General features: G+C 73.0%; 97 protein-coding genes and 1 pseudogene (1 of these 98 cut by a window edge). 54 read left to right on the top strand and 44 right to left on the bottom strand.

What is annotated here, in order from left to right; genetic code table 11:
• The 3 genes from J2S58_RS12355 to J2S58_RS12345 form a co-directional block, all read right to left on the bottom strand.
• A protein-coding gene (locus J2S58_RS12355) for a (2Fe-2S)-binding protein (protein ID WP_205256826.1) crosses the window boundary here: on the bottom strand, positions 1-90 show its beginning. The gene continues 492 nt to the left of window position 1, outside the view; only the first 90 of its 582 coding nucleotides appear in the window; it begins with the start codon at positions 88-90; its stop codon lies off the left edge, out of view.
• Complete coding sequence (locus J2S58_RS12350) at positions 87-950, bottom strand: FAD binding domain-containing protein (RefSeq protein WP_205256827.1); 864 nt, start codon at positions 948-950, stop codon at positions 87-89. Before J2S58_RS12350 ends, J2S58_RS12355 begins: the two co-directional genes overlap by 4 nt.
• Before the next feature lie 103 nt (positions 951-1,053).
• Positions 1,054-1,821, bottom strand: a complete 768-nt coding sequence (locus J2S58_RS12345; protein WP_205256828.1) for an SDR family oxidoreductase — start codon at positions 1,819-1,821, stop codon at positions 1,054-1,056.
• A 276-nt stretch (positions 1,822-2,097) separates the two neighbouring features.
• Between J2S58_RS12345 and J2S58_RS12340 the strand changes: the two genes are divergently transcribed.
• From J2S58_RS12340 to J2S58_RS12325, 4 genes are read left to right on the top strand one after another with little or no spacing between them, the layout of a single operon-like run.
• Complete coding sequence (locus J2S58_RS12340) at positions 2,098-3,285, top strand: substrate-binding domain-containing protein (protein ID WP_205256829.1); 1,188 nt, start codon at positions 2,098-2,100, stop codon at positions 3,283-3,285.
• Positions 3,286-3,287: 2 nt separating this feature from the next.
• Positions 3,288-4,340, top strand: coding sequence for an ABC transporter permease (locus J2S58_RS12335; protein WP_205256830.1), 1,053 nt, complete (start codon positions 3,288-3,290; stop codon positions 4,338-4,340).
• Positions 4,337-5,299, top strand: a complete 963-nt coding sequence (locus tag J2S58_RS12330; protein WP_205256831.1) for an ABC transporter permease — start codon at positions 4,337-4,339, stop codon at positions 5,297-5,299. The genes J2S58_RS12335 and J2S58_RS12330 overlap by 4 nt, the downstream gene beginning before the upstream one ends.
• Entirely contained in the window at positions 5,296-6,822 is a 1,527-nt protein-coding gene (locus J2S58_RS12325; protein WP_205256832.1) for a sugar ABC transporter ATP-binding protein, read from the top strand. Before J2S58_RS12330 ends, J2S58_RS12325 begins: the two co-directional genes overlap by 4 nt.
• 60 nt (positions 6,823-6,882) lie before the next feature.
• On the opposite strand, the gene J2S58_RS12320 is transcribed toward J2S58_RS12325, so the two are convergent.
• Positions 6,883-8,298, bottom strand: coding sequence for a uracil-xanthine permease family protein (locus tag J2S58_RS12320; RefSeq protein ID WP_205256833.1), 1,416 nt, complete (start codon positions 8,296-8,298; stop codon positions 6,883-6,885).
• A 210-nt stretch (positions 8,299-8,508) separates the two neighbouring features.
• Between J2S58_RS12320 and J2S58_RS12315 the strand changes: the two genes are divergently transcribed.
• Genes J2S58_RS12315 through J2S58_RS12290 form a run of 6 tightly spaced genes read left to right on the top strand, consistent with a single transcriptional unit; the run spans position 8,509 to position 14,350 of the window.
• Positions 8,509-8,832 carry an ArsR/SmtB family transcription factor gene (locus J2S58_RS12315; protein WP_205256834.1) on the top strand — a complete coding sequence of 108 codons (324 nt, stop codon included), beginning with the start codon at positions 8,509-8,511 and terminating at the stop codon, positions 8,830-8,832.
• Between the two features lie 2 nt (positions 8,833-8,834).
• Positions 8,835-9,344: an SRPBCC family protein gene (locus tag J2S58_RS12310; RefSeq protein WP_205256835.1), complete on the top strand. Its 510-nt coding sequence runs from the start codon at positions 8,835-8,837 to the stop codon at positions 9,342-9,344.
• A gap of 29 nt (positions 9,345-9,373) precedes the next feature.
• Positions 9,374-10,222 carry an oxamate carbamoyltransferase subunit AllH family protein gene (locus J2S58_RS12305; RefSeq protein ID WP_205256836.1) on the top strand — a complete coding sequence of 283 codons (849 nt, stop codon included), beginning with the start codon at positions 9,374-9,376 and terminating at the stop codon, positions 10,220-10,222.
• Entirely contained in the window at positions 10,219-11,775 is a 1,557-nt protein-coding gene (locus tag J2S58_RS12300) for a hypothetical protein (RefSeq protein WP_205256837.1), read from the top strand. The genes J2S58_RS12305 and J2S58_RS12300 overlap by 4 nt, the downstream gene beginning before the upstream one ends.
• Positions 11,772-13,238, top strand: a complete 1,467-nt coding sequence (locus J2S58_RS12295; protein WP_205256838.1) for a YlbE family protein — start codon at positions 11,772-11,774, stop codon at positions 13,236-13,238. The genes J2S58_RS12300 and J2S58_RS12295 overlap by 4 nt, the downstream gene beginning before the upstream one ends.
• Positions 13,235-14,350, top strand: coding sequence for a winged helix DNA-binding domain-containing protein (locus tag J2S58_RS12290; RefSeq protein ID WP_205256839.1), 1,116 nt, complete (start codon positions 13,235-13,237; stop codon positions 14,348-14,350). The genes J2S58_RS12295 and J2S58_RS12290 overlap by 4 nt, the downstream gene beginning before the upstream one ends.
• A gap of 12 nt (positions 14,351-14,362) precedes the next feature.
• On the opposite strand, the gene J2S58_RS12285 is transcribed toward J2S58_RS12290, so the two are convergent.
• Positions 14,363-15,028: an SIMPL domain-containing protein gene (locus J2S58_RS12285; RefSeq protein ID WP_205256840.1), complete on the bottom strand. Its 666-nt coding sequence runs from the start codon at positions 15,026-15,028 to the stop codon at positions 14,363-14,365.
• A gap of 160 nt (positions 15,029-15,188) precedes the next feature.
• Between J2S58_RS12285 and J2S58_RS12280 the strand changes: the two genes are divergently transcribed.
• The gene (locus tag J2S58_RS12280) at positions 15,189-16,631 is read left to right on the top strand and encodes a glycosyltransferase 87 family protein (RefSeq protein ID WP_205256841.1); all 1,443 of its coding nucleotides are present in this window, start codon (positions 15,189-15,191) and stop codon (positions 16,629-16,631) included.
• A gap of 23 nt (positions 16,632-16,654) precedes the next feature.
• Here the strand turns inward: J2S58_RS12280 and galK are convergent, their stop codons facing one another.
• From galK to dnaB, 4 genes are all read right to left on the bottom strand, one after another.
• A complete protein-coding gene (gene galK, locus J2S58_RS12275; protein WP_205256842.1) occupies positions 16,655-17,863 on the bottom strand; it encodes a galactokinase in 1,209 nt (402 codons plus the stop codon).
• A complete protein-coding gene (gene galE, locus J2S58_RS12270) occupies positions 17,860-18,819 on the bottom strand; it encodes a UDP-glucose 4-epimerase GalE (RefSeq protein ID WP_205256843.1) in 960 nt (319 codons plus the stop codon). Before galE ends, galK begins: the two co-directional genes overlap by 4 nt.
• 133 nt (positions 18,820-18,952) lie before the next feature.
• On the bottom strand, positions 18,953-20,143 hold the full coding sequence (gene galT, locus J2S58_RS12265) for a galactose-1-phosphate uridylyltransferase (RefSeq protein WP_240188861.1): 1,191 nt from the start codon (positions 20,141-20,143) through the stop codon (positions 18,953-18,955).
• Positions 20,144-20,249: 106 nt separating this feature from the next.
• Positions 20,250-22,766 carry a replicative DNA helicase gene (gene dnaB / locus J2S58_RS12260; protein WP_205256844.1) on the bottom strand — a complete coding sequence of 839 codons (2,517 nt, stop codon included), beginning with the start codon at positions 22,764-22,766 and terminating at the stop codon, positions 20,250-20,252.
• A 933-nt stretch (positions 22,767-23,699) separates the two neighbouring features.
• Here dnaB and J2S58_RS12255 point away from each other — a divergent pair.
• Positions 23,700-24,959 carry an MFS transporter gene (locus J2S58_RS12255; protein WP_306828395.1) on the top strand — a complete coding sequence of 420 codons (1,260 nt, stop codon included), beginning with the start codon at positions 23,700-23,702 and terminating at the stop codon, positions 24,957-24,959.
• 36 nt (positions 24,960-24,995) lie between these two features.
• Here the strand turns inward: J2S58_RS12255 and J2S58_RS12250 are convergent, their stop codons facing one another.
• From J2S58_RS12250 to J2S58_RS12235, 4 genes are all read right to left on the bottom strand, one after another.
• Positions 24,996-25,166 carry a hypothetical protein gene (locus J2S58_RS12250; protein WP_205256845.1) on the bottom strand — a complete coding sequence of 57 codons (171 nt, stop codon included), beginning with the start codon at positions 25,164-25,166 and terminating at the stop codon, positions 24,996-24,998.
• Between the two features lie 97 nt (positions 25,167-25,263).
• The gene (locus J2S58_RS12245) at positions 25,264-26,127 is read right to left on the bottom strand and encodes an ABC transporter permease (protein WP_205256846.1); all 864 of its coding nucleotides are present in this window, start codon (positions 26,125-26,127) and stop codon (positions 25,264-25,266) included.
• The gene (locus J2S58_RS12240) at positions 26,124-27,077 is read right to left on the bottom strand and encodes an ABC transporter ATP-binding protein (RefSeq protein ID WP_205256847.1); all 954 of its coding nucleotides are present in this window, start codon (positions 27,075-27,077) and stop codon (positions 26,124-26,126) included. Before J2S58_RS12240 ends, J2S58_RS12245 begins: the two co-directional genes overlap by 4 nt.
• 90 nt (positions 27,078-27,167) lie before the next feature.
• Positions 27,168-28,577: a helix-turn-helix domain-containing protein gene (locus J2S58_RS12235; RefSeq protein ID WP_205256848.1), complete on the bottom strand. Its 1,410-nt coding sequence runs from the start codon at positions 28,575-28,577 to the stop codon at positions 27,168-27,170.
• Between the two features lie 37 nt (positions 28,578-28,614).
• Between J2S58_RS12235 and J2S58_RS12230 the strand changes: the two genes are divergently transcribed.
• Positions 28,615-31,656: an AfsR/SARP family transcriptional regulator gene (locus J2S58_RS12230; RefSeq protein WP_205256849.1), complete on the top strand. Its 3,042-nt coding sequence runs from the start codon at positions 28,615-28,617 to the stop codon at positions 31,654-31,656.
• Between the two features lie 72 nt (positions 31,657-31,728).
• Here J2S58_RS12230 and J2S58_RS12225 read toward each other — a convergent pair whose 3' ends face one another.
• Entirely contained in the window at positions 31,729-31,953 is a 225-nt protein-coding gene (locus J2S58_RS12225) for a hypothetical protein (RefSeq protein ID WP_205256850.1), read from the bottom strand.
• A gap of 305 nt (positions 31,954-32,258) precedes the next feature.
• On the opposite strand from J2S58_RS12225, the gene lxmK reads away from it, so the two are divergent.
• The 15 genes from lxmK to J2S58_RS12150 all read left to right on the top strand — a co-directional run bounded on the left by lxmK (position 32,259) and on the right by J2S58_RS12150 (position 46,704).
• On the top strand, positions 32,259-33,467 hold the full coding sequence (gene lxmK / locus J2S58_RS12220) for a class V lanthionine synthetase subunit LxmK (protein WP_205256851.1): 1,209 nt from the start codon (positions 32,259-32,261) through the stop codon (positions 33,465-33,467).
• On the top strand, positions 33,464-34,426 hold the full coding sequence (locus tag J2S58_RS12215) for a T3SS effector HopA1 family protein (RefSeq protein WP_205256852.1): 963 nt from the start codon (positions 33,464-33,466) through the stop codon (positions 34,424-34,426). Before lxmK ends, J2S58_RS12215 begins: the two co-directional genes overlap by 4 nt.
• Before the next feature lie 123 nt (positions 34,427-34,549).
• Positions 34,550-34,747, top strand: a complete 198-nt coding sequence (locus tag J2S58_RS12210; protein WP_205256853.1) for an LxmA leader domain family RiPP — start codon at positions 34,550-34,552, stop codon at positions 34,745-34,747.
• The gene (locus J2S58_RS12205; RefSeq protein WP_205256854.1) at positions 34,741-34,971 is read left to right on the top strand and encodes a hypothetical protein; all 231 of its coding nucleotides are present in this window, start codon (positions 34,741-34,743) and stop codon (positions 34,969-34,971) included. Before J2S58_RS12210 ends, J2S58_RS12205 begins: the two co-directional genes overlap by 7 nt.
• Before the next feature lie 40 nt (positions 34,972-35,011).
• Positions 35,012-35,209, top strand: a complete 198-nt coding sequence (locus J2S58_RS12200; protein ID WP_205256855.1) for a hypothetical protein — start codon at positions 35,012-35,014, stop codon at positions 35,207-35,209.
• 137 nt (positions 35,210-35,346) lie between these two features.
• On the top strand, positions 35,347-37,131 hold the full coding sequence (locus tag J2S58_RS12195; RefSeq protein WP_205256856.1) for an ABC transporter ATP-binding protein: 1,785 nt from the start codon (positions 35,347-35,349) through the stop codon (positions 37,129-37,131).
• A 135-nt stretch (positions 37,132-37,266) separates the two neighbouring features.
• A complete protein-coding gene (locus tag J2S58_RS12190) occupies positions 37,267-38,229 on the top strand; it encodes an LLM class flavin-dependent oxidoreductase (RefSeq protein WP_205256857.1) in 963 nt (320 codons plus the stop codon).
• Positions 38,226-38,855, top strand: coding sequence for a flavoprotein (locus J2S58_RS12185; protein ID WP_205256858.1), 630 nt, complete (start codon positions 38,226-38,228; stop codon positions 38,853-38,855). The genes J2S58_RS12190 and J2S58_RS12185 overlap by 4 nt, the downstream gene beginning before the upstream one ends.
• Entirely contained in the window at positions 38,855-39,826 is a 972-nt protein-coding gene (locus J2S58_RS12180; RefSeq protein WP_205256859.1) for a phosphotransferase family protein, read from the top strand. Before J2S58_RS12185 ends, J2S58_RS12180 begins: the two co-directional genes overlap by 1 nt.
• Positions 39,823-42,354 carry a M16 family metallopeptidase gene (locus J2S58_RS12175; protein ID WP_205256860.1) on the top strand — a complete coding sequence of 844 codons (2,532 nt, stop codon included), beginning with the start codon at positions 39,823-39,825 and terminating at the stop codon, positions 42,352-42,354. Before J2S58_RS12180 ends, J2S58_RS12175 begins: the two co-directional genes overlap by 4 nt.
• A 142-nt stretch (positions 42,355-42,496) precedes the next feature.
• The gene (locus tag J2S58_RS12170) at positions 42,497-43,246 is read left to right on the top strand and encodes a class I SAM-dependent methyltransferase (RefSeq protein ID WP_205256861.1); all 750 of its coding nucleotides are present in this window, start codon (positions 42,497-42,499) and stop codon (positions 43,244-43,246) included.
• Positions 43,247-43,469: 223 nt separating this feature from the next.
• On the top strand, positions 43,470-44,051 hold the full coding sequence (locus J2S58_RS12165; RefSeq protein ID WP_205256965.1) for a manganese efflux pump: 582 nt from the start codon (positions 43,470-43,472) through the stop codon (positions 44,049-44,051).
• A gap of 57 nt (positions 44,052-44,108) precedes the next feature.
• Positions 44,109-44,750, top strand: coding sequence for a Pr6Pr family membrane protein (locus J2S58_RS12160; protein ID WP_205256862.1), 642 nt, complete (start codon positions 44,109-44,111; stop codon positions 44,748-44,750).
• Between the two features lie 150 nt (positions 44,751-44,900).
• The gene (locus tag J2S58_RS12155) at positions 44,901-46,367 is read left to right on the top strand and encodes a mannitol dehydrogenase family protein (RefSeq protein WP_205256863.1); all 1,467 of its coding nucleotides are present in this window, start codon (positions 44,901-44,903) and stop codon (positions 46,365-46,367) included.
• A gap of 121 nt (positions 46,368-46,488) precedes the next feature.
• Positions 46,489-46,704: a hypothetical protein gene (locus tag J2S58_RS12150; RefSeq protein ID WP_205256864.1), complete on the top strand. Its 216-nt coding sequence runs from the start codon at positions 46,489-46,491 to the stop codon at positions 46,702-46,704.
• A 46-nt stretch (positions 46,705-46,750) separates the two neighbouring features.
• On the opposite strand, the gene J2S58_RS12145 is transcribed toward J2S58_RS12150, so the two are convergent.
• The 3 genes from J2S58_RS12145 to J2S58_RS12135 form a co-directional block, all read right to left on the bottom strand.
• The gene (locus J2S58_RS12145; protein WP_205256865.1) at positions 46,751-48,220 is read right to left on the bottom strand and encodes an FGGY-family carbohydrate kinase; all 1,470 of its coding nucleotides are present in this window, start codon (positions 48,218-48,220) and stop codon (positions 46,751-46,753) included.
• A 137-nt stretch (positions 48,221-48,357) separates the two neighbouring features.
• Positions 48,358-49,080 (bottom strand): HAD family hydrolase, encoded by a 723-nt coding sequence (locus J2S58_RS12140; protein WP_205256866.1) that lies wholly within the window; start codon positions 49,078-49,080, stop codon positions 48,358-48,360.
• Positions 49,077-50,900, bottom strand: a complete 1,824-nt coding sequence (locus J2S58_RS12135; protein WP_240188863.1) for a glycerol-3-phosphate dehydrogenase/oxidase — start codon at positions 50,898-50,900, stop codon at positions 49,077-49,079. The genes J2S58_RS12140 and J2S58_RS12135 overlap by 4 nt, the downstream gene beginning before the upstream one ends.
• 524 nt (positions 50,901-51,424) lie before the next feature.
• Here J2S58_RS12135 and J2S58_RS12130 point away from each other — a divergent pair.
• The 7 genes from J2S58_RS12130 (at position 51,425) to J2S58_RS12100 (ending at position 58,982) form a co-directional block, all read left to right on the top strand.
• A complete protein-coding gene (locus J2S58_RS12130; RefSeq protein WP_205256867.1) occupies positions 51,425-52,141 on the top strand; it encodes a histidine phosphatase family protein in 717 nt (238 codons plus the stop codon).
• A complete protein-coding gene (locus J2S58_RS12125) occupies positions 52,138-53,607 on the top strand; it encodes an ABC transporter substrate-binding protein (RefSeq protein ID WP_205256868.1) in 1,470 nt (489 codons plus the stop codon). The genes J2S58_RS12130 and J2S58_RS12125 overlap by 4 nt, the downstream gene beginning before the upstream one ends.
• Positions 53,608-53,728: 121 nt before the next feature.
• On the top strand, positions 53,729-54,694 hold the full coding sequence (locus J2S58_RS12120) for a carbohydrate ABC transporter permease (RefSeq protein ID WP_205256869.1): 966 nt from the start codon (positions 53,729-53,731) through the stop codon (positions 54,692-54,694).
• 1 nt (position 54,695) lies between these two features.
• Complete coding sequence (locus tag J2S58_RS12115; protein ID WP_205256870.1) at positions 54,696-55,553, top strand: carbohydrate ABC transporter permease; 858 nt, start codon at positions 54,696-54,698, stop codon at positions 55,551-55,553.
• On the top strand, positions 55,554-56,783 hold the full coding sequence (locus tag J2S58_RS12110; protein ID WP_205256871.1) for an ABC transporter ATP-binding protein: 1,230 nt from the start codon (positions 55,554-55,556) through the stop codon (positions 56,781-56,783).
• Positions 56,773-57,933 carry an ABC transporter ATP-binding protein gene (locus tag J2S58_RS12105; RefSeq protein ID WP_205256872.1) on the top strand — a complete coding sequence of 387 codons (1,161 nt, stop codon included), beginning with the start codon at positions 56,773-56,775 and terminating at the stop codon, positions 57,931-57,933. Before J2S58_RS12110 ends, J2S58_RS12105 begins: the two co-directional genes overlap by 11 nt.
• Positions 57,930-58,982, top strand: coding sequence for a 2-hydroxyacid dehydrogenase (locus tag J2S58_RS12100; protein WP_240188864.1), 1,053 nt, complete (start codon positions 57,930-57,932; stop codon positions 58,980-58,982). Before J2S58_RS12105 ends, J2S58_RS12100 begins: the two co-directional genes overlap by 4 nt.
• A gap of 27 nt (positions 58,983-59,009) precedes the next feature.
• On the opposite strand, the gene J2S58_RS12095 is transcribed toward J2S58_RS12100, so the two are convergent.
• Together J2S58_RS12095 and J2S58_RS12090 are read right to left on the bottom strand one after the other, a co-directional pair.
• Entirely contained in the window at positions 59,010-60,290 is a 1,281-nt protein-coding gene (locus tag J2S58_RS12095; protein ID WP_205256873.1) for a hypothetical protein, read from the bottom strand.
• Positions 60,291-60,434: 144 nt separating this feature from the next.
• On the bottom strand, positions 60,435-60,809 hold the full coding sequence (locus J2S58_RS12090; protein ID WP_205256874.1) for a hypothetical protein: 375 nt from the start codon (positions 60,807-60,809) through the stop codon (positions 60,435-60,437).
• A gap of 178 nt (positions 60,810-60,987) precedes the next feature.
• Here J2S58_RS12090 and J2S58_RS12085 point away from each other — a divergent pair, with 178 nt between their 5' ends.
• Positions 60,988-61,149, top strand: a complete 162-nt coding sequence (locus J2S58_RS12085; RefSeq protein ID WP_205256875.1) for a hypothetical protein — start codon at positions 60,988-60,990, stop codon at positions 61,147-61,149.
• A gap of 377 nt (positions 61,150-61,526) precedes the next feature.
• On the opposite strand, the gene J2S58_RS12080 is transcribed toward J2S58_RS12085, so the two are convergent.
• Positions 61,527-62,723, bottom strand: coding sequence for an MFS transporter (locus J2S58_RS12080; RefSeq protein WP_205256876.1), 1,197 nt, complete (start codon positions 62,721-62,723; stop codon positions 61,527-61,529).
• A 37-nt stretch (positions 62,724-62,760) separates the two neighbouring features.
• Here J2S58_RS12080 and J2S58_RS12075 point away from each other — a divergent pair, with 37 nt between their 5' ends.
• Together J2S58_RS12075 and J2S58_RS12070 are read left to right on the top strand one after the other, a co-directional pair.
• Positions 62,761-63,471: a TetR/AcrR family transcriptional regulator gene (locus J2S58_RS12075; RefSeq protein WP_205256877.1), complete on the top strand. Its 711-nt coding sequence runs from the start codon at positions 62,761-62,763 to the stop codon at positions 63,469-63,471.
• A gap of 155 nt (positions 63,472-63,626) precedes the next feature.
• Entirely contained in the window at positions 63,627-64,334 is a 708-nt protein-coding gene (locus J2S58_RS12070; RefSeq protein ID WP_205256878.1) for a hypothetical protein, read from the top strand.
• Between the two features lie 40 nt (positions 64,335-64,374).
• Here the strand turns inward: J2S58_RS12070 and J2S58_RS12065 are convergent, their stop codons facing one another.
• The 6 genes from J2S58_RS12065 to J2S58_RS12040 form a co-directional block, all read right to left on the bottom strand.
• Positions 64,375-65,193 (bottom strand): DeoR/GlpR family DNA-binding transcription regulator, encoded by an 819-nt coding sequence (locus tag J2S58_RS12065; RefSeq protein WP_205256879.1) that lies wholly within the window; start codon positions 65,191-65,193, stop codon positions 64,375-64,377.
• Positions 65,194-65,542: 349 nt separating this feature from the next.
• Positions 65,543-65,995: a 50S ribosomal protein L9 gene (gene rplI, locus J2S58_RS12060; RefSeq protein WP_205256880.1), complete on the bottom strand. Its 453-nt coding sequence runs from the start codon at positions 65,993-65,995 to the stop codon at positions 65,543-65,545.
• A gap of 13 nt (positions 65,996-66,008) precedes the next feature.
• A complete protein-coding gene (gene rpsR / locus J2S58_RS12055) occupies positions 66,009-66,245 on the bottom strand; it encodes a 30S ribosomal protein S18 (RefSeq protein ID WP_205256881.1) in 237 nt (78 codons plus the stop codon).
• Between the two features lie 99 nt (positions 66,246-66,344).
• Positions 66,345-66,875 (bottom strand): single-stranded DNA-binding protein, encoded by a 531-nt coding sequence (locus J2S58_RS12050; protein WP_205256882.1) that lies wholly within the window; start codon positions 66,873-66,875, stop codon positions 66,345-66,347.
• 8 nt (positions 66,876-66,883) lie between these two features.
• Entirely contained in the window at positions 66,884-67,192 is a 309-nt protein-coding gene (gene rpsF / locus J2S58_RS12045; RefSeq protein ID WP_306828369.1) for a 30S ribosomal protein S6, read from the bottom strand.
• Between the two features lie 188 nt (positions 67,193-67,380).
• The gene (locus J2S58_RS12040) at positions 67,381-69,162 is read right to left on the bottom strand and encodes a glycosyltransferase family 87 protein (protein ID WP_205256883.1); all 1,782 of its coding nucleotides are present in this window, start codon (positions 69,160-69,162) and stop codon (positions 67,381-67,383) included.
• A 184-nt stretch (positions 69,163-69,346) separates the two neighbouring features.
• Between J2S58_RS12040 and J2S58_RS12035 the strand changes: the two genes are divergently transcribed.
• On the top strand, positions 69,347-70,210 hold the full coding sequence (locus J2S58_RS12035; RefSeq protein WP_205256884.1) for an aldo/keto reductase: 864 nt from the start codon (positions 69,347-69,349) through the stop codon (positions 70,208-70,210).
• 42 nt (positions 70,211-70,252) lie between these two features.
• Positions 70,253-71,467, top strand: a complete 1,215-nt coding sequence (locus J2S58_RS12030) for an MFS transporter (RefSeq protein ID WP_205256885.1) — start codon at positions 70,253-70,255, stop codon at positions 71,465-71,467.
• A 43-nt stretch (positions 71,468-71,510) separates the two neighbouring features.
• On the opposite strand, the gene J2S58_RS12025 is transcribed toward J2S58_RS12030, so the two are convergent.
• Positions 71,511-71,912: a DUF5318 domain-containing protein gene (locus J2S58_RS12025; protein WP_205256886.1), complete on the bottom strand. Its 402-nt coding sequence runs from the start codon at positions 71,910-71,912 to the stop codon at positions 71,511-71,513.
• A 189-nt stretch (positions 71,913-72,101) separates the two neighbouring features.
• Between J2S58_RS12025 and J2S58_RS12020 the strand changes: the two genes are divergently transcribed.
• The gene (locus J2S58_RS12020; RefSeq protein ID WP_205256887.1) at positions 72,102-73,220 is read left to right on the top strand and encodes an inositol-3-phosphate synthase; all 1,119 of its coding nucleotides are present in this window, start codon (positions 72,102-72,104) and stop codon (positions 73,218-73,220) included.
• 3 nt (positions 73,221-73,223) lie between these two features.
• Here J2S58_RS12020 and J2S58_RS12015 read toward each other — a convergent pair whose 3' ends face one another.
• Positions 73,224-74,300 (bottom strand): lactonase family protein, encoded by a 1,077-nt coding sequence (locus J2S58_RS12015; RefSeq protein ID WP_205256888.1) that lies wholly within the window; start codon positions 74,298-74,300, stop codon positions 73,224-73,226.
• Positions 74,301-74,399: 99 nt separating this feature from the next.
• Between J2S58_RS12015 and J2S58_RS12010 the strand changes: the two genes are divergently transcribed.
• Together J2S58_RS12010 and J2S58_RS12005 are read left to right on the top strand one after the other, a co-directional pair.
• Positions 74,400-74,885 (top strand): hypothetical protein, encoded by a 486-nt coding sequence (locus J2S58_RS12010; protein ID WP_205256889.1) that lies wholly within the window; start codon positions 74,400-74,402, stop codon positions 74,883-74,885.
• A 40-nt stretch (positions 74,886-74,925) separates the two neighbouring features.
• Positions 74,926-75,429, top strand: a complete 504-nt coding sequence (locus J2S58_RS12005) for a DUF427 domain-containing protein (protein ID WP_205256890.1) — start codon at positions 74,926-74,928, stop codon at positions 75,427-75,429.
• Positions 75,430-75,451: 22 nt separating this feature from the next.
• On the opposite strand, the gene J2S58_RS12000 is transcribed toward J2S58_RS12005, so the two are convergent.
• The 5 genes from J2S58_RS12000 to leuS form a co-directional block, all read right to left on the bottom strand.
• Positions 75,452-76,063: a DinB family protein gene (locus tag J2S58_RS12000; RefSeq protein WP_205256891.1), complete on the bottom strand. Its 612-nt coding sequence runs from the start codon at positions 76,061-76,063 to the stop codon at positions 75,452-75,454.
• Between the two features lie 70 nt (positions 76,064-76,133).
• Entirely contained in the window at positions 76,134-76,904 is a 771-nt protein-coding gene (locus tag J2S58_RS11995) for an SDR family NAD(P)-dependent oxidoreductase (RefSeq protein ID WP_205256892.1), read from the bottom strand.
• A complete protein-coding gene (locus tag J2S58_RS11990) occupies positions 76,901-78,352 on the bottom strand; it encodes a xylulokinase (protein WP_205256893.1) in 1,452 nt (483 codons plus the stop codon). The genes J2S58_RS11995 and J2S58_RS11990 overlap by 4 nt, the downstream gene beginning before the upstream one ends.
• Before the next feature lie 101 nt (positions 78,353-78,453).
• Positions 78,454-80,187, bottom strand: a complete 1,734-nt coding sequence (locus tag J2S58_RS11985) for a fibronectin type III domain-containing protein (RefSeq protein ID WP_205256894.1) — start codon at positions 80,185-80,187, stop codon at positions 78,454-78,456.
• Positions 80,188-80,338: 151 nt separating this feature from the next.
• A complete protein-coding gene (leuS, locus tag J2S58_RS11980; RefSeq protein ID WP_205256895.1) occupies positions 80,339-83,221 on the bottom strand; it encodes a leucine--tRNA ligase in 2,883 nt (960 codons plus the stop codon).
• A 218-nt stretch (positions 83,222-83,439) separates the two neighbouring features.
• Between leuS and J2S58_RS11975 the strand changes: the two genes are divergently transcribed.
• On the top strand, positions 83,440-83,910 hold the full coding sequence (locus tag J2S58_RS11975) for an SdpI family protein (protein ID WP_205256896.1): 471 nt from the start codon (positions 83,440-83,442) through the stop codon (positions 83,908-83,910).
• Between the two features lie 19 nt (positions 83,911-83,929).
• On the opposite strand, the gene J2S58_RS11970 is transcribed toward J2S58_RS11975, so the two are convergent.
• A complete protein-coding gene (locus J2S58_RS11970) occupies positions 83,930-84,553 on the bottom strand; it encodes a YqgE/AlgH family protein (protein ID WP_240188865.1) in 624 nt (207 codons plus the stop codon).
• Between the two features lie 260 nt (positions 84,554-84,813).
• On the opposite strand from J2S58_RS11970, the gene J2S58_RS11965 reads away from it, so the two are divergent.
• Positions 84,814-86,325, top strand: coding sequence for an MFS transporter (locus J2S58_RS11965; RefSeq protein ID WP_275889406.1), 1,512 nt, complete (start codon positions 84,814-84,816; stop codon positions 86,323-86,325).
• A gap of 79 nt (positions 86,326-86,404) precedes the next feature.
• Here the strand turns inward: J2S58_RS11965 and J2S58_RS11960 are convergent, their stop codons facing one another.
• Entirely contained in the window at positions 86,405-87,868 is a 1,464-nt protein-coding gene (locus J2S58_RS11960) for a CCA tRNA nucleotidyltransferase (protein ID WP_205256898.1), read from the bottom strand.
• Between the two features lie 174 nt (positions 87,869-88,042).
• Here J2S58_RS11960 and J2S58_RS11955 point away from each other — a divergent pair, with 174 nt between their 5' ends.
• The 6 genes from J2S58_RS11955 to J2S58_RS11930 all read left to right on the top strand — a co-directional run bounded on the left by J2S58_RS11955 (position 88,043) and on the right by J2S58_RS11930 (position 98,371).
• Positions 88,043-88,519: an NUDIX hydrolase gene (locus J2S58_RS11955; protein WP_205256899.1), complete on the top strand. Its 477-nt coding sequence runs from the start codon at positions 88,043-88,045 to the stop codon at positions 88,517-88,519.
• The gene (locus J2S58_RS11950) at positions 88,516-91,248 is read left to right on the top strand and encodes a hypothetical protein (RefSeq protein WP_205256900.1); all 2,733 of its coding nucleotides are present in this window, start codon (positions 88,516-88,518) and stop codon (positions 91,246-91,248) included. Before J2S58_RS11955 ends, J2S58_RS11950 begins: the two co-directional genes overlap by 4 nt.
• A complete protein-coding gene (gene murJ, locus J2S58_RS11945) occupies positions 91,245-94,976 on the top strand; it encodes a murein biosynthesis integral membrane protein MurJ (RefSeq protein ID WP_205256901.1) in 3,732 nt (1,243 codons plus the stop codon). The genes J2S58_RS11950 and murJ overlap by 4 nt, the downstream gene beginning before the upstream one ends.
• A 300-nt stretch (positions 94,977-95,276) precedes the next feature.
• Complete coding sequence (trxB, locus tag J2S58_RS11940) at positions 95,277-96,290, top strand: thioredoxin-disulfide reductase (RefSeq protein ID WP_205256970.1); 1,014 nt, start codon at positions 95,277-95,279, stop codon at positions 96,288-96,290.
• 79 nt (positions 96,291-96,369) lie between these two features.
• Complete coding sequence (gene trxA / locus J2S58_RS11935; RefSeq protein WP_205256902.1) at positions 96,370-96,693, top strand: thioredoxin; 324 nt, start codon at positions 96,370-96,372, stop codon at positions 96,691-96,693.
• A 496-nt stretch (positions 96,694-97,189) separates the two neighbouring features.
• Positions 97,190-98,371 (top strand): N-acetylmuramoyl-L-alanine amidase, encoded by a 1,182-nt coding sequence (locus J2S58_RS11930; RefSeq protein ID WP_306828354.1) that lies wholly within the window; start codon positions 97,190-97,192, stop codon positions 98,369-98,371.
• Positions 98,372-98,390: 19 nt separating this feature from the next.
• Here the strand turns inward: J2S58_RS11930 and J2S58_RS11925 are convergent, their stop codons facing one another.
• Positions 98,391-99,137 (bottom strand): GNAT family N-acetyltransferase, encoded by a 747-nt coding sequence (locus tag J2S58_RS11925; RefSeq protein ID WP_205256904.1) that lies wholly within the window; start codon positions 99,135-99,137, stop codon positions 98,391-98,393.
• Between the two features lie 305 nt (positions 99,138-99,442).
• Between J2S58_RS11925 and J2S58_RS11920 the strand changes: the two genes are divergently transcribed.
• Positions 99,443-100,732 (top strand): aminotransferase-like domain-containing protein, encoded by a 1,290-nt coding sequence (locus tag J2S58_RS11920; protein ID WP_205256905.1) that lies wholly within the window; start codon positions 99,443-99,445, stop codon positions 100,730-100,732.
• A gap of 90 nt (positions 100,733-100,822) precedes the next feature.
• Entirely contained in the window at positions 100,823-101,785 is a 963-nt protein-coding gene (locus J2S58_RS11915) for a D-alanine--D-alanine ligase family protein (RefSeq protein WP_205256906.1), read from the top strand.
• Positions 101,786-101,905: 120 nt separating this feature from the next.
• On the opposite strand, the gene J2S58_RS11910 is transcribed toward J2S58_RS11915, so the two are convergent.
• The 8 genes and pseudogenes from J2S58_RS11910 to rpmH form a co-directional block, all read right to left on the bottom strand.
• A complete protein-coding gene (locus J2S58_RS11910) occupies positions 101,906-103,165 on the bottom strand; it encodes a ParB/RepB/Spo0J family partition protein (protein ID WP_240188866.1) in 1,260 nt (419 codons plus the stop codon).
• The gene (locus tag J2S58_RS11905; protein ID WP_205256907.1) at positions 103,162-104,058 is read right to left on the bottom strand and encodes an AAA family ATPase; all 897 of its coding nucleotides are present in this window, start codon (positions 104,056-104,058) and stop codon (positions 103,162-103,164) included. Before J2S58_RS11905 ends, J2S58_RS11910 begins: the two co-directional genes overlap by 4 nt.
• 4,683 nt (positions 104,059-108,741) lie before the next feature.
• Positions 108,742-109,413 carry a 16S rRNA (guanine(527)-N(7))-methyltransferase RsmG gene (gene rsmG / locus J2S58_RS11900; protein ID WP_205256972.1) on the bottom strand — a complete coding sequence of 224 codons (672 nt, stop codon included), beginning with the start codon at positions 109,411-109,413 and terminating at the stop codon, positions 108,742-108,744.
• An 80-nt stretch (positions 109,414-109,493) separates the two neighbouring features.
• Positions 109,494-110,030 (bottom strand): Jag family protein, encoded by a 537-nt coding sequence (locus tag J2S58_RS11895; protein WP_205256973.1) that lies wholly within the window; start codon positions 110,028-110,030, stop codon positions 109,494-109,496.
• 255 nt (positions 110,031-110,285) lie between these two features.
• Positions 110,286-111,455: a membrane protein insertase YidC gene (yidC, locus tag J2S58_RS11890; protein ID WP_205256908.1), complete on the bottom strand. Its 1,170-nt coding sequence runs from the start codon at positions 111,453-111,455 to the stop codon at positions 110,286-110,288.
• A gap of 110 nt (positions 111,456-111,565) precedes the next feature.
• Positions 111,566-111,898, bottom strand: a pseudogene (gene yidD, locus J2S58_RS11885) (membrane protein insertion efficiency factor YidD); the annotation flags it as partial.
• Positions 111,895-112,299: a ribonuclease P protein component gene (gene rnpA, locus J2S58_RS11880; RefSeq protein ID WP_205256910.1), complete on the bottom strand. Its 405-nt coding sequence runs from the start codon at positions 112,297-112,299 to the stop codon at positions 111,895-111,897. The gene rnpA and the pseudogene yidD, both read right to left, overlap by 4 nt.
• Positions 112,300-112,315: 16 nt before the next feature.
• Positions 112,316-112,453 (bottom strand): 50S ribosomal protein L34, encoded by a 138-nt coding sequence (rpmH, locus tag J2S58_RS11875; protein ID WP_205256911.1) that lies wholly within the window; start codon positions 112,451-112,453, stop codon positions 112,316-112,318.
• A gap of 814 nt (positions 112,454-113,267) precedes the next feature.
• On the opposite strand from rpmH, the gene dnaA reads away from it, so the two are divergent.
• On the top strand, positions 113,268-114,872 hold the full coding sequence (dnaA, locus tag J2S58_RS11870; RefSeq protein WP_205256974.1) for a chromosomal replication initiator protein DnaA: 1,605 nt from the start codon (positions 113,268-113,270) through the stop codon (positions 114,870-114,872).
• The last annotated feature ends 471 nt before the right edge of the window (positions 114,873-115,343 follow it).

Here is a 115,343-nt window from a genome sequence, read left to right as displayed (position 1 = left end):
GCGGGCGGGCACGGTGGCCGACCGGTGGTGCCCGTTGACCACCACTCCCACGGCGAGGACCTGCTCGGGGGTCTCCCCGGCGTCGCTCATGCTGCCACCGCCGCCATGCTCGCGCGGGCCTGCCGGATCACCCGGACGGTGAGCACGCCGGCCAGCTGGCGGCGGTAGGCCGAGGACGCGTGCAGATCGGCGGGCGGGTCCAACGTGGCGTGCACCTGCGCGACGACGTCGGCCTCACCGGACGCCCAGGCGCCGGTCAGGTCGAGCACCACCGGGATGTCGGCCACCGACAGATAGGCGCAGCGCACCCGGGGTGGGCCGTCGGGCCGGTCGGGGTCGGCCTGCACCACGGCCCCGACCCCGCAGAGGGCGTAGTCGCCGCTGCGCCGGGAGACCTCGACGAACGCCGTCCCCGCGCCGGTGGGCAGGTCCGGGAAGGTGGCCTGGACGGCGAGCTCGTCGGGCCGCAGCGCCGATTCCAGCGGACCGAGGAAGAAGTCGGCGGCGGCGATCTCGCGCGTGCCGGTGGCCGACACCGCGGTGACGGTGCCGCCGGTCAGGGCCAGTACAGCCGTCATCTCCCCCGCCGGATCGGCGTGCACGATCGACCCGAGGGTGGTGCCGCGGTTGCGGATGGTGGCGTGCGCGACGTGGGACAGCCCCTGGGCGACCAGCGGTTGGTTCCTGGCGAGATCGGCATCGGCCAGCACCCGGGTGTGCCGGGCCAGTGCCCCGATCCGCGTGCCGCGACCGTCGTGGGTGATGCCATCCAGACCCGCGATGCCGTTGATGTCGACGAGGTGGGCCGGGCTGACCAGGCGCATGGCCATCACCGGGACCAGCGACTGCCCGCCGGCCAGCACCTTCGCCGCCGACCCGTGCTCGGCCAGCAGCGCGACGGCCTGCGCCACCGAGGTGGGGCCGTGCCAGCGGAACGGGGCGGGCTTCATCACTGGATCCTGCCCCACGGAGAGCCGGTTCGGGGGCCTGATCGTGGTGTCGTGTCCCGAGCCGCAACCTCACCTGCCGAAACCGGCGTCGACCGGGGAGAGCTCACCAGATGGTGTGACCCCCGTCGACCAACAGGTCCACCCCGGTGACGAAGGCGGCGGCATCGCCGAGCAGGAAGACGGCCGGCCCGACGATCTCCTCGGGTTCGGCGTTGCGGCCGAGCGGGGTGTCCCGCGCGTATCCGGCCATGAGGTCCACCTGCTCGGGGCGGCGGGCCATCGGGGTGTTGGTGTAGCCGGGGCTGATGGTGTTGACCCGGACGCCCCGGTCGGCCCACTCCCAGGCCAGGCTGCGGCCCATGTGGATGACCGCGGCCTTCGCGCTGTTGTAGTGGGCCTGGAACAACCCCCGGTTGGCGATGGACCCCGACATGGAGGCGATGTTCACGATGGATCCGCCACCGTTGGCAATCATGTGCCGCGCCTCGGCCTGGCAGGACAGGAACACCCCGGTCACGTTGGTGTCGTAGAGCCTGGTGAACTGCTCGACCGGCATGCTCTCGGCCGGATGGGCATCGGCGATGCCGGCCGAGTTGACGGCGAGGGTGATCGGTCCCAGCTCCGCGGCGATGTGGTCGACCGCCCCGACCACGGCCTGCCGGTCGACGACGGTGGCCGGCGCGGCCACGGCGGAGCCGCCCCGCTCGAGGATCCCGGCGACCACCGCAGTCAGCCGATCACTCTGTCGGGCAACGCATCCCACCTTGACCCCCATCGCGGCGAGACCGACGGCGATGGCCTCGCCGATGCCGCTGCTGGCTCCCGTCACCACGGCAACCCTGCCGGTCAGGTCGAACACAGGTGCGGTCATCGTCGGCTCTCCCGGAATCAGGACTGGGTGGAATGGACGGCGCGCCGCAGGGGGACCGACCCGCACCGGGCCGCCGTGGCACCGGACAGTAATGGCTCCACCCGGGCGAGGGGAACCCGTCACCGGGGAGAAGTGTTCCTGTTCCCCATCTTCCGCACACGGTGTTGACATTCCCGCCGAATGACCATTCACTGTGTTGACTCGCCAGTCGCGATCCGCATATTTATTCATTGTCTCACGGGTCAGCGACCCGGACAGGTTCAAGGGAGAACTGTCATGACCCATGCCGCCCGACTGTCGCCGACCCCCTCGGCGGGGGTGACCGGCCCACGCGCCCGTCGCCGGAACCTCGCGGTGAGGACGGTCGCCGTCTCGGCCGCGGTGGCGATCACGTTGTCCGCCTGCAGCTCTCGTACCCCTGCGGCCACCGGCGGTGGAGCCACCGGCGCCTCCTCCGGGGGTGCGGCATCGTCGGCGGCCGGCACCGCGGGCGGCCCGGCCAAGCTGGCCCTGGTCGCCGGCGGCCCGAACGTGTTCTTCGACCCGTGGGGCGAGAGTGCGACGACGGCCAAGTCCGAGTTCGGCATCCCGACGGTGGACTACGTCGTGCCGCCCACCCAGACCTTCGAGACCGCCGTCCAGATCACCACTCTGAACGGCCTGGTCTCCCAGGGGTACAACGGTCTCGCGGTGTTCCCGGACGGTGCCGAGGCCATCCGACCCACCTACCAGCGCATCGCCGACAGCGGCACGAAGATCGTCGACATCACCGGGTGCTCCAAGCAGCCCACCGCAGCACTGTTCTGCGTGGCCACCGACGTGGAGAAGGCGGCCTACGAGCAGGCCAAGCTGGTCATCGAGAAGATGGGCGGCAAGGGCAATCTGGTGTTCCTGGCCGGTGAGCCGACCGACCCCAACACCATCCAGCGCGAGGACGGCATCAACACCGCCATCGGCGAGACCAACGGCGCCGTCACGCTGCTGCAGGTCGTGGCGGGCATCGACAGCCCGTCCGCGGCCACCCCGGCCATCCAGAGCCTGCTGGCCGGCAAGGCCGACCAGATCGACGGCATCGTCTCCACCTCCTACTACCCGTCCGTCGCCGGGGCCGAGATCTGGCAGAACAACCCGCAGTACCAGCGCATCGTCTTCGCCGCGGCCGACAACTCGCCGCAGGTCATGGACGCCATCCAGTCCGGCGCGATCTACGGCTCGATGTTCCAGGACCCGCTGGGCCAGGGCATCATCTCGGCGGACATGCTGAACCAGATGATCACCCAGGGCTGCACCGTCAACGACAGCGGGCCCTGGACCAAGACCAGCCTGACCGACAAGCTCCTGGCCACCGGATTCACCTTCGTGGACAGCAGCAACGTCGCGGACTTCGTCGGCAAGAACTACGGGCTGCCGGAGGAGACCAAGAAGGTCCAGGACACCATCCCCCAGTTCCTGAACTGCCCCTGAGCATGGCCGACACCGACAACGCCGTGGTCACGGCGTCCGGCACGGCGGACGCCGTCGACCCGGCCTCCCGGCGCGCGTCCCTGCGGGGCGCGGCCGGGGCCACCCGGATCCTCACGCTCCTCGCCCTCACCGTGCTGGCCGGCGTCGTGTTCAGCCTGCTGGGGCAGGGGTTCCTGTCCGACTTCACGCTCTACGCGCTCGGCCAGGCCGTGGCCGTCAGTGCCCTGGTCGGGCTGGCCCAGGCCGCCCTGCTGGTGCTCGGCCGGATCAACCTGGCCGTCGGCGGTGTCGGCGTCGTCGTCTCGGCCACCATCGGCGTCCTGGACAACAACAGCGGTATCCCCCTGCTGTGGATCGTGGTCATCGCGCTGGTGGTCGGCGCGGTCACCGGGGCACTGATGGCGGTCGTCGAGATCTATTCCAGGCTCAACAGTTTCGTGGTCACCCTGGCCTTCCTCTCGGTGTACCAGGGCGGTGTCCTGCTCATCACCCAGGCCGCGCACTACCCGATCACGATCCCGGAGCTGCTGTCGCTGGGCACCGACCAGATCGGCTTCTCCTGGTTGTCGCCCATGCTCGTGGTGGCGGTGGCCGTGTGCGCGGTGCTGTGGGTGTTCTACTTCCGCACCGTCGCCGGCTGGCGCGCCCAGGCCGTCGGTGCCAACGAGCGCGCCGCAGCGGCATCGGGGATCAACGTGCGCCGGGCCGTCGTGCTGGGGTACGTCATCTCCGGTCTGCTGTCCGCGGTCGCCGCCGTCCTGGTGTGCGCCCAGCTGGCCGACGCGGCCCCCACCACCGGGGGCGACTGGCTGCTGCTGTCCTTCGTCGGCCCGCTGCTGGCCGGGGTCCTGCTGACCGGCGGCACCATCTCGGTCTGGGGCATCCTCGTCGGCGGTCTGTTCTACGCCAGCATCTTCTCCGGTTTCGCCGTGCTCAACGTGCCCACCTACTGGCTGACCCTGCTCCAGGCCGCCGTCCTGCTGCTGGCTCTCGTGCTCGGCCAGACCTCGCTCGTCCGGCGCCCGCGCCGATCCGTTCCCGGAGGGCCCCGATGAGACGCGCAGCGGACCTGCCGTGGCTGCCCCTGCTCGCGGTGACCCTGCTGGGCAGCATCGTGCTGTCCTTCCGGGTCGACCAGTTCCTCACCAGCTACAACATCTTCGTCATCCTGCAGGGGGCCGCCACCTACGCGGTCATCGGGTTCGCCGCCATGGTGGTGCTGGTCGTCCGCGACATCAGCCTGGCCGTCGGCGGGATCGGTGCGGTCAGCGGTGTGCTGTTCGGCTGGTTGGTGGCCGATCAGGGCATGCCGGTCGTCCCGGCCGCGATCATCGCCCTCGTGGGCGGCGCCGTGGCCGGACTCGCCAACGGGCTGCTCATCACCCGGACCAAGCTCAACGGCTTCATCGTCACCCTGGCCACCGGCGCCCTGCTGACCGGTCTGGCCATCGGGGCGACCAAGTCGGCCGCGTTCGCCGGGATCCCCCGCTCCTGGACGGCGTTCGGGCAGGGCCGGATCTGGTTCTTCCCGCTGATCGGCCTGGTGACCGCCGCGGTCGCCGCCGCCCTGTTCGTCCTCTACCGCAGCACCCGGCCGGGCCGGGCCATGCTGACCGCCGGCGGCAACCCGGAGGCGGCCCTCCTGGTCGGCATCGACAACAGCCGCCAGGTCGTCCTCGCCCACGTGCTGTCCGGTGTGCTCGCCGCGATCGCCGCCCTGCTCACCATCGGGCGGATCGGTTCCGCCCCGCCGGATCTGGGCACCGACTGGGTCCTGATCTCCTTCGCCGTGCCGATCATCGGGGGCACGGCGTTGGCCGGCGGCGTGCTGTCGGTGGGCGGTGCCCTGGTCGCCGCCCTGGTCCTGGCCATCATCGACAACGCGCTGGTGCTGCTGTCCGTCAGCCCCTACGGCATCGTCCTGGCCCAGGGCCTGCTCATCCTGGTCGCGATCCTGCTGGGCAACCTCAGCCGGATCGTCCGCCGACGTCCACGACTGCAAGGGGCGACATGAGTCTGAAGCTGTCCGGGATCGAGAAGACGTTCAACGGGATCCCGGCCCTGGTCGACGTCGACATCGAGCTGCTGCCCGGCCAGGTGCACGCCCTGCTGGGCGAGAACGGGGCCGGCAAGAGCACCCTGATCAAGATCATGAGCGGGGTGCACCAACCCACCTCCGGGACCATCACCCTGGACGGTGAGCCGGTGCGCTTCACCGGTCCGCTGGACGCCGTGGAACGCGGCATCAGCGTGGTGCACCAGGAGCGCAACCTGGCGCCGGACCTGTCCGTGGCCGAGAACGTCTTCCTCAACCGGCTCCCGCACCGGTTCGGCCTGGTCGACCGCCGCAAGCTGACCGCGGACGCCGAGTACTGGCTCGACCTGGTCGGTCTGCACGTCGACCTCCGCCAGCCGGCCGGGCGCCTGAGCCCCGGACAGGGCCAGCTCCTCGAGGTCGCCCGCGCCCTGGCCCGGGAGAGCAGGATCCTGCTGCTCGACGAGCCGACCGCGTCCATCGGCAAGGACGAGGTCGCCCGGCTCTTCGAGCTGGTCCGCACCCTGCGGGAGAACGGGACCGCCCTGCTGTTCGTCAGCCACAAGCTCGACGAGGTCTTCGAGATCGGCGACCGCATCACCGTGATCCGGGACGGCCGGGACGTCATCGAGGGCGCCCCCCTCGCCGAGGTCGGCCACGACGGGCTCATCGAGGCCATGGTGGGTCGCGAGTTCGTGCAGACCGAGTTCCCGTCTCGGCCCCCGCATGGCGAGGTGGCCCTGGAACTGCGCGGGGTGAGCACCGCGTTCGGTCACCGCGACGTCGACCTGACGGTGCGTCGCGGTGAGATCGTCGGCCTGTACGGGCTCGTCGGCGCCGGCCGGACCGAGCTGGCCCGCAGCATCGTCGGGCTGGACCCCGTCCTGGGCGGGCAGGTGTCGGTGGACGGGCAGGCCACCCGCATCCGCACCCCGGGACAGGCCCTGGCCCGGCACCGGATGGCCTACGTCAGCGAGGACCGCAAGGGCGAGGGACTCATCCTCAGCGAGAGCATCGCCCGCAACGCGGGTATCGCCATCTGGGGCGCCCTGGCCGCACCGGGTGGCTTCATCTCCAGCGGCCGCACCCGCCCGGCCGTCCAGCCCCCGCTGGAGACCATGAACGTCAAGATGCGGTCGTCGGGCCAGCCCGTCTCGGACCTCAGTGGCGGCAACCAGCAGAAGGTCAGTCTGGCCAAGTGGATCGCGGCCGACGTCGACATCCTGATCGTCGACGAACCCACGGTCGGCATCGACGTGGGCGCCAAGGACGAGATCCACCACCTGCTGTGGCGGATGGCGGCGGAGGGCAAGGCGATCCTGCTCATCTCCAGCGACATGCGCGAGATCGTCCAGCTGTCCGACCGGGTGCTCGTCATGGCCTCCGGTGATCTGTGCGCGGACCTGCCGAACACCGGCGCCTACGACGACATGAGCCAGCAGGTCATGGGTCTCATCGTCCGGCACGACCGCTCGGGAGCCTCGAGCGCTGCCTCGGCCTGACCCGGGCGCCACCCGGGTACGGCTTCCCCCGCCCGCCGTCCTCGGCGGGCGGGGGAACGCTCAGCGCTGGTCCTCGCGGGTCCCGTCGGTGGCCGGATCGCGCACCGACCCCGCGGACAGGGCCGTGCCCCCCTCGTAGACCCGCCCGTCGGACAACGGCTCCCTCAGGTTCTTCGGGGCGATGACCCGGGCCAGGTGGTAGCCGCCGATGGCCACGATCGAACCCAGGGCGATGCCGGACAGCGAGAACTCCGAGCCGATCTGCCAGGTCACGTTGCCGACGCCGATGATGATGCCGGCGGCGATGGGCACCAGGTTGATCGGATTGCCGAAGTCGACGCCGTTCTCCCGCCAGATCTTGGCGCCCAGCAGGCCGATCATCCCGTAGAGCACCACGGTGATACCGCCCAGCACCCCACCCGGGGTCGCGTTGACGATGGCGCCGAACTTGGGCACCAGGCCGAGCAGGATGGCCACCGCCGCCGCCACGTAGTAGGCCGCCGTGGAGTAGACCCGGGTCGCGGCCATGACGCCGATGTTCTCCGCGTAGGTGGTGGTCGGCGAGCCGCCGACGGCCGAGGCCAGGGCGGTGCCGAAGCCGTCGCCGAACAGCGCCCGACCCATGTACGGGTCCAGGTCGTCACCGGTCATCTCCGCGACAGCACGGACGTGGCCGGTGTTCTCCGCGATCAACGCGATCACCCCGGGCAGGGCGAGCAGGATGAAGTTGAGGTGGAACTCCGGGGCGGAGAAGGTCGGCAGACCGAACCAGTCGGCACCGGCCACCCCGTCGAGGTCGACCCGGAAGTGCGGGGCGGTGTCGCCGGCGCCGGTCGGGAAGACGATCTGCCCGGCCGTGCGGTCCAGGACCCAACTCAGCACGTAGCCGAAGATCAGCGCCAGGAAGATGGCGATGCGCGAGAAGAAGCCGCGGAAGCCGACCGCGGCGACGATGGTGAACAGCATGGTCAGGATGGCCACGCCCGGGTCCTGCGGCCAGTACGTCCCGCCCACCACCGGTGCCAGGTTGAACCCGATGAGCATGACGACGGCCCCGCTGACCACCGGCGGGAGCACCGTGCGCAGCGCGGTCGCCCCGACGAAATGCACCAGCAGACCGACCAGGGCCAGCACCACACCGGCGACCAGGATCGCCCCGGTGACGCCGGCCGAGGTGCCGCCGGACGCGCGGATCGCCGCCACCGCTCCCACGAAGGACGCCGAGGTGCCCAGGTAGGACGGGATCTTCCCCTTGACGATGAGCAGGAACAGGATCGTGCAGACCCCGGACATCATGATCGCCAGGTTCGCGTCGAGCCCCATGAGCAGCGGGAAGACGAACGTCGCCCCGAACATGGCGACCACGTGCTGGGCACCGATGCCGATGGTCTTGGGCCAGGCCAGCCGCTCGTCGGGACGGACCACCGCCCCGGGTTCCAGACCCTTGTCGCCGCCGACCAACTTCCAACCCGCCATCGCGCCCGTTCCCTCCGCCGTCGGCGACCGGGGGCGGCCGCCGCATGGCTGGGCCGGTGGTCCGGCCCGCACCGGGTAGTCCTAGCAGGATCCCGGGCTCCCGGCCCGTGCGACATGGGCACCGGCGCCGGTCGTCACCGGGCCGAAACACGGGGCGGTCGTCGGGACCAGGTCTTGGCAGCAGTCGAATGCAAGCCTAGGCTTTCACAGATGACGTCACCGGCCGACTCCCCGCTCGGGCTGCTCGGTGATCCCAGCCGCCGGGCCGTCTTCGAGTTGCTGGCCCACCGGCCGTCCTCGGTCGGCGAGCTCGCCGATCTGCTGCCCATCACCCGACAGGCCGTGTCCCAGCATCTCTCCGCGCTGCGCGCGGGCGGCCTGGTCAGCGTCACCCCGGACGGGAACCGCCGTGTGTACCGCATCGACCCGGCCGGGATCGACGCCCTGCGCGCTTATCTCGACCGCGTCTGGACCGACGCGCTGACCGGGTTCCAGAAGGTGGCCGACGCCGCCGACCTCCCACCCCAGGAGTAGCCATGACCGCACCCGAGACCCTGCCCGCCCTGCACGGGACGGCGACCGTCGCCCTCCCGGCCGACCGCGCGTTCGCTCTCTTCACCGGGTCGATGGCCCGCTGGTGGCCTGCGAGCCACCACATCGGCGAGTCCGAGATGGCGGACCTGGTGATCGAGCCGCGGGTGGGCGGGCGGTGGTACGAGGTCGGAACCGACGGCGCCGAGTGCGACTGGGGCCACGTGCTGGTCTGGGAACCGCCGGGTCGTCTGGTGCTGACCTGGCAGATCGACGGGCGGTGGACGTACGACCCGGACCGGGCCAGCGAGGTCGAGATCCGCTTCACCCAGGACGCCCCGGAGCAGACCACGGTCACCCTGGAGCACCGCCTGCTGGAGCGGCTGACCGATGGCCGCTCCCTGTCCGACGAGATCAGCGCGGGCGACGGGGGATGGAACGGGGTGCTGGCCCGCTTCGCCGGGTGGACGGCCGGCCGGGCCGACGCCGCGGACCGGACGCCGGCCGCCGGGTGACCGAGGGCCACCCCCCGCAGCCCGTACCGGTGGCCGTCCCCGCGGCGGTGGCCGACCTGATCGCCGGGCCCCCGCGGGTCGGCCGGGTGCTGACCCGGCTGTCCCGGGCGGTGGTGCTGGTGCTCGACGACCACCCGGAGCCGTCCGGCCAGGTGCTGACCCTGCTGGCGCCCGGGGCCTCCGGCACCCCCCACGGGATCCGGGTGCCCGTGGCCGCCGTGCCGGCGATGTTCGCCCACGCGGTGCCCGGTGTGCCGGTGAGTGTCGGCGAGGGTCGGGTCACGCTGCCCGGGATGTCCCTGCGCGCGGCCCGCGCGGTGCCCAGCCGGGTCCCCCCGGGACCGGTGGACCCCGACGCGGTGGCGCTGCTCGCCCGCATCTCCACCCGACGGCCGCCGGGGGCGGGCGGACCGGCCGGGGTCCGCCGGGTGCTGGACGAGGCCGACCCGGCGCCGGCCGTCCTGGAGCTGCTCGGCCTCGGCCCCGGACTCACCCCCGCGGGCGACGACCTGCTGGCCGGGCTGCTCTGCGGGCTGTGGGCGACGGGCCGGACCCTGGAGGCCGAGCGGATCGGCGCGGTGGTCGGAGCACTCGCCCCGGCACGGACCACCGCCCTGTCGGCGGACCTGCTGCACCAGGCCGCCCGCGGGCACGCGGGGGACGCCGTGCTCGCCGTGGTCGCCGCCGTGCGGGCCGCGTCCGGTCCCCGACTCCACGATGCCGTCGCCGCCCTCCTCGACATCGGCCACACCAGTGGGGCCGACCTGCTGGCCGGTCTGGTCGTCGGCCTGTCAGGATCGCCGGAACGGCCGCCGACCCCCGGCCGGCTCTGCCCCCCACAGGACTGCCCCCCACAGGACGGGAAGGACGGCCGATGACCGACCACATCACCCTGCGGCGGGGCGTCTACCACGACTCGGTGACCCTGCTGCGGATCTCCCGGGCCGTGGCCGACACCCCCGGGGTCACGGCGGCGCAGGTGGCCATGGCCACCCCGCTGAACGTCGAACTGGCCGTCCAGCAGGGGTTCTCGGTACCCCCGGCCGGCCCGGACGATCTCTTGGTCGCCGTCCGCGGTGACGACGACGCCGTGCGGGCCGGCCTGGCCGCTCTGCAGGACGCGCTGGCCGCCGCCGACCGCGCGTCCGTGGGTGCCCGCGGCGTGGGTGCCACCCCGGCGCCGCGCACGGTGCGGGCCGCCACCCGGGAGGCCCCGGACGCCGCGATCGTGCTGCTCTCGGTACCCGGAGCGGCGGTGACCGGGGAGGCGATGGACGCCATCGCGGCCGGCCGGCACGTGATGATCTTCTCCGACAACGTCCCGCTCTCCGACGAGATCGCCCTCAAGGACGCCGGTGCCCGCGCCGGGGTGCTGGTGATGGGACCGGACTGCGGCACGGCCGTGATCGGCGGCGTCGGCCTGGGCTTCGCCAACGTGCTGCGCGCCCCGGGATCCGGCGGCACGGCCGTGGGCCTGGTGGCTGCGTCCGGCACCGGGGCGCAGCAGCTGAGCAGCCTGCTCGACGAGGCCGGGGTCGCCGTCTCGCACGTGCTCGGGGTGGGTGGCCGCGATCTGTCCCGGGAGGTCGGCGGGCGCAGCACCCTGGCCGCACTGGCCCTGCTGGACGCCGATCCCGCCACCGGCCACGTCGTCGTGTTGTCCAAGCCGCCGCACCCGGCCGTCGCCGACACCGTCCGGGCCGCCGCCCGTTCCGCCCGGACCCCGGTGAGCACCGTGCTGCTCGGCGAGGGCGGCGACCTCACCACCGCCGCCGAGCAGGTCTGTGCCGCCGTGGGCGTCTCGGTGCCGGACTGGCCGCGTTGGATCCCCGACGGCGCACCCACGCCCGGATCGGTCCGCGGTGTCCTGCGGGGCCTGTTCGCCGGCGGCACCCTGGCCGACGAGGCCATGCTCGTCACCGGACCCGTGCTGGGCGACATCCGTTCCAACATCCCGTTGCGCCCCGCACTCGCCCTGCCCGTCGGCGCCGGGGCCGGCCGCGTGCCCGACCTGGCCGGACTCGGTCACGTCGTGCTCGACCTGGGCGACGACGCCTTCACGGCGGGGCGGCCCCATCCGATGATCGACCCGTCCGTGCGGCTCGGTCAGATCGCCGCGGCCGGTGCCGATCCCGCCGTCGGCGTGCTGCTGGTGGACGTCGTGCTCGGTCACGGCGCCGATCCCGACCCGGCCGGGAGCCTGGCCCCCGCCCTGCGGACCGCCGTCACCGCCCGGGATGCGACACACCCGCTGACCGTGGTCGTCTCGCTGTGCGGAACGGGCGGCGATCCGCAGGACCGGGGCGCCCAGGCGTCCGCCCTGCTCGAGGCCGGGGCCGCCGTGTTCGTGTCCAACGCCGAGGCCGCCCGGTACGCCGCCGGCCTGCTCGCGGCGCCCACCCCTGCCGGCACCCCCTCGGAGGCACCATGACCAGCCCGCGCGACCTGCTGTCCCCGGGCCCGTCGGTCATCACCGCCGGCATCGACCTGCTGGCCCAGGCGTTGCGCGACCAGGCCGTCGAGGTGACCGCGGTCGACTTCCGTCCCCCCACGGTCGATCCCGACGACCTGGCCGGCGGCGCCGGCGATGCGGACGCCGTGCTGGCCGCGCTGGCCACCGTGCTGGCCGACCCACGCCGCGCCGCGGCCACCGCCGAGGCGGCCCGCCGGATGACCGCGGTGCGCGCTCAGCTCGTCGACGTCCTCCCGGCCGGACAGGCGCTCGGGCTGCGCCCCGGTGAGTTCCTGCACGCCGGGCCGCCCATCACCTGGGCACGCGCGTCCGGGCCGATGCGCGGCGCCCTGATCGGGGCCATGCTGCTCGAAGGGCTCGCCGGCGACGCCGACGAGGCCGAGGCGAAACTGGCTGCCGGTGAGGGGATCTCGCTGTCCCCGTGCCATGACCACCACACCGTCGGCCCGATGGCCGGGGTGGTGTCCCCGTCGATGTGGGTGTTCCGGCTCGTCGACCCGGAGTCCGGTGCGGAGGCGTACTGCTCGCTCAACGAGGGGTTGGGCAAGGTGCTGCGTTATGGCGCCTACGCGCCCGAGGTGATCGAGCGGCTGCGGTGGATGTCCCGGGTGCTCGGTCCCGCCCTGGCCGCGGCCGTCCGGACCACCGGCCCCGTCGACATCACCGCCATCGTCGGCCAGATGGTGCAGATGGGCGACGAGGGCCACAACCGCAACCGCGCCGGCACGCTGATGTTCCTCCGGCAGATCCTGCCCGGGCTCGTCACCTCCGGCCTGCTCGCCGACGACATCGCGGAGATCGCCGCCTTTCTCGGCGCCAACGACCACTTCTTCCTCAACCTGGTCATGCCGTGCGGCAAGCTCATGGGTGACGCGGCAGCCGGGGTCCCGGGGGCGACCGTGGTCACCGCGATGTGCCGCAACGGCACCGACTTCGGCATCCGCGTCTCGGGGACCGGCGACCGCTGGTTCACCGGTCCCGCCCGGTACCCGCAGGGCCTGTTCCTGGCCGGCTTCGGACCGGACGACGCCAACCCCGACATCGGCGACTCGGCCATCACCGAGACCATGGGCATCGGCGGCATGGTGATGGCCGGGGCGCCGGCCATCGTCCGACTCGTCGGTGGCAGCGTGCCGGACGCCCTGGCCACCACGGCCCGGATGTACGAGATCACCGAGACCGAGAACCCGGCCTTCGCCCTGCCGATCCTGGAGTTCCGCGGCTCCCCCACCGGCATCGACGTCACCCGGGTGCTGCGGACGGGCATCCTGCCGCAGATCAACACCGGGATGGCCGGCCGGGTGGCCGGCACCGGCCAGGTGGGCGCCGGCCTCGTCACGCCGCCGATGCAGTGCTTCACCGCGGCCGTGCTGGCCCTGGCCGAGCTCGTGCCCCCGGTGCCCGGGACGCCCGGGGCGTGACCGACCGGCGGGGGCCGCTGCTCGACCGGCGGGCGCTGAACCGGGCGCTGCTGGCCCGGCAACTGCTGCTGCCCGGGGCCGGCCCTTCCGGACTGACCGTGCCACAGGCCGTCGAGCACTGCGTGGGACTGCAGGCGCAACTGCCCGACCACCCGCACCTGGGCCTGTTCGCCCGGCGGGAGGCCCTGCGGGCGAGTGGCGGGCCGGAACCGGACCGATCCGTCGACACCCTGATCGCCGGCCGACAGCTGGTCCGGATGGTCGTCATGCGGTCGACCATCCACCTCATCGGCGCGGCGGACGCCGCGACGCTGCGGCCGGTGGTGCAGCCCGCGCTCACCCGCGAACTGAAAAACTGGCGCGCCGACCTCGACGGTCTCGACCTCGCCGCCGTGGCCGCGGCCGGCCGGGCGCTCTGCGCCGAGCGGCCGCGGACCTGGCAGCAACTGGGCGAGGAGCTGGCCCCGGTCTTCGGCCGGGCCGGACACCCGCTGGCCATGGCCGTGCGCAGCGGGGTGCCCCTGGTGCAGATCCCGCCCCGGGGTCTGTGGCGCGTCACGGGGCCGGTGGCCCACGTCCCGGCCGCGGACTGGACGGGCCTGCCGGACGGCACCGATCCGGATCCGATCGCGCTGGTGCGGCGGTACCTGGCCGCCTTCGGCCCGGCCACCGCCGCGGACGTCACCACCTTCACCGGCGTGTCCGGTACGGCCCGCGTGCTCGCCGCCATGCCGGACCTCACGCCGTTCACCGACGACCGCGGCCGACAGCTGTGGGACGTACCCGACGGGCTCCGGCCCGACCCGGACCACCCGGCTCCGGTGCGTCTGCTGCCCGGGTATGACAACACCGTGCTGGCCCATGCCGACCGCACGCGGGTGATCGCCGATGCCGACCGTGCCGCCTTCGGCCGGGATGCGCCGGGCGCCGTGCTGATCGACGGATTCGTCGCCGGGCTGTGGCGCTTCCGGACCGCCCGGGGCACGGAGACCGTGGCGGTGGAGGCGCTGCACCCCTGGACCGGCACCGAGCGGGCCGCGGTGGAACGGGAGGCGTCGGCCGTCCTCGCGTTCTCCACACCGGGCTCGGTGCACGTCGTCGAGATCGACTGAGCCGCGGCAGGATCAGACCGGCTCGAACGCCCAGGTCACGGTGACGCTCGCGGTGACGGACGTGTCGCCGGTGGCCACCGGCATGGGGGACGCGGAGGCCCGGAAAGCCAGGGGAATGGCCCGGTCGCCTCGGGGACCGCCGGACGCACCCTCGTGGACGACCAGGACGCGCCCCAGGGAGCGACCCGCGAGGACGGCGAACTGCTCGGCCTTGGTGCGGGCATCGGCGAACGCCTGCTCGCGGGCCAGTTGGGCCGCGGGTCCCGGGTCCCCCGCGATCAGCGCGATCCCCTCGATGCCGACCCCCTCGCCGGAACGTGTGGCGACGTCGGTGAGCAACTGCTCGATGCCGTGCAGGCTCTGCAGCACCACGACGATCCGCTGGCCGGCGGAGTACCCCAGGATGACCTCCTGCCCGTTCCGGTAGTCCTTGCGCGGACCGAGGGTGAGGTCCTGGGTCCGCACGGACCGGGAATCGACACCGCCGTCGGACAGCACCTGCAGCAGGCTGCGGACGGACAGCGAGGCCGACCGGAAGGCCTCCCCGGCGTCCGGGCGCACGACGTCCACACTCAGGTTCACCCGCACCTGGTCGACGGGGGTGGCCGCCTCGCCGGTCCCGGTCATGGTGATGCCCTCGGCAATGTGCCCTGCGCTGCCCGCTCCCGGTGTGCTCATCGGGTCAGTGTGCCCGGTGGGCACCGTCGAGGGTCGGCGATCAGCGGGAGCAGAGCCGGCTCTGGGCCGCGACACAGCTTCGCGCGGCACGGTCGGTCCGTTCGTCCCCCCGGCGCCCGCCGCGGGCGGACCGACGGCATCCGACCGAGGAGTCCCGCCCGTGCCTGCCCACGCCCTGCCGACCGATCACGCCAACGCCACCCCTGCACCGCCCGGACGACCAGCCGCCCCGGGTCGCCGCGGCCCACGGCGGGTGGCCGTCCTGGCGGCGGTGGCCGTCGTCCTGGTGGCCGCGTTCGGACTGCGGTGGCTGTTCCGGGATCAGGTCAACAGCGACCTGACGGTGTTCGTCCGCCCCTGGTACGCCCGGGTGTCCACCGGCGGGTTCGCCGCGCTGACCGGGGAGTACGCGAACTACAACCCGCCCTATCTGTATCTGCTGAGCCTGGTCAGCCGCCTGGGTCTCCCCGATCTGATCGCCATCAAGCTGCTGTCCGGGTTGTTCGACGTGCTGCTCGCCGCCTTCGCGGGCCTGCTGGTCGGTCTGGTCCGACCCCGCAGCTGGTGGCCGGTGGCCGCCTTCACCGTGGTGATGTTCGCCCCGACCGTCGTGGTGAACTCCGCCGTCTGGGGCCAGTGCGACGCGATCTACGCCTCGTTCTGCCTGGGCAGCCTGTATCTGGCCCTGCGAGGCCGGCCGTGGTGGGCGGCGGTCCTGTTCGGAGTGGCCTTCTCGTTCAAGCTGCAGGCCGTGTTCTTCCTGCCGGCCCTGGGCATGGTGCTCATCCTGACCCGACAGAAGGTCTATGCCCTGGCCGCCTCCGTCGTCACCTTCGCGGCGCTGCTCGTCCCGGCGTGGCTGGCCGGGCGGGGATGGAGCAGCCTGCTGTCGGTCTACCCCACGCAGATCAGCGGGGGCGGCACGGGCGGGGCGGGGACGGCCGGGGGCATGCGTTCCGGCGGCATGGGCACCGGCGGCACCGGCCCACTGACCGGCGGAGCTGGGACGGGCGGCACGGGCACCGGCAACACCGGGACCCCGCCGACCGGCGGCGGCGCCCGGAACCCCGGGGGCACGGGCGGGTTCGGCGGTGGCGGGACCACCACCGCCTCCGGGACGGGCGGGCTGAGCAAGAACGCGCCCACCGTCTTCCAGTGGCTGGGCTCCTCCAGCGCCGAGAAGTACCTCGGGCTCGCCGCGGCGGCTCTCCTCGCCGCCGGCCTGGGCCTGCTGGCGTGGGTGCGCCGGGCGCGGATCGACCTGGCCGGCATGCTCCTGCTCAGCACGGCCATCGTCATCGCGGTGCCGTTCCTGCTGCCCGAGATGCACGAGCGGTACTTCTACCTGGCCGATGTGCTCAGCATCGTCGCGGCGTTCACGGTTGGCCGCCGGACGGGGTGGATGATCACCGCCGCGGTCCTGGTGACCGTCGCCTCGCTCGGCAGCTATGCGCCGTTCCTGCTGGGCAGCACGGTCGTGCCGCTGGGGGTGTTGTCGCTGGGCATGCTCGCTGCCGGGGCCATCACCGTGGCGGTGCTGGTGGAACGGCTGGGTCGGCAGGAGGCCGCGACGGCCTGCACGGACCCGGCCGTCGCCGCCTGACCCCGGGTGGTCGATTCGTTCGGTCAGCTCTCGACGCGGGCGCCCTGGGCGGGGAGCACGGCGCGGATGACCGGGGCGGTGAACCCGTGAGCGCCGAACGCGGCCAGCACCGCGTCGCGCACCCGGTCGGCGTGGTCGGCCTCGACCAAGGCCAGGGCCGAACCGCCGAAACCGCCGCCGACCATCCGGGCACCCAGCGCGCCGGCGGCCAGCGCGGCGTCCACGGCCACGTCGAGCTCCACCGAGGACACCGCGAAGTCGTCGCGCAGCGAGACGTGCGAGGCGGTGAGCAGCGGCCCGATCCCGGCGATGTCCCCGGACTCCAACAGCTCCACGGTGGCCTCGACCCGGGCGTTCTCGGTGACCACGTGCCGGGTCCGCCGGGCCAGGACATCCCCATCCCCGCCGTCGTGACCGTCCTGGCCGCCGAGGACGACGAGCGCGGCGTCCAGATCCGGCGAGGGCAGGTCCCGCAACCACCGCAGACCCAGGATCTCCGCAGCCCGTTCCACCGACGCGCGACGCCGGGCGTACTCCCCGTCGCCCAGGGAGTGCGACACCCGCGTGTCGATGGCCAGCACGGTCAGGCCGCGGGCGTCCGGGTCGAACGGGATGTGCGCGATCGACCCGTCACTGGTGTCGAACCGCAGCACCGACCCTTCCTGGGAAGCGGCCGAGGCCATCTGGTCCATCGGCCCGCACGGCACCCCGACGAAGTCGTTCTCGGCCCGCAACGCCAGCCGGGCGATCTCGGTGACCGGCAGCTGCACCCCGGCCAGCGACGCCACCGCCAGCACCGTCGCGCACTCCAACGCCGCCGAGGAGGACAACCCGGCCCCGGACGGCACCCCGGAATCCAGGGCCAGCGCCAACCCACCGGGCCGGATCCCGGCGCGGGCCGCGGCCCACACCGCGCCCAGCAGATACCCGGTCCACTCCCCGGCGCCCGGCCCCCCGGGGGCCAGATCGGCCAGCGCGAACTCCCGCACCGAGCCCGGCCGCTGACCGGCCACCAGCCGCACCACCGGCTCGTCGATCCGCGCGGCTGCGACGTACGCGCGGGCGTCGATCGCGAACGGCAGGACCAACCCGCCGGTGTAGTCGGTGTGCTCACCGATCAGGTTCACCCGCCCCGGGGAGGAGAACACCCCCTCCGGTGCCCGGTCGTACGACCGCCGGAACAGCGCGGTCACACCGGCCGGGCCGACCTCCTGCGTGGTCGCCGCGCTCATCGCGCCCCGAGGGACTGCTTGAACTCCCAGGCGTCGGCGACCATGCGGGCGAGATCGTGCTCGGGGACCCAGCCGAGCTTCTCCCGGGCGCGATCGGCCGAGGCGACCAGCTGGGCCGGGTCACCGGCGCGACGCGGGCCGACCGTGTGCGGCAGCGGCAGCCCGGTGACCTCCTCGATGGTGGCGATCACCTGCTTGACCGAGAACCCGTTGCCGTTGCCCAGGTTGCAGATCAGGTGGTGTCCCGGTTCGGCGGCCGTCAGGGCCAGCACGTGGGCCCGGGCCAGATCCTCGACGTGCACGTAGTCACGGACGCAGGTGCCGTCCGGGGTCGGCCAGTCGTCGCCGAACACGTCCAGCTTGTCCCGCTTGCCCAGCACCGCGTCCAGCGCGATGGGGATCAGGTGGGTCTCGGTGGCGTGCCGCTCGCCCGCGCCGAACGCGGCCCCGGCCACGTTGAAGTACCGCAGGGAGACCGCGCCGAGCTCGGTGGCCGCGCACTCGTTGGTGATCATCATGTCGACGGCCAGCTTGGTGGCGCCGTAGGTGTTGGTGGGCCGGGTCGGCGCGTCCTCGGTGATCGGCACGACCTCGGGCTCCCCGTAGGTGGCGGCGGTCGAGGAGAAGACCAGCCGCGGCACCCCGTGCTCGGTGATCGCGTCCAGCAGCGCCCGCGTACCCACCACGTTCGTCCGCCAGTACATCGACGGCTTGACCACGGACTCGCCCACCAGGGACTTCGCCGCGAAGTGCAGCACCGCGTCGAAGTCCCCCGAGGCCAGCACCCGGCCGGCCGTGCCGATGTCGTCCTGCACGAGCTCGACCCCGGCGGGCACCGAGTCGGCGTGACCGGTCGAGCAGTCGTCGAGCACGACGACCTCGTGGCCCTGTTCCACCAACAGCCGGGTGACCACCGAGCCGACGTAGCCGGCCCCGCCGACGACCAGATTCTTCATGAGCTGCCTCCTCGAGAACACTGCCGTGAGCCCTGCCGCCGTCGGCGCCGGTCGGGATGTCCGGGCCCGTCGAGCCCCGTGGAGGGTAGCGAGACGGCCCGGGCCGGGACCGCCGCCGTCGGGGTGGAACCGCTCACCCCTCCGCCGGGACGGGCTCGGTCGGCAGCTGTACGTCGCGGAGCCGGGCGGCGGTGCCCTCCGGGGACAGGTCGTTGACGAAGGCGCCCATCGCGGACTCGGACCCGGCCAGGAACTTCAACCGACCCTCGGCGCGGCGGATGGTCAGCACCTGCAGGTGCAGCCGGATCGCGTCGCCACCGGCGCCGACCGGCCCCTGGTACACCCCGGTGATGGTGGGCAGGGTGTCGTCGAACAGGCCCTCCATCCGCAGGACGACCTCCCGGTAGAGGGCGGCCAGGTCGTCCCGCTCGGTCTCCTCGAGCTCGGTGAGATCGGTGACCGGGCGCCGCGGGTACAGGTGCACCTCGACGGGCCAGCGGGCGGCGAACGGCACGAACGCCACCCAGGTGTCGTTCTGCCCGACGACCCGGACCCCCTGCTCGAGCTCACCGGCCAGCAGATCGGCGAACAGATCCCCACCAGCCGTTCGCTCGCGATGCGCGGCGGCCGCGCGTTGCATGGCCGCGATCTTCGGGGTCACGAACGGGTAGCCGTAGATCTGGCCGTGCGGGTGGGCCAGGGTCACCCCGATCTCCACCCCGCGGTTCTCGAACGGGAACACCACCGCGACACCGCCCTGCGCCGACAGCGCCGCGGTGCGGTCGGCCCACGCGTCGATCACGGTGCGCAGCCGGGCGACCGGGAGGTGGGCCAGGGTCGCGGTGTGATCGGCGGTGAAGCACACCACCTCGCAGCGGCCGGTGCCCGGCCGCAGGTCGAACAGCGCACCGTCCTGCGCGACGGCGCCCGCCCCGCCGAAGGACGGGAAGCGGTTCTGGAAGACCACCACGTCGTAGTCCGGCGACGGGATCTCGCTCTGGTTGCCCGGCGTGGACGGGCACAGCGGGCAGATGTCCGCCGGCGGGTGGTAGGTGCGGGACTGCCGATGCCCGGCGATGCCCACCCACTCCCCGACCAGCGCGTCGAACCGCGCCTCCGACGCCGGCACGACGACCGGCAGATCCCGCGGATCGGTCAGGATCCGTTCCCGGTCGGGCTGCTCGTCGAAGTAGATCAACTCGCGGCCGTCGGCCATCGTGGTGGCGATCCGGGTCAGCGGCGTGCGGGTGGGCGGTGTCCCGACCGGCGACGCCCCGCCGGGCTCGTCGACGGCTGCGGCGGAGGGCGGATCGAGCGACGTCATCAGGCTCCTGCTGGTCGGGGACGCGCACACAGTAGCAAACCCGACATATTCGATCAGGTTCGCACAGAATCCACCGTCCGCCCGCTCTCCCCGGACGGTCAGCCGGTCAGCTGGCCAGATCCGCGAACCGCGAGTAGTGCAGCTGATGAGCGACCGCCACCGTGGTGGTGGGGCCGTTCCGGTGTTTGGCCACGATGAGGTCCGCCTCCCCGGCGCGCGGGTCGTCCGCCTCCCAGGCATCCGGCCGATGGACGAGGATGACCATGTCGGCGTCCTGCTCCAGCGACCCGGACTCACGCAGGTCGGACAGCATCGGGCGCTTGTCGGTGCGCTGCTCGGGACCACGGTTCAGCTGGGAGATCGCGATCACCGGGACCTCGAGCTCCTTGGCCAACAGCTTCATCTGGCGGGAGAACTCGGAGACCTCCTGCTGCCGCGACTCCACCTTCTTGCCCGAGGTCATCAGCTGCAGGTAGTCCACGACGATCAGCCGCAGGTTGTTGCGCTGCTTGAGCCGCCGGGCCTTGGCCCGGATCTCCATCATCGTCATGTTGGGTGAGTCGTCGATGAACAGCGGGGCATCGCTGATCTCGCTCATCTTGCGGACGATCTTCTGCCAGTCCTGCTCGCCCATGGTGCCCGCGCGCATCTGGCCCAGCTTGATCCCCGCCTCGGCCGACAGCAGCCGCATGGTGATCTCGGTCTTGCTCATCTCCAGCGAGAAGATGACGGTCGCCATCTTGTGCCGCACGGCGGCATTGCGGGCCCAGTCCAGGGCCAGGGTCGAGTTGTGCGTCGGCACGAGGGAGTGACCCGCGAGGAACAGCGAGTCCGGCGCGTCGACCTGGATGCAGCGCACCGGCACCGACGCGACGGGGCGCACGGCCACCACCGTGTGGCTCTCCTGATCCCGGGAACGCCAGGTCCGTGCCCACATCGCCTTACGCGGCATCCGGGCCAGCGGCAGCGCGGTGGTCACCACCACCTCCGGCGCGGACGGCTGCGTCCCGGCGCACACCCGGGACACGCAACCGAGCGAGGCCAGCAGCAGGCGCAGGTCGTCCAGCACGGCGGGGTTCGCCGCGGCGAACCGGTAGTGACCGGCGGCATCGACCCGGCCCGACGCGTCCATCAGTCCCTGCACCAGGGCCAGCCGCTGCTCGGCGGAGGCACCGAGCAGGTCCGGCGACACACCGCCGGCGACCTGGACCCCGTCGACCGCGGCCGGACCGGTGATCCGGAACAGCGCCGGGTCGACGGACTCCAGGACGTCCACACCCCGGCTGTCGAGCTCCTTCATCACCCACTCGCGGTCGCGCGCCGCGACCCGCACGGTCAGCCGGCCCTCGGCGTCGGGCCCGGACACGGCGCCCGCTCCGCGCGCCGCGGTCAGGTACCCCTGGGCCCAGGGGTCGACCACCGTCGCCACGGCGGTGCCCACCAGCGGGAGGCAGGTGGGGATGCCGTGGTTGGGATGTCCCCCGTGCCACAGGCTGCGGGACAACTCGACCGTGGTGCGGACCCGGGGGGCGGCGGGGGCGGCGAACCGCCCCGGCCCGACCGGCCCGGCCGGAGCGCCCGACCAGGACCACCGGGTGTCGGGATAACGACCCACGGCCTCGGCCCGCCCGGCGGTGGCCGGACCCTGCGGATCGCGCCGACCGTCGGCGGCGTCGAAGGCCTCGCGGGCGGCGCCGTCCCAGGTCAGCCACTGGTGCTCGGCGTCGGCGACGACGACCTCGCCGTCGGCGAACTCCACCTCGAAGCACGGGCGGCCGGTCATCACCCCGGTGGCGGCCACCACCCGTACCGGGAGCCCGGCCGAGCCGATGACCTCGTCCCCGACGGCAAGCTCGCCCATCGTCGACCAGCCCGCCGGCGTGCGCACGGGAGTGCCCAGGGCCAGGGCCTTCCCGACACCCGGCCGGGCGGCCACGATGATCATCTGACCGGCGTGCAGACCGTTGGTCAGCCGGTCGAAGTCCGCGAACCCGGTCGGCACCCCGGCCGCCTGGCCGCCCGCCTGGGCGATGGCGTCGATCTCGTCCATGGTCGGCTGCAGCAATTCCTCGAGGACGGTGTAGTCCTCGGTGGTGCGCCGCTCGGTGACCTCGTAGATCTCGGCCTGCGCGCGGTCGACGATCTGGTCGACCTCGCCGCCGCCGACCTCGCCCTCGTTGCCGCCGTAGCCGAGCTGCACGATGCGGGTTCCCGCCTCGACGAGCCGCCGCAGGATCGCCTTCTCGGCGACGATCGTGGCGTAGAAGCCGGCGTTGGCGGCGGTGGGGACCGTGGCCATCAGCGTGTGCAGGTACACCGCGCCGCCCGCCCGCACCAGCGAGCCGTGCCGCTCCAACTCGGCGGCCACGGTGATGGTGTCCGCGGGCTCGCCGCGGCTGTACAGGTCGAGGATCGCGTCGAAGATCAACGAGTGCGCGGGCTTGTAGAAGTCCATCGACCGCAGCGCCTCGATGACGTCGGCGATGGCGTCCTTGCTCATCAACATGCCGCCGAGCACCGACTGCTCCGCCGGGAGATCCTGCGGCGGCTGGCGGTCGAACGTGGGGGGCGGGGTGTCCGCCCGCGGCGCCCTGTTGGTGAACCGGTCGTCCGTCACCGCCATCGCCGTATCGCCTCCTGATGTCGCCGGACGGGGACCGATCGCCCCGTCCGTGCTCCTGCTGCCGTGCCGTGTCTCTCGTGTCCTGCCGTGCCGTGCCGTGCCGAGAACCGCCCTGCCGACCGAGGACCCGGCCGGGCGTCACTGTGCGTACCGCTTGTTGCGACCGCAGCCCTCGAACGCGTGTTCTACGCCGAGCCCCCGACAACGGGCTATCCGGCGAAATCTCCGCCTCCGCCACCGATCACACTCCGTGTCCAGCGGCCGGTGGAGGCCGATCGTCGGAGTCACCCGCCGGTCGTCACCGACCGGTCGCCGCCCGCGTGCTCGACCGAAGCCCGGCAGGCTGCGCGCGACCGTAGAACGGCCGATGACCGGGCAGCAAACGGACGACTGTGCACACCTCCGGGACAGGCTGTGCACAACTTCGATCACCGCAGGTCGAGCCGGGGACAACTGTGGACAGGTTTGTGGACTTCCCGACGGTCGATGACTGTTCGCGCTGGTGGGGACGGTGCGTCGGGAACCGGTCCTGTGGACAACCGAAGTTGTGGACGATCGCTCCACCCCCCCGGCGTGGCGTTCCCGGCGTGTCGCGTCTGCTCGTCGGTCGCGGTTTCGACACCCGGCCGACACTCTTTCGTGACCCACTCCGGTCGGGGGGCCACCCGACCCGGCCGACTCCACGATCCCGGAGGGTCCCGCTTCGGCCCCGCTGCGCCGCCCGCATGACGACGGCCGGTCCGGTCGGAGATCGGTGACTCAGGGTGATCGGGCCTTCCCCGGACGGGTCCGGCGACCCGAACGAGGTCCGGACGGACCTCCGCCACGGCCCTGGCGCGGGACGGGCAGCGCGTCCCAGGGGCGCGGCACGACCGCGACGACCCACGGCGTACTGTTTAGCGCGGCTAACCACTTCGTCCGAGAGGAACCCCGGTGACCCGCACCGACACCCCGGCCCGCCCCGTCCCGCCCGCACCCCCGGGTCCGTCCACCGCCGACCTCGCGCCCGGACCCGGACCGGTGGAGACGACCGGCCGGGTCAAGCAGCCGCTCTCGGTCTGGGTGCTCGCTTTCGCCGCCATGGTGTCGTTCATGGGCATCGGCCTGGTCGATCCGATCCTGAAGTCGATCGCGGAGAACCTGAACGCGACCGCGAGCGATGTCTCCCTGCTGTTCACCAGCTACCTGCTGGTCACCGCGGTGGCCATGCTCATCACCTCGTTCGCCTCCGCCCGGCTCGGCGGGCGGCTCACCCTGATCCTGGGTCTCGGCGTCATCATCGTGTTCGCCTGCCTGGCCGGAACCTCCTCCAGCGTGGCCGAACTGGTGGGCTGGCGGGCCGGCTGGGGTCTGGGCAACGCCCTGTTCATCGCCACCGCCCTCGCCGCCATCGTCGCCGTGGCCAAGGGTGGCCCCGAACGCGCCATCACCCTGTACGAGGCCGCCCTCGGGGTGGGCCTGTCCATCGGACCGCTGGTCGGCGCCGTGCTCGGCGGGGTGAACTGGCGCTGGCCGTTCTTCGGCGTCGGCATCCTGATGAGCGTGGCCCTGCTGGCCATCGTGCTGTTCCTCAAGGACCGGGTGACCGTTCCGCACCGCATCAGGCCCGCGGACCCCATCCGGGCCCTGGGCCACGGCGGCCTCCTGGTCACCGGGATCGCCGCGCTGCTCTACAACGGCGGCTTCTTCGCCGTGCTCGCCTTCGTGCCGTTCGTGGTGCCGTTCGGCGGGTACGGCATCGGGTTCCTGTTCTTCGGCTGGGGCGTGCTGCTCGGGATCTGCGCGGTGTGGGTGGCCCCGCGGCTGCATCTCCGGTTCGGCCTGCCGCGGACCTTCGCGCTGGCCATGGGCACCTTCACGGTGCTGCTCGCCCTCATCGCGCTGTTCGTGCACACCCCGGCCGCCGTGTGCGTGCTGGTGATCGCCTGCGGGGCCCCGCTGGGTGTGCTCAACACGGTGTTCACCGAGACCGCCATGAACATCTCGCCCGTGCCCCGCCCGGTGGCCTCGGCCGGCTACAACTTCGTCCGCTTCCTGGGCGGGGCCATCTCGCCGTTCGTGTGCGGGAAGCTCGGCGAGAACGTCTCCGTGGCGGCGCCGTTCTGGTTCGGCGCGATCTGCGTGGCCGCGGGCCTGGCCGTGCTGCTCGGGTTCGGCCGGCGGTCGCTGCGGGCCATCGAACGCACCCACTGAGCACCCGGGAGCCGAGGGGGCGGCGGAGCCGCGGGATCAGTCCCCGCCGCCCCCGCCGTCGGCCCCGTCCCCGCCGTGCCCACCCCCCATGGCCGCGGCCGACCCGTCGTCACCCCGGGCCGCCCGGCCGGTTCGTCGGCGGCTCTCCCAGGCGATGATGGCCACCAGGACCACCAGCGTCACCGCGACGATGATCGCGATCTCCATCCCGTTCTCCTTCGGTCGGGGTCGCTCCCGGGATCGGGACGACCGGTCGGTGGGTCGATGCGCAGGGACGGTGCGCGGGAGAGGACGGCGCGCAGGGTCAGACGGTGCTCAGCGCCCGGTCCCGGGCCTGCGCCACCCTCGATCCGGACTGACGACGGGCCACCCTGCGCAGCACCAGCGGGGCCACGACCAGGCCGACGACGGCCCAGATGCCGAGCACCCCGTACATCTCCCAGGGGCGCCACGTGGCCCCGAGCTCGGCGCCCACCGACGACTCCGGCAGCAGCGCCGACCGGGTCCCCAGGCCCACCCAGTAGACGGGGAAGACCTGGGCGATCCACTGCCCCCACACCGGCATCGTGGCGATGGGGCTGAAGAAGCCGGACACCAGGCTGATGCCCATGATCGGCAGCATGAGGATGCCCATCACCGCTCGCGGGCTGGTGATCAGCGCCCCGATGACGGCGCCGATCGGCACCGTGGCGAGCAGGCCGACGACCACCACGGCGACCAGGGTCAGCGCGTCGCCGGTGCTGCGGACGCGGACGTCGTCGAGCAGGAACAGCGACGGCAGCAGGATGATCGCCACGTTGGTCAGTGTGATCATCAACGTGTGCACGGCCTTGGCCACCAGATAGCCGGGGATACCCCGGGGCAGCGCCTTGGCCCGGAGCAGGGTGCCGTCCTCGCGTTCGGTGGCCAGCACCTGGGCGACGGTGACGATCCCGCCCATGGCCACGGTGAATCCGATCACCCCGGCGAGGAACACGGTGCCGAAACCGACGTCGGTGCCGGGCATCTCGGAGTCGCGCAGGGCGTAGGCCGCGGCCAGGAACAGGGCGCTGATGCCGAAGTAGTTCAGCGCGTCCTGCTTGTTGGTGAAGGACTTCCGGTACTCGAGCCAGCCTCGGTGCGCGCCGAGGGACAGCGTCGCGGACAGGGCGGACGGTGCGGTGCTCATGCGTTCTCCCCGATCTCGGTGTCGGCGGTCGCCGGGCGGGCGGTGCGCTTGATCATGGCCAGATAGGTCTCCTGGAGGCCGGACCTCGTCACGTGCACGTCGGCGACGTCCCGGGTGGGGTCGGCGACCAGGTCGCGGATGAAGGCGGTGCTGTCCTCGCCCGGGGACAGCTCGGCCTGGGCGCGGCGGCCGCGTTCGGTCCAGCGGACGAGGGTCGTCCCGCCGAGCGAGCCGGGCGGCCCGTCGGCGATGATCCGGCCGCCGGCCAGGATGACCACCCGGTCGGCGAGGGCCTCCGCCTCGTGCAGGTCGTGGGTGGTGAGCAGGACGCTGGTGGCGCTCTCGGCCACCTGCCGGCGGATCAGGTCGTGGAAGTCCCGCCGGGCCTCCGGATCCAGGCCTGCGGTGGGTTCGTCCAGGAACAGCACATCCGGATCACCGAGCACGCCGGTGGCCACGTCGACCCGGCGACGCTGACCGCCGGACAGGGTCTGCAGCAGGCAGTCCGCCTTGTCGGTGAGCCCGACCCGGTCGATGACGGTCTGCACCGGCAGGGGCCGGCGCCGCTCGGGGGAGTCGTAGGGCCGGTAGTGCCGGGCGACGTGGGTGAGCAGCTCCCGGGCCGTCCAGCGGCCGTGGTCGCGCCAGGACTGCAGGACGATGCCGACCCGCGACCGCCAGTGGTGGTCGGCGGTGGCCGGGTCCTGTCCCAGCACCCGCACCTGCCCGCCGGACGGCGAGCGGAAGCCCTCCAGCACCTCGACGGTGGAGGTCTTGCCGGCCCCGTTCGGTCCGAGCAGGGCGACGACCTCCCCGGCGGCGACGGTGAGGTCGACCCCCCGCAGCACCGGTGTGCTGCCGTAGCTCAGGTGCAGGTCGCGGACCTCCACCACGCTCTCGCGGGATCGCTCGGCGGTACGGGCCGGGGACGAGAGTGTCCGTCCGGTCATCACGGTCCTCCTCGGGTGACGGTGCAACAGGGTGGGTGGCGGGTGGTTGGTGGGTGGCGGTGGGGCGGGCCGGGTGGCGGTCGCTGCGGCTCAGGCCGGGACGGCGGCGGGTCGGCCGGTCGGGTCGGGCAGTGCGGTGGCGAGACTGCGCACCAGACCGACGACCCGGAAGCGACCCGGACCCTGCCGGCGGAGCAACCCGGCGGCGCACAGCTCGTCGACCGTCCGGCCGCACTCGGGCAGGGCGAGACCGGAAGTGCGGCAAAGCATCTCGACGGTCGGCGGGACGGGGCCGTCCTGCGTGGGCGCTCCCGGGCCGGTCACGGCGCACAGGTCGGCCAGGGCGCGCCGTCGCGTGGCCGGGAGGGCGTCGACGGTCTCCCGGATCCGGCGGAACCGCTCGGCGCCGGCCGTGCCGTCCGACCCCGCGGCACCGGCCCCGACGCCCAGGGTGCCGAGGAGGTCCTCGGCCAGGCACCGACGCAACGTGGCCGGGCCGTACAGCTCGACCAGCGGCGCGGCCAGGGTGAGGGCGAAGGGCAGTCCGTCGAGCTGCTCGACGACGGCGTTCAGGTCGGCCCGCTCCGCGGGGGTGAGCTCGCCGGGGTCCGGGTCGGATCCGGGGATCGGCCCGCCGGTGAGCAGGCGGACGGCCGGAGCCGTGGCCCACCCGGGATCCTGCGGATCGGGCGGGGTGGGCAGACCATGCAGGACCAACCGGCGCATCCCGGTCACCCGGGGCGGACGGACGGCGGTGAGCACCACGCGCAGGCCCGGGCACTGGCCGAGCAGCTGGTCCAGGGCGCGGGGGTCCGGCGGGCGCGCGGGGTCGTCCAGCACGAGCAGCGCGGGCTGGGCACCGATCCGCAGGGCGAGCCGGGTCGACGCGGCGCCCCGGCCGCCCGCCGCCGTCGTCAGCTCCGCGACGGCCGCCTCGACGAGCCGGTCGGGCAGATCGGCGCCACCGCCGTCGTCCCCACCCCAGCCCGGCCAGAGCACCCGGCTGCCGTCGTGCCCGACCGCACCGGCCAGCTCCAGGACGAGCCGGGTCTTGCCGACGCCCGGCAGGCCGACGACGGTGAGCACGGGCTCGGCGCCCCGGGAGAACCAGTCGGCCAGTTCGGCGCGCTCCCGGTCCCGACCGAGCAGGGCGCCCGCCCGGACGACACCGACACCGGGCCCGGTCGGGGCGGCCGGCGCGGCCACCCCGGCGGCGAGGGACAGGTCCTCCCGGGCGGCGTCGTCCAGCCGCAACGAACGGGCCAGCAACTGGACCGTCTCCCGACGGGGGCACAGGGTGACGCCGTTCTCCATGTCGCGGATGGCCCGGACGCTGACGGTGGAGAAGTCGGCGAGCTGCTGCTGGGTCAACCCGATGCGGGTGCGGTGGGTGCGCAGCAGTTCGGCCAGCGACGGCGTCACCGGGGACCCGCCGAGCGGGGTCACCAGGCGGAGACCGGGGGGCTGGACGGGTCGACCCAGCGGGGCGGAAGCAGACACGGCCGTCATCGGGACTCCGCTCGGGTCGGCAGGATCGGTGGACGCGTCCAGCCTGCGGACCGGAGGCATCCGGGACCTATCGGTCGGCTATCCCCGGACGGTGACGGCCGTCCGTAGAATGCGCGGGCACGGTCTGGTGGGCCGCAGACGACGGGAGTGCCGTATCGCGTTCGACGAACTGCCCCCCGCGCAGTCCGCCCCGTCGACCCCGTCCGTCGTGCTGGGTCTGCTGGGTCCGCTCGAGGTGATCGGGGCGGCGTCGATCCGGGTACCGCCGGGCCGCCAGCAGGCCGTCCTGGCCGCTCTCGCCCTCGCCGTGGGCCGCGTCGTCTCCAGCGATCACCTCGTGGACGTGGTGTGGGCCCAGGAGCCCCCGGACACCGCGCGCACCCAGGTGCAGATCTGCGTGTCCCGCCTGCGCCGGCTCCTGGAACCGACCGGGGCCACCATCGAGACCCAGCCCCCCGGGTACCGGCTCTCCCTGGCGCCCGAGGCGCTGGACGTGCACCGCTTCCACGCCCTGGTGCGGTCGGCGGACCGGCTCGTCCTGGAGGGCCAGGACCTCGAGGCCGTCACGGCCCTGCGGTCCGCCGCGGCGCTGTGGCGGGGTCCGGCGCTCAGCGGCGTGGACAGCGAGGCGCTGCGCGCACAGGCCACCCGACTCGACGAGGACAGGCTCGTCGCCCAGGAGTCCGGGTTCGAGATCGAACTCCGGCTGGGCCGGCACGCCCGGCTGATCGGCGAGATCACCGCCCTGGTGGAGGCCCATCCCCTCCGCGAACGGCTCCGCGCCCAACTGATGCTGGCCCTGTACCGGTCGGGCCGACAGGCCGAGGCCCTGGAGGTCTACCGCGCCTTCCGGGCCCTGCTCGCCGACGACCTGGGGCTGGAGCCGGGGCCGGAACTCCGCGAGCTCGAACGGGCCATCCTGACCGCGGACGCGTCCCTGCGGGCGCCGGACCCGGCCGAGGCGGGGGTCCTGTCGACGGGGGCCGTGTCGACGGGGGCCCTGTCGATGCCGCCCACGGACACCCCCACCCCGCCGGTCGGTGGACCCACGGCCTTCCAGCTGCCCACCGCACCGGCCGATTTCGTCGGCCGCACGCAGACGCTCGACCTGGTCCGGTCGGTGCTGCTGGACGATCCGACCACGGTCGGCATCGCGGTCCTGCTCGGCCCGCCGGGGGTCGGCAAGAGTGCCACCGCGGTCCAGGCCGGCCACCTGCTGGGCGCCGAGCACTTCCCGGACGGTCAGCTCTACTGCGACCTGCGCGCCATCGAGGACGACCCGCTGTCCCCCGCGGATGTCCTCGGCCGGTTCCTGCGCGCCCTGGGCGTCCCGCCGCCGGCCATCCCGCCCGACGCCGGCGAGCGCGGCGCGATGTTCCGCGGCATGGTCGCCGACCGCCGGGTGCTGATCGTGCTGGACGACGCCGGCTCCGAGGCCCAGGTGACACCGCTGCTGCCCGGGTCGCCGCAGTGCGGGGTCATCGTGACCTCCCGCTCGCGGCTCACCGCCGTCCCCGGCGCGACGTGCCTCGAGATCGACGTGCTGACCGTGCCGACGGCCCTGCGGCTGCTGTCCCAGACCCTGGGTCGGGAGCGGGTGGACGCCGAGCCCGAGGCCGCCCTCGCGCTGGTGCACGCCACCGGTCGCCTCCCCCTCGCGCTGCGCATCGTGGCCGCGCGGCTCACCGCCCGGTCGCACTGGCCGCTGGCCGGACTGGTCAACCGGTTGGCCGACGAGCGGCGGCGGCTCGACGAGCTGAGCCACGGGGACCTGACGCTGCGGGCCGGGATGTCGCTGGCCCACGACGGTTTCGACCCGCTCGCCGCCCGCACCTTCGCGCTGCTGGCCCTGCTCACCGGACCGACGATCCCGGCGTGGGCGGCCGGGGCGCTGGTCGACGACGACCGGCCGTTCCCGTCCGACCTGACCGAACCGCTGGTCGACGTGCACCTGCTGGATGCGGTCGGGGTGGACGTGGCCGGCGAGACGGTGCATCGGTTCCAGGAACTCGTCCGGGTCTTCGCTCTGGAGAAGCTGGCCGAGAGCGCCGACGCGCCGATGCAGCGGGCGGCGGTGGAACGGTTCACCGGCGGGTGGCTGACCCTGCTGACCGAGGCGAACGCCCGCCTGCTCGGCGGGGACTTCCTGCAGATCGACGGCGGGTCGCCGCGGTGGACGCCGCCGCAGGGGTACCGGGAACGTCTGCTGGCCGACCCCTACCGGTGGTTCGAGACCGAGCGCAGTGCGCTGCGCGACGTGGTCGAGCTGGCCGCGGCCCACGGTCTGGTCACCCAGTGCTGGGAACTGGTGGTGCGGGCCTCGATCATGCTGGAGCGCCGCGGATACCTGACCGACCTGGCCGCCCTGCACGCCTGCGCGCTCACCGCCGTGGACGCCGCGGGCGACCGGCTGGGCGCCGCCGCCCTGGTCGAGGTGGCGAACAGCGGGCTGCGCGACCGCTACGACACCGCCACCCGACGGGCGCTGCTGGAGCAGGCCCTGGCCGATCTGCTCGAGCTGGGCAACCGGACCGGGGAGGGGCTGGTCCGGCGTCAGCTCGCCCATCTGCTGTTCACCACGGCGGGTGACGACCCCGCCGGACATGCGGCGGCGGTGGACCACGGGGAACAGGCACTGGCGGCCTTCGTCGACCGGGGTGACCTGGGCGGTCAGTGGCGCACCCTGATGCTGCTGGGGCGGGAGGCCGCCGGGCACGGGGCGACCGAGCAGGGTCGGGCCCGACTGGCCGAGGCGCTGGAGCTCGCCCACCGGACCGGGGACCGCCGCGCCATCGCCCAGGTGCTGCGTGCGTCGGCCGGGGCCGACACTGCCGACGGTCGCACCGATCTCGCCGAGGAGAAGCTGACCGCGGCGCTGGAGCTCGTCCGCGAACTCGGTGACCCGCTGGGCGAGGCCATGGTGATGCGGGACCTGGCCCGCGTCCAGCTGGGGCGCAGCCGTGGGGCCGAGGCCCGCGCCGCCCTGCTGGCCTCCCGCGACCTGTTCGCCGAACTGCGCCAGGAGGCGGCGCTCGGCGAGGTCGAGCGGATGATCGCCGCACTCGGCTGACCGACCGGCCGGCACCACTGGTCCCCGACCGGTCGGACGGTGCCGGCGCAGGCGGAGCCGGTCCGACCGGGCTCAGTCCCAGATGTCGCCGACCGGTCGCCACGGGATGACGGGCAGGTCCTTGCCGAGCCGGTCGGTTCCGAGGGACGGGAACTCGACCGGGGCGGACACCCCGGCGCGGATCTCCGCAGCGGCGCCGGGCTGTTCGGCGGCGACCGCCGCCCCGGCCCCGAACACCGACACACCCACGACGGCACATGCTCCGGCTGTCGCGACGATGGCTGCCCTGATCCGCATCCCTGGCTCCTTCGTGTGGCCGACCGGTGGTGACCGGCCGGTGCTGACGGCTCTGGTGACTGCATCTGGTGACTGCATCTGCTGACGGTCTCCAACCTAGGCAGCCGCCCCTCCCCCGGGCTATCACCCCGCTATCCCGCCGCTGACCTGCGCGGACGACCGGCGAAAAGCCCCCGGCGCTGCCGGACGACTGCCGGGCCGCCCTGCCCCGACGGGCCGGCGCGGCCCGGCATCGTTCTCGGTGTCAGCGACGGCCGGTCCATCCGGTCCGTCGGGAGGATCGGCCCGGCCCACGAGGAGTGGACATGAGCGTGATCGACACCCTGCCCCCGGCCCCGGCGGTCGGACTGCCCGCGGCGCCGGTGATCGCACCACCCCCGGGACCCGAGCACGTCCCCGGCACCCCCGTCGGGACCGACGACGACGACCGCCCGGCCGCCATCGACCTGGACCACCACCCCCGGGTGCGGCGGTTCCTGGCCGACCGCGGGCTCGGTGCCCTGATCACCGATCGGACCACCTCGCCGGCGGGCCGGAACGCCGTCTGGATCGGGCCGTCGGACACCGGCGCCGAACTGTTCGTCAAGCAGCTGCTCGGCCCGGCCGAGGACGTGCCCCGCCGGATGGCCCGGCTGGTCTCCTTCCAGGAGTTCGCCGACGCGGCCTTCGCCGCCGACGAGCAGCCTGGCCCGCGACTGCTGGACGTCGACCGGGAGGCCGGCATCCTGGTGTACGAGTCGTTCCCGGACGCCGTGCCCGGCGCCCGCCTGGTGGTGGACGAGGAGTTCACCGCGGAGCTGGCCCACCGGGTGGGGGTCGCGCTGGCCTCGGCGCACGCGGCCGACCCGGTCGACGGCATCGACGACCAGCCGCTGCTGTTCCCGTCGCCGACCCTGCTGGAGGCCCTGCCCAGCGGCATGTTCGACGCCCTGAGCTTCGGCGAGCTGCAGGCCTGGAGCCTGCTGCAGGCCGATCCGGCCATCGCGACCGCGGTGCGGGCCCTGCTGGCCGACGAGGCCGACGCGCCCCGCGTACCGACCCACGGCGACTTCCGGCTCGACCAGGTCCTGGTCGACGGCCCGCGGGTGCTCATCGCGGACTGGGAGGAGTTCCGGCTCGGTGACGCCGCCCGGGACGTCGGCGCCTTCGCCGGCGAATGGCTGTACCGCTCCGTGCTCGACATCGTGACCACCCGCGGCGGGCAGCGGCCGATCCTGAGCGACCTCTCCCACCAGGACATCCTGCGGCGCGGCGCGGACAACCTGCAGCGCCTCATCCCCTTCGTCGGTCACTTCTGGCGCGGCTACCGCGAGGTGCGGCCCGAGCTCGACCCGGGCTTCACCCGGCGGGCCACCGCCCACGCCGGCTGGCACACCATCGACCGGCTGCTGGCCAGCAGCTCCCGGCTGTCCAAGATCACCGGCATCGAGCGCGCCGCCGCCGGCATCGGCCGCACCGCCCTCATCTCCCCCGACCGCTTCATCTCCGTCCTCGGCCTGAAGGAGGCGTCATGACCGCCGTCATGCAAGCACCGCCCCGGCGCCCGTCCGGTGACCTCTCCCCCGCGCTGCTTGCCCTGTTCGACCGCATCCGGGTCGAGCCGGACCGCAGCAGCGCCCGGGTCGACGGTCACCTGGTGGAGGCCGACGACCCGCACGAGCTCCGCAAGAAGCTGTCCGGCTCGGTGTACGAGATCCTGCACGCCGGACGGAATCCCGCCGAGCCCGACCCGCCGTACCACGCCCGGGACACCGCCTTCGAGGCCGACCTGCTCGGCGCGGTCCCGCACACCCACCGCACCCTGCACCTGCCGGTGCTGGCCGACGACGGCGACACGATCGTGGTCCTGCGGGACGGCGTCCGGGTCAGGATGCTCCGGGACGCGACCGCCGGCGCACCGGTCCGGGTCGGGGACCCCGTGACCGTGCACGTCCCGCCGGCCCGTCCGCTGCTGTCCCCCGGCTTCTTCTTCGTCGACGGCACCCGGACCCCGCCGCCCGCCGGCAGCCTGCTGCGGGTGTACCTGCACCTGCCGGAACCGACCGGCGCCCTGCAGGTCTGGCGCCTGCTGCTCCCCCTGCTCGAGGAGTCCGGGGTGGGCTACCGTGCCAAGATCCTGTCCGCGCCCCGGCTCTACCCCCGCCGCGACGCCCTGGTCGTCTATCTGGACGGCGCCGCGACCCACCGGGTGGACGACCTGGTGGACCTGCTCGACGGCGACACCCGGCTCGCCGCAGCCACTCCCGCCTTCGCCACCCGGGTGGCCCCCGGCATCTCCATCGCCTGGGAGCCCGCCGACCCGCGCCGCGAGTACCAGGGACTGAGCTTCGGCCAGCACCGGGCCCACGTCCTGGTGGACACCCTGCTGGACGCCCTGGAGTCCGGCTCACCGCTCGACGTGGTGGCCGCCCGCAAGTTCGCCGAGTCCAACATCGACCCGACCGACCCGGCCCGCAACGCCGACACCGACTGACCCCGCCTGCCCCGCCCAGTCCTGGGGTGGTTGCAGGGGAGGCGATCCGGACGCATCCCCTGCTTTCGACCCAGTCGGGCGAGAGTTCCGTTCCCGCACCACCGATCAGCGAGGAGTACCGACATGCAGAAGACCGACACGATCATCGACCTGGTCGAGGGCTACTCCGCCTACACCGACGTGGCCGAGCTGAACGTCGACGCCACCAGCCCCGCCCCGGCCGCCAGCACCTCCCCGGTGTGCGTGGCCTCCCTCATCAGCTCGTGGAAGTGCGCCGCCGCCAGTGGCGCCGGCGTCGCCACCATCACCACCGGATGCTGAGGCCGATCACCATGTCCCACCACACCTCGCACTCCCCGTCCGTCCACCCGTCCACCCACAAGGCCGGTGACATCACCGATCTCATCGCCGGCTACCAGGTCTGGTCGGACACCGGCTCCATCGAGCTGGACTCCCGCACGCAGGCCCCGGCCGCGACGACCACGTTCTGCGCCTTCACGGTCAGCTACATGTTCAGCCGGGCCACCGTCGAGGACGGCTGCTGACCGCATCGGACGCCCCACCGAGCACCGAAGGAGCATTCCGATGACAGCAACCGAGCCCGGCATCACCGCCGGGAAGGCCGGTGAGATCACCGATCTCGTCGCCGGCTACCGAGCCTGGTCCGACAGCGCGTCCATCACCGTGGACTCGCGGACCCAGGCACCCGCCGCCACCACCACCTTCTGCGCGTTCACGGTCAGCTACCTGGCGAGCCGTGCCACCGTGTCGGAAGGCTGCTAGGCGGCCACGGCTGGGGCGGGGCCGCACCACCGGCCCCGCCCCGTCCACCGGGCCCGTCCACCGGGCCCACTCCCCTCCCCACTCCGTCCCGTCCCCCCGAGCCCGCCAGGCGGGCCCTACCCCAGGAGTCCGATCCCATGGCCACAACCGCCATCCCGGCACCCGCCGGTGGTCGCCTGCGCCTGTTGCCCGAACTGGTCCGCGGCTCGCGGCCGACCGTCGCCGTCGTCGCCGTCCTCGCCCTGATCTCCGCCGCCGCCACCCTGGCCCTGCCGATGGTCGCCGCCCGGCTCATCGAGGCCCTGCAGACCGGCCGGGCCGGCGGGTGGGGCGTGGTGATGATCCTCGTCGGCCTGGGCGCCACCGTCGCCGGCGCCCTCTCGGCCTTCCTGCTCGCCCGCACCGCCCAGGGCATGCTGCTGCGCCTGCGCCGCCGCACCATGGAGCAGGCCTTCGCCGCGGAGGTGCGGGAGACCCAGCGGATGGGTGCCGGCAACCTGTCCACGCGGCTCACCGTGGACGCGATGAACGTCAAGCAGGCCCTCAACGTCGGGCCGCTGCAGCTGCCCCTGGCCGTGCTCGTCCTGCTCGGCACCATCGTCATCATGGCGGTGCTCGACTGGGTCCTGCTGGTCATCACCGTGCTGTCCGTCGGGTTGGCCTTCGCCGGTGTCGGCGTCGTCATCGTCGCCCTGAAGAAGCGGTACGGGATGCTGCAGGGCGCCGTCGGCGGCCTGTCCGAGCGGTTCGTCGCCGCGCTGGACGGCCTGCCCGTCATCAAGGCCCACCGCGCCGAGGGCGCCACCCTGGACGAGTTGACCCGGGACGCCGAGGACGTGCGCCGGGTCGAGGTCAGCGTGGCCCGGTTCGAGAGCCTGCTCGGCCCCGTGCTCAACCTGGGCCAGCAGATCGCCCTGGTCAGCGTGCTGATCGGCGGCGGTGTGCGACTCGTCGACGGCTCGCTGACGCTGCCCGAGTTCGTGGCCTTCCTCATGTACCTGCTGCAGCTGGCCGCCCCGCTGATGACCGCCGTGTCCGGGATCGCCACCCTGCAGCAGGGTCTCGCCGCCCGTGACCGCTTCGACGAGGTCTTCGCCCTGGCCCCCGAGGACCGCGCCTACCGCCCGACCGGCAGCGCCCCCGCCGAGCGGACCGCCGCGGAGGCCCACGCCCCGGCGGTGTCCTTCCGCGACGTGCGCTTCGCCTACGACACCGAGCCCGTCCTCGACGGGGTCGACCTGCACGTGCCGAGCCGGGGCCTCACCTCGCTCGTCGGCCTGTCCGGTGCCGGCAAGTCCACCGTCCTGGGCCTGGTCGAGGGGTTCATGACCCCCACCGACGGCGACGTCCGCATCCTGGGCCGCGAGCGGTCCGCCTGGAGCCTGGCCGAGCTGCGGTCCCGCATCGGTTACGTCGACCAGCGGTTCACCCTGCTGCGGGGCACCATCCGGTCCAACCTGACCCTGGGCCTGACCGCCGCCCCCGCCGACGACCGTCTCTTCGACGCCCTCGCCGCAGTGGACCTGCACGACGTCGTCCGGGCCCTGCCGGACGGGCTGGACACCACCATCGGCGCCGGCAGCGATCTGTCCGGTGGGCAGCGCCAGCGGTTGGCCCTGGCCCGGATGCTGCTGCGCGACAACGATCTCGTCATGCTGGACGAGCCCACCTCGCAGCTGGACAGCCTCACCGAGGGCAAGCTCCGCTCCGTGGTCGAGGAGCTGGCCGCCGACCGGGCCGTCCTGGTGGTCGCCCACCGGATGTCCACCGTGCAGCAGGCCGATCACGTCATCGTGATGGACCAGGGCCGGGTCGTCGCCCAGGGCACCCACCACCAGCTGGTCCGCGACTGCGCCCCGTACGCCGCCCTCGTGCACGGCCAGCTGCTGCTGGGCGCCGAGCCGGAACTGGCGATGGCCTGAGCCGTCGGCCGCGGCGGGAACGCGAACGGACCCCGCACCGACCCCGAGCGCCCCGACCCAACCCGAGACAGGGACACCCGAGCCCGAGACAGGGACACCCGAGCCCCAGACAGAGACAGAGACCGAGGAGGGACCATGCCCACGCTGTCCATCCTGGCGCCCGTCGCGCCGCTGCGCACCGAGCAACTGCTGCCCTACGCCGCGCTCGTGCAGTGGACCGGCGCCCACCGGCTGTGGCAGGGCCAGACCCTGGCCGTCGACCCGCAGCAGAGCTTCGCGGCCGTGGCCTCGGCCGGGTTCCGGGTCCCGAGCGCCACCGGTGTCACCCTGATGCCGCTGCGCCACCCGGTCGAGGCCGCGCTGCAGGCCCGCACCCTGGCCGCCATCACCGGCCATCCGTACGTGGCCGGCTTCGGGCCGGGGGCGCGGTCGTTCCAGGCGGCGATGCTCGGTCGGCCGTACGCCAGCCCGCTCACCGCCACCCGTGAGTACGTCCGGGCGGTGCGCGCCGCGCTGCGCTCCACCCCCGAGGACGGGGACCGGACCTACTTCCCGGCCTCCACCGTGCTCGCCCCGCTGCCGACGCCCCCGGTGGAGATCGGACTCGGCGTCCTGCGGACGGGTATGGCCCGCGTGGCCGGTGAGGTCGCCGACGTGGCCATCACCTGGCTCACCCCCGCCGCCCACCTGCGGGACACGCTGATCCCGGCCCTGCAGGACGGCGCCGCGCAGGCCGGCCGCCCCGCCCCGCGGGTCGTCGCGATGGTGCCGATGGCACTGCGCCGACCGGACCGGGACATGGTCGGCACCGTGCTGGCCAGCAACGCCGGCCATCTCGCCCTGCCGCACTACCGAGCGATGCTGGCCGCGGCCGGCGTCGTCATCGATCCCGCCGACCGCGACGGCTCGGTGCGGAACCTGGTGCAGGGCGGGGCCTTCCTGTTCGACGACGAGGACGGCCTGGCCAAGCAGATCCGGGAGTACTTCGACAGCGGGGTCGACGAGGTCGTCATCAACGTCGGCGGCGTGTGCCAGACCGAGGGCGCGGGCGTGGCCCTGCGGGAGCTGGAGACGCTGGTGCAGGTGGGTGCGGCATGACCGCCCGGACCGATCCCAGCGTCCCGGACCTGCAGCTCGACCGCCTGCTGCTCGTCGCCACCGGATCCGTCAGCGCGGCGGACGTGCCGTTCTGGGCGACCTGGCTGCGCACCGCGTACCCCGAGCTGCAGGTCGACGTCGCGGTGACCGCGGGGGCCAGACGGTTCCTGGCCACGGCCGCCCTGCACGGCCGGGTCACCGGACGCGTCGTGGAGGACACCTGGCCGCAGGACGCGACCACCGCCCGGCACGTCGACTTCGCGGAGTGGGCGCAGGCGATCCTGATCTTCCCGTCCACCTTCCACTACACCGCACGCCTGGCCCTGGGCCTGGCCGACAGCCCCAGCCTGCTCGCCGCGCAGTGCACGACCGCCCCGGTGGTCCTGGCCCCGGCCCTGCCACCGGGGGGCACCCGCAGCGTGGCGTACCAGCAGCACGTGCGGGCCCTGGCCGAGCGGGAGAACACCCGGGTGGTGCCCCCGCGACCCGGGGTCAGCACGACGACCGGTCGGCACGACTCGTGGGCGCCGGCGCTGCTGCCCGACTGCATCGCGCAGGTCGAACAGGTCCGGCGGACCCTGGCCGGGGGGGCCCCGCTGGGCCGGCCGATCCCCCGGAGCGCGTGATGGGCGCCCGGAGCTCCGCCGACCGGATCGCCCTGCCGCCCCCGGGCGTCGGGGACACCCCGCAGCCGCCCCGCCAGTTCGGCACCGACCTGCTCCGCACCCGGGTCAGCGGGGACGGGACACGCGGCTTCGAGTGGGTGCGCCGGCCCGGTCCCGCCGCCCCCGCCGGGTTCGTCGACCCCGCCGCCTCCACCGATCCCGCGGTGGTCGAGCTGGCCGGCGCCGACCTGCCCGACTGCGCCCGTCCGGTGCTCGGCGTGCCGCTCGGGGACGGCCGTCGCTACCGGGTGGACGGGCCCGTCGCCGTCGCCTCGGTCCTGCTGTACTCCGGCGGCGGCGCCGAACTCACCGGCTCGCTGCAGGCCCTGGGCCGAACCCTCCGCCACCTGCACGCGCTGACCCCCGCCGGGCCGGCCACCGCCCTCGGGCCGCCCCGCGGACTGCTGCGGCTGACCCGCTGGCTGGACGGTTTCCCGGCCGCCGGCGACGCCGACGACGGTCGCACCCGGCTGCGCGCACGCCTCGGTGTCCGTCGCTGGGACGACCTGCGGGGGTGGGCGGCAGCGCTGCTGGCGGGCCCGACTGTGCTCAGCCACGGCGCCCCGGGCCTCGGCTCGCTCGTCCCCGGGCGGGCCGGCGCCGCCCCCGCCCTGCTCACCGGGGAGGACCTCGCGGCCGCCTCCTGGGAATGGGATGTCGGCTGGGTGGTCGGCGAGCTGGTCGAGCTGTGCTGGCAGCTCGGCACCGACACCGGCCTGCGGGCGTTGCTGGGTGGCCTGTTCGAGGGGTACGGGCGCGACCTGGGAACGCACTGGCACCGGGCGGCGGCGCTCCGCATCGCCCTGCACGTGCACGACTTCTCCGCGTACACGCGGGGCAGCGCCGACATCCTGCTCGGCTACGGCGACTTCCTGGCGTTCCTGATCGACCAGGACACCGATCGACCGCCGGCCGGGACGGGGGCCCGATGAGCAACCCGATGGGCATCGAGCGGATGCGGCTGGACAACGGTCTGCGGGTGGTGCTGGATCCCGATCCGCGCTCCGGCCGGGTCGCGGTCGGCACCACCCACGGGGTCGGCTTCCGCCACGAGGCGCCCGGCGAGGAGGGCCTCGCGCACCTGTTCGAGCACATGATGTTCGAGGGCAGCGAGAGCGTGCCGCCGGGCGCCTTCCGCCCGCACGTGCACCGGGCGGGCGGGCTCGTCAACGGCACGACCCACCAGGACCACACCGAGTACCATCAGGTCGCGCCCGCGGCGAGCCTGGAACGGATGCTGTTCACCGAGGCCGACCGCCTCCGCGCCCCCCGGTTCACCCCGGCCGCGCTGACCGAGCAGCTGGCGGTGGTGACCGCCGAGATCCGCACCGCCACCACCGGCCGGCCCTTCGGTGGTCTGCCCTGGCCGCTGCTGCCGCAGGCCCTCTTCGACCGGCACGCCAACACCCACGACGGGTACGGCGACCCGGACGCCCTCGCCACGGTGACGGTCGACCGGTGCGCGGAGTTCTTCGCCGCCCACTACGGGCCCGGCTCGGCGGTGCTCACCGTCTCCGGCGCCTTCGACGTGCCGACCGCCGCCGAGCTGATCCGCCGGCACTTCGCCGACGTCCCGAGCCGCCCGCGGACCCCACCGCCGACCCTCGACGAGCCGGCGCTGCCCGCCGACCGGTGGGTGACCTGGACCGAGGCCGACGTCCCCGTCGCGGCCGCCGCCCTGGGCTTCCGCCTGCCCGACGCCGCCCGTGATCTCCCGGCCCACCTGGCCGCGCTCGTGCTGGCCCAGGGCCTGGGCCACCCGACGGCGGGACCGGGGGTCAGCGCCGGATGCGGGTTCTTCGGACCACTGGACGCCCTGGCCCCGGACGTACTGGTGCTCACCGCCGTCCTGCCCGAGGGACGGGCCGACGGTCGTCCCCTGCTCGAGCGCGTCCGGGCGACCCTGGCCCGCTGGGCCGCGGACGGCCTACCGCCGGCCCTGGCCCACACCTGCCGCGCGCAGGTCGGCACCGTGCTCCGCACCCAGGCCGCCGACCTGGTCGAACGCACCCGGTCGCTCGGCCGGCTGGAACTCCTGCTGGACCGGGCCGAACTCGTCGACGAGCTGCCCGGCCGGGTGGACGCCGTCGAGCCCGACGACATCGCCCGCGCCGCCGCCCTGCTGGCCGGGGCGACGGCCGGTGGGCTGCTGCTCGCCCCCGGTGCGGTGCGCACCCGGCCGGCCGCCCCGCCGCCGGGGCCCCTCGCGGTCGGCACCGTCACCGCGGACCGGGTGGCCCGGACCCCGCTGGGCCCCCGCCCCTTCCCCGGCCTCGGTGCGGACGTGCCCCCGGTGTTCCCGTACCCGGTGGCCGGGCGCACCCCCGGCGGCCTGCGCACCGCGGTCGTCCTCCGCCCGGGCGACCGGGCCCACGTGACGGCGCGGTGGCCACTCGGCCGGCGGGGCTGGGCCCGACCGGGTGCGGTCGACGCGCTGGTCGGCGTGCTCGCCGGCCGGAGCGCCGACGCGGGCGCGCGGTCCGGGATCCAGGAGGGACCCACCTTCTCCACCGACGGCCAGTGGCTCACCGCCACCGGCGCCGTACCGACGGCGGACCTGCCGGCCTGGATCGACGTCCTCGGCCGGGTGCTGGACCCGCAGGCCGCGCCGGCGGGGACGCCCGCGCATCCGCCCGCACCCCGGACGCCGGACCGGGTCGCCCAGGACCTGCTCCGGGCCACCGTGCTGCTCGACGACGGCATCCCAGCCGCCCCCGGTCCGGCCGACCTGCTGGCCGGACTCGGCACCGGGGTCCTCGTGGCGGTCGGCGACGTCGACCCGACCCGCCTCGCCGACCGGGTCGCGGCGGCCTTCCCGACGCAGCCCGGGGCCCGGGACACGGGCGGTACCGGTCCCGTCGCCGTCCGCGACCCCGCCGTCCGGTCCGTCCCCACGCCCGGGACCGGACCCGTCCAGGTGGCCCTGACCGCCTGGGAACCGGACGACCCCACCCATCGCGAGGGCGCCCGGTACCTGGCCGCGGCGGTCTTCGGCACCTGGTTCGACTCCCGCCTGGTCCGCCGGGCCGGCCCGCACGGCCATCTGCCCTTCGTCGGCCGCGACGTCAGCCTGGACCGGGCCCGGGTCTTCGTGCGCGCCGCCGTCCCCGCCGACACGGTGGCCACGGTGCTGGCCGACCTGGCCGCGGAGTGCCGGGCCGTCCGGGACGACCCGTTCACCGACGGGGAGATCGCCCGGGCCCGGGCGTACTGCCTGGCCCAGCTGCGCTCCGTGCTGGACTCCCCGGGGGGACTGGCCGGCACCCTCGCCGCCGGCATGGCCGCCGGGCGGCCGGCCGACTGGCTGCCGGAGCTGCACGCCGAGCTGGCCGCGGTGGACGCCGCCGAGGTCCGGGTGGCCGCCGCGGCGCTGTTCGACCCGGACGCCTTCGGCGGGGTGCTGCTCGGGCCGCTCACGTCCCCGGCACCCGCGGCCGAACCGGCGATCCCGGGGCGATAGGTCCGGGATAGGCCGCCGCCCTTGACTGGTGTCCAGGAACACGGACCGCGCCACCACCGACGGCAGCCGTCCGGTTCCGCTCCCGCACCGCCCGCGAGCACCGTCACCCAGCACGCACCCACCCGGACCAAAGGAGCCCCCCATGCAGCTCGATCCCGCCCTGTACGGCGAAGGTCTCGCCGACATCTACGACCTGATCTACCCGGTCTCCCCCGAGGTGGACTCCGCCGCCGACTTCGTCGCCGCCCGCACCCCCGCGGGCGGGACGGTGCTGGAGTTCGGGGTGGGGACCGGGCGGATCGCCACCGCCCTGGCCGAACGCGGCCTGAAGGTCAACGGGGTGGACGCCTCCCAGCGCATGCTCGACCGGCTGGCCGAGAAGACCGCGGATCTCCCGGTGATGGCCACCCTCGGCGACTTCACGTCGGTGGACTGCGGCGGCAGCCACGACACCGTGCTCATCGCCCTGAACACCCTGTTCATGGTGCCGAGCCAGGAGGGGCAGATCCAGGTCCTGCAGAACGCCCGTCGGCATCTCGCCGACGACGGCGCCCTGATCGTGGAGGTGTACGAGCCGACCCGCTTCCACTCGCTGCCCGGCGGCACCGACACGATGATCCAGCACCTGGACCGGGAGTCCCTGCTGCTGTGCAGCATCCAGGTGGACAAGGTCAACCAGATCGCCGCGATCGGGCAGGCCTACCTGCGGTCCGGCGAACTGCGCAAGACCCCGGAGATCAGCCGCTACGCCTTCCCGGCGGAGGTCGACCTGATGGCCCGGATCGCCGGCCTGCAGCTCACCGAGCGGTACGAGGACTGGGACGGCCGCTACTTCGAGCACCGCTCGGTCCGGCACATCTCGGTCTACCGCCCCGTCCCCGACGCCGACTGACCGCACGGCCCGGCCGGGCGCCGGGCGACACACGACGACCCGCCGGCGGGGGCCGTGCTCCCGTCGGCGGGTGACCCGTCCGACCGACCGACGGTCACCCACACTCTGACGATTGCGCAATCTTGCGGACTTTGTGTCATCCTGGTCCGTCGGCACGGAGCGGTGCGGTGCCCCGCGCCCCCCGTCCTGCGGTGCGCATCGTCGGAAGAGGTGTCCTGCCGTGGTGTCGTTCTTCTCCCTGGTCCTGATCGCGCTGGGCGTCTCGGCCGACGCCTTCGCCGTCGCCCTGGGCAAGGGCCTGCACATGAGGCGGTTCGACTACCGCAGCGCCGCCCTCGTCGCCGTGACGTTCGGCGTGTTCCAGGGCGTCATGCCGCTGATCGGTTGGCTGCTCGCGTCCAGCTTCGCCAGCCAGATCGTCGCGGTGGACCACTGGATCGCGTTCGGACTGCTCGCCCTGATCGGCGGCAAGATGCTCTACGAGGCCCTCTTCGGCGGCGAGGACGTCGAGCCGGACAGCGACGGCATCTCCGTCCGGGCACTGCTGGTCCTGGCCCTGGCCACCAGCATCGACGCGCTCGCCGTCGGTATCAGCTTCGCGTTCCTGGAGGTGTCCATCCTGGGCGCAGCCGGTCTGATCGCCCTGTTCACGCTGGTCATCAGCTTCGTCGGCGTGGTGCTCGGCCACCGGATGGGCGCCCGGCTGGGTCGCCCGGCGGAGGTCGCCGGCGGCCTCGTCCTCATCGTGATCGGCATCAGCATCCTGGTCGAGCACCTCGGCGGCGGCGGCACCGCGCTGGGCTGATGGTCGGCTCCGCGAGCGTCCGCGACGGACGCGATCTGCGGGACTACCGTCCACCCCATGCTCAGGAACGCCGTGGTCGTCGGCCGTCTGGTGTTCGCGGCCGCGACCCTCGCCGGCATCCTGACCCAGCTGGTCATCACCGTCACCGGCGACCACGGGGTGGTGAACTTCTTCAGTTACTTCACGATCCTGTCGAACCTGCTGGCCGGTCTGGTGTTCGTCGCCGGCGCCGTACGGCTGGCCCGCGGTCAGGAGGACGGGCCGCTCGCCGTCGCGATCCGCGGCGCCTCGGTGGTCTACATGCTCTTCGTCGGGGTCGTCTTCAGCACCCTGCTCAGCGGCGCGGACCTGGGGCCGCTGGAGCCGTGGGTGAACACCGTGCACCACTACGTCATGCCGGTGGTCGTCCTCGTCGACTGGCTGGTGTGGCCGCCCGCCCGCCGCCTCCCGCTGCGGACAGCGGCGCTGTACCTGCTCTTCCCGCTCATCTACACCGTGTACTCGCTGATCCGGGGCGCGGTGACCGGCTGGTACGCCTACCCGTTCTTCAACCCGTCGGTCTCCGGCGGATACGGCGGTGTGGCCCTGCTGTGCGCCGGCATGCTCGTCGCCTTCCTGCTCATCGCCCTGCTGGTCCGGTGGCTGGGCAACGCCCGGGTCCGCGCGACGCCCACCCCGCGCGTGGCCGGGCGGCTCTGACCGCGCGGTCCTCCCGGTCGGGTCCGCGGCCACCACGTCCGGACGACCGCGACTTCGGGGCGCGGCCACGGGCCCCTTATCCTGGGCCCGGCGGACCCCCCGCCGACCACCAGCAGGGCGCCGCACAGCCCTCCCGGCGAAGGCGACCCCATGAAGCTGAGCGAATCCGTCCTGCCCCGGCTCCCGGAGGGGATCGCCGTGCCGGCCTACGACCGCGCGGCCCTGACGGCCGGCATCGTGCACATCGGGGTCGGCCACTTCCACCGCGCGCACCAGGCCATGTACCTGGACCGGCTGCTGGCCGCCGGGGAGACGGACTGGGCGATCTGGGGCATCGGCGTCCGGTCCGGCGACGCGCTGGCCACCCGCCTGGTCGAGCAGGACTGCCTGTACACGCTGACCGCCAAGCACCCCGACGGCAGCACGACCAGCACGGTGATCGGGTCGATCATCGGCTACACCAGCGCCGCGCAGGACGGTGAGGCGGCGATCGCCCGCCTCGCCGACCCGGCCACGAAGATCATCTCGCTGACCGTCACCGAGGGCGGCTACGGCATCGACGCGGTCACCGGCGCGTTCAGCGGCCGGGACGACGAGCGGATCACCGCCGATCTCGCCGACCCCACCTCGCACCGGTCCTGGCTCGGGCTGGTCGTGCAGGGGCTGCGCCGCCGCCGGGACACCGAGGCCGGCCCGGTCACCCTGATGTCGTGCGACAACATGCAGGACAACGGGCACGTCACCCGGACCGTGCTCACCGGCTTCGTCGATGCGGTCGCCCCCGACCTGCGCGACTGGGTCGAGGCCAACATGACCTTCCCCAACTCCATGGTCGACCGGGTGGTGCCGGGCACCACCGCGGAGGACCGGGAGCGCCTGCGCACGCAGTTCGACCTCGAGGACGCCTGGCCGGTCACCGGCGAGCCCTTCGCCCAGTGGGTGGTGCAGGACGACTTCGCCGCCGGACGCCCGCCGCTGGAGACCGTCGGGGTCGACGTGGTCGACGCGGTCGAGCCGTACGAGATCATGAAGTTGCGGCTGGCCAACGGGAACCACCAGGCGTCGTGCTTCTTCGGGTACCTGCTCGGGTACGAGTTCGTCCACGAGGCCATCGCCGACCCGGACATCCACGCCATGCTGCTGCGCTACATCGACACCGAGGCGGTCCCCACCCTGCAGCCCATCCCCGGGGTGGACATGAACGCCTGGGGCAGAACCGTTCTCGAGCGGTTCGGCAACCCCCAGCTGCGCGACCCGATCACCCGGATCTGCGAGGACACCTCGAACCGCATCCCGCGCTTCCTGCTGCCCACGGTGCGCGACCAGCTGGCCCAGCACGGCCCGGTCACCATCTGCGCCGCGGTCGTCGCCGGCTGGGCCCGGTACGCGCAGGGCACCGACGAGCAGGGCCGGCCCATCGACGTGCAGGACCCGCGCAGCGCCGTCGTCACCCCGGCCGCCCGGGCGGAGAGCACCGTCCCGGGGAGCTTCCTGGGACTGACGGAGATCTTCGGCGACCTGGGCGACCGGCCGGCGTTCGCCGACCGCTTCCGCGAGGCGTTCGCCGAGCTGGAGTCCGCGGGCACCCGGGCCCTGGTCCGCCGACTCGCCGGCTGAACCCCGCAGGGGCCCGCGGCGCGCCGGCCGGGACCGTCGAGGATCATCGTCGGTAGGCTCCGGTCGGCGGGCGTGACCCGCCGGAGCGGTGCAGCAGGTCCTCTCACGAAGGAGTGAGCCCATGGACGAACGGGCGGGCCCGCTGCGGGGCGTGCTGTCCTGGAAGGTCTACGCCCTGCTGGCCGTGCCGTGGGCCCTGCTCGCCGGCTGGCAGGTGCTCGGCCCCGCCGAGCGGGGGAACCCGACCCTGACCGCCGTCTGCCTGATCGCCGCGCTGCTGCTCGTCCTCACCGCGGTGGTCGCCGCCGTGCGGCACGCCGACTCCCGGCGGAACTGACCGGGCCGGGGGCGCCCGGTCACCGGGCGAGGTGGCCGGGGCCGGGTCAGCGCACCCACATCTCCCGGGCCAGCACCTGGTGGCTGAGGTACCGCCGGAAGCCCTCCTCGTACACCTCGACCGCGGCCGGATCCGGTTCGATCACCGCGGACGGCGCCGTCCACACCGCCCGGTCCAGACCGAGACCGAGCGCGTCGGAGGCGGCCAGCACCGCGCCACGGGCGCCCACCTCACCGGCCCGGGCCAGTGAGAGCGGTCGGTTCAGCACGGAGGCGAAGATCTGCATCCAGGCGCGGGAGGCCGACCCGCCGCCGCAGACGAACACCGTCCCGGTGAGGTCGGCCGCGCTGAAGCAGTCCCGCGCCGCGTACGCGAGCCCCTCGCACACCCCGCGGATGATGTCGGCCCGGGTGGTGGTCAGGTCGATGCCGGAGAACTGCCCGGTGGCCCCCGGATGGACGAACGGGGCCCGCTCGCCGGACGGCGCGAAGTACGGCAGCACCTCGACACCCCGCGCACCGGGCGGACTCTCGGCCAGGATGGACTCCAACTGGTCGAACCCGGCCAGCAGGGTGGCCATCACCCAGTCCAAGCAGGCGGTGCCGACCATCGCCGCCATCACCCGCAGCCAGCGGTCCGGCTCGGGCATGGTGATCGTCATCCCGGCGTGCCGGCCGGTCAGGTCGTAGGCATCGGTGAGCACCGAACAGGCCAGCGTGGTGCCCGCGATCAGCAGGCCGTCCCCGGGGCGGACCACCCCGGAACCCACGGCGCAGGCCGGGATGTCGTACGGCCCGGCGGTGACCGGCACCCCGGCCGCCAGGCCGGTGGCCCCGGCGCCCGCCTCGGTGAGGGTGGCCGAGGGCACGGGGCGGACCACCGGCGCCAGCAGGTCCCGCCGGTGGGTCAGCCCGGTCAGCTCGAGCACCCGGTCGGAGTAGTCCGCGGCCGGCGTCAGCGACCCGAAGGGCAGGGAGGCATCGGTCGCGTCGGTGGCGCGGACCCCGGTCATCCGGAGGAACAGTAGATCCTTGACGTTCCCGGCGGTGGTGGCAGCGTCCAGCACGGCCGGCTCGTGCTGGTCGAGCCAGGCCAGGATGGGTGCCGATGCCCCCGGGAAGAGCAGATTGCCGTTCTCGGCGAAGATCTCGTCCGGGACACCGCGATCGGTCCACTCGCCCAGCACCCCGGCGCCCCGGCCGTCCATCCAGGACACCGCGGTACGCACCGGCACCCCCCGGTCGTCGTACAGCCAGCACCCGTCGCCCTGCCCGGTGAGCGCGACCACGGCGGGCCGGCGCACGCCGGTCGCCCGGGTGATCTCGGCCAGCACGGCCCGCACGCTGCCGACGATGACGTCCGGGTCCTGCTCGACCTGCCCGGGGGCCGGGTGCTGGAGCGGCACCGGCCGGGAGGCGACGGCGAGCATCGCGCCGGTGCGGTCGAAGGCGGCCGCCTTGGCCATCGAGGTGCCGACGTCGACGCCCACGTACACGGGCTGGTCCTCGTGGGCCACGGCGCCCACCTCCCACCTCTGGAACGGTTCCGGCTCCGGACGGAGCACGGTGCGGAACGGCTGTGGCCCTGTGGATGTGGCCGGCCGGGGCGGACCGGACCGGGACAGGTCGGGCCCCTCCGGTCAGGTCGGCCCGCTCAGGTCGCAGCGGGATCGGCCAGCAGCCCGGTGAGATGGGCCAGCGCGTCGGCGTGATCCTGCGCCACGTGGTGGGCCAGCGCGAGCGCCTCGGGACGCGGCGGGAACTGCCGGTTGGGGATGGCGATGACGTACAGACCGGCGCCGTGCGCGGAGCGGATGCCGTTGCCGGAGTCCTCGATGCCGATACCGGCGCGCCCGCTCAGCCCGATCTGCCGGGCCGCCTCGAGATACACGTCGGGACTGGGCTTTCCGCGCGGGACCTCGGCGCTGGTCACCACGGCACCGAAGAGCCGGTCCAGCCCGCCGTCGGCCAGCAGCACCTCGATGATGGGCCGGGCCGAGGAGGTGGCCAGCGCGATCGGTACCCGGGATGCCGCGAAGCGGACCAATTCCGGCCCACCGGGCATCAGGCCCGCCTCCCCCGCCCGCACCCGGCCCACGATGTACTGCACGCAGAAGTCCGCGGCCTGCTCGGCGGTCTCCCCGCTCCCGGTGCGCTCCACCAGGCGCGCCGACCACTCCGGGACGCTCATGCCCATCGTGTCCACGGAATCCTCGTGCTGCCACGGGGTGTGGTGCGCCTGCGCGTACGCCGCCCAACTCAGGTCCCACAGGTGCTCGGTGTCCCCGACGATGCCGTCCATGTCGAAGACGACACCGTGGAACGGGGGCCCGTCGGCCGTGGCCGCCGTGATCCGACCGGCGGGGTCGCCGGTCACGCCGGGGCTCCCGGCGAGGGCGACCCGGCGTCGGTGTCCGCCCGGTCTCGCTCCGCGGCCGTCGGCTCCGCGGTCACCGCACCGCCCACCCCGGCGCGGACCGCCTCCAGGGCGGCGCGGTCCGCGGCTACCTCGGCCTCGTGCCCGGCGATCTGCCGCGCCGTCTCGGCCTCGTCCCAGCCCAGCAGCGGGGCGACCAGCGCGGCGATGGCCGGGGCCACCGACACGGCGCCGTCGGGGAGCTCGATGGCCAGATGGGTGCGCCGGACGAGGAGGTCCTTGAGGGTCATCGCCCCCTCGGCCCGGACGCCGTACACGATCTCGGCGGGCAGGTAGCCGGCCCACTCCTTGACCGGGTGGACCCAGGACGCATCCACCGCACCCAGCGCGAGGACGTCGGACACCTCGTTCCCGTAGCGGGTGAGCAGCCGCTGCATGGTGTGCTCGGTGAGGTGGTGGTCGCGAGCCAGCAGCGGCATCCGGTTCTGCAGCGCCGCCCAGCCCTGCGCCCCGACCAGCGGGGTCGCCCGGGTCACCGACCCGGGCACGCGGCGGCCGAAATCGGTCGTGGCCACGGCGGTGTCGACGGTGTCCTCGGCCATCAGACGGTAGGTCGTGTACTTGCCGCCCACGATGGTGATCAGCCCGTCGGGGCCGGGGACGATGGAGTGGTCGCGGGAGAGCGCGGAGGTGGTCTCCCCGTCCACCCCGACCGGCTTGAGCAACGGCCGCACCCCGGCGTAGACGCCGAGCACGTCGTCGGTGGTCACCTTGCGGGCCAGGAAGTGGTTGAGCTCGCGGAGCAGGTACTCCACGTCCTCCACCTCGGCCACCGGGGCGCCCTTGTCGCCGGTCCACGGGGTGTCGGTGGTGCCGACCAGCCAGTAGTCCCACCAACGGCGGGCGATGATCACCGAGTCGCTGGCCCGGGCCAGGATGCCGGTGTCGGAGTCGATGGCCTCCTTGCGGAGCAGCAGGTGCACACCCTTGGCCGGCTGGACGGCGAACGTGTTGGCCCCGGCCAACTGCTGCAGATCGTCCGACCAGGCGCCGGCGGCGTTGATCACCACCCGGGCCCGGATCTCGTGGGTGCGGTCGGTCACCCCGTCACGCACCACGGCCCCGGTGATCCGATCGCCGGTGTGCAGGAAGTCCACGACGGCGGCCCGGGGGATCACGTGCGCGCCGTTGGCGGCCGCGGTCCGGGCGACGGCGAGCGTGTGCCGGGCGTCGTCCATCCGCACGTCGGCGTACTGGATCGCACCGGTGACCACCGCGGGGTCGAGCGACGGGGCGTGCCGGACGGCGCCGCGGCGGGTGAAGTGCCGCTGTTTGGGGACGGCGTTGCCGCGCAGGCCGAAGATGTCGTACAGGGTGATGCCGGCGCCGGCGTAGGGCCGCTCCCAGTGCTTGGTGAGCGGGTAGAGGAACGGTTCGGGTTGCGCCAGGTGCGGGGCGATGACCTTGACCTGCAGGTCCCGTTCGACGATGGCGTGGTAGACGAGGGCGAAGTTGTACTGCTCGAGGTAGCGCAGGCCGCCGTGCAGCACCTTGCCCGACCGGGACGACGTCCCGACGGCGATGTCACCGGCGTCGACCAGAGCCACCGACAACCCGCGACTCGCCGCGTCCAGCGCGCACCCGGCGCCGGTGATCCCGGCCCCGATGACGAGCACGTCCACGCCCGCGGCCGCGGCGGCCAGGCTCTCGGCCCGCTGCCCGGCGTTCAGCTGCCCGGGGCGCCCACCGGGGACGGGGCCGTCGGTGGTGGGGCGGGCCCGGTCGCCGACGGCGCCCTGCCCGGTCTGCTGCATCGTCATCGGTGCCTTCTTCCTCGCGGGGGGCGCACACCCACAGCCGGTCGGGACGGCCGGCGGGCCGTTGCCCCGCGTCCAGCCTGCCCCAGAAGTGCGACCGACGGACGGCCGGGGCGGCCCACCCGACCGGTCCGGCCGGGAAGGCCCCGCGCCGGGTCGGCCGGTGGCCGTGCTGTGAGAAGTCGCAGTGAAGTTAACAGGGCGCCCGGACCCCCACAAGGGTGGCGGGCGGGGCAGGTGTGACCGTGGGCCAGCCAGGATTCGCCCAGGCACCGGGTCGGGGGCAGGCCCGACGTCCGAACGAGTGGTTGTCCCCCCGCCTCCGAAGCCACGCCACGGTCACGGTGTGGTTCCGACCCTTGCGGACTTCACGATCTCACTGTTATATCTAGCGGGACATCCCCAATGGTGAGGTGGATCACGCTGATGAGCGGTGGCAACGACGCACCCGAACGGCCCGGCCGGGTCACCCCCGTGCCCGGACGGGCGAGCGGCGGGTTCCCGGCGCCCGGACGACCGGACGTCCGGTGACCCGCACCGACCCGGCCCCGGCCCACCTGGTCCTGTCCCGGCACGGGCAGACCGTCTGGCACGCGGAGAACCGGTACGCCGGCACCAGCGACGTCGACCTCACCGAGGTCGGCCTCGCCCAGGCGGAGGCCCTGGCCCGCTGGGCCACCGGGGCCGACCTGCGGGCCATGTACTGCTCCCCGGTCCGCCGGGCCCGGCTGACGGCGGAGCCGGTGGCCACCGCCCTGGGTCGGCCCGCCGTCGTGGTGGACGAGCTGGCCGAGGTGCACTTCGGCATGGCCGAGGGACTGACCATCGCCGAGGTGCGGGAGCAGGACCCGCAGGTCGCGGCGGCCTTCCTGGCCGATCCGGTCCGGCACCCGTTCCCCGGAGCCGAACCGGTGGAGGGGGCGGCGGTCCGCGGAGCCACCGCGCTGCGCCGGATTGCCGCGGCCCATCCCGGCGAGCGGGTGCTCGTCGTCGCCCACAACACGCTGCTGCGGCTGTCGCTGTGCGTGCTCCTGGGCATCCCGCTCGCGCACTACCGGCGGGTGCTGCCGCGCCTGGACAACGGCACCCTCACCGACATCCAGCTCACCGGCGGGGACGGCGATCTCGCCGCCCTCCGCAGCTTCAACGTCCCGCTCGAGGTCCCCGTCCCCGTGCGTTCCGGCGCGGTCGCCGACCGCCACCCGTCCCTGTCCGTCAGCCTCGATGGAGGAACCCCGTCATGAACCGTTTCGACCCCAACCCCCTGATCCGCCCCGGGTCCGGGCTGTCCCGGCGTTCCATGCTCAAGGCCATGGGGCTCGGCGGCGCGCTGGCGGCCTCGGTCCCGCTGCTGTCCGCCTGTGGTCTCACCGGCGGCGGTGACGACGCCGCCGGCGGCGGGTCCTCCTCCGCAGCGGCCGGCGACGTCACCGGCGACTTCGACTGGAAGAAGGCCTCGGGCACCACCATCCGCCTGCTGCGCACCCCGCACCCGTACGTCTCCACCTTCGACCAGATGGGGCTGTACAAGGAGTTCACCGAGCTGACCGGCATCACCGTCGAGTACGACGACGTGCCCGAGGCCGACTACTTCACCAAGCTGACCTCGGAGCTCCAGGGCGCCTCCAGCGCCCACGACGTGTTCATGACCGGTGCCTACTTCATCTGGCAGTACGGCCCGCCCGGATGGATGGAGGACCTGCAGCCCTGGCTGGACAACACCTCGGCCACGTCCCCGGAGTACGACTTCGACGACATCTTCGAGGGTCTGCGCACCTCGACCCGCTGGGACTTCCAGAAGGGGTCGGCGCTGGGCACCGGCGGCCAGTGGGCCATCCCGTGGGGCTTCGAGACCAACGTCATCTGCTACAACAAGGAGGTCTTCGACGCCAAGGGCATCAAGCCGGCCGAGACTTTCGACGACCTCATCCAGCTGTCCACCGACCTGACCGACCGCTCGGCCGGGACCTACGGCATCTCCTACCGCGGGTCGAAGTCCTGGGCGACCATCCACCCCGGCTTCATGACCCAGTTCACCCGCGAGGGCGGCAAGGACTTCTCCTTCACCGACGGCAAGCTCGTCCCGACGATGAACTCCGACGCCGCGGTCACCTTCACGCAGAAGTGGGCCGACCTGGCCAAGAACGCCGGCCCGTCCGGCTGGACCAGCTACGAGTACCCGCAGGCCACCCAGGATCTCGCCGACGGCAAGGCCATGATGGTCTACGACGCGGACTCCGCGACGTACCCGAAGTGGAAGGGCACCGCGGTCGCCGGCAAGCTCGGCTGGCACCCCGGCCCGGCCGGCCCGGACGGCAGCTACGGCACCAACCTGTGGACCTGGTCGCTGGCCATGAACTCCGCGGCCAAGCCCGAGAACAAGCTGGCCGCCTGGCTGTTCATCCAGTGGGCCACCGGCAAGGACGCGCTGTCCAAGGCCGCGACGTCGGGCAACTTCGCCGATCCGGTCCGCCAGACGGTGTTCGACGGCGCGTTCAAGACCTCCATCGGCACCGAGTACCCCGGGTACCTGGAGACCTTCGAGAAGGTCATCGGCTCCACCAAGATCCAGTTCACCCCGCAGACCCAGTTCTTCGCCACCACCGAGGACTGGGCCGGGGCCCTGCAGGACATCTACGGCGGGCAGGACGCCAAGACCCGCCTCGACGCGCTGGCCTCGGCCACCGCCGACAAGGTCAACCAGGCCTGAGCCGTTCCGGTGGGGCCGGCGCGATCCGCGCCGGCCCCACCGGCCGGTCCCCCTCCGGGCCGACCCGTTCCACCGCCCCGACCGACCGCACCCCCGACCCACGTGAGTACAGGAGACGGCCATGTCCTCCATGCTGGACGAACCGGTCCTGCCCGACACGGGCGCGACCCCGCCCCCGCCGGGCAAACCCCCGGTCCAGGTGCCGAAGTGGCGACGGGACCTGCGTCCCTACCTGCTCTCGGTCCCGGCCGTCGCGCTGATCATCGGCATCCTCTACCCGTTCGTCATCGGGGTGATCTTCGCGTTCCAGAACTACTCGGCCCAGACCACCCGCAACCGGCGGTTCATCGGGTTCGAGAACTTCCAGCAGGTGCTCACCCCGGGCGGCACGTTCTTCATCGGGCACGCGGCCTGGGTCACCGTCTACTACGCGGTGCTGGCCACCGTCATCGAGACGGTGCTCGGCGTCGGGATCGCGCTGCTGCTCAACCGGTCGACGATCATCGGGCGCATCTTCGAGAAGGTGCTGATCCTCCCGCTGATGATCGCGCCCGCCATCGCCGCGCTGGCCTGGAAGTTCATGTACAACGCGGACTTCGGCGTGCTGAACCACGTGCTCGGGCTGGGCACCTTCAACTGGCTGTCGGCCGACACGGCGCTGTACTCCGCGGTGCTGGTCGACGTCTGGATCTACACCCCGTTCGTGGCCATCCTCGTGCTCGCCGGCATCCGGTCGCTGCCCCGTGAGCCGTTCGAGGCGTCCTCGGTCGACGGCGCCGGGCCGGTCTACATGTTCCGCCGGCTGATGCTGCCGCTGATCTGGCCGTACATCCTGGTCGCGGTCATCTTCCGGTTCATGGACTGCCTGAAGATCTTCGACATCCCGCAGGTGCTCACCGGCGGTGGCCCGGGCGACGCGACCACCACCCTGCAGGTCAGCGCGTTCAAGGACCTCATCAACAACGGGCAGTACTCCCGTGGCGCCACCTACATGTTCATCCTGTGGATCATCGTCTTCATCACCGCCCGGGTGCTGGTCGGGGTCCTCGGCAGGGCCCAGCGGCGCGCAGCCGGAGCGGAGGACTGACATGGCCCGTCGAGAACTGATGCCCGGCCAGAAGCGGCTCACCCCAGGGGGTGTCGGCGCCGAGGTGCTGACCGTCCTGTGGTTCGTCTTCTCGCTGTTCCCCATCGTGTGGCTCATCCTGCTGTCGCTGAAGTCCACCGAGCAGCAGCAGAACACCTTCTTCACCTTCACCCCGACCCTGGACAACTTCCGGTTCGTCCTCTTCGGGCAGACCGGGTCGGACCTGCGGCAGGGGCTGTTCAACTCGTTGATCACCTCGGCCGGCGCCGTGCTGGTGTCGTTGATCATCGGCATCCCGGCGGCCTACGCGGCGGGGCGGTGGAAGTACAAGGGCAGTGACGACCTGATGTTCCAGATGCTGTCGTTCCGGTTCGCCCCGGAGCTGATGGTGCTGGTGCCGCTGTTCATCATCTACCGCCAGACCGGCCTGCTGGACAGCTCTCTCGGCCTCATCTGGGTGCTGCAGCTGGTCACCATGCCGCTGGTGGTCTGGATCCTGCGGTCCTACTTCCAGGATCTGCCGCCGGACCTGGAGCAGGCCGCGCTGCTCGACGGGTACACCCGCACGCAGGCGTTCGTGAGGATCGCCCTGCCGCTGGTCCGCCCGGGCATCGCCGCGGGCGCACTGCTGGCGTTCATCTTCGCCTGGAACAGCTACGTCTTCCCGCTGATCCTGGCCAACAACGAGCTCAAGACGGTCACCGTCGCCATCGCCACCTTCCAGGGCGGCGGAGGTCAGATCTACTACAACCACGCGGCGGCCGCGGCGCTCATCGGCGCCCTGCCCCCACTCATCCTGGCCCTGTCCATCCAGCGGTACCTGGTGCGCGGGCTCTCCTTCGGGGCGGTGAAGGCATAGATGGCCACCCTCACGGTGTCCGGTCTGAACAAGACCTACGGCAAGAAGCAGGCCCTGCACGATGTCGACCTGGACATCGCCGACGGCGAGTTCTTCGTCATGCTCGGTCCGTCCGGGGCGGGCAAGACCACGACCCTGAAGTCGATCGCCGGGCTGCAGGAGATCGATTCCGGCACGGTGACCATCGCCGGACGGGACATGACCGGCGTGGAGCCCTACCGGCGCAACGTCGGCATGGCCTTCGAGTCCTACGCGCTGTACCCGCAGCGGACGGTGTCGGAGAACCTGGCCTCACCGCTGAAGTCCAAGCGGCTGGGCACCTTCTCGGCGCAGGACCAGAAGGACCGGATCGACGCGGTCACCACCACCTTGGGCATCAACCACCTGCTGAGCCGGCTGCCGCGGGAGCTGTCCAACGGGCAGCGCCAGCGGGTCGCGCTCGGCCGGGTGCTCGTCCGGCCGGCCGACGTCTACCTGCTCGACGAACCGCTCTCGCACCTGGACGCCAAGCTGCGGGCCGCGATGCGCGCGGAACTCAAGCGCCTGGGCCAGATGTCGAACACCACGACGGTGTACGTCACCCACGACTACCAGGAGGCGCTGTCCCTCGGTGACCGCATCGGCGTCCTGAAGGAGGGCCGACTGGTCCAGGTCGGCACCCCGGCCGACGTGTGGTTGCGCCCGGTCGACAGCTTCGTGGCCCGGGCCCTGGGCCAGCCGGAGATGAATCTGCTGCCCGCGCGGGTCGACGGCGGCGCACTGGTCGCCGGGGACGGCGCCGTGCGGATCCCGCTGACCGGCGGCGACCTGGCCGTCCGCCCCGGCGACGACGTCCGTCTGGGCATCCGTCCCGGTGACGTCCGCGCCACCGTCGACGAGGAGCCGGCCGACGGCCGGGTCACCATGGCCGGTCGGGTGGAACTGGCCGAACGTCTCGGCCGGCAGATCGAACTGTCCGTCCGGGTCGGCGACGCGAACCTGATCGTGCTGTCCGACGGCGCCCACCCGTTCGCCGAGGGCGACCGCGTGGCGCTGAGCGTGGCCACGGCCAAGGTGCACGTCTTCGCCGGCAGCGCCGGGAACACGGCGGAAGCGATCACCGACGACACCGCGCGGCTCGGCGCCGCCGACGGCACCGCCCACCGCGGTCCCGCCCACGCCCCGCCCGCGGGCCGGGCCGCATCGACCACCGCCCCCTCGACCGTTCCGGGAGTCAGCAATGGCCGATGAGACCCTCACCTCTCCCCGCACGGGGGCCCACCCGGCGGCCGCCACCGCGGCGCCGTCCGCCGGGAACAGCCTCACGCTGACCGACCTGCGCAAGACGTACATGACCCGGGGCCGGCCGACCTTCGAGGCGGTCAAGGGCATCGACATGCAGATCGAGCCCGGCGAACTGGTCGCCCTGCTGGGCCCGTCGGGGTGTGGCAAGACCACCACCTTGCGGATGATCGCCGGGCTGGAGACCGTCACCGGAGGCGACATCCGGATCGGCGACCGCTCCATCCGTGACCTGCCCCCCGGCAAGCGCGACGTCGGGGTCGGGTTCGAGTCCTACGCGCTGTACCCGCCGCTGAACATCCGGGAGAACCTGGCCTACGGGCTCAAGGCCCGCAAGGTGCCGGACGCCGACGCCCGGGTGGACGCGCTGGCCCAGCGGCTGGAGATGACCGAGCTGCTCAAGCTGCGCCCCGCCGGGCTGTCCAGCGGGCAGAAGCAGCGGGTCGCGCTGGCCCGCGCGCTGATCCGCAACCCCAAGGTGCTCGTGCTCGACGAGCCGCTCTCCCACCTGGACGCCTCGGCCCGGCAACGGGTCCGGCGCGAACTGAAGGTGCTGCAGCGGGAGTTCGGCTACACCACCATCGTCGTCACGCACGACCAATTGGAGGCGCTGAGCCTGGCCGACCGGCTCGCCGTGATGGACCAGGGCATCATCCAGCAGTTCGGCACCCCCGACGAGGTCTTCGACGACCCGGCCAACCAGTTCGTGGCCGACTTCGTGGGCGAGCCAAAGATCAACCTCGTCGAGGGCGTCGTCGAGCGGTCCGGCAGCGGGACGACGGTGCGCATCGGCGACGGCAGCGTGCTGCAGTCACGGGCGACCACCGCCACCCCGGGCGCCACCGTCATGGTCGGCATCCGACCGCAGGACTGCCGGGCCGCCGAGGCCGACGCGCCGGGCCTGCACGGTGAGGCGCTCGTGGTCGAGGATCTCCAGGAATTCACCCTGGTCACGCTGGCCGTCCCCGGACTGCCCGCCCCGGTGGTGGCCCAGCTGCCCTCCGGCTCCCCCGTCGGACCCGGCGACCGGATCGGCTTCTCGGCCGCGGCGGACCGGGTGTACCTGTTCGACCAGAAGGACGGAACCCGCATCCGATGACCCGACCGCTGACCGTGCTCTGCGCGGGCGACGCCTTCATCACCGCCGACGCCCTCGCCGCCCAGGTCCACGCCCAGTTGGCCGATCTCGGTGAGCTGACCGTCCTCACCATCGCGAGTGATTGGCCGGACGAGGCCTTCGGCGACGTCGACGGCGTGCGCGAGGCGGCCGGCGATCCCGACGAGTTCGCCCGGCTGGCCGCCGAGGCGGACGTCATCGTCACCCATCTCGCCCCGGTCACCGCCCGGGTCATCCAGGGCGCCGGTCGGTTGCGGATCATCGGCAGCGTCCGGGGCGGCCCGGTCAACATCGACATCGCCGCAGCCACGGCGGCGGGGGTCCCGGTCGCCTATCTGCCGGGGCGGAACCTCACCGCCGCCGCCGAGTTCACCGTCGGCATGATGATCGCGGTGACCCGGAACATCGGTCCGGGATCGCACCAGCTGATCGACGGGACCTGGAACGGCAGCTACTACCGGTACGAGCTCGCCGGACCGGAGCTGGGACACGCCACCGTCGGGCTCGTCGGCTTCGGCGCCATCGGGGCACACGTCACCCGGCTGCTGCGGGCCTTCGGGTCCACCGTGCTGGTGTGCGACCCGTACGCGGACCCGGCCCGGATCATCGCCGAGGGCGCGCAGCCGGTCGAGCTCGACGATCTGCTCGGTCGGTGCGACATCGTCAGCCTGCACCCGCGACTCACCCCGCAGACCTCGGGCATGGCCGACGCCGCGTTCTTCGGCAAGCTGCGACCGGGCGCGTTCTTCGTCAACACCGCCCGCGGTGAGCTCGTCGTCACCGACGACCTGGTCGCCGCGCTGCAGTCCGGGCAGGTCGCCGGAGCCGCGCTCGACGTCTTCGATCCCGAACCCCCGCCGCCGGGCTCCCCCCTGCTCGCCCATCCGCGGGTGGTGGCCACCCCCCACCTGGCCGGCGCGTCCCGCCGCGTCGCCGACTTCTCCGCCGAGGCCGTGGTCGCCGCGGTCGGCACCTATCTGCGGGACGGCACGCTCCAGCACTGCGCCAACCCCGAGGTGCTCTCCGGGTGATGCCGGGACATCGCCGCCGGCGGGCGCTCAGGGCAGGGCGGGCGTCCGCACCGTGGCGCGGTGGTCGATCATCTCGCGCAGCAGCGTCCGCCGGACGCGAGGGCGTTCGGTCAGGCTGACCGCGAGCACGGTCAGCAGCAGGTAGCTCACCAACGCGCTTCCCACCAGGGTGAGCACCGGCACGAGCGGGCCGCCGAGCTCGGCGATCATCGACTGCTTGGCCCAGACCCGCCAGGTGAGCATGAGGTTGACGCCGAGGCCGACGACGTAGGAGCTGACGAAGGACAGCAGGAACGGCCGCAGCGTGCCGTCCTGACGGCGGGCCTCGAGCGGCTCCACCCGTAACGGCGAGACCACGGACAGCACGTTCCCGATCCCCAGCCAGATCAGCATCATCGTGATCAGCTGCCCGACGGCCTTGAGCAGCGCTGCCGGCTCACCGGCCCGCCAGGCCAGCAGCCCGCTGAGGACCAGCCCGACCGCCCCCACCAGCACGAACAGCGTGATGTTCTTGGCCAGCAGCAGCTGCCACAGCCGACGACCGCCGACCAGCGCGGCTCGTACCCGCCCGGCGTCCCAACAGAGGGCGTTCGTGCAGACCACTCCGCCGATCACCCCGGAGAGCGCGTACAGGGCGAGGTAGGGCATCACCTCCTCCTTGTCGTCCCACCGGAAGAGCCGCAGGTAGCCGAGGTAGGCCAGCCCCAACCCGAGGCCGACCGCCAGCTTGGTCAGGATGGGCCGCGGGCGATCGCGGAGCAGCGCGGAGAACTCGTGGGCCACCCCCTCGGTCACCGCCCGCGCGTGAGCGCGGATCGGGTGCCCGGGCGGCAGCAAACGATGCGCGAGCGGGATGCGGACCGCGGCGGCAAGGCGGGTGTCGGCCCCGTCGGCGCGGGTGGGGCCAATGCAGGCGGGGTCGAGGGCCAGGGCGCGCAACGCGGCCGCTCGGGACTCCAGCACGGCCCGCTGCGCCTCCCGCAGGGCCAGTCGGGCCACCGTCACCGCTGCCTGCGCGTCGGCCTCCGCCCGCAGCGCCGCACCCTCCGGGTCGGCCGGCGGCGGGTCCGTGTGCTCGTCGCGGGACGGGTCGAGGATGTCGAGCAGCCGCGACTGCCAATCGGCGGACGGCCGCGCGGCCGCGGGGGCCGGCCGGGAGGACTCCTCCCGGTCCGACGCGATCGACCGGTCGACCCGACGCAGCGCACGGTCCACCGCGTCCCGATCCGTCCATGCCGCGGACCTCGTCACCCCACCGGCGAGTGCCGCGAGCCCGGCGACCTCGCCCAACTCCTCGACTGCCGCCACATCGTCCCCCCGGGCTCGGCTCCTTCCCGCAGTCTGCGGCCACGGCCCGAGTCCCGACATCCCTCGATCGGAGTCCGTACCGACGGGCCGCCGCACATTCGGTGACGGGGGGCGACCCGGCGGGGTGGGACGCGGGGCAGTGCCCTAGCGTCCGACCATGCCGACCCGGCGGCGCCAGTCCTCCACCTCGGCGAGCAGACCGGCGGAGTACTCCGTGACCGTCTGTCCCGCCGGCAGCACCAGGTCCAGGGACCGGGTGATCTCGGGGTCGGACATACCCGCCCGGCGGGCCCGGTCCAGATAGGCCATCGTCGACTGGAGCAGCATCACCCGCTCGTTCACCAGGGTGAGCGCCCAACCGGCCAGCACATCGGCGGGTAACGGGGGCATGCCCTCCTGGGCCGCGCCCAACGTGAACGTCACCAGCGGGTGCAGGCCGGCCGACGCCAGATGGTCCTGACCGTTCGCCTCGAGCCAGCCCTTCAGCGGCTCCGGGCAACCGTGGCGTGTGCCGACCATTCCGGCACGCTACCGCCGGTCCGCAGGTCCCGCCGGGTGTACTGCACAGCGGGGACATGCCCTCTCGCACGCACGCCGTGCACCCCGGCCACCCCGTCCGCGCTCGTCCGTCCGACGCACCGGCGCGCCCCGCAACCGGGCGGCCGTCGCGGGGCCCCCGGCGGGGCATAGTGGAGGCATGCTCGCCTTCCTCGCGGTTCTGCTCGTCATCTGGGTCGTCCTGGCCGTCGTCGGCTTCGTGGTCAAGGGCCTCTTCTGGCTGGCCATCGTGGCCCTCGTCCTGCTCGTGGCCACGGCCGCCTACGGCTGGATCAAGCGCAAGGCCGCCGGTCGCGTCTGACCTCCCGCCCCATGGGGTGCCTCAGCCGACCTGGGCCCGGGCCGTCGGACCGTGCTCCTGCGCGCAGGGCGGCCGGCACCCGCACGAACGAAGAGGGTCCAGATCCGGTCGGCCGGCGATACTGGCACGACGTCCCCGCCAGAAATGCGGGCGGGCCCGCCCGTTCCCCGCGTCCGGGCGACCGGTGAAGGCAGACCAGGTGTTCTTCCACTGCTGCACGAGCGCTCCGCAACTGCGGTCGGGCGCTCCGGTGTCGGCGCCCTTCCGTCCCTGTCTCTTCTACCGAACGTAGACCCCGGTCGGATGCCCCGCCGACCCGGCGGATCCCCGCGCCGGCCGCCCGGCTGAGTGGCTGCAGCGCCCCGTGCCGGGAAGGTTCACCGGCGTCGGCCGGACAACACCCCCGCCGTGACGACGACCAGCAGCCCGGCCGCGGGGACCACGAGCAGGCCCACCCGCAGGCTCGCCGCGTCCGCGATCGCCCCGACGATGGGCGGGGAGAACAGGAAACCGAGCCGCATCAGCCAGGACACCAGGGTGAGCCCGGTCCCCGGCTTGAGTCCGGGCAACTCGTCGGCCTCCTGCATCGCGGCCGGGACCAGGGTGGCGACACCGAATCCGGCCGCCGCGAACCCCAGGATCGTGCCGGGCACCGACGGGAAGGCCAGGGCCGCGCCCATGCCCGCGGCCGCGATGAGCCCGCCCGTGCGGGCCACCACCCGCTGGCCGAAGCGGTCGACCAACCGGTCGCCGACGAGCCGGCCCACGAACTGGGCCCCGACGAGGGCGATGAACCCGGTGGCGGCCACCGCGGCCGGTGCCTGCAGCGACCCGGACAGATAGACCGCCGCCCACGAGTTGCCGGCGTCCTCGACCACCGACCCGGCGATGGCGATGAGCACCAGAGCGGCCGCGATCATCCCGATACGGGTCCTGGACGCGGCGGCCCGACCGGCGGCGTGGGCCGGCGGGGGCTGGTCCTCGCCGCCGGCGACTGTCCGCGGCAGGCAGAACCGCAGGGCGGTGAGAGCGACGGCGGAGAACACCACGGCCGAGATGCCGAGGTGCACCCCGATCGGCAGGCCGAGCGCGATGGCCCCGGCGGCCATCGCTCCCCCGGTCACCGCCCCGATCGACCAGATGGCGTGGAACGAGTTGATGATCGAGCGCCCGTAACGGCGCTGGACCACCAGACCGTGCGCGTTCTGCGCGACGTCGGTGACCGCGTCCATCGCGCCGGCCAGGAACAGCGCCACCGCGAAGACCCACGCGGTGGGAGCCAGGCCGGCGGCCAGCGCGCCGAGACTGGTCAGCACCGTCCCCGCCGTCGCCGCCCATGCCGACCCCAGCCGCCGGATGACCACGCCGGCCGCGACACCGGCGACCAGGGCGCCGGCCGGGAAGGCGGCTACGGCCAGCCCGTACGCCGTGTTGTCCAGGCCCAGATCGGCCTTGATCTGCGGGTATCGCGGCAGGAGGTTGGCGAACAGGGCACCGTTGGTGAAGAACAGGGCGGACACCGCCAGGCGCGCGCGCCGCTCGACCGCACCGGGAAGGGTGACCTCGACACTCATGCGGACGAACGTACAGCACGAGTGTACGGTCGTACACATGCCGGAACGCAGTGGGTTGGTCCCCACCGACCCGACGTCGGAGCCCGACGGCGGTGGGGACAGATCGGTGGCCCGCCGCCCGGATCCGGGCCGTCGGGACCGGATCATCGACGCCTGCCTCGACGTCGTCGCCGCCGACGGGGTGGCCGGGACGTCCCATCGGAAGGTGGCCGCGGCCGCCGGGGTGCCCCTGGGTTCGATGACCTACCACTTCACCGGTATCGACGACCTGCTGCACGAGGCCTTCACCCGGTTCGCGGATCGGGTCGCCGACGGGTTCGACCTGCGCATGCACCGGGCCGGTGATCGTGCGGCGGCCCGGCGGGCGGTGGTCGCCCTGATCGTCGAGGACGTCTTCGCCGAACGGCGTGATCTCGCCGTCACCCTCGAGCTGTACGCCCTGGCGGCGCGCCGACCCGCGTACCGCGCGATCACCGACGCCTGGATGGCGCGCAGCCGTACGGCGCTGGGCGTCCACTTCACTCCCGAGGAGGCCACCCAGCTGGACGCGCTCGTCGAGGGGCTGACCCTGCACCGGGCACTGAGCCTGCGGGCACCCGGCGGCAGCGACACCGGTGACCCGGCCGACACGACTGACACGGCCGCCGTCACCCGGGCCGTCGAACGGGTCACCGCCGGCGTCCCCGAGGTGAGCCGGACCGGCGGTCGGCTGCGGCGGCGACGGTGGGGACGGGACAACGGAGGCTGACCCGGCAGCGAAGCGGCGTCGACCGAACGGGCCGCACGGGGTCCGGACCGATGCGTCGAGCGGTCTACCGTGAGGTCCGGGGCACCGCCGAGTCAACGGTCGAGAGCCCCGCATCGAGGGCTCCGTCCGCGGACGGAGCCGACGGGCGGCACCTGATGACCATCTCGAGCGCATTCGCCGACGCCGTGGAATCGGCCGGGCATCGCCCGGAGATCGCCGGCGAACACTTCTTCCCCGCTCGGCTGGCCTGGGCCGCGGCGCATCTGCTGGACGCCGACGGCGCCGGACTGAGCCTGTCCTCCGACGTCTCCCTGCGCGCCCCCCTCGGCTCGTCCGATCCGGCCTCCAGCGCCGCCGAACGGCTCCAGTTCACCACCGGGGAAGGCCCCTGCCTGGACGCGTTCGCCCTGCAGGCCACGATCCCGGCCGATGCCGCCGCCCTGGCGACTCGGTGGCCGGTGTTCGCGGGCGAGATGCTGACCCGGACCCCGTTCCGGTCGATCCTCGCGCTCCCCCTGCCCCGGCTCGGCGCCCTGGACGTCTACTTCGTCGATCCGCAGGGCTGCCATCGGGTGGACGACCAACTCGCTGCGGCCGTCATCGCCGAGGTGCTCGCCGCTCTGGTGGGCCGGGAGTTCGTCGCCGCCGTCAGCCTGGACGGAGGCCGGCGCCGGCAGTCCGAACAGCGCCGACGGGACCAGGTGCCGATCGCCATGGGCATGGCTTCGGTGACGCTGGGCGTGACCTTCCTCGACGCACTGGCCCTGCTGCGGTCCCGGGCGTTCGTGGACGGGAGGTCCCTGGACGATCTGGCCGCCGACATGGTGGCCGGGTCGCTGAGCATCGCCTCCCTGCGGGCCTGATCCGGGGACTGCACCTGGTGGCGCCGGCCCTCCGCCTGTGTCAAGCGCGCAGGCGGCGGGCGATCTCGTAGTGGACCCCTGCGGCGCGCATCTCGGTCTCGTCCTCGGCGTCGATGCCCTCGTCCACCACGACGAGATCGAAATCGGTGAGCTTGGCCAGCAGATGGGACGCCGGTCGACCGAACTTGGCGTGGTCCACCAGCAGCACCGTGCTCGTGGAGTTGGCCATGAATGCCTTGCGCGAGGTCACCGTGATCTCCGAGCGGTGGTAGCAGGACAGTCGGTTGATGCCCGTGGTCGAGAGGAAGGCCAGGTCGGCGTGCAGATGCCCGATCGCCTCCTGGGTCCGGCTGCCGAAGCAGGCCTCGGGCACCGGGTGGTACTGCCCGCCCAGCACGATGAGCTCGACGCCCTGCTGGCCCGCCAACCGGGGGATCACGGGCAGGAAGTTCGTCGCCACCGTCACCGGGGCCGCGGCCACCAGGTGGGGGATCATCGCCAGGGCCGTGGTGCTGTCGTCGAGGAAGATCGTCTGCCCGGGACTCAGCAGCTTCGCCGCATGCGCGGCCACGGCCAGCTTCTCGTCCCGCATCGCGGCGACCCGCTCCGGCACCCTCGCCTCGAGCAGCGCGGACGGATTCGCCGTCGCACCGCCCCGGATCTTGGTGAGATAGCCCTGGGCCGCGAGCGCGTCCAGATCCCGGTGGATGGTCATCAGGCTGACGCCCAGGCGCTGGGCCAGCTCGTCGATCCGGGCGAAGCCGTCCCGGAGCACGATCCCGCGGATGACCTCGCGACGCTCGACCAGATCGGGACTGTCCGACGCGGGACGATCCGCCGGCCGGTCGACGGCGGTCATCCGGGGAGGACTCGGGAAACTCGGGGCCGGGAGCGCAAAGCTGTCACCCGCTCTCGGACCCGGGAGCGCGGCCCGCTCCGATGAGCACAGTCTGACACGCACCACGCCGAGTACCGGGTGCGGGATGCACCGGAACGGACGCGCAGGGAAACGGTGCGGAATGCGCGGCGACATCGGCGCTGAACGCGCCGGCACATGGCGCTGAACGCGCCGGCACATTGGCGCTGAACGCGCCGGCACATGGCGCTGAACGCGCCGGCACATGGCGCTGAACGCGCGGAAGGGCAGCGGCCCGGGAGCCACTGCCCTTCCGATGGTGCACGTGCGACGGCGGCGTGCCGCCGGTCGATCAGCTCGCCGCGGCGATCCGCACGGTGAGCGAGGCGGTGACGCCCGGGTGCAGCTTGACCGTGACGGGGTGGGCCCCGACGGTCTTGATGTGGCCGTCGGTGTCGACGGTCCGCTTGTCCAGGGACGGGCCGCCGGCCGCCTTGATGGCGTCGGCGACGTCGACCGCGGTGATGGAGCCGAACAGCTTCGAGCCGTCGCCGGTGGTGCGGGCGGTGATGGAGACGGACAGCTTCTCCAGCGCCTGCTTCACCTCGTTGGCGTGCTCGACGCCGCGGATCTCCCGGGCCAGCTGGGCCCGCTTGATCACGGCGACCTGCTTCTCCGCACCCTTGGTGGCCGCGATGGCCAGACCCTGGGGCAGCAGGTAGTTGCGGCCGTAGCCGTCACGGACCTCGACGACCTCGCCGGGGGCGCCGAGACCGGAGACATCAGTGGTCAGGATCAACTTCATGGTCGGTCCCCTCTCAGCGTGCGGTGGAGGTGTACGGGAGCAGGGCGACCTCACGGGCGTTCTTCACGGCCATGGCGATGTCCCGCTGGTGCTGGGTGCAGTTGCCGGAGACCCGGCGGGCGCGGATCTTGCCACGGTCGGAGATGAACCGACGGAGCAGGGTCGTGTCCTTGTAGTTGATGACCGGGGCCTTCTCCCGACAGAACGGGCAGGCCTTCTTCTTGATGACTTTCGGGGGGGGCTTGGGCATCTCACGTCTTTCGGATGTCGCACCCGGTGGGTCCCGGGTGCGGAAGAGGATTCAGGGGCGACCGGCGGGAGGCCGGTCCGGGAGAACGCGCGGCAGGGATCAGAACGGCGGTTCGTCGGAGTAACCGCCGCCACCCGCGGGCGGGGCGGAGTTCCACGGATCGTCGGCGGGCGGGCTGTTGCGCGCCCCGCCGCCGCCACCGGACTGGCCGCCGCCGTAGCCGCCGCCACCCTGGCCGCCACCGCCACCGCCGCCACCCTCCGGACGGTTGGCCCGGTTGATCTTGGCCGTCGCGTAGCGCAGCGAGGGGCCGATCTCGTCGACCTCCAGCTCGATGACGGTGCGCTTCTCGCCTTCCTTCGTCTCGAAGGAACGCTGCTTGAGCCGACCACTGACGATCACCCGGGTGCCCCGGGTCAGGGTCTCGGCGACGTTCTCCGCAGCCTGGCGCCAGATGTTGCAGCGCAGGAAGAGGGCTTCGCCGTCCTTCCACTCATTGGTGTTGCGGTCGAAGGCGCGGGGCGTGGAGGCCACGGTGAAGTTGGCCACCGCGGCACCCGAGGCGGTGAAGCGCAGTTCGGGATCGGCGGTGAGGTTGCCGACCACGGTGATGACGGTGTCGCCTGCCATGAGATCCCCTAGCGTGCGTCGGGTCGGATGATCTTGGTGCGCAGCACGGACTCGTTCAGGTTGAGCTGGCGGTCCAGCTCGGAGACGACGGCGGCCGGGGCGTTCACGGTGATGACCGCGTAGATGCCCTCGGCGTTCTTCCGGATCTCGAACGAGAGACGACGCTTGCCCCACACGTCGACGTTCTCGACGGTGCCACCACCCTGACGGATGACGTTGAGGAAGGTGTCGATCGACGGAGCGACGGTGCGCTCGTCGAGACTGGGGTCGAGAATGAGCATCAGCTCGTAGTGACGCGGCGCGGTGGAAACGCTCACGTACACCTCCTGTGGTCTTGTCGGCCACGGTCGATCCGTGGCAGGAGGATGTGCCGCTCGACGCGGACAGGTGTCCACATGGAGCTGCCCGCCGGTGGGATGTGATCCCGGCGGGCAGTCGGCAACCGGGTCATGCTACCAGCGCACCGCGGTCGCTCCGGACCACCGTGGAACGGGACCGCGGCGGCTCAGTCGTCGGACGGCCGGTCGGCGGGACGGTCCGGCACCGACGGCCCGGGGGCGCCGGTCGCACCGCCGGCGGCAGCGGGACGCTCGGCCCCGGCGGCGCCCACCCCGGCCGGCTCGAGCTCGGCCTCCGTGGTGTCCCGGCCCGCCCGCCGCCGCGCCCACAGCGTGGGCAGCGACGGGACGGTGAACCGGTCCGCCGCATCCTCCAGCACACCGCCGGAGGGATCGTCGTCGCCGGCCATCCGGACCAGGTCCTTCGACGGTCTCAGCACGTCCCGGACGACCAGCACCACCATGGTCAGGATCAACACGTCGCGCAGCACGGCCGCACCCAGGAACGGGTGGATGGACAGGCCCTTGTTCTGCACCCCGGCGAACGAGAACATCAGCAGCACCCAGACCAGCACCTCGACGAACTGCCAGGCCAGCAGCAGCCGCCACCGGGGCAGGGCCAGGGCGACCAGGGGCAGCAGCCAGAGGGAGTACTGCGGCGACCAGACCTTGTTGGTCAACAGGAATGCGGTCACCACCAGGAACGCCAGCTGCGCGAACCGTGGGCGGCGGCGGACGGACAGCGCGAACCAGCCGATGGCTGCGCACGCGACGAGGAACAGCACCAGCGAGAGGGTGTTGACCAGGCTCGGGGAGTCGGCGCCGGGAGTCTTGTCCCACACCCGCGACCCGGTGATCTCGGCGAAGATGAAGTACCAGGAGTCGTACTCCGGCGGCCGTTCGGAGTTGAGCCGGACGAACTCGTACCAACCCTGCGGGTAGAGCAGCATGACCGGCAGGTTGACCGCGGCCCACACCACGGCGGCGGCACCCGCCGCGCGCAGGAAGGCCGGCATCCGGCCCGCCCGCAGGCAGAGCACCAGCAGCGGGCCGAGCAGCAGCAGCGGGTAGAGCTTGGCCGCCGCACCCAGCCCGAGGAGCGCGCCGGCCCAGATCGGCCGGCCCCGGGCCCAGGCGAGCATCCCGCCCGCGGTCAGTCCGATGGCGAGCAGGTCCCAGTTGGTGAAGGCATGGATGATCAGCAGCGGCGAGGCGCACATGATCGCGGTGTCCCAGATCCGCCGGCGCGAGATGCGGGCCGTGGCCGCGACCGCTCCCAGATAGATCAGCCCGAGCAGGATCGCGCCCACGGTGAAGTAGGCGGCCACGTCCAACGGGACCGGCGCGATGCCCGTGGCCTGGGTGACGTGGACGTACACGCTGGACAGCTGGGCCACCGCCCACATCCAGTACCCGGTGACCACCGGGTACTCCATGAACCGCGGCTGGCCGTTGTCCAGCCAGGTCGCCTTGTACGGCAGGGCACCCTCGTTCAGCTTGTGGCTGCCGTACAGCGGGACGACGTCGTTGTAGCAGGCGGTCAGCCAGGGCCGCTGCCCGCTCTGGTCCAGGCTCACCCCGCTGCCGTTCGGGCCCTGCTGGATGCAGGCGGACTTGAACAGCCAGCCGCCGATGAGCGCGAGGATCGCGATGATCAGACAGACCCGGAGCGGGGTGAGGATCGGCGCCCGGCCGACCAGCGCGTGCCGGCCCAGCGGTCCGCCGATGGCGTCGGACGCCCGGCGCACGGTCGGGTCGGTCCACGAGGGCACGACCCGTTCGGTGGGGCTCAGCGAACGGTCCGCGGGGATGTCGTCCCCGTCCCCACCGGAGGGGCGCAGCTCCTGCGTCAGCACCGACCCGTCGGCCACCGGCGCGCCGTCGGGACCCTCGTGGCCCGGCGACCCGGACTCGTCCGGGCCGGGCGCGTCCGGGGGGGCTGTCGTCACCGGGTCAGGGTACGGGGCGCCGGATCAAGACCCGGTGGGTCGACCGGACGGTGTCGGGACGGGCCCGACCGGGTGGTCCGGACCCGCGAGGGGGCCGGATCCGGGCCGTACAGGGCAAGGTGGGGGCGGGCAGGGCGGGGACCGCGATCCGGTGCTGCCGCCCGTCATCACACCGGAGGAACCCATGATCGACCACCCCCGCTCCGACGGCCCGGCCGGACTCGGCGTCCGACTGGCCGGGCGTGCCGTCCCCCGGATCGGCCTGGGCACCTGGGAGCTGGGCGACAGCCTGCGGACCCGGGACGCCGAGGCCGCCGCGATCCGGGTCGGCCTGGATCTGGGCCTGCGCGTCATCGACACCGCGGAGATGTACGGCAACGGGGCGTCGGAGGAACTCGTCGGCGAGGCCATCGCCGGCCGGCGGGACGAGGTCGTGCTGGTCAGCAAGGTGCTGCCGTCCAACGCCTCCCGGTCCGGCACGGTGCAGGCCTGCGAGCGCAGCCTGCGCCGGTTGCGCACCGATCATCTGGACCTCTACCTCCTGCACTGGCCGGGATCCCAGCCGCTGGCCGAGACCCTCGCCGGGTTCCAGGACCTGCAGCGTGCCGGGAAGATCAGGCACTGGGGGGTCAGCAACTTCGACGTCGGGGAGATGGCCGAGCTGGCCGCCCTGGCCGGCGGGCCGGGGGTGGCCACCGACCAGGTCCTCTACAACCTGACCCGGCGGGGCCCCGAGCTCGACCTGCTGCCCTGGTGCCGGGAACGCGGCCTGCCGGTGATGGCGTACTCCCCCGTCGAGCAGGGGCGCCTGCTCGGGCATCCGGTGCTGGCCGAGATCGCCGGTCGCCACGAGGTCACCCCGGCCCAGGTCGCGCTGGCCTGGGCGATCCGGGGCGGCGGGATCTGCGCCATCCCCCGGACGGGATCCGTCGCGCACGTGCGGGAGAACGCCGCCGCACTGCATCTCGCGCTGACCCCGGACGACCTGGCCGACCTGGATCGCGCCTTCCCGGTCCCGGACCGGCCGGTCCCGCTGGAGATGCTGTGACCGCCACCCGGCCGTCGGGACGGGTGCTCTAGCGTCGCTCCGGTGATCGGCACGCACGTACGCACCGCCCCTCCGCGCAGCACCGGCGCGGTGCTGTTCCTGCTGTTCAGCACGGGCTGGGCGGCCAACCACTTCGCGGCGCTGCTGCCCGCCCTGCGCGCCGCCGAGGGGCTGTCGCCGTCGCTGCTCGCCGGGGTCTACGGGCTCTACGCCGTCGGTCTGCTGCCCGGTCTGCTGCTGGCCGGTTCCCTCTCCGACCGCATCGGCCGCGCCCGCACCGCGGTGCCCGGCGCGGTGGTCGCCCTGTCCGGGACGGTGCTCCTGGCGGCATGGCACGAACCGGCGGGACTGGTGGCGGGGCGGTTGATCGTCGGACTGGGGGCAGGAGCGACGTTCAGCGCGGGCACGGCGTGGGCCGCCGATCTCGGCGGACCGTCCGGGGCGACCCGCGCCGGGGTGGCCTTGACCGGCGGTTTCGCCTTCGGCCCGGTGGTGTCCGGCGTGCTCGCCCAGTGGGGCCCGGCCCCGCTGGCGCTGCCGTTCCTGCTCAGCGCCGCGCTGTCCGCGGCGGCGGTGGTCGCCGTGCTCGCCGTCACCGTGCGCGCCCCCCGGCATCCGGTGACCGACCACGCCGAACACCGCGTGCTGGTCGGGACGGCGAGCGGCGCCCCGGCCGGGCCCCGTCGATCGGCCCGCACGGCGCTCGGCTGGGCGCTGCCCATCGCGCCCTGGGTGTTCGCCGGGGCCACCGTCGGGGTGGTGACCCTGCCGGCCCGGATGGCCGGGACGACGGGCGGTCCGCTGCTCGCCGGGGCCGCCGCGGGGGCCGTGCTGGGCACCGGCATCGTCGTGCAGGCGTTGGCCCGCCGGCTGCGGTGGGGCCCGGGCGCCGGATCGGCCGGAGCGCTGAGTGCCGCCGCCGGACTGGCCCTGGCTGCCGTCGGTGGCGGTGCCCCGACCCTGCCGCTGGTGCTGGTCGCCTTCGTGCTGCTCGGCACGGGGTACGGGCTGTGCCTGCGCGCCGGCCTGGTCGATCTGACGACCTACTCCCCGGCCGCCGTCCGCGGCACCCTCACCGGGGCCTTCTACGTGGCCACCTATCTGGGCTTCGGGGTGCCCATCGCCCTGGAGGCCCTGCGTCCGTCCGTCGGCGACCGCCTGCCCCTGGTCGTCCTCGCGGTGGCCGCCGTGGCCGTGGCCTCGATCCGCTGGTGGCGGCTGCGCGGGCGGGCGGCCCGAGCGGACGGGCGGCAGTGAGCGGGCGGCCGGCAGTGAGCGGGCGGCCGGCAGTGAGCGGGCGTCAGCCGGGGGCGCGGCGGCGGGTGCGGCGGGGCTGTTCGCCGGCCGTGCCCAGCACGAACGAGGCGACCAGGTGGTTCCAGGAGCAGGTCCGGCAGACCTCGACCTGGTAGACGGAGAACTCGCCGTAGGTCCCGGCCATCGTCTCCAGTTCCTTGGGGGCCCGCGCGGACCCGGCCATGTGCTTGATCTCGTCGCCGTAGACCCAGTAGACGTGGGTCAGCGGTTCCTTGCGGCACACCGGGCACGGGACGTCGGTGGGAACCCCGTGGAACTTGGCCGCGCGCACGAGATACGGCGAGGCGTCGCACACCTCGGTGACCCCCGTGCGGCCGGAGGTGACCTCGGCGAGCAGCGCGCGGCGCTGCAACGCGTAGTCCACCAGCCCTCGCTGTGTCCGCACCCGGCCAGCGTACGACCCGGCCTCCGACCCCTCCCGGGGCCCCCACCGACCGCCCCATCAATGTCCGTACATGATGACATGCGTGTCGTTTGTTCTCTCGACCCGCTACCCTCGCGTCGCCTGCCCCGTCCCCCTGCGTCGGCAGTCCGCCCGGCCGCCATCCCGGCCCGTCACCCGAGGAGCATCCGCATGTCCAGCTCAGCCCCACCCGCCGGTCCGTCCGGAGCCGACCGCAGCATCCGGGTCGCCCTGGTCGGCGTCGGCAACTGCGCCTCGTCCCTCGTCCAAGGGGTGCAGTACTACCGGGACGCCGACTCGGACGGCCGGGTGCCCGGCCTCATGCACGTGCGGTTCGGCGACTACCACGTGCGGGACCTGGAGTTCGTGGCCGCGTTCGACGTGGACGCGAAGAAGGTCGGGTTCGACCTCGCCGAGGCCATCGTGGCGAGCGAGAACAACACCATCACCCTCGCCGACGTCCCGCCCACCGGGGTGACCGTGCAGCGCGGCGCCACCCTGGACGGGCTCGGGAAGTACTACCGGGAGACGATCACCGAGGCCGACGCCCCCGTCGTCGACGTGGTGGCCGCCCTGCGCGAGGCGCGTGCCGAGGTGCTCGTCTGCTACCTGCCCGTCGGGTCGGAGGACGCGGCGAGGTTCTACGCGCAGTGCGCGATCGACGCCGGCTGCGCCTTCGTCAACGCCCTGCCCGTCTTCATCGCCGGGACACCGGAGTGGGCGGAGAAGTTCAGGATCGCCGGGCTGCCCATCGTCGGCGACGACATCAAGTCGCAGGTCGGGGCGACGATCACGCACCGGGTCCTGGCCAAGTTGTTCGAGGACCGCGGCGTGGTGCTGGACCGCACCCTGCAGCTCAACGTGGGCGGCAACATGGACTTCAAGAACATGCTCGAGCGGGACCGGCTGGAGAGCAAGAAGGTGTCCAAGACCCAGGCCGTCACCTCCCAGGTCGACCGCGACCTGGGCGCGCGCAACGTGCACATCGGGCCGAGCGACCACGTGCCCTGGCTGGACGACCGCAAGTGGGCGTACGTCCGGCTGGAGGGCCGCGCGTTCGGCGACGTCCCGTTGAGCCTGGAGTACAAGCTCGAGGTCTGGGACTCCCCCAATTCCGCCGGGGTCATCATCGATGCCGTGCGGGCCGCGAAGATCGCCCTCGACCGGGGCATCGGCGGGCCGCTGCTCTCCGCCTCGTCGTACTTCATGAAGTCCCCTCCGGTGCAGTTCCCGGACGACCAGGCCCGGGACAACGTGGAGGCCTTCATCGCCGGCGAGCTGACCGCCTGATCCTCAGCGGGCCGGCCGGGCGGGCAGCACGCACGTCGGACTGCCCAGCGCCACGCCCCGGCCGGTCCGGCGGATCGTCGGGCCGGCCGGGCTCCCCCCGCCGCCCGGGAGGACCTGCAGGGTGATCAGCCCGCCGCCGTGCTGGTTGGCGACGTGTATCCGATCGCCGTCCACGGTGAGGTCCCGCGGCTCGGTCCCGCCGCACCAGGTCTCCCGGGGCGGCGACCAACCCTGCCCCGGGGCCGGGACGGCGAACACCGCGACGGTCTCCACCCCGCGGTTGGCCACCGCGACCCACCGGCCGGCCGGGTCGACACCGATCCCGCTCGGTGCGCAGCGACCCGACCGGCCGGTGGTGGCGGCCACGTCCAGCAGGGTGGACGCGGCGGTCACCGGGTCGAGAGCGAGCAGGGCGATCGCCCCGGCCAACTCGCCGACCACGGCGATCCGGCCCCCGGGCAGGGCGACCAGGTGCCGCGGACCGAACCCGGGCGGCAGCACCCCGTCCGGTCCGGCCGGGGCCAGCCGGCCGTGGGCGTCGAGCCGGTAGCTGCGGACGACGTCCAGACCCAGGTCGGGGACGAGCAGCAGATCGCCGACGAACACCGCCTGGTGCGGGTGCGGACCCTCCTGCCGATCGGGATCGGGCCCGTTCCCGGTGTGGGCCAGCAGATCGGTGCGCCGGCCCAGGCGGCCGGCCCCGTCCAGGGCGTGCACCGCGACGGTGCCCGAGCCGTAGTGCGCGGTGACCAGGAACGCGCCCCCCGGGGCGACGGCCAGATGGCACGGGAAGCTGCCGCCACTGGCGACGCGGTCGTCGGGGACGGCCGTCCCGTCCGGCTCGATCCGGTACCCGACGAGCTCACCCTCCGGCGCCTCCGAGACCGCATACAGCCGATCCGGGACGGGGGCGTGCACCAGGAAGGACGGGGAGATCACCGGTGGTTCGACCGCCGGGCGCCGGGCGGGTCCACGCCAGACCTCGCCGACCCGACGCACCACCTCGACCCGTTCGCCCTGTCCGCCGGTACCCCGGGTGAAGCACCCGACCCAGGCCGCCGGCCGGTCCGTCCCCGTCATGCCCACCCCCTGTCGCTCCGAGTCCACGCGTGCCCCGTTCCCGACACACCGGGTCGTCCGGTCCTGGCGCTGCGCCGGGGAACCCGGCAGGGTGCACCCATGCCGGAAGGATGGTCCGAGTTCTTCGTGGCGACCGCCGGTGCGGCCGCCGCCCTGGCCGGTCTGATCATCGTCGCGATGAGCGTCAACATCCAGACGATCCTGACCCTCCCGGGGATGACGTCGCGGGCGGCCGCCACCGTGGGGACACTGGTGCTCTGCGTGGTCGCGACCCTGGCGGGATTGATCCCGGGTCAGGCCGTCGAACTGCTGGGGGCCGAGATCGGACTGGCGACGCTGGGCACGCTGGTGCTGACCGGGGTGGCGGCCCGCCGGGTGCTCGCCCATCCCGGGCCGGGCGGCCGGGGCGCGGCGGTGCTCAAGACCCTGTTCGCCGTCCTCCAGGTGTTCCCGTTCGCGGTCGGCTCCATCCTGTTGATCTCCGGGACCGGAGCCGGGCTGGGCTGGATCGCCGCCGGGGTGCTGCTCGTGTTCATCGGGTCGGTGACCAACGCCTGGGTGCTGCTGGTGGAGATCCTGCGCTGAGCAGGAGGGCCCCGGGCACGGCTCGTCGCACACTGGGGGGATGGCCGATCCCCGTCCCCGCCCCGTCGCTCCCGGCCCCGGTCAGGAGTCGGTGTGGGACTACCCCCGCCCGCCCCTGTTGGAGCTCTCCCCCCGGCACCTGACGGTGCGGCTGGGCGACCTGACCGTCGCCGACACCCACGGCGCCTTTCGCGTGCTGGAGACCTCCCACCCGCCGACCTGGTACCTGCCCCGCGCCGACGTCACGGAGTCGGCACTGCGCCCGTCGCGCACCCGCAGCACGATGTGCGAGTGGAAGGGCGCGGCCACCTACTGGGACGTCGTCGCGCCGGACGGAACGGTGCTCGTCGCCGCGGCCTGGAGCTACGAGCGCCCCACCACCCCGTTCCGGGAGATCACCGGGTACCTGGCCTTCGCCGCGGACGACCTGGACTGCCGCATCGACGGGGAGCGGGTCCGCCCGCAGGAGGGTTTCTACGCGGGCTGGATCACCGACGAAGTCGTCGGGCCGTTCAAGGGTGGACCGGGAACCTGGGGCTGGTGACCGGGGCCGCCGGGGTGCCCGATCAGCCGGCGGCTTCCCGCGCGGCCCGTTCCACCCGGTCCCGGTAGGCCGGCCAGCCGTCGCCCTCCACCCAGAGGTTGCTGCCGTCCGCGCGCAGGCCGGCTGCCCCGTCGATGCCCTCCCGGACGATGTCGGCGTGACCGGCGTGCCGGTGCGTCTCGGCGATCAGGTGCACCAGCACCCGGTGCAGGGTGACGTCACGGCGCTCCGGTGGCCACCAGGGCACCTGCCCGACGGAGGACAGGTCGAGGGCCTCGACGGTGGCGTCACCGTGCGCCCAGGCCCGGCGGTACAGGCCGACGACGTCCTCCCGGGTCTCGTCGGGGGTGGCGAACAGATCGGCCTGCGGATCGTCGTCCGGGCCGTCCTCCGCGGTCATCCAGGCCGGCGGGTCCGGGAACGGGCGGCCGAAGGTGTCGCCCAGATAACCGATCTCGACCCCGGCCAGGTGCTTGACCAGGCCGAGCAGGTTGGTCCCGGTGGGGGTGAGCGGGCGGCGGGCGTCGTACTCGCCGAGCCCGTCCAGCTTCCACAGCACCGCGTCCCGCCCGGTCTGCAGGTAGCGCAGCAGGTCGGCCTTCATGCTGGGGGCGACCGCGTCCTCGTCCGTCATCCCGGCAGCCTCCCACCGGGCACCGACAGCCGCACGCGGATTCCCGGCCCGGGCCGACCGGCCGGCCGGATCAGTAGAGGGTGTAGCCCCCGTCGACGACGAGCACCTCGCCGGTGACGAAGGACGACGCGTCGCTGGCGAGATACAGCACGGCGGGGGAGATCTCGTCGGGTCTGCCGTACCGGCGCTGGGCCGAGCGGTCCCGCCAGTGCGGGGCGTACTCCTCGTACATCTCCGGCGCGGCGATCTCGGTCTGCACGAACCCGGGGGCCACCGCGTTGACCCGCACGCCGTGCGGGGCCCACTCCGCGGCGAGCGACCGGGTCAGGTGGTGCACCGCGGCCTTCGACACCCCGTACGGCAGGTGCCACTGGGGCCGGTTGACCATGAACCCGGACATCGATCCGATGGTGACGATGGACCCCGTCCCGCGGCCGATCATCTGCCGCCCGACGACCTGGCTGCAGGCGAACACCGCGTCCAGGTTGGTGGCCAGGATGCGGTGCCACTCGTCGTCGGTCAGCTCGACCGACGGCTGGTGGCCCCCGATCCCGGCGTTGTTGACCAGCACGTCGACGGGCCCGAGCGCGTCGGTGACCTCGGCGAGCATCCACTCGACGTCGGCGCGGACGGTGACGTCGGCGGCCACGGCCAGCGCCGCCCCACCGGCGGCGGTGATCTCCTCGACCACCACCTGGCTGTTACCGGCGTCCCGGGAGACGACCCCGACCGCGGCGCCCGCCTCGGCCAGCCCGCGGGCGATGGCCCGACCGATGCCGCGGCTGCCGCCGGTGACCACGGCGACCCGGCCGGCCAGGGAGAACGCGTCCAGGATGCTCATCGGGTCTCCTCCGTGCGGGCGGACAGGCCGGCCACCATCGCGCTGTAGGCGCGATACCGCTCGTCCAGCAGCGGGGCGTCGACCAGGGCGGAATCGTCACCGGTGCCGTGCAGCCCGGGCACCGACTGCCAGTCCGGCCACCAGCGGCGGGAGATCCCGGCGGTCATCGCGGCGCCGTACGCGGCGTCCCGGTCGGTGGTCCGGTAGGGGATGCCGAACACCGCGCTGATCGTCCGGCACCACAAGGCACTGCGGGCGCCGCCGCCCTTGAGGGTGATGACGTCCTCGGGCAGCGTGGTGCCGCGGGACTCCTGCAGGCGGCGCAGCTCGAAGGCCACCCCCTCCAGCACGGCGCGGACCAGATCGCCGCGGGTGTGCTCGGTGGTGAGTCCGACGAACGCGCCGGGTGCCCCGCCCCCGCGGGCCACCCGCTCGCCCATCAGGAAGGGCAGGAAGAGCAGGTCGTGCGAGCCGACCGGGGCGGTGCCGGCCAGCTCGGCGAACGCGGCCACCGACTCCCCGGGAGACATCATGTCCCGCAACCACTCCAGGCTCTTGCCGCCGGCGTGCAGGGAGTCCAGGCGCATCCAGGTGTCGGACTGGGCGTGGCAGAACGCGCCGGGCACGGGCCGGTCGGCGATGCCGAGCACGACCGCGGACGTGCCCAGGGTGATGGAGAGATCGCCGGGCCGGGTCAGCCCGGCGGAGAGCGCCTCGGCGAACTGGTCGCCCACGCCGACCGCGGTGTGCGCGCCGGCCAGGGCCCGGCCGGGAGCGGTCAGCACGTCGCCGCCGTCGGAGACCGGATCGACCACCGGGGGCAGCAGGGCGGGGTCCAGCCCCAGGGCGTCGAGGATGGTGGTCGACCAGGCGCGGGTGGTGGCGTCGAGCATCCCGGTGCCGGACGCGTCGGTCCAGTCGGTCATCGTCCGGCCCGTCCAGCGGTGGCGCAGGAAGTCCTTGGGGACCAGCACGGTGGCCGCCCGGGCGAACACCTCCGGCTCGTGCTCCCGCACCCACAGCAGGTGGGGCAGGGTGAACGCGGGCAGCGGCGGGTTGCCGGTGATCGCCTCGACGTCCGGCACCCGCTCGTCGACCAGCGCGCTCTCCGCGGTGGCCCGACGGTCGCACCACAGGATCGACGGCCGCAGCGGCTCACCGGCCTCGTCCAGCAGCACGGTGCTGTGCATCTGCCCGGTCAGCGAGATGGTCACCTGGTCGCCGTCGGTCACCCCGACCTCGGCCAGCGCCTGCAGCACGGTGGCGTCCACCGTCGTCCCCCAGGCCGCCGGATCCTGCTCGGCCCACCCGCGGTGTGGGGCGGAGATCGCGTAGGGCGCCGAGGAGACCGAGTGGATGCCCATGTCGCCGTCCACCACCGTCACCTTGCAGGCGGTGGTCCCGAGGTCGACTCCGACCAGTACGTCCATCTGCGCGGCCCTGCCCATCACGACGGTGTGGGACCCGCGGGGCGTCCCGGCGGATCACGTGCCGGATCAGGACAACAGACGGCAAACAGTTGCGCAAGCCGTTGCCGTTCGAGGTGCCCTCAGCCGGCGGCGACGTCCACGAACTGCCCGGCGGCGACCACCGTCGCGGCTCCGCCGGCAGGAGCGATCCGCAGGATGCCCGCGGTGCCCCCGTTCGAACCGGACTGCAGGGCGTAGAAGCGTCCGGCGGTGTCACCGGCCAGCCGGAACGGATCGACCACCCCGGAGACCGGGACCGACCGGGGCGTGGGCCCGGCGCCGAAGACCTGCAGGGCATCCACGGCCGGATCGATGCGGCAGGACGGATCGGCGGCCGGACACCAGGAGCGGATCGTCGACACCAGGACGCGGCCGGCACTGTCGTTGCCGACGGCGATCCTGCTGGGCCCGACGTCGGCACTGGTCTGCTGCTCGCCGGCGGCCAACCGGGTCAGGAAGAAGGCCTGCGCGCCGAGACCGGAGAACGACCGGAGGAACACGGTGCCGTCGAGGTCGACGACCGAACCGGCGAACTGCCCGCCGGGGACCCGCCGCACGGTGGCCGGGCGCTCGCCTAGAGCCTGCACCGTCGACACCTCGAACAGCGACAGGCCGTCCTCGGGTACCTGGCGGGACAGCACGACCGACCCGTCCAGTCCCACGGCCAGATCCGCGTCGGTGGCGTCCTGCGGGAACACCACGCGTCGACCGTCGGTGGCGCGCACCATGACCGCGCGGTCCGTCCCGGTGTCCAGGACGAAGACGTCGCCGCGGGCGTCGAGGTTCAGGTCCGTGGGGGTGACCCAACCCGTCCCCACCGCCACCGGGGCACCCCCGTCGGCGGGGAATCTGCGCACGGTCGCCGCGGCCGGGTCAGCGACGTACAGCGCACCCTGCCGGTCGACCGCGAAGGACACATCGCCCGTGGCCCCCGCGATCGGACCGATCGGTCCCGGACCCGAGACCCGTTCCAGGGTGCGGGGAGTCCCCTCCCGCAGCGCGTAGACCGGGGCGTCGGGCTGCGCCGCACCGGCGGCCGGCACCGTGTACCGCACCGTGGCCGCCGGGCCCCGGCCGGCGGCGGTGACCGCCCGGACCGACAGCGTGTAGGTCGAGCCGGGGATCAGCTGGATGAAGGTGCGGGCCCGGGTTCCGGCGCCCACCACCGTCGAGTACGGGCCGGGATTGCCGTACGCCGCACCGTCCCGGGCCACCTCGTACCCGGTGACCGGGGAGCCGCCGTCGGAATCGGGCGCCAACCAACTGATCTCGGCACTGGTTCCAGTGATCCAGCGCACCGCGGGCATCGGCGGGGCCGACGGCGGGACGGGGCTGAAGCCGGCCGGCAGGTACCGGTACCCGACGGTCGACGCCGGCCCGACGCCGGCGGCATCGACCGCGGCCACCCAGAACCGGTACTCCTGCCCCGGGACCAGGCTGCTGAAGATCCACGACCGCTGCCCGGCCGAGACCGTCGTGGAGTACGGCGCCGGAGTGATGGTGGAGGAACCCGTCCGGCCCACCACGTATCCGGTGACGGGCGGGGTGGAGGTGCTCGCCGCCGACCAGGTGAGGCGCACCGCGCCGGCCGGGAGTCCGGTGGTGGAGATCGCCGCGGCGGGGGTGGCCGCGGGAATCCGGGCCGCCGCCGGGACCTGCGCGGCGGCGGCGCTCACGGAGCTCGCCGACGCGGGTGACCCGAGCGGGACGGCCAGGATCGCGGCCAGCGCGAGCACGAGGGCCCGACCGGCCGGGAGCACGCGCCACCCCGGACGCAGCACGGGACGACCGACGGGATGGATGACTCGACGCATGACGCCGCCCCTGAGATCCGGCATCCCCCTTGGACACCCTCTGCACCGGAGCCTAAGCAGGCTGTAAAGGGGGTGTGTGGTTCGTCCGTTTCGTCCGAGCAGTGCGTCCGCGTGGTGCGGTCCCCGGGGTCATCCGGGGACCGACCCACCGTCACGGGACGATCGACACCATCCGGCCCGGCACCACGACCACCTTGCGGGGCGCGGCCCCGGCCAGCACCTCGACGATGCGCTCGTCGGCCAGCGCAGCCGCCTGCACGTCCTCGATCGAGGCATCCGCCGGCACGGTGATGCGCGAGCGCACCTTCCCCTTGACCTGGATGGGGTACTCGACCTCGTCGGCGACCAGCAGTGCCGGGTCCGCCCACGGGAACGGGCCGTGGGCCAGCGACGCCGTGTGCCCGAGCCGCGACCACAGCTCCTCCGCGATGTGCGGGGCCAGCGGCGCCGTCATCAGCACCAGCGCCTCGGCCACCGGACGGGGCACCGGTGCGCCGGACTTGGTCAGGTGGTTGGTGAGCACGATGAGCTTGGCGATCGCGGTGTTGTAGGACATCTCGGCGTAGTCCGTCCGGACGCCGTCGATGGTGCGCGCCAACAGTTTCGCCGTCTCGACGTCGGGAGTGGAGTCCGCCACCACCGTCTCGCCGGTCTGCTCGTCGACCACTGCCCGCCACAGCCGCTGCAGGTACCGCAGCGAACCGACCGCGTCCCGGGTCGACCAGGGCCGCGAGATGTCCAGCGGGCCCATGCCCATCTCGTACATCCGGAACGTGTCCGCGCCGTAGCGCTCGCACATCTCGTCCGGCGTGACGATGTTGTTGAGCGACTTGCCCATCTTCCCGTATTCGCGGGTGACCGGTTCGCCGTCGTGCGTGAAGGTGTCGCCCTCGGTGACGACCTCCTCCGCCGGCACGTAGACGCCGCGGGCGTCGGTGTACGCGAAGGCCTGGATGTAGCCCTGGTTGAACAGCCGCCGGAACGGCTCCCGGCTGGACACGTGGCCCAGGTCGAACAGTGCCTTGTGCCAGAAGCGGGAGTACAGCAGATGCAGCACGGCGTGCTCGACACCGCCGACGTACAGGTCGACACCACCCGGGTCACCGGGCCGGGCCGGGTCGGGGCCCATCCAGTACCGCTCGACATCCGGGTCGCAGAAGGTGTTCTCGTTCGTCGGATCCAGGTACCGCATCTCGTACCAGCACGAACCGGCCCACTGCGGCATGACGTTCAACTCGCGACGGTAGGTCTTCTCCCCGTCGCCCAGGTCCAGCCGGACGGTGGCCCACTCCGTGGCCTTGGCCAGCGGCGGCTGCGGGTCGGAGTCGGCGTCCAGCGGGTCCAGCGAGCGCGGTGCGAAGTCGGTCATCTCCGGCAGGGTCAACGGCACCTGGTCGGCCGGCAGCATGTGCGCCACGCCGTCGGAGTCGTAGACGATCGGGAACGGCTCACCCCAGTACCGCTGCCGGCTGAACAGCCAGTCGCGCAGCTTGTACTGGGTACGGGCACGGCCCACCCCCCGCTCGACCAGCCAGCCGGTGATCGCGGTCTTGGCCGCCGCGACATCCATGCCGTCGAGCGAGATCTCGTCGTTGCTGCTGTTGATGGCCGGGCCGTCACCGGTGAACGCGGTGTCCTCCGGGTGGTCGGCCGGGGGTTGCACGGTGCGCACGATCGGCAGCCCGAACGCGGTGGCGAACTCGTGGTCGCGGGTGTCCTGCGCGGGCACGGCCATGATCGCGCCCGTGCCGTACCCGGTCAGCACGTAGTCGGCGATGAACACCGGCAGCCGGGCCCCGTTCACGGGGTTGATCGCGAAGGAGCCGGTGAAGACGCCGGTCTTCTCCTTGTTCTCCTGACGGTCCAGGTCCGTCTTGTTCGCCGCGGCGGCGCGGTACGCCGCGACCGCCTCACCGGGAGTGGCGGCACCGCCGGTCCACGCCTCCGGCGTGTCCGAGGGCCAGGACGGCGTGGTGACCGCGCCGACCAGCTCGTGCTCGGGCGCCAGCACCAGATACGTCGCGCCGAACAGGGTGTCGGGTCGGGTCGTGTACACCTCGACGGCCGCGCCGTCCACTGCGCCGTCCACCGCGAAGGCGACCTGCGCGCCCTGGGAGCGCCCGATCCAGTTGCGCTGCATGGACTTGACCGAGTCCGGCCAGTCCAGCACCTCCAGGTCGTCGAGCAGCCGGTCGGCGTAGGCGGTGATCCGCATCATCCACTGGCGCAGGTTCCGCCGGAACACCGGGAAGTTGCCGATCGCGCTGCGCCCGTCCGGGGTGATCTCCTCGTTGGACAGCACGGTGCCCAGCCCCGGGCACCAGTTGACCGGCGCGTGGTCCAGGTAGGCCAGCCGCCATCCGGTCAGCACGGTGTCCCGTTCCGCCGGGGTCAGCACCTCCCACGGCCGACCGTCGGGTGTCGGCCGCTCGCCGGAGGCGAACTGGGCGATCAGCTCGGCGATGGGCCGGGCGCGCTGTGCGTCCCGGTCGTACCAGGCGTCGAACAGCTGCAGGAAGATCCACTGCGTCCAGCGGAAGAACTTCGGATCGGTGGTGGCGACGCTGCGCCGGGGGTCGTGCGCGAAGCCCAGACGGCGCAGCTGGACGCGGTAGCGCTCGACGTTCTCCCGGGTGGTGACCTCCGGGTGGGTGCCGGTGCGCACGGCGTACTGCTCGGCGGGCAGGCCGAACGCGTCGTACCCGATGGTGTGCAGCACGTTGCGCCCGGTCATCCGGGCGAAGCGGCCCAGCACGTCGGTGCCGATGTAGCCCAGCGGGTGCCCGACGTGCAGCCCCTTGCCGGAGGGGTACGGGAACATGTCCAGCAGGTAGAGCTTGTCGGCCGGGACCGCGGCGGGGTCCGCCGGCGCCAGATCGCCCACCGGGTTGGGGGTCAGGAAGGTGCCCTCGGCCTCCCACCGGTCCTGCCACTGCGCCTCGATCCGGCCGGCCAGGGCTGCGGTGTAGCGGAACGGCGGGGTCCGTTCGGCCTCCACCGGCGTCTGCTGCTGGGTGTCGTTCGCGGCGTCCACTCGTCGTCTCCTCAAGAATCTCCGGTCCGGTCCGGGCACAAAAAAACCCTCCTGGAGCCCAGGAGGGAATCGCCGCACTGTCCGTCGGTGACGGGTCAGCGCGGCCCGGCAAGCAGGACCATGACCACGCGGCGCACTCTACTCCAGCGAGCAGGCCACCCGGAGGGGTGCCGCACCGATCACGTCCCACCGGACGCAGCGCGTTCTATCATCGACGGGTGTCCCCCGCACCCCTGGTCCTCTCGCTCCTGCTCGCCGCGCTGTTCCTCGTTCTCGGCGCCTGGGCGCTGACCACCGCCCGTGGTGGATGGCGGGGCACGCTGAACCGTCGTGGCCGCCTCGGTGTGCACTCCCCGGCCGCGATGGACAACGACACCAACTTCCGGATCGCCAACCGTGTCGCGGCTCCCGTGGTGACCGCGGCCGGAGCGGTGGCCGTGGTCCTCGCGATCGTCCTGCTCGCCCTGTCCTGGTCGACGGTGACCTCGATCGTCATCGCCGTGGTCGGGCTGGCCGGAGTGGTGGCGCTCATGGTCGCCGGCGGCGTGCTCGGTGAGCGGGCCGCTCGATCGCTGCCCGTCCCGGCCCGCAAGCCCGCCGGCGGGGGCGGTTGCGGTGGATGCGCCTGCGGTGGCGGTGGCTGTGCCGGCCTGACCCGCACCGACCCGGCCGCCACCGGCTCGGCCTGACGGGCCGCCCCCCGCTCGATCAGTTGCGTTCCAGGTCGAACGGCTCGTACGCGGCCAGGGACGCCGGCCACCGCTGTCGGCGCAGGGCGGTGAACCACAGATCGTCCGCCGCCGGCACCAGCAGGTCCGTGGGGTGCCCGGGGACCACGTACCAGGCCTCCTGCTCGATCTCCTCGGTCAACTGACCGTTCTCCCAACCGGCTCGGCCCGCGTAGATGCGCATGCCCAGCAGCGACCCGACCAGGCGGGCGGGCTCGGCGTCCAGGTCGATCAGCACCACCGACCCGGTGACCGCGATGGTGTCGTCCAGCGACCGGGCGTCGATCTCGGGACGACACACCCCCAGGCACATCGCCGAGTTCGTCTGGACCGGTCCGCCCGCATAGACGATGTGCGGCCGGGTGGTGTGCGGCGCCCAGGCCGGCAGCACGGCGTCCACCCCGGTCTCGCTGGGTCGGTTGACCACCACCCCGACCGTCCCGTCGGCGCCGTGCGCGACCAGGTAGATCACCGTGCGCCTGAAGTGCGGGTCGGTCAGGGCGGGTGCGGCGATCAGCAGCATCCCGGCGGCCGGCGGCCGCTCCAGGTCCGGGTGGATCATCGGCGGACCACCGGGGTCGACGCCGGACCCGGGGCCGCGCATGCGCCGACCGGACACGCGTCGCTCGGGCACGCGTCGCTCGGGACGGGGTCGATCGGGGTGCGGTCGATCATGGGTGCTCGCTCATCGCTGCCGATTGTTCCCCTCCCGGGGCCGCCCGCCTCCCGGGGCCCGCCGGGAGGTGCGTCACGGCCGGGTGAACACCGTGTTCGATCGCCGTGTGGATCCCGCGGACGGAGCATTCGGCGGGGGGACGACCCTGCCGCGCACACCGATCACCGCGTACGGTTTCGGGCGTGACCATGCCGCATCCGAGTGCCTCCGCGCCCGTCGGCGCACGGGGTCCGGTCGCGTCGTCCGAGCGGCCGGAGGCCGCGGCGACGGCGGTCGGTCCTGCCGGTCCCCTGCCCGGCGTGAACCGCCCGTCGGTGCGGGGACTGGGGCAGTTGCTCCGGCTGCACCGGCTCCGGCGGCTCGTCACCGTTCGCGTCCTCAGCTCCTTCGGTGACGGCGCCTTCCAGGGCGCGCTCGCCGGGGCCGTCCTGTTCAGCCCCGAGAAGGCCGCCGATCCCATGGCCATCGCGGCCGGCTTCGCGGTGCTCCTGCTGCCGTACTCGATCATCGGGCCGTTCGCCGGTGCCCTGCTCGACCGGTGGGACCGCCGTCGGGTGCTCATCTGGGCCAACGTCGTGCGATGCGTGGCCGTGGTGGCCGTCGCCGCGCAGATCGCCGCCGACCTGCCCTGGGCCGCCCTGTTCGGCACCGCGCTGATCATCATGGGGGTCGGCCGGTTCGTCGGTTCCGGTCTCTCGGCGTCCATGCCGCACACGGTGGCCGACGACTCGCTCGTCGGTGCCAACGCGCTGGCCACCACGGCCGGCGCGATCGCCACCGCGGTCGGCGGCGGCTACGCGATCGGCATGCGCAGCGTCATCGGCGACGGACCCCACCCCATGGCCGTCATCACCGCCTCGGTGCTCGTCTTCTACGCGCTCGCCGCGGTCTTCGCCGCCCGGTTCGCCGCCCGCGCGCTGGGCCCGGACGAGACCGACGAACCCGCCCAGCCGGTCCGCGCCGTCCTGCAGGGCCTGACCAGCGCCCTGCACCACGTGCGGCAACGGCCCGCCGTCGGGGTCAACATCGTGCTGGTGATGGTCGTCCGCTTCTGCTTCGGCCTGTGCACGCTCACCGTGCTCCTGCTCTTCCAGCACTACTTCACCGAGAGCGAGGGGCTGCTGCGCAGTGGGCTCGCCGGCATCGCCGAGGTGCTCGGCGTGGGGGCCGTCGGTCTGTTCCTCGGGGCCGTGGTCACCGCACCGGCCGTGCGCCTGCTGGGCCGGTCCCGCTACCTGGTCGTCCTGCTCGGGACGACGGCGCTGGCCGTGGTCGGCTTCGGCAGCCAGTTCACGATGCTGAGCACGATGATCACCACCCTGTTCGTCTCCTTCGCCTACCAGTCGACGAAGGTCTGTGCGGACACCGTGGTGCAGGCCGAATCGGGCGACGCCTTCGTGGGTCGGGTCTTCGCGCTCTACGACACGGCCAACAACCTGCTCTACGTGCTGGCCTTCGTGCTCGGGGTGCTGATCCTGCCGGAGAGTGGCCGCAGCGTGACCGGCGTCGTCCTGGTCGGTGCCCTGCTCCTGCTCAGTGCGGTGGGGTACGCCGTGGCCAGCCGCCGGATGGGCCCCACCCAGGCGGACGTCGCCACCGGGGATGCCACCGTCCACGATCCCGCCGGGAGCGCCGGACATCCCGCACCGGAGCGGGCGGCCGGGACGACCTCCCCGGCCGGCCGGCCGTCGACGGGCTGACCCGACCCCGGCCGTGCCGAGGGCGACGCCGGCCGAATCCCGACCGGACGCCGGATGACACCGGCCGACCTGGACCGGCTCAGCCGGGCGGCAGCAGACCCTGCTCGCGGGCCCAGACCAGCAACAACGCCTCGGCCTCGTCGCGATCGAGCGGGCCGCGGTCGAGCTTGAGCTCCTTGAGGAACTTCCAGGCCCGGCCGACCACCGGCCCGGGCCCCACGCCGAGCAGCTCCATGATGGCGTTGCCGTCCAGATCGGGGCGCACCCGCGCGAGGTCCTCGGCGACGGACAGCTCGGCGATGCGTTCCTCGAGCTGGTCGTAGGAACGCTGCAGAGCCGCCTTCCGCCGCGGGTTCCGCGTGGTGCAGTCGGCGCGCACCAGCTTGTGCAGCCGCGGCAGCAGCTCCCCGGCGTCCGCGACGTACCGGCGCACCGCCGAGTCGGTCCAGGCTCCCGAGCCGTACCCGTGGAAGCGCAGGTGCAGGAACGTCAGCTCGGCGACGTCCTCGGTGATGGCCTTCGGGAACTTGAGCTCCCGCATCCGCTTGCGGACCAGCTTGCGGCCGACCACCTCGTGGTGGTGGAAGCTCACCCCGCCGCCCTCCTCGAGCCGGCGGGTGTCCGGCTTGCCGATGTCGTGCAGCAGCGCGGCCAACCGGAGCGTGCGGTCGGGGCCGTCGGTCTCCTGGGCGATGGCCTGGTCCAGCACCATCAGCGAGTGGTCGTAGACGTCCTTGTGCTGGTGGTGCTCGTCGATCTGCAGGCGCAACCGGGGCAGTTCCGGCAGGACGTGCCCGGCCAGGCCGGTGTCCACCAGCAACGTCAGCCCGGCCCGGGGGTACCGCCCCTCGATGAGCTTGACCAGCTCGGCGGTGACCCGTTCCACGGTGATCCGGGTGATCTGCGCCGACATCGCCGCCATCGCCGCCACCACCCGGGGTGCCGGGGTGAATCCGAGCTGGGCGGCGAAGCGGGCCGCCCGCAGCATCCGCAACGGGTCGTCCCGGAACGAGTCCTCCGGGGTGCCCGGCGTGTCCAGCACCCGCGCGGCCAACTGGGCCAGCCCGCCGAACGGATCGGTGAAGTGCCGGTCGACGACCGACACGGCCATCGCGTTGACGGCGAAGTCCCGCCGCTGCAGATCACCGAGCAGGGTGTCGCCGTAGGTGACCGCGGGGTTGCGGGACTGCCCGTCGTACAGATCGGCCCGGAAGGTGGTGATCTCCAGCCGATGGCCCTGCTTGAGCACTCCGACGGTGCCGAAGTCGATGCCGGTGTCCCAGGTCGCCTCGGCCCAGCCCGCCACCAGCTCCAGCACCCGCTCCGGGCGCGCGTCGGTGGTGAAGTCCAGGTCGTCCTGGGCGCGGCCGAGCAGGAAGTCCCGGACGGTGCCGCCGACCAGGTGCAGCTCGTGACCGCCGGCGGCGAAGCGCTCGCCCAGCTCCTGCACCGCGGCCGGGAAGCCCGCGAAGAGCTCCACCAGGGCCGTCTGCTGGAGGGCGGTCAACCGGCCCGGGGTGCCCGATCCGTCGGAGACGCTCATGGACACGACACTCTCCCGGCTGGACACGACGGGCCAGTCTATCGGCGTCCCCGGGCCGGGCGGCACGATGACCGGAGAGGCCCGGTCCGGACACCGGCGGACCGGACCCCCCACCACGCGCCACCCGACCTCAGGACACCGACGGGCGCAGGTCGCCGCACTACCATCGCTGGAATGTCCGAGCCCTCCGTCCGCCCACCCGAGTCGCGTCAGCGGCACCGGGCGACGCAGGAGACCTCCGCCGGCGGACTGGTGGTCCGGACCGTCGACGGCCGCGCCGACGGCGCCCTGATCGGCCGGCTGGACCGGCGCGGACGGTTGCGCTGGTCGCTGCCCAAGGGGCATGTCGAGCGCGGGGAGACCACCGAACAGGCCGCCGTGCGGGAGGTCGCCGAGGAGACCGGCATCTCCGGCCGGATCACCGCCCGCCTGGGCAGCGTGGAGTACTCGTTCACCGCACAGGGCAAGCGCATCCACAAGCGGGTGCACCACTTCCTCATGGTCGCGCTGGACGACGAGCTGTCCGACGCCGACGTCGAGGTGACCGAGGTGGCGTGGGTGCCCCTGGCCGAGATGAACCACCGGCTGGCCTACGCCGGGGAACGCCGTCTGGCCCGGCGGGCCGTCGAACTGCTGGCGAACACCGCGTGAGCGGCGGGCCGGTCCGGACCCGCGCCGTCCTCGTCGTGCTGGCCGCCACGCTGCTGCTGTGGCCCTGCCTGGCCGGTCCGACCGGCACCCCGGCGCAGGCCCGGGAGCCCGACGGCACGACGAACGGCGAGACCACCGGCACCGATCCGACCGGCACCGGCGACCAGCCCTGGGCCCCCTACGGCGAGTTCGCCGGCCGCCTGGCGTTCGCCCTGGACGACCTCTCCCCGGCGGTGGTGACGGCCACCGCGGCGGACACCCTCACGCTCACCGCCACCGTCACCAACACCGGCCCGGACGTGCTGGCCGGGCTGACCGCACGCTTCCAGCGGGGGGATGCGGTCACCGACACCGCCGCCCTGCAGGAACGCATCGACCGTCCGGAGCAGCCTGTCGCCGTCATCCAGCCCACCTTCACCGCGCTGAGCACCACCACGCTCGATCCGGGCGCGACGGCCACGTTCACCCTGACCGCCCCGATCACCGGCACCGCCGCCGGCGGCCTGGACCTCGACCGGCCCGGTGTCTACCCGCTGATGGTCAACGTGAACGGGGAGGTCCGGGAACCGGACGGCGCCCGCGAGGCCCGCGTGGGCGAACTGCACGCCCTGATCACCGTGCTCGCGCTCCCCGCCGACACGGGCACGACCGACACGGCGGACGAGCCGGCGACCCCGGGGCCCACGCCGGTCCCGGTGGACCTGACCTGGCCGCTGGTCGACCGGCCGCACCTCGGGGTGGACGGCGTCTTCCTCGACGACGACCTGGTCGCCGAGATCTCGCCCGGCGGTCGTCTGTACGAGATCGCCGCCGCCCTGGCCGGCAGCGGTCTGCCCGACGGTTCGGCCACCGCCGTCGTCGACCCCCGCCTGCTGGACGAGGTCGACCGGATGACCCGCGGGTACCGGGTGCTTGCGCCCGGCACCGCCCAGGGTGCCCTGCAGCCCGTGCTGCCGACGGAGGGGGGCACGGGCGGCGACACCGCGGAGCCCACCTCGTCGACCACGACCACCGCGACCGGGTCGTCTACGGCCCCGTCGGCCGGCTCGGTCGCCGGATCCGTGACGGGCTCGCCGACCGGCACCGCCGCCGCGCCGCCGACCACCCCGGCGTCCGGCGCGCCGGCCGCCGGCGGCACGGCTGCGACCGACACGGCCACGGCCGCCGCTTCCGGCACGGACGCCGTCGAACCCGCCGGGACGGTGGCCGGCACCGGGACGACCGCCGCCCAGCGCTTCCTCACCCTGCTGCGGGAGATCGCCGCCGCCCGGCAGACCGTCGTCCTCCCGTACTCCGACCCCGATGTGGTGGCGTTGGTCCAGGCCGGTCTCGACGGTCAGCTGACCCGGTCGGTCGAACTGGGGCGCACCGTGGCCGAACGGGTGCTCACCGATCCCACGCCCGGATCGCCCACACCCGACCTGGACACCACGACCGCCCTGCCCCCCACGGGCACCCTGGACGACTCCACCGCCGCCGCACTGCTGGCCGCCGGGTACACCTCCGCCGTGCTCTCCCCGACCACCCTGACCGGCGCCGAGGGCACCGGGGACACCGTGGCGCCCGGAACGGTGACCGTCGACATCCGGCGCGGGACGGACGCCGCGGCGGACGGCGGGACCCTGCCGGCGGTCGTCGCCGACACCCGGGTGCTGCTCGACGCCGGTCCGCTGGCCGCGGCCGGCCGGGGCGGCGGCTGGACCAGCCGCCTGAACGTGATGACCGCGGTGCTCGCCCAGCGCAGCCTGGACGGCACCGACACCACCCCCACCGTGCTGGTGCCCGGCCGTACCACCGGCCTGACCGTCACCGACCTGACCCGGCTCGCCGAGACGGTGCAGACCCTGGCCGGCGCCGGCGCCGTCACCGGCGCCCCGCTGCGACAACTGACCTCCGGCGACCGGCCGGCGGCGAGTGACCGGCCGGTGACCCTGGCCTATCCGGACGCGGCGCGGGAGGCGCAGCTGGCCCCGGCCTACCTGGCGCGGCTGGCCGACCTCGACCGGGCCGTCACCTCCACCGGCACCGCGCTGTTGCCCCCGCAGGTGGCCGGCGAGGCCGATCCCGCCCTGCTGCTCGACCCCCTGCGCGAGGCCCTGGACGTCGCGACCTCCAGCACGCTGCGGGACGACCCGGCGCCGGGGACGGCTGTGCTGGACACCGTGGAGGCCACGCTGGCCGGGGTGCAGGGCGGCGTGGGGATCGCCTCCTCCGGCGGGTCGTACACGCTGGCCTCGTCGACGTCCCCGCTGGCGGTGACCCTGCGGAACACCACCCCCTACCGGGTGCAGGTGGGCCTGCAGCTCACCGGCGGGCAGGTCGTCGGGCTGACCGTGGTCGATCCGGGTCTGCAGACCCTGCTGCCCGGTCGGTCCGCCCAGGTGTCGGTGGAGACCACGGTGTCCCGGGTCGCGTCGTTCGTCGTCACCTCGCGCCTGATCAGTCCCGACGGCCGGGCCTGGGGCGAACCGGTGCCGTTGCCCGTCCGGTCCACCGCCTACGGGGCGTTCACCGTGATCATCGTGGCCGTCGCCGGGGCGGTGCTGCTGCTCATGGTCGTGCTGCGCATCCGGCAACGGGTCCGGGGCCGTCGCGCCCGGCTCGCCGCCGAGGCGGCCGGTGCCGTCGCACCCCCGTCGGACGGAGCCCCGCGGACCGACCCCGCCGGCGCGGACGCAGCCGTACCGGCCGACCCGGCCGCCACCCCCAGCCCGACGGAGCCCCGATGACCCCCCGCGCCCCGGTCCAGGCCGACCCCGACCCGGTCCAGCCCGACCAGGCCGCCGCCGACCAGGCGCACCGGGTGGAGCAGACCGTCGAGCAGATCGACGCCGGCCTGCGCACCGCCCGCACCGGCGGGGTGGTCCGCGCCGGCCTGCTGATGGCCTCGGCCACCCTGGTCAGCCGGGCGACGGGGTTCCTGGCCAAGGTGATCCTGACGACCACCTTCGGCCTCGGGCTCATCTACGACGCCTACACGCTCGGCAACACCCTGCCGAACATCGTCTTCGAGCTGCTCATCGGCGGCGTGCTCACCTCGGTGGCCATCCCGCTGCTGTCCCGGGCCCGGTCCGATCCGGACGGCGGCGAGGGCTACACCCAACGGCTGGTCACCATCGCCTTCGTCGGCCTGCTCGGGGCGACCGTGCTGGCCGTGCTGGCCGCGCCCCTGCTCATCCGGCTCTACCTGTCCACGGCGACCGCGGGCACCCAGCAGCTGGCCACCTCGCTGGCCTACCTGCTGCTCCCCCAGATCCTCTTCTACGGGCTGGCGGCGCTGTTCGGGGCGATCCTGAACGCCAAGGAACGGTTCGGCATCCCAGCCTGGGCGCCGGTGATCAACAACCTCGTGGTCATCGGGGTCGCCGTCGGCCTCAACCTCGCCAACGGCGGACCCATCCGCGAACTGACCCGCACGCAGTTCCTGATCCTCGGGCTGGGTACGACATTCGGCATCGTGCTGCAGGCCGCGATCATGCTGCCGGCCCTGCACCGGTCGGGCTTCCGGTTCCGGTGGCGCTGGGGGGGCGACCGTCGGCTGCTGGAGGCCGGCGGGCTGCTGCTGTGGACGCTGGGCTACGTCGGCGTCTCCCAGATCGGCTACATCGTGGTCACCAACGTGGCCGGCGACGCCTACGAGGGCGCCTACTCGACCTTCGCGACGGCGTCCCTGCTGCTCCAGTTGCCCTACGGGATCATCGGCGTCTCGATCCTGACGGCGATCATGCCGCGGATGAGTCGGCACGCCGCCGCCGGACAGCTGGACGCGGTGAAGTCCGACGCGTCGCTGGCCACACGCCTGTCCATCGTGGCGCTCACCCCGGTCGCCGCCGGGATGGCCGTGCTGGCGACGGCGATCGCCATCATCACGACCAAGTACGGCGCGGTGAACCTGGACTCGGCGATCCTCATCGGCTCCACGCTGGCCGCACTGGCCCTGGGGCTCGTCCCCCTCGCGGTCACCCTGGTGCAGATGCGCGTCTTCTACGCGATGAAGGACGCCCGCACCCCCACGCTGATCAACGCGGTGATGGTCGTCGTCCGGGTGCCGCTGATGATCGCCTGCATCCAGCTCGACGAACGCTGGGTGGTGCCCGGGCTGGCCGCCGCGACCAGCCTGTCGTACCTGGTCGGGGCGGTCACCGGGGAGATCTGGCTCCGCTCCCGGTACGGGTCGATGCGGACCCGCCGGACCCTGGTCACCCTGGTCAAGATGACCCTGGCCGGGGCGATCGGGGCCGGCGCCGCGCTGCTGGTCAGCCGGCGGCTGCTGGACCTGCAGGTCGTGAGCCTCGGCCCGGCCCTGCTCGAGGTGGCCGTGGTCGGCCTGGTCGGCCTGGTCGTCATCGCCGCGGTGGCGACCCTGCTCAAGGTGGAGGAACTGATCCCCGTGCGCGACCGCGTGCTGCGCCTGCTCGGCCTCGGTCGCCGGACCGGTGGCGACACCCCCACCGGCCCGGACGGGTCCGGCGGCGGCGGCCCGCAGGAGGCACCGACTACCCCGTCCGACGGGCCCCGTGACACCCTTCCCGGGCAGACCGCACCACCGGCGGGGCAACCCACCGGCGGCGACGGCGTCCCCCCCGTGGCCGCATCCGCCGCCGGGGCGGTCGACCAGCGCCCGGATCCATCCCCCGAGACCGAGCAGGTGAGCCCCGCGGTGAGCAAGGACGACAGCCCGACCAGCGGCCGGCGGTGGGAGACCCTCGACGACGACGCCGACGCGTTGGCCGCGCTGCCCCGCGCCGATCGGTCGGCCCCCGCCTCCCGGGCGCCCCTCGATCCGCCGGCGCCCGGCGCAGTGACGAGCGACATCGGTGACCAGCGCAACGGTGACCAGAGCGACGGTGACCAGAGCGCCGGCACTCCCGAGGACCGCGACCCGACGGACGGGCCCGGGACCGGCACCGGCGACGAGGCCCCCGTCCTGCTGCCCGGGACCGTGGTCGGCGGCCGCTACCGGTTGCTCTCGCTGGTCTCCACGGACGCGCAGGGCCACCGCTTCTGGCGGGCGAAGGACAGCGTGCTGCCGCGGGACATGGCCGTCACCCTGCTGCCGGACACCACCGGGGCGTCGGCGACGGTGGCCCGCACGCTGCGGGCCGGCCGGCTGCACCACATCGGCCTGCCGCAGACCCTCGACGTGGGCACCGACCAGGGGCAGTCGTACGTCGTCGGCCAGTGGGTCGACGGCAACACGCTCACCGAGATGCTGCAGCGCGGCCCGTTGGAGGACGCGCTGGCCGCCTCCATCACCGGGAAGGTGTCCGACGCGGTCGCGGAGGCGCACCGCAACGGCATCGCCCTGGGCGCGTTGAACCCCGATCTCATCCGGGTCACCGAGGACGGGCAGGTGCGGCTGTCCCACGTCATCGCGCACGCCTCCGCCACCCCCGATCAGGACATCCGGGCCGTCGGTGCCCTGCTGTACCTGATGCTGACCGGTTCCTGGCCGCTGCCCGAGGCGCGGACCGTGGCCACGGCGGGCCACCAGGACGACCTCCCGACGCTGCCCGCCGCCCCCACCCGCCGCGGCCGGGAGGTGCCGGCGGTGGAACTGCGGCCGCAGATCAACCCGGCCCTGTCCACCCTGGCCGAGCGGGCCCTGCATCCCGACGAGCCGGACGGCATCCACGCCGTCGGCGCCGTCACGGCCCTGCTGGCCGCCCCCGAGGTGGAGCCGGTCGACGACGGCGACGAGGAGATGGTGCCGCTGAACGCGGCCGACCGTCGGCTCGTGCGCGAGCGCCGGGTCAAGCTGTCGCTGGCCCTGACCGTGCTCGCCGTGTTCGCCGCACTGATCGTCATCGTGGTGGCCAGCCTGGGCAAACAGGCGTTGGCCACCGTCCAGAACACCACCCCGATCGACGTGAGCGCGCTGGAGACCGGGCCGCCGGCGTCCTCGTCGGCGGCCGAGGTCGCCCCCGCCCCGGCGCCGACCACCGAGGCCCCGGCGACGACCGAGGCCGCACCGAGCACCCCGGCCCCGCCGCCCGCGGCCCCGGTGGGGATCGTCGGCGGGACCGTCTACGACCCGGAGGGCGACGGCAACAAGGACTACACGTCCTACGTCGACCGCGCCTACGACGGGAACCCGGACACCGCCTGGTTGACGCTCGTCTACTTCCAGCAGTTCCCGACGCTCAAGCCCGGCGTGGGCATCACGGTCCAACTCGAACGGGCGGTCACCCCGACCTCGGTCACCGTGACCAGCCCGTCGCCGGGCACGGTCATCGAGATCCGCACGGCCACCGGCCCCGACCAGCCGCTGGACCAGACCCAGGTGGTGGGGACGGGTGTCGTGCTCGACGGCGGGGGCGGAGCCAACGCCGATCTGGTCATCCCGGTCACCGCGGCCCCGTCGTCGTCGTACCTGACGGTGTTCGTCACCAAGATGAACGGGTCCGGCCGGCAGTGGCAGTCCAAGATCTCCGAGATCCAGGTGACCGGCAGCTGATCGACCGGCGGGAATGACCGGGCCCCGGACGGCGTTGTGCGGGGCAGCCGACCAGCAGACTGTGCAGGTCCCCGGGGGTCGATCGAGTCCCCCACCAGTGACGGCGCGACCCGGCCACGGCCGGCAGCACACCCGAGGAGAGACGTGAGCCAGCACCCGTTCACCGCGAGCACCGATTACACCGGTGTGGGCGAGCCGGTACCCACGGCCGAGTCCGGGACGGCCGCGGGCTTCGCCTCGCAGGCCGACGAGGCCGCCGCCGAGACCGAGCGTTCGATCGAGGACGCGCAGTCGCAGGCCCTGGCTCCCGACCCGGCCGACCGGGTGCACGACGTCATCGTCGTGGGATCCGGGCCGGCCGGATACACCGCCGCCATCTACCTGGCCCGGGCCGAGCTGGCCCCGTTGGTCTTCGAGGGCTCCCAGTACGGCGGCGCCCTGATGACCACGACCGAGGTGGAGAACTTCCCCGGGTTCGTGGACGGCATCCTCGGCCCGGAGCTGATGGCCAACATGCGGTCCCAGGCCGAGCGCTTCGGCGCCGATCTCCGCTCCCAGGACGTCGAGTCGGTCGACCTGCTCGGCGAGATCAAGACGGTGACCGTGGACGGCACCACCTACCGCTCCCGCGCCGTGGTGCTGGCCACCGGATCGGCGGCCCGTTATCTCGGTCTGCCCGAGGAGCAGGCCCTGATCGGTCGCGGTGTGTCGGCCTGTGCCACCTGTGACGGGTTCTTCTTCCGCGACCGCGACATCGTCGTGGTCGGCGGCGGCGACTCCGCCATGGAGGAGGCCACCTTCCTCACCCGCTTCGCCCGGTCGGTGACGATCGTTCACCGCCGCGAGGAGTTCCGGGCCAGCGCGATCATGCTGGAGCGGGCGCAGGCCAACCCCAAGATCCGCTGGATCACCAACGCCGCGGTGAGTGCCCTGCACGGGGAGAGCACGCTGACGGGCGTCACCCTCACCGACACCCGCACCGGGGAGCGCAGCGAGCTCGACGTCACCGGCCTGTTCGTGGCCATCGGCCACGACCCGCGATCCGAGCTGGTCACCGGCCAGCTGGACACCGACGACGAGGGCTACGTCATCGCCGGCCGGCACGGCGCCGGGACCAGCACCAACGTGGCCGGCGTGTTCGCCTGCGGCGACGTGGTCGACCACACCTACCGGCAGGCGATCACCGCAGCCGGGTCCGGCTGTGCAGCCGCCCTCGACGCCCAGCACTGGGTCGCCGCCCACCCCCGCACCGCCGTCGACTCCGCCACCACCGCCGGTGACGTCAGCACCGTCCGGGACACCGTCAGCGTCTGACCGGCCACCGGCCGATCACCGCCCCCGCTCTCACCCGCCCGCACCACCCGCCCGCAATCGCACAGAAGAAGGAGCCACCATGGCCACCAAGAAGGTCACCGACGCCTCGTTCACCGAGGACGTCCTGCAGTCCGACAAGCCCGTCATCGTCGACTTCTGGGCCGAGTGGTGCGGCCCGTGCCGCATGATCGCCCCGATCCTCGAGGAGATCTCCTCCACCCACGCCGACAAGGTCACCGTGGCCAAGCTGGACATCGACGCCAACCCGCAGATCGCCCAGCAGTACCAGATCCTGTCGATCCCGACCATGCTGGTCTTCCAGGGCGGCAAGCCGGTCAAGCAGGTCGTCGGGGCCAAGCCCAAGGCCGCGCTGCTCGCCGAGTTCGCCGACGTCCTGGCCTGATCCACCCGCGCCTGACCCGCGCACCCGATGCCGGATCCCCTCCCGAGGGGGTCCGGCATCGTGCTGTCCAACCTCGTCCAGCCTCGTCCAGCCCCGCCCGTGCCCGTCCCTGCCCGTCCGTCCTGGGCTCCGGTCGGTGTGTGTCCTCGTGCGTCCGTGTGCGCCCCGCGCCGCCGAGCCGGGACGGGGTGCGGTGGTGGGCACTCACGCCGGGAGCGGCATAAAGTGGTCGGCGCCGTCGGGGATGTCGACCGTCGGCACGGCGACCTCGGGTGGGAGCTCGAGCAGGTGGCGACCCGAACGGGTGACCCACCGGCGACCGGCGGGTGGATGCCCGATCGGGGCGCTCGCCGTGACAGTGTCGGGTGCGCCCGGCGACCGACCCGGTCGGCGGTGCCGAGCCGGCGACCACGACCGACACGAACCACCGGGCACGATCCGGCGAGGACGACGAGGAGAACGAGTGCTGCTGCGACGCGGAGACCGAGGATCGGCGGTGGCGGCCCTGCGGGCCTCGCTGGCGTCCCTGGAGCTGTTGCCCCCGGTCCGTCCGGCGGTCGACGGAACTGCGCTCAGCGGTGCTCCCCGCCCCGCCCCCGGCAGCACGGACGGGGGCGCTGCCGACGCGGAGGTCGAGTTCGACGAGGCCGTGGACGGTGCCGTCCGGAGCTTCCAGCAGCGCCGCGGTCTCATCGTCGACGGCATCGTCGGCCCGGTGACGACCCGGGCCCTGACCGACGCCCGCTGGACGCTGGGTGATCGCGTCCTGGCCTACGCCCTGTCCGCCCCGATGTCCGGCGACGACGTGACCGCCCTGCAGGTCCGGCTGGCCGAGATGGGCTACAACACCGGCCGTGCGGACGGGATCTTCGGCGCCCTCACCGACGGCAGTGTGCGCGATTTCCAGCGCCACCGCGGTCTGGTCGACGACGGGGTCTTCGGCGCCGAGACCTACCGCGAGCTCAACTGGATCGGCCGGATGGTCACCGGGGGTCGGCCGCAGTACCTGCGGGAGTACCAGTTGCTCCGCCAGTCCGGCCCGCGGCTGCAGGGCAAGCGCATCGTGCTGGACCCCGCCCACGGTGGCGAGGACACCGGGTGGGAGGTCGACGGTGTGCGGGCCGCCGATCTGACCTACGACATCGCGCGGCGCCTGGAGGCGCGGATGGTCGCCACCGGCATGTCGGTGTGGCTCACCCGCGGCCCCGACGACAACCCCTCGATCGACGACCGTGCCCGGCTGGCCAACGAGGTCAACGCCGATCTGCTGCTGAGCCTGCACGTGGACGGTTCCCCGTCCGAGCTGGCCAACGGTCTGGCCACGTTCCACTTCGGTACCGATTCCGGGTCGACGTCGTCGATGGGCGAGACGCTCGCCGAGCTGGTGCAGCGCGAGCTCGTGGCCCGGACCCGGTTCACCGACTGCCGGGTCCACCACCGCCCGTGGGACATCCTGCGGCTGACCCGGATGCCGGCGATCCAGGTCGAGCTGGGTTACCTGTCCAACCCGCGCGAGCGGAAGTCGCTGTCCACCGAGCACTTCCGCGACGTGCTGACCGACGGGCTACTCGTCGCGGTCAAGCGGCTCTACCTGCAGGGACAGGACGACCCGCACACGGGGACGTTCACCTTCTCCGACCTGCTGGCCCACGAGGCCACCGTGCGCGACTCGGCCTGACGGTCCCCCGGGAGCCCGGTCAGCGGGCGCCGGCGAGCTCCCGTTCGCGCGCGGCGACGGGGTGGGTGGAGGGCACGGTGATGACCGTGAACAACTTCTCCAGCGCGGACTCGACGTCGGCCTTCCACCCCGACCCGGAACGCAGCTCGTAGCGCAGGCGCGGGTAGCGGGGGTGGGGGGCGACGGGGACGAAGCCGACCGCCTCGGCGAAACCGGCGGGGATGAGGCAACGGGGGACTCCCGCGTCCAGCAGATCCGCGACGATGTCGTCCGCCCGCTCGTCCCCGCCCGGTTCTCCCCCGTTCGGTGCCTCCCCGCTCGGTTCGTCCCCCGGCAGCGCCCCCTCCACCCGCCCGAAGACCTCGATGGCCCGTACCCCGCGGCGGGTGAGATCGGCGACGACCCCGTTCATCAGGTACCGGCCGAGGCCCTGACCGGTGTGCTCGGGGGAGATCCGGGCGGCGGTGAGCAGGACCGCATCGGGGGAGACCGGGGCGGTGGGGAACGCGGCGGCGCCGGGGACCGCAGTGGGCGGGGCGTACAGCGCGAAGCCCACCGCCTCCCCGTCGACGGTGACGATCTGGCCGGCCGATCCCCAGGTCAGCATGACCCCGGAGAGCCAGACCTCCTTCTCGAACCCGGCCTGGCCCAGCGCCGCGGCCGCGTCGACCGCGTCGGCCGGCAGCTCCCACTGGACGCAGGACCGGCAGCGCTCGGGGAGGAGCCCGACGGTGGACATGGAGAGCGGGACCAGTGCGCGCGTCACCCGATGCGTCCCCGATCTCATGTCCGTCAGCCGGGCCCGACCACCGTGCGGACCGCGATCCAGGATAGGTGGTGGCCGCCCGGCACCGGCTCGGCCCGACCGTGGGCATCGTCGCACCGGTGTCCGACCGCGGGCGGCGGGTCCGCGCCCGCTCGGGCCCGGCTCACCCGGCCCGACAGGGCCACGGCGCTAGCATGTGCGCGACCCGCCTCCGAGTCCGTCCCCACCCCGCTGCCGCCGTCCTCCTGGTGGCCCGGGCCACCGGGACCGCCGCGCCGCGGAGGCAGCCGCCGCGAGAGGACGTCATGACGGGCAACAGCCTGGACCCGCACCTGAACCGGTACGCGCGCCGCACCGAGGGCATGCGGGCCTCGGCCATCCGCGCCCTCTTCGCCGTGGCCAGCCGGCCAGAGGTGGTCTCCCTGGCCGGCGGGATGCCCTACTTGAACTCGCTGCCGCTCGGGATGCTGGGCCAGGACGTCAACCAGCTCGTCGCCGAGGAGGGCCTGACCGCCCTGCAGTACGGCTCGGGGCAGGGGATCCTGGCCCTGCGCGAGCAGATCTGCGAGGTCATGGCCCTGGAGGGCATCCAGGCCCACCCGGACGACGTGGTGGTCACCGTGGGGTCGCAGATGGCCCTGGATCTGGTGACCCGGATCTTCTGCGACCCGGGCGACGTCATCCTCGCCGAGGCACCGTCCTACGTCGGGGCGCTGGGCACCTTCGCGGCCTACCAGGCGCAGGTGGTGCACGTGGCCATGGACGCGGACGGACTGATCCCGGAGGCGCTGACCGCGGCCATCGCGAGCTGTCGGGCGGCCGGCCGACGGATCAAGCTGCTGTACACGATCCCCAACTTCCACAACCCGGCCGGCGTGACCCTGTCCGACGAACGACGCGGCGTCATCGCCCGTATCTGCCGCGACGAGGGCATCACCCTGCTGGAGGACAACCCGTACGGGCTCCTCGGTTTCGACGACGCCGTGCACCGGGCGATCCGCGCCGACGACCCGGACAACGTCATCTACCTGGGTTCGTTCTCCAAGACGTTCGCCCCCGGGCTGCGCGTCGGCTGGGTGCTGGCCCCGCACGCGGTGCGGGAGAAGCTGGTGCTGGCCAACGAGGCCGCCACGCTCAATCCGCCGGTGCTGAACCAGATGATCGTGTCGCGGTACCTGGCCACGTTCGACTGGATGGGGCAGATCAAGGCCTACCGGCAGACCTACGCGGAGCGGCGGGACGCCATCCTGGCCGCCCTGACCGAGTACATGCCCGCGGGAACCACGTGGACGACCCCCCAGGGTGGCTTCTACGTCTGGATCACCCTGCCGGAGGGCTTCGACAGCGCGTCGATGCTGGCCCGTGCCGTGTCCGCGCGGGTCGCGTACGTCCCGGGCACCGCGTTCTACGCCGACCAGCTCGGCAGTCGGCAGCTCCGGCTGTCCTACTGCTTCCCCACCCCCGAGCGCATCGAGGAGGGGGTGCGCAGGCTCGCCGGCGTGCTGAACGGTGAGCTCGATGTCATGCGGACCTTCGGAACCGGAGCCACCCGCGCCCTGGAGGGGCCGCAGTCGCCGGCCCCGAACACCGTCTGACCCCGCGCCCGGCCGGACCGTCCGCGCCCCGACCAGCTCACCTCCGATCTGCCGATCAGCGCCCCTCGCGGGCCGGAATGCGAGTACGGAATGTCCCAGCCCCACGTGATGGTCCTCGCCGGTGGCCTCACCCACGAGCGCGAGGTGTCCCTGCGTTCGGGATCGCGCATCGCCGAGGCGCTCCGCCGCCACGGCGTCGAGGTGACGATCCGCGATGCGGACGCACATCTGCTGCCGTGGATGGCCGAACACCGTCCCGACGCCGCGGTCATCGCGCTGCACGGCGGTCGGGGCGAGAACGGGGCCATCCAGAGCATTCTCGAGATGGCCCGGCTGCCCTACCTCGGAACCGATTCCAGCAACTGCCGTCTCGCCTGGAACAAGCCGACGGCCAAGGATCTCATCCACCGGGCGGGTCTGCCGACCCCGAAGTGGTTCACGTTGGCGCACGACACCTTTCGGGATCTGGGTGCCGGTGCGGTGATCGATCTGCTCGTCGGGCACCTCGGCCTACCGATCATGGTGAAACCGCACAACGGCGGGTCCGCCCTCGGCGCGGTGGCCGTGCACGATGCCGCCGACATGCCGGCGGCGTTCGTCTCCGCGTTCGCGTACGGCGACGTCGTCGTCGTCGAGCAGTTCGTCCCCGGTACGGAACTGGCCATCACCGTCGTCGAGGACGAGAACGGGCCCCGGGCGCTGCCCGCGGTGGAGATTGTGCCCACCAGCGGGGTCTTCGACTACGAGGCCCGGTACACCGCCGGCTTCACCACGTATCACACCCCGGCCCGCGTCTCCGACGAGATCGCCGGTCAGGCCGCCGATCTCGCCCTGGCCGCGCACCGGCTGCTCGGTCTGCGCGACTTCTCCCGGACCGATGCGATCGTCGACGCCGCGGGGGTGGTCCAGTTCCTCGAGGTCAACGTCTCACCGGGGCTGACCGAGACGTCGCTGTTGCCGATGGCGGTCCAGGAAGCGGGCCTGGAACTGGGTGCTGTGTACCGGGACCTCGTGCTCCGCGCCATCGGGCGCGACTCGGCCGCAACCGGCTGACCGTCCGTCTCACGTCGGGCAGGGCTGATCGGACCCCCGGAGGCGACGCCTCCCGGGGGTCCGATCGTTCGTCACCGTGACGAAGAGGCGCCAGGTCCACCTCAGCGAGCTCGAGGCGGGTCAGGCGCCCGTGTCGGTGCGTTGGCCGTGACCGGCTGCGACGGTGGGCGCCATGACCGCCAGGATGCGGGAGAGATCCTCACCGGTGGCGAACTCGACGACGATGCGCCCCTTGGCCTTGCCCATCTCGACCCGTACCCGGGTCTCGAACGTGTCGGACAGATCGCTGGCCAGCTCCGGCAGTCCGGGCACGGCCCGGCGTGCCGGGGTGGATCGCCGGCGCACGGTCCCCCGACCCAGCAGCAGGGTGACCGCCTCCTCGGTGCCGCGCACCGACAGGCCCTCGGCGACGATGCGGGCGGCGAGCAGTTCCTGGTCGTCCGCGTCCGGCAGGGACAGCAGGGCCCGCGCGTGACCGGCGGACAGCACCCCGGCGGCCACACGTCGCTGCACGGCGACGGGCAGACGGAGCAGTCGGATCGTGTTGGAGATGACGGGCCGACTGCGACCCAACCGGGTGGCCAGCTCGTCCTGGGTGACGTCGAACTCCTCGAGCAGCTGCTGGTAGGCCGCCGCTTCCTCGAGGGGGTTGAGGTTGGCCCGGTGGATGTTCTCCAGCAGGGCGTCGCGCAGCAGGGCGGAGTCCTCGGTGCGCCGCACGATGGCCGGGATGACGGCCAGTCCGGCCTGTTGCGCCGCCCGCCACCGCCGCTCGCCCATCACGAGCTCGTAGCCGCCGTCCACGGGGCGGACGACCACCGGCTGCAGCAGGCCGAACTCCCGGACCGAGTGGGCCAGTTCCTCGAGCGCCTCCTCGTCGAACGCCGCCCGCGGGTTGCGGGGGTTCGGCCGGATGTCGCCGACGGCCACCTCGCGGTACTGGGGGCCGTCGGTGTCCGTTCCCGCGGGCGACGTCACCTCGTCCGGGTTCGACACCGGCGCGTCGGCCGGGGACGCGGCAGCAGCGTCGCGGCTCCGTGAGCTGTCCGCGTCGGTGCGCCGACCCGAGGTACCCCGGGGCGCTGCCGCACGGGCAGGCGCGTCGTCGACCGGTGTGGTGCGGGACGGGGTCTTCCGCGGGTTGCGTGCCGGCGTCTCGACGGTCCGGTCCAGCGCGTCGGCCACGGTGCGCCGCTTGCTGGCGGCCCGAGAAGCATTGCTCTGCTTCGGTTCTCGATCCTGGGCGGGGCGGTCGAGGGTCGTCGTGCCCGCCGTACCGGAACCGCTCATGAACACGTCGGAGACCGTGTTGGTGCTCGGACCGGTGGGGATGAGCGCGGCCAGGCCCCGCCCGAGGCCACCGCGGGTCTTGGGGGTCATGCGATCTCCTTCGTTCCGCGCTCGGCGATCTCGCGAGCGGCGTCCAGATAGCTCAGGGCTCCACGGGAGCCGGGGTCGTAGGTCATGACGGACTGGCTGTATCCCGGAGCCTCGGAGACTTTCACCGACCGGGGGATGTTGGTGGTCAGCACCTTGTCGCCGAAGTGGCTGCGCACTTCCGCGGCGACCTGCTCGGCCAGTCGGGTCCGGGAGTCGTACATGGTGAGCAGGATCGTGGACACCAGCAGACCGGGGTTGAGGTGCTGCTTCACCAAATCGATGTTGCGCAACAGCTGACCGAGGCCTTCCAGTGCGTAGTACTCGCACTGGATCGGGATGAGGACCTCCTGGGTGGCCGTCATGGCGTTCACCGTGAGCAGGCCGAGTGAGGGCGGGCAGTCGATGAGGACGTAGTCGTACTCGGCCGGGATCGCCTCGATGGCCATCTTGAGCCGGTTCTCCCTGTTCTCCATCCCGACGAGCTCGATCTCGGCGCCGGCCAGGTCGATGGTCGCGGGGATGACCCCGAGCCGGGGGGCGTCGGGGCAGGTCTGGATGGCCTCCGCCGCGGTGAGCTCGCCCAGGAGCACGTCGTACGACGATGGCGTGCCCGATGTCCGTTCGATGCCCAGGGCCGTACTCGCATTGCCCTGCGGGTCGAGATCGATGACGAGCACGTGCAGCCCGGAGAGAGCCAGGGCGACCCCGATGTTCACCGTGGTGGTGGTCTTGCCCACCCCACCCTTCTGGTTCGCCACCGAGAAGATGCGGCGGTGCCGCGGGCGGGGCATGGTCAGGTGACCGCTCCGCATCTCGACCGCCCGGCGGGCCGCCTGCCCGATGGGGCTCTCGTCGGGTGAGACACCCGGGGGAAGATCGACATCCACGGTCATGCAGGCCTCCGTCCATGAGTTGCCGCGTCGCGACGATGACGCCGGCAACCGTTCGGACCTTACGGGTTGACCGTCCGAGTACTCGCCGGAGCTCGCCGGTGTCGGCGGCTTTCTCGGGCACCGCGGCGTGTCGGCGATCGGGGCCCTGCGTGTCGCGAGATCGCCCTGTCCACCTCTGGGCAACCGCACCCCGACCACGTGGCCGCCCGGACAGAGGCTGCACAGTCAAGGCTCGACCGCCACCCCGACCGACGTGGTCACTGTGTTTCACGTGGAACATGGGAGCGCTGGACCCATGAGGAGGAACAAGGACCCCGGTGTGGTCCGGCCCAATCAGAAGGGCACGCGAGGCCAGGCGATCAGTCCTCAGCCGGCCCTCTGTGTTCCACGTGGAACGTCCGTCTGGATCCGATCTCACCACGGGGCGCTGACGCAGCGACGACCTCCATGACGGGCGATGGTGCAGCTCCGATCCTGGGGGATGACCCCGGTTCTCGAGCTGGAGCCCTGTGCGTCTGGTCGATGGTCAATTGTGCAGCCCCATCACGATGTTTCACGTGGAACATGGGCTCGGCAATCTCTTCCGGAGCGCGACGTCGGGCGTCAGCGTTTCCGACCCGAAGGCACGCTGTCCGAGATCGCCCCGCGAGATTCGCAGAACTACCCGCCGCCGTGCCGAGAAGGATCGGGAATCGGTCGGCGCTTGGTGTCCACATCACGGCCACCCTCATCACCGATCGCGGATCGGAGCATCCCGCCGGTATCGCCGCGCGGAGGCGGAGCGGTCTTGGACGCCTGGCCTGTCTCACGTGAAACACCGGATCCGCGACCGCGCCTTCTCCTCGGCGCGGGGACAACGGTCCCGGGCTGTCCCGGGCGTTCCCTGAACACCTGGCTCCGGGGGGAGGAGCCACTGCTCGGATCGGCCGCCCTGGCGGCTTTCGTTCCAGCCGACCTCGGCAGCCAGCCGTCGGTTCTCGACGACGGGGTGAACAGTGACAATCCCCCGGTGTCGCGGAGTTGCGCTCTCTGCATCCGGCCGGCCCAACGCTCCCGCCTCGGTTCTGGGTGCTCACACCCCGGGGGCAGTCCTCGCACGCTGCCCATCGGAGAGAGGACCCGTGTTTCACGTGAAACACCACTGGTGGTGCTGAACAGGAACCGTGGTGCTCGCTGCGGGGATCCCCGCCCGGAGACTCACGGGCGCTCCAGGACGTCCGTGGGCTACCCGCCCCTCTCGTCGCAGGCTCTGCTCCCGTTCCCCATCAGACCTCGACACCAGGCCACCGGGCGCAGATCGGTGGTGCTTGCTCCCAGGTGGAGCTGCAGTCATCGAAAACGCGCGGATTCACGTGAAACAGCCGACTCGCCGGTCATCGAGCTCCGTCACCTGTCTGCTCCCGAAGACGTCCCGGTGGACCGGTGGGGTCCGGCCATCACTGACAGAGCCCGGGGATTGTGCACCCGCTGCCTACAGACCAGGGCCGCCCGGTGGCCAGCACGGCCGTTTTCGCGACCAGTTGCGCCGACATTCCGTGTCACTGCCGTCTTGGACCCCATACCGCGGCACAGAACGGGGCCACCGCGGGGGCATCACCCGGATCTCCTGACGCTCAGTTCCGCCGGCGAGGTGCCCCAGTGACAGCAGCGGGCATCTGCTGGCCGCCGGCTCCGATCTCCGAGCCAGGCGAGCACAGTGGATACCTGGGCCCGCCTGAGAACACTGGTCTCGCCCGCTCCTCGGACCTGCCAGCCCGTGGTCAGGCGACTCGAGCGCGTGTGCCCGCCCTCCCACACCGGATCCGCCGTTCGGAGCCGTCGGCGAACGGGTCGAGGTCCGAGCACCTTCGCCGACCAGCTGGCCACGCTCGTTCGGAGTCACGCGCAACCCATCTCCACCGCACGGAGACCGTCGAGCCACAGGTCGGTGCCGCGAGAGAGCCACAGAGTGGGTCCCGCCAGCCCGTACTCCCGCACGTGGGCCATCACGAGGGGAGGGTGCGGCATAACCGCCTGGTCGCGCGGTACTCCACCGTCCCACCCCACGTCGCGGCCCGGATCGGTACGACCGAAGTTCAGCCCTGCACCGCCGCACTGGGTCACGACCGGCCGAATGACCCATCACGAACGCGCGAGGTCGGGACGTCAACGGAGTGCTTCCGACCGGGGGTTGGAGACTGGGGTCGTCTCGGCCTGTCGATGATCGACCTCCGGCCGGCCGTCCACGGTCTTTCGATCGCGCAGTGGTCTCTCGCCGGCTCCCTTCTGCGGTCACCCACCCGCCTGTTCGGACGAGTCAGGCTGCCGTGGGAGGGAAGGTCTGTCAGCCGCTCTCTGCCCCTCGCCCTGGCCGACGACTGATGCTGCCCGGCGCGTGGTCTCAGGTGTACCAGGGTCCTCAGGTGAGATCCTGCCGGTCCCCCCTCGTGTGGTCTGCGGTACCGGCTCACCCGGCAGGCCCCAGCCGGCCCCGGGGGGTGAGCCCGAACCCGTCATCTGCTGCGCGACGGACGGCGGCAGCCTGGTTGCAGACGCCGACCGCCGTTCTGTCCGAGGGCCGGCCCTCGTTGAATCGCCGACGGATGGATCACCCGGCCATGGATGGCGGGCGTCTCCTCTGCACCGTGGACCACGGAAAATGGACACAGCCCAGTCCTCGAGGTGGGTGCACCCGAGGATCGGGACACCCACGTCCGCCGCACCGCCCCGGGCGGGGCAGCCTCTGGCAGTCGAATCCCGACGACCCCGCCGACGCCGACGTCGCCTGGTCGGTGCTGGGGCCGACCCGCACCTGGCGTGCGTAGCCGGATCGGGCTACCGAACCGGGTCAGTCACGTCCTCCCACCACCTGCCGTTCCGTCGGGCGCCGTCGAGCCCGGACGGGATTCGCAGGATGCCTCACCGGAACCTGCCGAGACCCGAGGCTGCCCTCTCCAGAAAGGCTCAGGCCGGAACCGAGCGAGCCTGGCCGTCACCGATGGATCAGAGCCGGCCGGTGAACCGCGCTCCCACTCATGACTGCGGTCCGCGGCCACCTGCCGGAGCCCAGCCAGCCCTCCCACCCACCTCCTGCCATTTCTGTCACGCCCCGGCGGGCTCCATCGGCGCCGAGTCACGTGGTCTGATGTCCCCCAGGATGGGCACCATGGGAGCGGGGGACGAAGGTCCGGGCCGCCGGGGGACCCCCGTTGCCGTCGCATCCGCGTCTGACTGTCACCGTGACGTATTGGGTGCTGGTCTCCGGTCATCGGTAGCTTCGTCTGATCGTACTTCCGCGTCCCTGTGGGCATGTCATGCTCTCCACCGTCGGAAGCTGTTGCACTGCAGCGTTTCTCGGATCTGACCGAGCGGAAGTGAGTTGACGAGCCCAATGGACCCGCCGAACGGGGCAGAGAGCTCCGATCCACGTACCTTCCATCGGCTGGATCCTGACGAAACAGCACGACGCGATCCAGAAGTGCGCCTGAGCCGGCGCACCTCCGCAACGAGAATACGATCGGAGCTCGGCCCGTTCCCTCTCCACCGACGCATTACACCGACCATCGTGACCCTGCGGCCGGTGGAGGTGATCCAGCGCATCCCGGCAGCGAGGCCGGCGACCTCGTCCCGCCGGCCGGCCCGATCCGACGCTCGACACCTGGCTGAGATCGCAGGTGGGGCTCCTGAGGTCCGACCCAGCCCTGCCCTGGACTCGGCCGGGGCGACATCGACGGATGGTCCGGTATGTGCCGGCGGTGTGCGGGGTGCGGCTCGCCCGCCACGACCCGACCCGCCTGCGGACACCTCGAGCAACCCCGGCGTCAGGAGCCGCCCGTCGTTGTCGGTTCACCGGCGGAGCATCCCGTCGTCCCCCGGTGGGTGGTCCGGCGGCCGGCTCCGCCCAGTCCGACGTCGATCCGCGGCGACAGCGGGACGACGTCCGCACCGTCGACGCGCGTCCCCTCCCGCCGGGCGCGCGTCGGCGAGACCACGACGTCCGTCCCGCCGCCCCCCGTCCACACCGCCGCCCATCCGCAGAGTGACCGTTGCCCGCAAGTGGGTCGAACTGAGGTGCCGCCGCTCGTGCCACCCGCCGACGCCGGCGGCGGAACATCGCGCACGGCGCTGGGCCGGGCCACCGACCACTCACCCCTGATGACCAGAGTGGAACCCGTGAGAGGCAACGGGTTTCCCACGGAGCCCCCGTGTCCACGGCCGGCCCCACGGTTCTCGCCCTCACCGGCTCCCCGTTCGGACGACGCATTGGCCCACACGGCGACCGTCCCGGTGCGGTCAACACGGGACAGGGGAGTCCCCGCAGGGAACGCGGCCACGACGCCGACGTGCCCCCCATGAGGGACCCCGGTTCGGCCGCAGACCGGTTCCTTCGCCGACCTGGGCGCGAGTACCACCGGGCGCAAGCACCCCGGAAGTCGGACACCGGCACGGGCCCTCCGCGGACGGCCCCCGGGCGGTCGAGCGGAATCCCGGTCCATTGTCGCGCTGGACGGTCGAGAATGCCCTGCTACCCGTCCTTCTCCGGTGAGTGATCACGAGATCAGATGCACCGGGGACGGTCTCGCAGAAGCCTGAACGGACCCGCGGGCCCCTCGTGGGAGCGCGTCGGTGCGGTTGCGCGCCGAGCCGCATCCGGGTCGGCCCCGACGCCACCCGGGGCGGCAGGCGGCGGGCCAGCGGAATCGGTCAGGGGCGGCGGGTCCCGCGCCCCGCGCCGCGCCGACCCTGGGCCACGCGCTCCATCCGGCCGTGCACCACGAGGGTGGGGGGATCGACGATGTCGAGGCCGACCGTGCGCACTCGGAGATCGGCGATACCGGTGCGCCCGACGGCACTGCGGTCACGGTCGATCTCCTCCGCGGCGGACGATCCCTTCAGGGCCATCAGCTCTCCGCCGAGCCGCAGCAACGGCGCCGACCAGGTCGCCAGTTTCGCCAACGGGGCGACCGCGCGGGAGGTCACCACGTCGGCACCACCGCACGCGTCGATCACCTCGTCGGCCCGCCCGCGGATCACCGTGCAGCGGTCCAGACCCAGCTCCTCGACGACCTCGGTGAGGAACTGCACGCGCCGGGCCAGCGGCTCGACCAGGACGACCCGGCAGGTCGGGTGGGCGAGCACGAGCGGGATGCCGGGCAATCCGGCGCCGCTGCCGATGTCCACCACGACGGCACCGTCGGGCACCATCTCGGCCAGGACGGCGGAGTTCAGGACGTGGCGGCTCCACAGCCGGTCCGGCTCGCGCGGGCCGATCAACCCGCGGATCACGCCCTCCGTGGCCAGCAGCTCCACGTACCGGCGGGCCAGCTCGAGACGCTCACCGAAGACGGCTGCCGCGGCCGACGGTTCGACCTCGATCCGCGCGCCGGACGGATGCGCGTCCCCAGACTCCGGCGCATCCCCGACCGGCGCGGGGGCGGACGCCGGCTCGTGCTCGGTCAGGACGCCGGGCTGACGACGACCCGACGCCGCGGCTCCTCGCCCTCGCTGGAGGACGTCGCGCCCTCGACCAAGCCGACGGCGTCGTGCACGATCTTGCGTTCGAACGGATTCATCGGCGACAGCTTCTGGACCTCACCGCTGGCGATGACCTCCTCGGCCGCCTTGCGGCCGACCTCGGCAAGCTCCGACCGCCGGCGGGCCCGGTATCCGGCGATGTCGAGCATCAGCCGGGACCGCTGACCGGTCTCGGCCAGAGCGGCCAACCGGGTCAACTCCTGCAGCGCGTCCAGGACCTCCCCGCGCTCGCCGACCAACCGGTCGACGTCCCCGCCGCCCAGGATCGACACCACGGCGCGCTCACCCTCGACGTCCAGGTCGATGTCGCCGTCGAAATCGAGGATGTCGAGCAGACGCTCCAAGTAGTCGCCGGCGGCGTCGCCCTCGGCCACCAACAGGTCATGGGCGGACTCGGCGGAGCGGCGGCCGCCGGCGGGAGCCGTCGACGAACCGTCCGCGCTCTCCCCGCCGGCCATGTCCCCATCGGGGCCGGCGTCGACGGAGACCGACTGCGCATTCTCGTCGTCGACAGCCGAGACCTCGGACGCCCGATCGGTGCCGACCGCCGTCCCGTCGTCCTCGATGACGGCAGTTCCGGGGGTTGCGGTGTTCTCACTCATGTCTGCTTCTTTCCTCTGGGCTGCACGACTCTGGGCACCTGCAGCACGACGACGGCACAGTGGAACGGTCGACCGACCCGAGCGGCTGGGACCGTGCACACGGCGACGGCGTCAGCGCCTGCCGGACTTCTTCCGGCTCCGCGGGTTGCGCCCGGCGCCGCCGCCGGGGGCGGAGCCCTTGCTCGGTCGCGAACCGGGCCGCGGTCGCGCCACGTCGGACGACGTCGCGGGAGCGACCGGGGAGGCACCGTCGGTCGGAGACGGGGTCTTGCCCAGATCGACCGGGCTGCCGTTCTTGCCGAGATCCACCTTCGCCGACGGCGTCACGGCCGAGGCCGGAGTGCTCGACGGCCCCCCGTTCAGCGACTTGGCGCCGGGACGGGCGCCGGGCTTCGGGGTGCTGAACTTCGCCGCGATCTTGGCCTCCTCGACGACCAGTCCCTCCTGGACCTTCTTGCGGTCCTGGAGGCGGTGCGCCACGTACAGCTGCCCGAAGGTCCACGAGTTGTTGGCCAGCCAGTAGAACAGGATCGCGATGGGGAAGAACGGACCACCCATGATCACGAACAGCGGGAACAGCCACAGCATCAGCTTGTTCATGATCGCCGACTGCGGGTTCGCCGCGGCGTCCGGGTTCAGCATCGCCTGCCGGGCGACCGAGCGGCGACTGGTGAGGTGGGTGGCGATGCCGGCCAGGATGGTCAGTGGGATGCCCCAGGTGATGATCGCCTGGCGGACGCCCTCGAGGAACGCCAGCTGACCCGGATCCATCGTCATCGAGCCGATGAGGGAGGCACCGCCCGGCAACTTGGCGTGACCGAAGAGCTCCACGTCGCTGCGGCCGAAGAAGTAGACGTTGTCGCGGAACGTCCAGCCCCCCGCACCGTCGGGGATGGGCTGGAACATGCGCAACACGTGGAACAGGCCGATGAAGACGGGCGCCTGGACGAGCAGCGGCAGACAGGAGGCCAGCGGGTTGACCCCCGCCTCCTTGTTCAGCTTCATCATCTCTTCGGTGAGACGGGGCTTGTCGTCCTTGTACTTCTCCCGGAGCTTCTTCATCTCCGGCTGGACGGCCTGCATCTTGAGCTGGCTGTCCATCTGCTTCATGAACGGCTTGAACATGATGGCGCGGAGGGTGAAGACCAGGAAGATGATCGACAGCACCCACGCCAGAGCGTTGCTCTCACCCAGGAACGACCCGAAGACCTTGTGCCAGAGCCACATGATCCCGGAGACCGGGTAGTAGATGTAGTCCAGCGAGAAGAAGTTGAAACTCACGCGGCAGGTCTCCCCGAGCTCGACGGGCCGGTCCGGGGGGATCGGTCGTCATGGGTGATGGCGGACAGGTCGGACTGGTCGCGCTGGTGGTGCTCGGTACCGGCCCCGGAGGGCGCGCCCTGGGGAGAACTCCCCGCGAGCCCGCCGCGTTCCCGTTGCCGCTCCGACGTCTGGTCCTGGTGCTTCCGCCACCGATTCTGCCCTCGCCAGGACAGATCCGCGGGCGGCACGTGGTCGACGCCGCCCGTCGACCACGGATTGCACCGGCCCAACCGACGGGCGGTGAGCCACAGGCCGCGGGCCGCACCGTGCCGACGGAGTGCGGTGACCCCGTAGGCACTGCAGCACGGGTAGTAGCGGCAGCTCGGCGGGCTGTACGGGGAGATGAACCGCTGGTAGCCCCGGATCGGCTGCACGAGCAACCAGGCGACCGGCCCGGTCATCGCACCGACGTCCGGGCGATCCCGGCCTTGCGGGCCGCGGCCCGGACGGCCGACCGCAGATCGTCCCGCAGCTCGGCGGACTCGACGGTGGCCGCCGGCGCCAGCGCCCGCACCACCACATCCGTGCCGGCGGGCAACGATCCGAGCTCCTCGCGGAGCACCGGTCGCAGGCGACGGGTGATGCGGTGACGCACCACCGCGTTGCCGATCTTCCCGGACACCACGAAACCGCCCCGTGCCGGACCGGCGACAACCGCCCCGGAGGGCGTGGCGTCGCCGATCGACGATGCGGGGCGGCTCAACAGGTGCACGACCAGTGACCGGCTCCCCACTCTGCGCCCACCCCGCATCACCGCGGAGAACTGCGCCGCGGTGTGCAGTCGGGACGGGGAGGGGAGCACGGTGCGATCCGAGGGATCAGGCGGACAGCTCGACGCGGCCCTTGCGACGACGGGCCGCCAGGATCGCGCGGCCGGCGCGGGTGTGCATCCGCAGGCGGAAGCCGTGGGTCTTCGCGCGCCGACGATTGTTCGGCTGGAAGGTGCGCTTGCTCATGAGTGTCTCCGAGGTCTGTCGTACGGGTGCTGCCTGAGGTGGTGCGACCGACGGGCGGGATGTCCCGGCCCTGCAGCGGCCGCGGACGGCCGCAGGACACACCCGAGGGCCGCCCTGACGATCACCGACGCCGTCCACCTCCGAGGACCACCGTGAGGAGGACAGCCGGAAGCGGCCGGAGCGCGCCGGACCGTCCCAGAGTACGGAGTCCGCCCGCGGAGGGTCAAACGGCGGCCGGGTGGTGCGGGACCGGCCCGACCGGGGCGGGCCCGCTGCGGACCGTCCCCGGGCAGGTCAGCAGGGGCGGGACACCCCACCCCACACGTCCGGAAATACCGCCCGACACGCCGGGGTACATCCTTGCGTGCCGGCCTCGCCTTGTGGGAAGGCCAGGAAAGTTGTTAGCGTCCCCGGCGCACCTCACCACGAATCGGGCACTCCGCCGCCGGTCGCTCGTCGACCCGTTGCAGCGAGTCGGTCGACCAGGGGCGCGGGGCGCTCCAACGGGTGAACGAAGCTTCTGACACCACCGGGGTCACCCGGGCACGACCACGCACGATCACGGGCCGCGTCGCCCGCCGGAACCACCGGGCCCGCGGGTCGGGGGTGGCCCGGGACGCGACGGGCACGATCGTCCGGCAGTACCGCACGGCATGATTCATCGGCACGGCACGACCACGCACCACGCGGACCGCCTCCAGGGTGATCCCCGTCCTGGGGCGCGAATCGTCGTCGTCCCAGTTGTCCACCCCTGTGGACAACTCCTGTGGACGGAAGTCCTACCATCGGCAACGAAGGGGGACCGCAAGTGGCGGTGGACACGCCCGGCGACCCACTCGGCCCGGTCTGGCGCACGGTGGTCGCCGATCTGTCACCCGGGCTGACCTCCCAGCAACGCGCATGGCTCTCGCTGACCTTCCCGCTCGGTCTGCTCGGCAACACCGCTCTGCTGGCGGCGCCGACCGACTTCGCGAAGGAGGCGATCGAGCGCACGCTGCGGGAACCCATCACCACCGCGCTGTCCGCCCGCCTCCAGCAGTCGATCAGCCTGGCCGTCACGGTGACCGACGCGGCCGCCCCCACCCGCCCCGAACCCCAGGACGCGCTGCCCCCCGTGGGCACCAACGGCTACCGGCCGGCGATGCCCGACGGGCTGCCCGGACCGTCCCTGGGTCGTGACGACCGCACCGACGAGGAGTCGGCCGACCCCCGCCCGATGCACGGCCGGGTCCCCGCGGTCGGTCGCGGGGTCGGTCCGACCGGCGCGCTGCCCGCGGACGACGACGACGAGGACGTCGACGAGGAGGCCGACGCCCTGGCCACCGTCACCGAGATCTGGCCGACCTATGCCGGGCGTCGGGGCGAGGCTCCGCGGCACCCGTCGCTGACCCGACTCAACGAGAAGTACACCTTCGAGACGTTCGTCATCGGGGCGTCCAATCGTTTCGCCCACGCCGCCGCCGTGGCGGTGTCGGAGGCGCCGGCGTTGGCCTACAACCCGCTCTTCATCTGGGGCGAGTCCGGACTGGGCAAGACGCACCTGCTGCACGGCATCGGTCACTACGCCCAACGGTTGTTCCCGGGGATGAAGGTCCGGTACGTCTCCAGCGAGGAGTTCACCAACGACTTCATCAACTCGCTGCGTGACGACCGCAAGGTGGCCTTCCAGCGGCGCTACCGCGACGTCGACGTCCTGCTGGTCGACGACATCCAGTTCCTGGAGGGCAAGGAAGGCACCCAGGAGGAGTTCTTCCACACCTTCAACACCCTCTACAACGCCAACAAGCAGATCGTCATCTCCTCCGACCGACCGCCCAAGCGCCTGGAGACCCTCGAGGACCGGATGCGGACGCGGTTCGAGTGGGGACTGACCACCGACATCCAGCCGCCCGAGCTGGAGACCCGGATCGCGATCCTCCGCAAGAAAGCCGCCATCGACCGGATGGACACCCCCGACGACGTGCTGGAGTTCATCGCCAGCCGCATCGAGCGGAACATCCGCGAGCTGGAGGGGGCCCTCATCCGGGTCACCGCGTTCGCGTCCCTGAACAAGCAGCCCGTCGACCTGTCCCTGGCCCAGATCGTGCTCCGTGATCTGATCCGCGATCCGGTCGCCAACGACATCGACGCGGCCACGATCATGGCCGTCACCGCCGAGTACTTCGGTGTCTCCCTGGACGAGTTGTGCGGCCCGGTGAAGACGAAGGCCCTGGCCTCCTCCCGACAGATCGCGATGTTCCTGTGCCGGGAGCTCACCGATCTGACCCTGCCCAAGATCGGCGCCACCTTCGGCGGGCGGGACCACACCACGGTCATGCACGCGGCCAAGAAGATCCGGGCCGAGATGGCCGAGCGTCGGCAGACCTACGACCACGTCCAGGAGCTGACCGCGCGCGTGCGCGAACGCGCCCGTCACTGACCTCCCGCCCCACGCCGCACCGTTCCCTGCCCACCCGTCCGGTGCGCCCGCAGAGTGCCGCCGGCCGGCTGTCTGCCGCCCCGCCCGCTGAGCGGCTGACCCGGTCCCGATGCATCCGCGGTGGTGGTCCGCTCGGCGGCCCGACGCCTGTCTCGGACAGGCCCCGCCCAGGCTCCGGCGCCCCATGACCGTCACCGATCGACGGACGCACCCGGGTCCGCGGTCCACCGCCGTCACCCGGTGTGCCACCGATTCACCCGACCTGGCGGCGTCCCCAGCCTCGATCACCGATCGAGTCACCCGCAGTTCTTATGCAGGCACCGAGAGTAGCGAAATCACCGTCGATCACGACCTTGCGCGGCGATCTCCGTCGATCATGCACAGGCTGTGGACAACTGTGTGGAAGAACGGGGTACTCCCGGGGGACAACCCGACGGGGCCCGATCCTGTCCCGGACGGCCCGAGATGGGC

The organism is Nakamurella flavida (genome assembly GCF_030811475.1).
Taxonomy (GTDB): Bacteria; Actinomycetota; Actinomycetes; order Mycobacteriales; family Nakamurellaceae; genus Nakamurella; species Nakamurella flavida.
This window is presented reverse-complemented; position numbering and strand designations above follow the sequence as displayed.

What these genes read in the sequence shown, in the direction of transcription:
- J2S58_RS12020 (WP_205256887.1), top strand. Translation starts at nt 72,102, where the DNA reads ATGTCCAGCTCAGCCCCACCCGCCGGTCCGTCCGGAGCCGACCGCAGC.
- J2S58_RS11920 (WP_205256905.1), top strand. Translation starts at nt 99,443, where the DNA reads ATGACGGGCAACAGCCTGGACCCGCACCTGAACCGGTACGCGCGCCGC.
- dnaB (WP_205256844.1), bottom strand. Translation starts at nt 22,766, where the DNA reads ATGGCGGTGACGGACGACCGGTTCACCAACAGGGCGCCGCGGGCGGAC.
- J2S58_RS12285 (WP_205256840.1), bottom strand. Translation starts at nt 15,028, where the DNA reads ATGAGCACACCGGGAGCGGGCAGCGCAGGGCACATTGCCGAGGGCATC.
- J2S58_RS11955 (WP_205256899.1), top strand. Translation starts at nt 88,043, where the DNA reads ATGTCCGAGCCCTCCGTCCGCCCACCCGAGTCGCGTCAGCGGCACCGG.
- J2S58_RS12070 (WP_205256878.1), top strand. Translation starts at nt 63,627, where the DNA reads ATGACCATCTCGAGCGCATTCGCCGACGCCGTGGAATCGGCCGGGCAT.
- J2S58_RS11970 (WP_240188865.1), bottom strand. Translation starts at nt 84,553, where the DNA reads ATGCGCGGCCCCGGGTCCGGCGTCGACCCCGGTGGTCCGCCGATGATC.
- galE (WP_205256843.1), bottom strand. Translation starts at nt 18,819, where the DNA reads ATGAAGAATCTGGTCGTCGGCGGGGCCGGCTACGTCGGCTCGGTGGTC.
- rplI (WP_205256880.1), bottom strand. Translation starts at nt 65,995, where the DNA reads ATGAAGTTGATCCTGACCACTGATGTCTCCGGTCTCGGCGCCCCCGGC.
- J2S58_RS12315 (WP_205256834.1), top strand. Translation starts at nt 8,509, where the DNA reads ATGACGTCACCGGCCGACTCCCCGCTCGGGCTGCTCGGTGATCCCAGC.
- J2S58_RS12120 (WP_205256869.1), top strand. Translation starts at nt 53,729, where the DNA reads ATGTCCTCCATGCTGGACGAACCGGTCCTGCCCGACACGGGCGCGACC.
- J2S58_RS12320 (WP_205256833.1), bottom strand. Translation starts at nt 8,298, where the DNA reads ATGGCGGGTTGGAAGTTGGTCGGCGGCGACAAGGGTCTGGAACCCGGG.
- J2S58_RS12175 (WP_205256860.1), top strand. Translation starts at nt 39,823, where the DNA reads ATGAGCAACCCGATGGGCATCGAGCGGATGCGGCTGGACAACGGTCTG.
- J2S58_RS12215 (WP_205256852.1), top strand. Translation starts at nt 33,464, where the DNA reads ATGACCGCCGTCATGCAAGCACCGCCCCGGCGCCCGTCCGGTGACCTC.
- J2S58_RS12085 (WP_205256875.1), top strand. Translation starts at nt 60,988, where the DNA reads ATGCTCGCCTTCCTCGCGGTTCTGCTCGTCATCTGGGTCGTCCTGGCC.
- J2S58_RS12240 (WP_205256847.1), bottom strand. Translation starts at nt 27,077, where the DNA reads ATGACCGGACGGACACTCTCGTCCCCGGCCCGTACCGCCGAGCGATCC.
- J2S58_RS12295 (WP_205256838.1), top strand. Translation starts at nt 11,772, where the DNA reads ATGACCAGCCCGCGCGACCTGCTGTCCCCGGGCCCGTCGGTCATCACC.
- J2S58_RS11895 (WP_205256973.1), bottom strand. Translation starts at nt 110,030, where the DNA reads ATGGCCGGCGGGGAGAGCGCGGACGGTTCGTCGACGGCTCCCGCCGGC.
- J2S58_RS12335 (WP_205256830.1), top strand. Translation starts at nt 3,288, where the DNA reads ATGGCCGACACCGACAACGCCGTGGTCACGGCGTCCGGCACGGCGGAC.
- J2S58_RS11990 (WP_205256893.1), bottom strand. Translation starts at nt 78,352, where the DNA reads ATGGGCAGGGCCGCGCAGATGGACGTACTGGTCGGAGTCGACCTCGGG.
- galK (WP_205256842.1), bottom strand. Translation starts at nt 17,863, where the DNA reads ATGAGCGCGGCGACCACGCAGGAGGTCGGCCCGGCCGGTGTGACCGCG.
- J2S58_RS12325 (WP_205256832.1), top strand. Translation starts at nt 5,296, where the DNA reads ATGAGTCTGAAGCTGTCCGGGATCGAGAAGACGTTCAACGGGATCCCG.
- murJ (WP_205256901.1), top strand. Translation starts at nt 91,245, where the DNA reads ATGACCCCCCGCGCCCCGGTCCAGGCCGACCCCGACCCGGTCCAGCCC.
- J2S58_RS12010 (WP_205256889.1), top strand. Translation starts at nt 74,400, where the DNA reads ATGCCGGAAGGATGGTCCGAGTTCTTCGTGGCGACCGCCGGTGCGGCC.
- J2S58_RS11985 (WP_205256894.1), bottom strand. Translation starts at nt 80,187, where the DNA reads ATGCGTCGAGTCATCCATCCCGTCGGTCGTCCCGTGCTGCGTCCGGGG.
- J2S58_RS11905 (WP_205256907.1), bottom strand. Translation starts at nt 104,058, where the DNA reads ATGACCGTGGATGTCGATCTTCCCCCGGGTGTCTCACCCGACGAGAGC.
- J2S58_RS11960 (WP_205256898.1), bottom strand. Translation starts at nt 87,868, where the DNA reads ATGAGCGTCTCCGACGGATCGGGCACCCCGGGCCGGTTGACCGCCCTC.
- lxmK (WP_205256851.1), top strand. Translation starts at nt 32,259, where the DNA reads ATGAGCGTGATCGACACCCTGCCCCCGGCCCCGGCGGTCGGACTGCCC.
- J2S58_RS11965 (WP_275889406.1), top strand. Translation starts at nt 84,814, where the DNA reads ATGCCGCATCCGAGTGCCTCCGCGCCCGTCGGCGCACGGGGTCCGGTC.
- J2S58_RS12080 (WP_205256876.1), bottom strand. Translation starts at nt 62,723, where the DNA reads ATGAGTGTCGAGGTCACCCTTCCCGGTGCGGTCGAGCGGCGCGCGCGC.
- J2S58_RS12185 (WP_205256858.1), top strand. Translation starts at nt 38,226, where the DNA reads ATGACCGCCCGGACCGATCCCAGCGTCCCGGACCTGCAGCTCGACCGC.
- J2S58_RS12015 (WP_205256888.1), bottom strand. Translation starts at nt 74,300, where the DNA reads ATGACGGGGACGGACCGGCCGGCGGCCTGGGTCGGGTGCTTCACCCGG.
- trxA (WP_205256902.1), top strand. Translation starts at nt 96,370, where the DNA reads ATGGCCACCAAGAAGGTCACCGACGCCTCGTTCACCGAGGACGTCCTG.
- J2S58_RS12005 (WP_205256890.1), top strand. Translation starts at nt 74,926, where the DNA reads ATGGCCGATCCCCGTCCCCGCCCCGTCGCTCCCGGCCCCGGTCAGGAG.
- J2S58_RS12180 (WP_205256859.1), top strand. Translation starts at nt 38,855, where the DNA reads ATGGGCGCCCGGAGCTCCGCCGACCGGATCGCCCTGCCGCCCCCGGGC.
- J2S58_RS12065 (WP_205256879.1), bottom strand. Translation starts at nt 65,193, where the DNA reads ATGACCGCCGTCGACCGGCCGGCGGATCGTCCCGCGTCGGACAGTCCC.
- J2S58_RS12200 (WP_205256855.1), top strand. Translation starts at nt 35,012, where the DNA reads ATGACAGCAACCGAGCCCGGCATCACCGCCGGGAAGGCCGGTGAGATC.
- J2S58_RS12245 (WP_205256846.1), bottom strand. Translation starts at nt 26,127, where the DNA reads ATGAGCACCGCACCGTCCGCCCTGTCCGCGACGCTGTCCCTCGGCGCG.
- J2S58_RS12190 (WP_205256857.1), top strand. Translation starts at nt 37,267, where the DNA reads ATGCCCACGCTGTCCATCCTGGCGCCCGTCGCGCCGCTGCGCACCGAG.
- J2S58_RS12350 (WP_205256827.1), bottom strand. Translation starts at nt 950, where the DNA reads ATGAAGCCCGCCCCGTTCCGCTGGCACGGCCCCACCTCGGTGGCGCAG.
- J2S58_RS12105 (WP_205256872.1), top strand. Translation starts at nt 56,773, where the DNA reads ATGGCCGATGAGACCCTCACCTCTCCCCGCACGGGGGCCCACCCGGCG.
- rpmH (WP_205256911.1), bottom strand. Translation starts at nt 112,453, where the DNA reads ATGAGCAAGCGCACCTTCCAGCCGAACAATCGTCGGCGCGCGAAGACC.
- J2S58_RS12300 (WP_205256837.1), top strand. Translation starts at nt 10,219, where the DNA reads ATGACCGACCACATCACCCTGCGGCGGGGCGTCTACCACGACTCGGTG.
- J2S58_RS12135 (WP_240188863.1), bottom strand. Translation starts at nt 50,900, where the DNA reads ATGACGATGCAGCAGACCGGGCAGGGCGCCGTCGGCGACCGGGCCCGC.
- J2S58_RS12205 (WP_205256854.1), top strand. Translation starts at nt 34,741, where the DNA reads ATGCTGAGGCCGATCACCATGTCCCACCACACCTCGCACTCCCCGTCC.
- J2S58_RS12170 (WP_205256861.1), top strand. Translation starts at nt 42,497, where the DNA reads ATGCAGCTCGATCCCGCCCTGTACGGCGAAGGTCTCGCCGACATCTAC.
- J2S58_RS12050 (WP_205256882.1), bottom strand. Translation starts at nt 66,875, where the DNA reads ATGGCAGGCGACACCGTCATCACCGTGGTCGGCAACCTCACCGCCGAT.
- J2S58_RS11915 (WP_205256906.1), top strand. Translation starts at nt 100,823, where the DNA reads ATGTCCCAGCCCCACGTGATGGTCCTCGCCGGTGGCCTCACCCACGAG.
- J2S58_RS12115 (WP_205256870.1), top strand. Translation starts at nt 54,696, where the DNA reads ATGGCCCGTCGAGAACTGATGCCCGGCCAGAAGCGGCTCACCCCAGGG.
- J2S58_RS12195 (WP_205256856.1), top strand. Translation starts at nt 35,347, where the DNA reads ATGGCCACAACCGCCATCCCGGCACCCGCCGGTGGTCGCCTGCGCCTG.
- rpsR (WP_205256881.1), bottom strand. Translation starts at nt 66,245, where the DNA reads ATGCCCAAGCCCCCCCCGAAAGTCATCAAGAAGAAGGCCTGCCCGTTC.
- J2S58_RS12075 (WP_205256877.1), top strand. Translation starts at nt 62,761, where the DNA reads ATGCCGGAACGCAGTGGGTTGGTCCCCACCGACCCGACGTCGGAGCCC.
- J2S58_RS12150 (WP_205256864.1), top strand. Translation starts at nt 46,489, where the DNA reads ATGGACGAACGGGCGGGCCCGCTGCGGGGCGTGCTGTCCTGGAAGGTC.
- J2S58_RS12310 (WP_205256835.1), top strand. Translation starts at nt 8,835, where the DNA reads ATGACCGCACCCGAGACCCTGCCCGCCCTGCACGGGACGGCGACCGTC.
- J2S58_RS12210 (WP_205256853.1), top strand. Translation starts at nt 34,550, where the DNA reads ATGCAGAAGACCGACACGATCATCGACCTGGTCGAGGGCTACTCCGCC.
- J2S58_RS12155 (WP_205256863.1), top strand. Translation starts at nt 44,901, where the DNA reads ATGAAGCTGAGCGAATCCGTCCTGCCCCGGCTCCCGGAGGGGATCGCC.
- J2S58_RS12340 (WP_205256829.1), top strand. Translation starts at nt 2,098, where the DNA reads ATGACCCATGCCGCCCGACTGTCGCCGACCCCCTCGGCGGGGGTGACC.
- galT (WP_240188861.1), bottom strand. Translation starts at nt 20,143, where the DNA reads ATGACGTCGCTCGATCCGCCCTCCGCCGCAGCCGTCGACGAGCCCGGC.
- J2S58_RS12225 (WP_205256850.1), bottom strand. Translation starts at nt 31,953, where the DNA reads ATGCGGATCAGGGCAGCCATCGTCGCGACAGCCGGAGCATGTGCCGTC.
- J2S58_RS11995 (WP_205256892.1), bottom strand. Translation starts at nt 76,904, where the DNA reads ATGAGCATCCTGGACGCGTTCTCCCTGGCCGGCCGGGTCGCCGTGGTC.
- J2S58_RS12330 (WP_205256831.1), top strand. Translation starts at nt 4,337, where the DNA reads ATGAGACGCGCAGCGGACCTGCCGTGGCTGCCCCTGCTCGCGGTGACC.
- J2S58_RS12250 (WP_205256845.1), bottom strand. Translation starts at nt 25,166, where the DNA reads ATGGAGATCGCGATCATCGTCGCGGTGACGCTGGTGGTCCTGGTGGCC.
- J2S58_RS11910 (WP_240188866.1), bottom strand. Translation starts at nt 103,165, where the DNA reads ATGACCCCCAAGACCCGCGGTGGCCTCGGGCGGGGCCTGGCCGCGCTC.
- J2S58_RS12000 (WP_205256891.1), bottom strand. Translation starts at nt 76,063, where the DNA reads ATGACGGACGAGGACGCGGTCGCCCCCAGCATGAAGGCCGACCTGCTG.
- J2S58_RS12160 (WP_205256862.1), top strand. Translation starts at nt 44,109, where the DNA reads ATGCTCAGGAACGCCGTGGTCGTCGGCCGTCTGGTGTTCGCGGCCGCG.
- J2S58_RS12090 (WP_205256874.1), bottom strand. Translation starts at nt 60,809, where the DNA reads ATGGTCGGCACACGCCACGGTTGCCCGGAGCCGCTGAAGGGCTGGCTC.
- J2S58_RS12125 (WP_205256868.1), top strand. Translation starts at nt 52,138, where the DNA reads ATGAACCGTTTCGACCCCAACCCCCTGATCCGCCCCGGGTCCGGGCTG.
- J2S58_RS12100 (WP_240188864.1), top strand. Translation starts at nt 57,930, where the DNA reads ATGACCCGACCGCTGACCGTGCTCTGCGCGGGCGACGCCTTCATCACC.
- J2S58_RS12345 (WP_205256828.1), bottom strand. Translation starts at nt 1,821, where the DNA reads ATGACCGCACCTGTGTTCGACCTGACCGGCAGGGTTGCCGTGGTGACG.
- J2S58_RS12035 (WP_205256884.1), top strand. Translation starts at nt 69,347, where the DNA reads ATGATCGACCACCCCCGCTCCGACGGCCCGGCCGGACTCGGCGTCCGA.
- J2S58_RS12110 (WP_205256871.1), top strand. Translation starts at nt 55,554, where the DNA reads ATGGCCACCCTCACGGTGTCCGGTCTGAACAAGACCTACGGCAAGAAG.